The following is a 113503-nucleotide window of genomic DNA, read 5'->3' as shown; positions in this document are numbered from 1 at the left end:
TCCCCGCAAGCAAGACTACCGTTCTTCCGCAATCGTTCTGCGTTCGGAGCAATGCAATGCGCATCGGAATTGTGAGCATCCTGTCGAGTTATTTGCCGCCTGCGAAGGCGCACGCGAATCTATCCGGCCTTGAGGCATCGCCCCGTAGCAATGTGCTGCACGCGCGGCCATTGCTGGACGAAACGACTTTGCTTCTCGACGACGAAATCGTGTGCCTTGCAGCCCGTGGCGCCATTTTCCTGACGCGCTGCGATGACGGACGCTTCGGCGCCATCATTGCCGACAATCTCGATCTGGCGATGACTCGCGCGGATATCCGCAACGGCAAGGAAACGGTGATCGGCCTGATGGATGCGGGCTTTCTGCCCCATCTGCGCGCATCCGCAAAGGCGACCTGCCCCTACATCGGCAACCCAAGAACAACCACTGCACCGCAGCGCTTGGCGCACTGAAAATCATCCACCAGTGGCACGGCATACAGCAATCCACTTCAGGCATCGGCAGACATGACACGCATTTTATATCTATGTCTCGGCTGGTTGATGGTCGCATTTGGCGTCGTCGGCGCTTTCATGCCGTTGATGCCGACAACCGTGTTCCTGATCCTCGCAAGCTGGTTCTTTGCGCGCTCGTCGCCGCGGCTTGAATCCTGGCTGCTCGGCCATCCACGTTTCGGCTCGACGCTGCGCGCGTGGAACGAAAGCGGCGCCATTCCCGTCGGTGCAAAGGCCATGGCTTGTGTTGGCATGGCGATCGGCTTCGCTGTGTTTCTAGTTGGCGCCCATCCTGATCTCTGGTTGGCGCTGTGTGTTGCGGGCTTCTTTGTCGCATCGGCCGCGTACGTTGTTTCACGGCCGACACCCGCAAAATTTGCCCTCGATCAAACGAAGGACAATCTCCCATGCTGCTAACTCGGCAATCGCAGATCGCGATCGGCATCCTTGTTGCCTGCGCGCGCTCCGCTGACCGTTATCTGCTGACTTTCGAAGCGGCATCGGGAACCGGAGCCAGCAAAGAGCACGCAGCCAAGATTGCGCACCTGCTGCGCCGTGCAGGCTTCGTCACCTCGGTGCGCGGCCGCAACGGTGGCATCGGGCTTGCCCGGCCCGCGCGCCAGATCTCGATTGGCGAAGTACTGCGTCACACGCAGCCAGAAATTTCACGCGTCGATCGCCAGGACGTTCTGGGCGGCGCCAACGAAGCTGGCTTTGATGGTCCCGGCGCGACCGCCCTCGCCAGCATCATTGAAACCGGCTGGGCCAGCTTCATCAGCCTGATGAACCGCTTCACGATTGCCGACCTGTTGGTCGAGCAGCCGCCGTTGCGCCTCGCCTGCCAAGATTGCCGCCTGTCGAAGGCAGCCTCCCCCGTCGCTCTGTCAACCGAGAGTCTCGAAGCCCATGCAGCCCACCTCCATGGCTAACGGCAACACGTCGTCATGCCGCGCCTCCCGTACACGCTTGACGGCAGCGTTCCTGTACCTGCTGGCCTGCGGTGCTGCAGGCAGCATCGCCATTGACAGCGCACGCGCGCAGGAAACTGCACCGTCCTACAGCGCCGAGGCCGCGCAACCGGTTCCGGCTCCTGAATTTGTGCCGGTACAGGATAGCGCGCCAGGACAGCCTCCATCACTTACATCGCCAAACGATGTAAGTGCACCGGCCGCAGCCGAACAATCTGGCGCTACCACACCTGCATCTGACGCGGCCACGTCACCGGCAGCCATGCCGTCGTTCGCTGCTCCATCCGCAGCAGGGTCGGCTCCGGAAACTAATGTTGAATCCGCTGGTGCAGACGCACAGCCCGCACCTGACGGCACGCAACCCGGTCTCTCGACTGCTGCGGGCGATGGTGCCAACCCAGTCGATGGCGCAAGCCCGGCCGCTGATAGCACGTCGCCTGCACCCGCCAGCGAATCTGCCAACAATCCGGCGTTGCCCCACAATCTGTCGCCTTGGGGCATGTTCATGGCCGCCGACATCGTCGTGAAGGCGGTGATGATTGGTCTGGCTATCGCGTCCTTCGCCACCTGGACGGTGTGGCTGGCCAAGGCATTCGAACTCTCCGTTGCCAAGCGCCGTGTCCGCCGCACATTCAAGCGTCTGCGCACTGCAGCATCGCTGGGCGAAGCGCTGGACTTCGTTCGCCGCACGCGCGGCACCGGCGCCTATCTCGTCCGGGAAGCCGCCGAGGAAATGCGCGCATCGCAAGCCTTGATCGATTACGGCGAAGGCGCCGATGGCATCAAGGAACGCGTCACCTCACGGCTATCGCGTGTCGAGGCCGATGCCGGACGCCGCCTCACGCGCGGCACAGGCCTGCTGGCAACCATCGGCGCCACAGCCCCCTTCGTCGGTCTGTTCGGCACTGTATGGGGCATCATGAACTCGTTCATCGGCATCGCGGAAACCAAGACGACCAATCTGGCCGTCGTTGCGCCGGGCATCGCCGAAGCCCTGCTCGCAACCGCCATCGGTCTGGTTGCAGCGATTCCCGCGGTCATCATTTACAACAACTTTGCCCGCTCGATTGCCGGCTATCGGCTGCAGTTGGCGAACACATCCGCGTTGATCGAACGGCTCGTCAGCCGCGACCTCGATTTCAACCGTATGCAGCGCGAGCACCAGCAAACAACGGCAGCGGCGTATTCCTCCAATCCCACGCAGGCGAACAGCGCTGGCGCTGCTCCACATGCCACCCCTGGCAATCTCGGAGCACCAGTGTCCGGCCCCGGCGCTGGAACAGCTTTTGCTGCGGAGTAACGATCCATGGCTGGCAGTCTTAACGCGCGCGACGACAGCGACGAGCTCGACGTCAATCACGAGATCAATGTCACGCCGTTCATCGACGTGATGCTGGTGCTGCTCATCATCTTCATGGTGGCAGCACCGCTCTCGACCGTTGATGTTGCGGTCGATCTGCCTGCCTCTAACGCGCTGCCGACACCGCGTCCGAACGAGCCAATTTTCGTGACGGTGAAATCGGACCTGACACTCGCGTTCGGCAACGATCCAGTCGCTCGGACGGCGCTTAAAAGCGCGCTCGACACCAGAACTAATGGCAACAAGGACGAGCGCATTTACGTGCGTGCCGACAAGACCGTCGACTTCGGCGACTTGATGGAGGTGATGAACGAGCTGCGTGCAGCGGGTTATCTCAAGATCGGCCTCGTCGGTCTCGAAACGCTTCCCAGCGCCACGGCTGGTGCCGCACCGGCAACCCCGGCCGCCGCGCCGACTGCCGGTGATCCGCTCGGCATCTCGACATCTGCACCTGCTGGCGAAGCTCCTGCAGCTCCAGCCGCACAATCCGCCCCTGCATCAGTTCCAGCGTCTGCGCCAGCATCGGATTCACCTTGATGGCATTGTCGCGCTTCACTTCTCAATGGGGCTCTCATCCCCAAGCCGGCCTCTACACCGCCGACGACGGGCATCCCGAACTATTCGAGGCCCTCGGCGACGAAGAAGAAGAGGCTGGCCTGCCAGGAGATCACGAGACGCGCCGCAAGCTGCTGATGCGCTGGACCGCGTCGATGCTTTGCGTCGGCATGCTGCACGCTGGCACCGTATATGCCGTTGTGTATTGGCCGCGAGAGCAGGCGCCGGCAGGAGAGCCGCCTGCAGCCGTGATGGTCGAACTGGCACCGGAAGCCGTCGCGCCCGACGTTCCCGAGCAGCAAGTCGCCGTCGGTGTTCAGCAGGATGCCAGCGAAGAGAGTAAGCCGAGCGAGGACGTCAAGGAACCGGTTGAAGAAACCGAGCCCGAGGAGCCGGTCAAGGAACCGGAAAAGACCGAACCTCCGCCAGAGCCAATCGAAGAGCCGGTAATCGAAGAGGTCAAGCCCGAGAACGACAACCCGGAGCTGGTCGAGAACGACAAGGCTGAAGCTATTCTGGAAGCGCCGGCAAAACCGCAACCGGAGCAGGAAGAGCCAAAGGAAAAGCCGGAAGAGAAAGAACCAGAGAAAGAGGAAGAGCCCGAACCGCCAAAGAAAAAGCCTAAGCCGAAGCCAAAGCCGCAAGCGACGCAGCAGGCACCGACGGCGCCGAAGCCTACGGACAACAAGCGCGCCAAGGTCAACGCAGCGCCTTCATCCGGCACCGCATCTTCGGCGTCAATTGCGACGTGGCGCGGAACGGTAATCGCGCATCTCAATCGCCTGAAGCGAGCCCCCGGCGGCGCCCGCGGCACTGCAACGGTTGCGTTCAGCATCGATCGCAATGGCAACGTAAAATCGGCACGGCTGGTGCGTTCGTCGGGCAACTCTGCTCTCGACAGGGAAGCGCTCGCGCTTGTCCGCCGCGCCAGCCCCGTGCCCCGGCCTCCAGCCAACGTGCCAGGCAATTCACTGCTGATGACAGCTCCGGTTCGCATCGGGCGATGATGCTTCGGCGCGGCTGAAAGAACTTTGGAATGTCGATTGCTAGGCGAAGGGGAAACGGTGCGAACTCGCAAACTTGACGACCGACACACGGTATCGTCCCCCAACCTCCGGCCTTCGTGAAAACCTGCGTAGTTTAAGTTGTAGGAGTATGCGTCATGTCAAATTATATCGCTTCACGATCATTAAGAGGGGCACAACAAAACCATGTGCCCCAGCCCTTGCAGCAACGACCGGACCTGCCCCGTGATTTCCAATCGGCAACTGTCCGGCCTCTGGCGCAGCCACACTTCCATACCGATGCGCACGCCTACGCATCGCCCAGCGCTTTTGCTCCCGCGGGCAGCGCAACACTGCGCACCTCAAACAATCTGGTCCTTGCGCCTCAGGCACCTGCACCGCTGCTGACAGCGCTGCCCTGGAAACTTCAGGCGTTGGCCGCCCTGCCGCTGGCCGCTGCGCTCGCCCTTGCCGTGCTTGCGCACTACGCACCCGCCCGCGCACAGGAAGGCGAACCTCCGCCGATGGCCGGCGATGCACCTGCGCCGCTGCTCACAACGACGCCGAAAGCAAATGCGCCCAAGAAGGCCGCCGCCGCTCCCAAGTCGCTCGCGCCATGGCGTCAGAAGCTTCTCACCCATATCAACAGCCACAAGCGCGGCTTTTCCGGTGGCGCGGGCACGGCAGCGGTCGCATTCAAGATCGACCGCAGCGGCAAGGTCCTCTCCACACAGGTCGTCAAAAGTTCTGGCAACAAAGCACTTGATGCCGAAGCCATGGCGCTGGCAAAGCGCGCCAGCCCGGTGCCGCCACCGCCTGCCGACGTAACCGGCAAAACCCTGTTCCTCACGGTTCCCATTCGTTTTTCGAACTGACCGTTACTGTCCAGACAAAAACATCGCTTACCTGCCTGGCCGGCCCACCGTGAACAAGCCGGCCGAATCGAATTTCAAGACGAATAAATTTTCAGCACTAAACCTATTACAATCCGGGGCTACCCGTCGGCACGCCCCGGAAATTTGTCTTCTCCCCACACTCAATTCCCAACCAACTCTTACTGCTGCCTCAAGACAAACTGGTGGCCGACTGATCCAGCATAACTGTGCCCTCGTCGCTGGCACAGTTCCGTTGCACGCGACTGCAGCCTGCCGCTTCCTGATTGCCTTGCTTCGCCTGACGGGCGCGTGCGCTGCCATCTCAAACCCGCCGCATACAAAAAGGGTGCGCGAGACCCACTCGCACACCCTTGAATTTTCCAATTCTATCGATGCTCGATATTCACTGCACCGCCTCAAAACCTGAGACTGATACCGCCTACCACCCGTCGGCCAGGGCCCGGATCGCCAGTGTGCGATTTCAGCGCCGGTTGATACATGACGTCAGTCACGTTCTCCGCATTGACGAACAAGTTCACGTTCTCATTCGCCTGATAGTTGGCATAGACGTCAAACAGCTTATACGCATCTACAGCGAGCGGCGGACGGATCGGGAAGCTCAGAATATTGGTGCGCAGCGATTCACCGATCCAGCGCATCTGGCCGCCAAGTGTCAGCTTCTTGTCGAACAGACGCACGCCTAGATCCACTGTCAGATAATCTTCCGGCAGCAGGCCGAGATCGCCAGCACCGGAGCCTGTATAGATGCCCTGCGGAAGCAGAATGTCAGTGGTGGTGTACGATACATTCGCATAGGCAACGCCCACATCGTAACTGCCCTGCAGCTCAACGCCGGATATCGGCGTCACGCCGGGAAGGTTCGTGAACTGAATGCGGAATGTGTTGAAGTCGGTGATGTCGAACGCCACGTAGTCACGAATATCGCTCTGGAAATAGTTTGCCTTGAAGCGGAAGCTATCATCCGCCAGCAGCAATCCATCCTTGCGGATATTCACGCCAGCTTCCCAGCCCTTGCTGCGCTCGCCCCTCAGATTTGGGTTTGCATGAGCGCCATTTCTGGTGCCGTGCGCGCCGGGGAACATCGTTTCGGATACACTCGGCGGCCGGAACGAATGTTCATAGGTGCCATACAGCTGAAGCCAGTCCAGCGGCGTTATTGCAACGGTCAGCTTAGGACTCCAGGCGCTGGAGCTATTTTCGATCTCAACGCCGGGCGCTGCAGGAAACAGAAACGCCTCGCTCGTTCCGGTAATGGCGTAATAGTCGTATTTCAGGCCACCAATGACCTCCAGCATCTTCCAGTTCAGACGCGCCGAAGCGAACGCACCGGCTACATCCTGTTGACCCGGCGCAATGCTGAGCAGAACGCTACCGCCATTGTCGACATCATCGCGATAATAGGCTGCGCCATAATCGAACGTGACCGCCGCGGCGTCGGAAAGCGCGACACGGCTGGTGTTCGTAACATCAACACCCAAGCCCTTGTTCTGCACCGGCGCGTTTTGACCGTTGATGTTCGATGTGAATGTGGCCTCAGTCACGTTGTAGTAAGCGTTGACGCGCAGATCCACGAGATCGCTGTTCGGAACGAAGCGATACTTCGCAGTGTAGGTCTGATTTTCGATCGGGAAACTTGCGCCGGTCAGGGTCGTGTCATTGTCATACCATACAGCACCAAAGCTCAGCCGATGCGGCTGGTTCTCGCCGAAGTTCAGCTTGGCAACGCCCGAGGTCAGATCTTCTGCTGTGCCGGTGGCAACCTTGCCGTCACCGTCGCGATAGTCATTCGATCCGCGATGGCTGACAGCAATGCTGGCGCTGGTGTTTTCGCGCCGTATAGCGCCCGCTGACATCACCGAAGCGTTGTAGCCGTTGGTTCCGACGCGGATCGTTTCCAACAGCCCCCAGTCACGGCCCGGCATCAGAATGTCATCAACATCGAGCGTGCGGAAATTGGCCGATCCAGCCAGAGCACCAACACCCGAAGCGCCGATAACAGAGCCGCGCGCAATGTCCACGCCGGCCAGCAGCGATGGATCGACAAACGCGTTGCCACCGTTCATTCCATGTCCGAAAACGCGGAAGTTCTGCCGGACGCCATCGATCATCATGTTGACGCGGTTGAAGCCTTCAAAACCGCGGATGTTCACAGCAATGCCGGCCGAAGATTCCGCCATGCGCGTGAATGCGCCGGGGGTTGAACGCAGCGCGTTGTCAGCGTTGCCGCCGAACTTCTCGGCGATGTCCTGGCCAGTGACAACGCTGACACCCGCCGGCGTCGCGTAAACCTGATCCGGATTGCCTTCCCACGAATTGCTCTGCCCACCGCTCACATCGATCGTATCGAGCGGGATGGCGCCATCAACACTTGCACCGGCCTGATTGCCGCCCGCATTGGGATCAGCGATCGTTACCGTCGTGCCGCTGCTGGAATATGTCAGGCCGCTACCCGCCAGCAACATTCCCAACGCCTGATAGGGCTCATAGGCGCCGGAGAGTCCGCCCGTTGAGCGACCCTGCAGCACGCCGCCTGATGCAAGCAGCTTCAGTCCCGATGCCTGCGCCCACTTTGTCAGCGCCGATCCGAGGCTGCCCGCCGGAATGTTATAAGAAACCGAATTGGACGCAGTCTGCGCCTGCGCCCCTGGCGCCGTTGCCACCACTGCCGTCGCCGCGCAGCATCCGAGCAACGCCGCACGCAATACGTTCATCAATGCCGATCGCTCGGCAATACGCATACTCATACTGTCCCCCACGCGCCGGTACGATCCGGCCTACAAAGGGAAAGACGCTGGACTCACAAAACCTGACACCGATCGAATAGATTTTTTCGGCTCTGATTTTTATTCAGCGCGAGAAATCACGGTCACCAACGGCAGCCGCGTCACACGCACGGGCAGCGCGTGTTCCAGCGCATCGAAGAATGCGCCGAGATCGTCCGTGCTGAACACACCCGTGACCGGCAGCTGCTTCAGCTCCGCATCGGTGAAGATCACCGCGCCGCGCTCATAACGCTCCATGTCTTCCAGAACATCGCCCAACGGGCGGTTGTCGAACACCAGTTCACCCCGCTGCCAGGCGGTGATTGAAGCGGTATCGACCGCAGCAACCTGCCCCAGCCCATCTGCGCGGCTGTAATCGACGCCATATCCGACCGACACATCCACGCTCTGCGCGTTCATCATGCCGACGCGCACCGCGTGCTCGGTCACAGCAACGCTTACCTCAGCTTCATCGATACGCACGTTAAACGCCGTGCCCAGAGCCTGCACATCTCCGCCCTGCGCCTCAACGACAAACGGACGCTCTGGATTTGGCGCCACGGTTACGTAGATCTGGCCATCGCGCAGCTTGATGCGGCGTTCGTTATTCGAAAACTCAACGTCGAAACTGGTGACGGAATCGAGCACCACCGCGCTGCCATCAGCCAGATGCACTGTGCGGCGCTCGCCTATCCCGGTAGCTTCGTCCGCCAGCCATTGATTGGAGCGACCCAACACGCCCGAATAGGCTGCGGTGCCGAGCAGCGCCACCATCAGAACCAGCGCGCCAGAAATTTTGCGTGATTTCTTACCCGCCAGCGCAGGACCAAGCCGGCTCCACATCGCCTCGGCGCGCTCAGCCGCAGCACGCTGCTCACCACTGGCCGCCTTCCAGTCGTGATAAAGCTGCCAGTCCTGCTCGGTCTCTTCGCCCGAATGCAGGCGCACCAGCCATGCGAGCGCCTCCTCGGTGAGAGGATCGAGCGAGCCTGCGCCTTGATCAGTCATTCGGGTTTGCTGCCGCATGCGTCATCTATCTTTCAAGACGCCGCAGCGACGAGAGTTGACAGCGTGGGCGCGACAAAATCAGCGCCCCGCCTGCATCAGCCTGATGGCGCAATGGCTCAGCGCCTTCATGATGTACTTGTTGACCATGCTGGGCGAGACATCGAGCCTGCACGCAATTTCAGCGTGGGTCATCTGCTCCACGCGGTTGAGCACCAAAGCTAGCCGCTGGTTCTTCGGCAGCTCGTTCAGCGCCTGCAAGAAAATGCGATATTCTTCGCGCGCCGAAAGCTGATGCTCCACCGACGGCGTCGGGTCGGCCAGCTCCGCCGCGACATCATCCAGCGATGCCATGCGGCCGCGACGGCGATCCCGCCGCCCAAGGTCTAGAATGAGATTGCTGGCGATGCGCCAAAGGAAAAAGCGGGGCGCTTCCGGAGCCTCACGCGCCGTGCGTGTGTGTGCAATGTAACGCACGAACGCATCCTGCACCACGTCGGAAGAAGCTTCGCTGTCACGCAGCCGACCGTACGCGAACGCGCCAAGATCGCGATGATAGAGCCGGAACAGGCGGTCAAAATCGTTGGCGGCTGGCTGCAAGGTCATAATACTGGACACTGACACTGGTCGGACTGCGTTGAAGCGTGCCACGGCCGAGCGTGGCGTATAAAATCCCCTAACGCCCCAGCTCGCTGCGCTCAACGGCGATGATTTAGACCTGCTCTAAAGGCCGCCGCGCGCACGGCCAAAAACTGGACATTAATCGTCATGTTTCGGCGTGTTTGCTGAGTTGCGAGGTGTCTTGAGAAGGCAGCGGCAGCGCGAGAGCCAACTGCATTCCTCTCGCCCGGTGTTGCGCGCGCATCACAGATTCAGGACGAGCGGCGCAGGTACTGACGCAACCGCTCCGCACCACGACTTGCTTACACATAGCGTGGAAGCGGAGCAGTTATCGCGCTTGTCATCCACTCAGAAATTCCGGGTCAGCGTCGCGCGAACCGTACGGCCAGGCGATGGCAGGCGCGCGTTGGAGAGCGCGTCCAGATAATAAAGGTCGGTTATGTTCTCGGCGCTGACGTTGACACTGAGACCGGGATCAAATTCATACGAGCCGAACAGATCGAACACGACATACGGCGCCCAATCACTGCTGAACGAACCACCAGCGCGCCCAATAGCTCGCGTTCCCGCAAATGTCGCGCGGCCGCCTAGCACAAGTCTTTCATCAAGCAAACGTGTTCCCAGCGTCACGCTTCCCGAGTACTTCGGTGGAATGTGATAGGAACCATAATCGTCGCCGCCGGTCTGCGCAGCGCAGGTGGATGTGAGGCAATACTCCACCTTGGTGTAGCGGTTGATGCCGAATTCTGTGAAGGCCCAACCGACATCATAAGAGCCGGAGAACTCGACGCCTTTCATTTTGACGCCCGGGATATTGTAGAAACCGCGTGGCGTGATGATCGGATTGGCGCGCACGATGTAGTTGACGTAGTCGTTGTCGAAGTAGGCAACCTTCAGCCGCAGACGATCCGTTTCAGTGAGCACACCGTCGCGGCTGACATTCACGCCATACTCCCAGTTCTCTGATTCTTCCGGTTGCAGGTTGGGGTTGGGCGTTATGAAGCTTGTCATCACCAGAAACGTTTCGCGCACACTGGGTGGCCGCCATCCCTGAGCATACTTGCCAAACACCTGCACACCCTGAAACGGCATCACAGTGATACCTGCGTTGGGATTGAGCTTGGTATCCTCTTTGTCCGCTACGTTTGTGTTTCGCCCCCCATCTGTCACCTTGTAATAGTCATAGCGCAGCCCGGCATCGAGACGCACTTTCTCCAATACGGTGTACGCAGCGCGCGCAAAGCCGCTCGTCATGCTGCGGTCACCACTCGCACTGCCCGCAAGCACGGTACCGCTCGCGTTTTTGGACTCCGACTCCTCGATGAAATACTGCAGGCCATAGTCCAACTTGAGATCGCCGAACGGCACCGTAAGGCGCGAAGTGTTCTGCACATCACCACCCCAGGTGAATGCGTCGTTGACGGTGTTGATGAGGTAGGTGTCCGAAATTTCGCTTGCCCAAATGTTGGCCCGAAAATCTATCAGCGGATTGTCGGTTGGTGTCCACGCATAGCGGCCGGTGTAGGTGTTAGCGGTGACTGTCGTTAAACGGCTCTGAGATTTTCCATAGGTGCCAGTTGTTCCTGAGAACAACAGTACGTCGCCATAAGCTTCGCCATACACACTTTCATAACGGGTGGCACCAAAATCAAATTTATGACCTTCTGCGGGGCGGAACGTGAGCTTGGCCAAGGCAGATGCCGTGTCCTGCGAAGTGTTATGCACCGCTTCACCGAAGCCATAAGGCGAATACCGCTGGATCGTGTCTGTCTGGCCGGGTCGCAGCTCTTTGCCATGCGTGCCGGCAAAATAGTTTCCGGCCTGACGATGCGCATAACCCGCAACGACATCAATCTTTTCAAAGCTCGCTGCCGCCACTACGCTGGCCATGCCATTGCCAGAATTGAGCATGCCATCCCCGCCGGTTAGTCCTGTCACCAGCGGCAAGCTGACCCGCGGACAGCAGCGGCTATAAGCTTGGCCGCCAACCCTTGGTGTATCGTCGGGATCGACGGTATTATTGCCAATGCTGCCGCGAACGCGCGCGCCATAAGTTGCACCTGGCTTCAAAATATCGCTGGCCGACAACGTCCGCATATTGACGGTGCCACCCATGGCACCGGGTGATCCGCCCGGTCCTTTTTCAATATCAATGCCAGCGATAAACTCAGGATCAACGAACGTGCGGCTGTCGTGTCCAGCATATCCGCGATATTGCGACGTCTGCTGCATAGCCCCGTCAACGGTCGTGTTGATGCGGTTCATCCCTTGCAGGCCGCGAATATTGACATCCATCGACACGCCGTTGCGGTTGCCGGTTACCAGCACGCCGGGCGTAGTTTTGAATATGTCGCCGGTTGATGTCGGCGCGACGCGCTGAATCTGTGCTGCCGAAATAAACGCCGATGACCCCGGAGTTTCGTACGGGGCATCGGATGAAACATGGTTGCTGCTGCCGCCACTCACATCGATCGTATCAAGAGCGATCGCGCCGTCGACCGTCGCCCCGGCGGAGTTGGCATCGGGCTTCGAAATAACGGCGGTGTTTGATCCGCCCATCTGAAATGACAGCCCCGTGCCCGCAAGCAGCCGCGACAATGCTGTGTCAGCGCTCATCGTGCCGCTCACGCCAGGCGAGCTCAGCCCCGCCGCAACCGATGGCACATAGCTGACCTGCACGCCCGACTGCTGTCCAAACGCCACGAGCGCGCCGGCAAGCGAACCTGCGGGAATAGCGAAACTGCGCTGAGCAGACGTCGCCGAACCGCTCTGCTGAGCCAGCGCGGCGTCGATAGAAAATGTCGACGTTGAAATCAGTAACGCGAGGGCAAGCGCCTCCAGCACGGCCGACTGGCGGCCGCCACGCAAAATCGGGGTACGCATTTACGCAAACTCTCCACACTCGAACGCATTACCCGGTGGCAGCTCCATTCAGGCTGCATCGGGCACCTAAGCTATCGACGGAATGGAGCGCCGATTTTCTACACTTTGAGTCATATTTTTTTTCGGCCATGGCTCGGAGGCCCGCGTGTCGCAAATATCCAGGCTCAATCGGCACGCCGCTGCCGTAGCTCACCCGCGCAAGAAACGTCACTGAGAATCCGGAAGCCTGATCCGTTTGATGGGAGCGATGATGTGCGCTTCGGCCTGATAGGATCCGAAGCGGACATGGCCTAGACGCTGCTCACCACCGTCAGCCAGGGCGTGACACGGCGCACCCGGCCGCCATAGGGCGCCACCACCGCTTCAAGCGCAGCGGTCGGATCGGCCAGATCGTAAATGCCGCTCACGACTGCGGACCCGAGATTCCAATCGGCGATCACAACGCGCGATGATTGCCAGCGCGCGATCTCAGCCACCACCGAGCCAACGGTTTCACCATCCGCGATCAGCTTGCGGTCACGCCAGGCGGCTATACCATCACGATGCCCACGGCGAACGTCTTTCCCGGATGCGGCGCCGGACATCCAGTCGCCCGCAGCAAGTTCCGTTGCCGTTGACTTTGCACCGAGGCTCACGTTCACGCGGCCTCGCCCCACGCCGATCAGGCTGCGGCCGCCGTTCTCGCGCATCTCAAATTCAGCGCCGCTGCCAGCTTCGGCAACATAGCTTCCAGCACGCGCCATGAACGGCCGTGTAGCGTCGTCGGCCACATCGAACAGCGCCATACCATCAAGCAGGTTTACCGTGCGCGAAGTGGGCGTAAACGCGATCTGCACAGCGCTATCCGGACCCAGCGTAAGCGTCGTGCCATCCGCCAGTATCCGCGTGTCGATGACACCAACGCCGGAGACAACATCGGCCCCCCAGGTGCGCAGAATATCCGGCGCCCTCAAAGCAGCGCCGCCGAGCACAATCACGCCCAATCCCGTCAGAACACCACGGCGGGTGATGTCGCGCTTGCGTTGTCGAGCTTCTTCCCGCTCGGGCGCACCCGTTGCCTCGCCGGTTAGGCGATAGAGGCGTTTGACGCTCTCCCAGGTTGCAAGCTGCTCTTCACCTTCGTTGCAGAAGCTGCGGATTTCCTCACGAAGACGCGCATCATCGGGCGACTGCTGCCACCGCAGCAGCAACGCCATTGCCTCGTTCCAAAGATCATCGTTCCTGTCAGTCATAAGCGTCGTGCGAGCAGCCTCAGATGACAACCGGATAGCCGATCTGCGCTCCCAGGACGTTTGACGTATTGCCGAGGGAAATTTCCACGCCTCAGACAGCGCCCGCTTCATCCAGACGCTTCTGGACAATCCGATAGCCTTCGATCACCAACCGACTGGCCAGCGAGGTGGAGATGCCGAGCTGCTTGCCGATACTCTCCAACGTGTGATCGCCAAGTCTGTGCAGCTCCAACGCACGGCGGGTGCGCTCGGGCAGCGAGGCAATCGCCCCAACCGTTATCGCAAGCGCCTGCCGATCGGCCGCAATGGTTTCCGGCGACGGCGCTGGATCGACAAAGGCAAAAAACGTTTCTTCGCTCACATCGACGGTGCGAACGGCCTTGCGCGTGTGATCAATCGCCAGATTGCGCGCAACCCGTGACAGGTAGGCCCGCTCGTCACGAACCTCCGGCGATGAACCCGTCATCACGCGCACGAACACATCGTGCACCAGATCTTCCGTCGTCGCCGGATTGCGTACGATACGATCGATCAGCCGTCCGAGCCGACTGCGCTCCGATGAATACAGATTTGCAAGATCGACCGATTTCGCAGCCATACGCGTACCCCCACAGCAATCGGCGACCACCGATGCCGATATGCCTACATGCTCCTAGCAGATCGGTTTTAGCGGGCAATATTAATGCACTAGACCGATTCTAGATCCGCATATCTCGGCAACAGCAAACTATACGCCATCAGTACTGTTTTTGCTTTCTTTGCCAGCGAGCTACCCGAATTGGGAGCAGAGCCATCGCCGCAAAAACGCGCCTCCCGTGCGATCGGTTTACGACCGGCATGATGCGAAATCGACACAGCCGTGCGGGGCGAAGCATGGCTCCAGGCGCAGAACCGGGACCGAATGGCATCGCGCCCTGTCTGGCGCAAGCTGCGAGTTGAACCTATCCGATCACCTGCACTCTCGGGGCCGGGTATCGCTCCGGCATGCGGATGCAGTCAGACAAAGCGCGAACCGGATCTGCGTGCCACTTCGAAGATGCAGCACGCGCAAATGCAAAGGGATTGCCGCATTCCATTTGCGGCAATCCCTCAAAAGGCGCGAAGGCAAGACCTGCACTTCTTAGGCAATACCAATCTAGAACCGGTAGTTCACGCCGAGCTTGAGCAATTGCAGATCGAGTTCGTTCGATGCCTTGCGCCCATTTACGGTTTCCGATGTACCGGGTGTCGTCTCGCGGATCACCGTTGTTACGCCGCCCGGACATGGAGGCGTTGAGTTGTTGGGTCTACAAATGGTTGTAGTGCTCCATCCTTTGCTAATACCCTGACGCGCATTAGAGAACAGAAACTTCTCAATGCCAAAGCCGGTAAAGCTGTATTCTCCGGTCAGCGACCAGTGATTGTCGATGGCGTATTCAAATCCTGCTCCGGCCGTCCATCCAAGGCGAATGCCCGATGCCGTCTCTTTGAAAAACTCTTCCGTTTTACGTCCATAGAGCCGGTTCGCAGCGCCAACGTCAGACTGATACTGCGTGCGCGTCTGATCCTCCTTCAGGAACGCCAGGCCGCCCGTGCCATACAGAAGATAACGGTCCCAAGCGTAACCGACGCGCCCGCGCAACGTGGCCATCCAGTCAAGCGAATACTCGGTGTCCGCCTGCAGCCAGCCCGCATCAGCTAGTTCTGAACTTTCAGTGACGAGCGCTTGCTGAATTCCCTGATGCTTCAGCCATGAGAAGTCGCCTTCGAGGCCGACAACAAAGCGATTGCCGAACTGATAGTTTACACCGGCACGCAATCCGTTCTGCACGTTCTCCAGGTCGATGCGCGCCGATTCAGTCGCTGGAATGCCACCCGCCGTTCCGTCGGCGGCCGTTGTCGTGCCATTCAGATCAGCAAATGAATACCCTACGAACCCGCCAAAATAGAGCCCAGTCCAATCGCTACCGGGAGCGCCGCTCGCAGCTCTGCCCAACGTAAGCGGTGCAACCTGCGGAATTGCATCGCCGCCAATGTGGTGCGTGAGCCCGAGGCGAACCGTGCGGCCCGGTGATGGTATACCGACGGAAGCCAGCGCACCGAAGTAGTATTCATCGGTGATGTTTTCGACGCTGAAGTTCAGCAGCATGTCGTCGGTGATCTGATAAGAGCCAAACGCATCAAAAATCTGATACTTCGGCCAGGTGGTGTCGATACCGATTCTGGATGCACTCGCGCCATTCCACGAACTGCCCATTCGCAGCCCGGCAAAATGCATGCGCGCTCCGAGCGTCAGCGTTTCGTCGAACAGACGCACGCCCGCAGTGACGCTGCCGGAATATTCCGGCGGAATGTAGTTTGATACGTAATCGGATGCGGTCGGCGATGTAGCGCCCCCTAACACGGTGCCATAAGCAGGTGTCGCGCAGCCGATATTATCGCGGCAGTATTCAATCTTGGTGTACTTCGTGAATGCCGCTTCGACAAAAAACTTGCGCGCGTCATACGCACCGGAAAGCTCGAAGCCACGATAGGTTGCACCTTCGATGTTGGCCCAGTGATAGACATTGCCGCGCGCAGGCACGGTCTCCCTCAAGTAGCGAATGATATAATCGTCATAGCTGTTATCAAAGTACGACGCCTTGAACCGCAGCTTGTCGCCTTGAATTAGTACGTCATCACGCAGGATATTGAGACCTACTTCTTTATTCCTTGAATACTCAGGGCCGAGGTTTGGATTGTTTACGAGCAGGCCTTGATAATGCCAATGCGTCTCGCGCAAGCTAGGCGGCCGCATGCCTTCAACGTACTGGGCATAGAGCTGCACACCATCCGTCGGCTCCAGCGTCATCGACACATTCGGGCTGATGCCGCTGTCGGACTTATCCGGATACGCCGCGAGATAGCCTTCGCCTTCCGACTGATAGTAGTCGTATCGTACGCCACCGGAGAATTTTGCCCAGTCGGTCGGCTTGAACGTGGCTGAGGTATAAGCACTAGCCATCAGGCGCGTTCCCGAGGGGCCATACGTTTCCCAACCACCGGAATAGGTGACCGTCGATGCAAACTGCTCTGCAGTCGCATGCTCGCGCACAAATTCAGCACCAGCGTCGACCGAAAGTGCACCGAAACCAAGATCGAACGTGGATGTGTTGCCGATGTCGCCGCCGACAGTGCGGGTCCCGTACGGCTTATCGATTGTCGCGAGGAAGCGTTCTGAAAATAGATCCGTGAACCAGAGATTGGCACGGAAGTTGACCAGATCGTTGTCAGAAGGTGTGTAGCGATAATTTGCGGCGTAGGTGTCAACACGCGTGTAGGTCGGGTCGTACTGATTGTTGTTAAAGCCGGTGACGAGAAACAGATCGCTGATCTGCCCGGAGTTCGAGCCATAGAACAGATAGCTCAGCTGCAGCGACTGCTCGCCATCCGACGCCTTACCCTTGGCAAGAAACGACTCGGTGTCTTCCGAAGTGTTGAACACCTCGCTGCCGGGTTTGACCTGGGCGCCGGCGTTTGTTCCAGATCCGATCAAAAGGCCATCGGGCAGCTTGGTGCCGGAAAAGTAGTTGCCCTGCTGGCGCTTCGAGTAAGCTGCCACCGCTTCATAGTTGCCCGCAATTACAGCAGTGGCGAAACTTCCTGAAAAAGAGTCGCCATAAAAATCGGGGCGATCGGCACTCGTGGTCGTACCAGCGGCGGGCGGCTTGGAAGCATTACCACCCAAACTCGCCTTGATACGCGCACCGCTTGTCTCGCCGGGCTTCAAAATATCTGCGGCTTCAAGCGTGCGAAAATTGATCGAACCGCCAATGCCGCCCACGCCCGCACCGGTGCTCGGCCCCTTCGAGATATCGATGCCGCCGACCATGTCCGGATCAATGTATGTTTCATCGCGATTGCCCGTATAGCCCCGATAAGTGCTCGTGTTCTGACGCGCGCCGTCGATCGTCGTGTTGACGCGCCCCATGCCTTGCAAACCGCGAATATTCGGGTTGAGCGAAGTGCCAACGCGGTTTCCGTTGATCACGCCGGGCGTGTTGATAAACACATCGCCTGGCGATGTTGCTGGTATTCGCGCCAACTGCTCGGCGGATATGAACGACGACGATCCCGGCGTCTCATAAGGCGCATCCGCTAGCGCCGCATTCCCAATACTGCCGCCACTCACATCGATCGTATCAAGAGCTATCGCGCCGTCCACCATTGCTCCGGTGTCGTTGCCAGCGGCATTTGCATCAACCAGCGCTGCCGAACCGACAGAGCCGGAGCGGACATCAATGCCGGTACCAGCCACCAGAAGCTGCAATGCCTGTGTCGGAGTGTAGCTGCCCGAAACTGCGTTCGAAGTTTTGCCGCTTGCAAGCGCGGATGAATAGCTGATCTGCCAGCCGGATTGCTTGATGAAGGCGTTGATAGCCGCCGACAACGGCTGTGCAGGAATGGAGAAATTGACCGCAGCGTTTGTAGGCGCTGCCTGCTGGGCCTGAGCAACACCCACCGCAGCGACACTGACGCCGCTCAGCAAAAACGACCTGAGAACCAGAGAAACGATAATCGATGATTTCGATGGGATACGCGCGGCAACAAATGCCGCCGACCTGCACGCAGTACGCATACAAAACAACTCCAACTCGAACCCTCAGGCACGGCCGAAACACGACCGAAACTTGCCTCTGTTAGACGAGACGTTCGAGCTGTGAGAATCCAGAAAGGGAAAAGGCTGGCTCAGCGAAAAATAATCAGGCCGCCAGGCAAACGATAAATCGAGACGCCAACCGCGTCGGCGAGCGTGTTGAACGCCCCGTCGATATCGTCGAGCCGATAGTTACCGGTCACACGCTGCTCTTGCACCGATCCGGTTGCAACGATCACCCGGCCGGAATGGTATCGCCCCAGCTCCGCCAACACGCGCGACAGCGGCTGATCGGCGAAAATGATGCGACCGTCGCGCCAAGCCAGCGCACCATCAAGATCCACATCTGAAACGGCACTGAGTGAGTTCGCCGTCGCCGCCACCATCTGACCGGGATGCAGTTCGGTGCGCTGCGTGCCTTTGCTGACGACCACGAGGCCGCGCTCAAGCACGACAACGTCTTCCTCGCGGTCCTGCCGCACAGCGAAAGCGGTGCCTTTTACCTCTACATTGCCGAACTGGCCTGCGACGCGAAAAGGATGCGCAGGGTCATGCTTGACGTCGAAGAATGCCTCACCCGCGAGCAACTGAACCTGCCGCCTGCCCTGTTCAAAGTCGATGGCCACGGCAGTTGCGGTGTTGAGCGTCATCACCGATCCGTCCGGCAGCGCAATGGTCGCGCGCTCACCCGTCGAGGTCAGATAATCGGAACGGATTTGCAGCAGCAGCGAAGGAAGTTGCCACGCGCCGATCATCACAACAGCAGCGGCGGCGGCCAGCGCCCCGTAACCGCGCCAGCGGCGGGCGGGTGATATCGTGCCAGTACGCCCGCCGGCAGCAATGCGTTGACCACCTCTGTTGGCCGACGCCAGGCTGCCCGCAGCTTTGCCAAACGCAGGCGATCCCCACATCTGCTCAAGGGCCCGAAATTCCGCCACGTGGCGCGAACTCTGGGCAAGCCAGGCCTGAAACTCGGCCTGCACGCGTGCATCCGGCGCAGCGTTATTCAAGCGTGTGAACCAGGTCAGAGCTGCATCAACGACAGGATCGTCGTGAGCAAACTCCTCACCGGGTTCATCGCCATCTCGCTGTCTACGTCCCACTCAGGTCATCCGGGTGTCATCGCGCTGCTGCCTATGTATCTGACGCACCAGCGTAGAGAAGTTCGCAACATCGCTGTTCTTGCTCCAGCCCATCATGCGGGCCGAGCAGAGCGCTCTGAGGCGAAGCGAAAGAATCAATCAGGTCAGATCGTGATGTATCATGGCCTCACGGCAATGGGCCATGGCGCGCTTCAAGGCATTGAATGCCGTTCGCTCCGAAATGCCCAGATGAGCGGCAATCCTGGCCTGCGACCAGCCGTTGACGCGGCTCAGCATGACGATGTGCTGCGTCTGGCGCGGAAGCTCCGCCAGCACCTTCAGAAAAACGCGGAACCGCTCACGTTCGATGCACTCAGCCTCAGGATCGAGAACATCAGCCTCAACGGCAGCGATATTTGCGTCGGCCTGATCGTCGCCCTCGAAACGGTCTCGCGTCTTCCGCCGTCGCAAGTGATCGAGCGCCAAGTTACGCGCTGTCTGGTGCAAAAACGCTTCGATATGTTCGATGGGGCGTGCTTCGACGGCCTGCCGGGCGCGCACAAACGCTTCCTGCGCCAAGTCTTCTGCCGCCTGCGGATCGCGCACGATGCGCATCACACTCCAGATCAAAGAGTGCCGCTGGGCGATGAAGGCATTATTCAACGCGGTCGACATCATACGCTCTGCCACGCTCGCAGTGAGTGCCCGACGAAGAAGCCCGTCTGAGATCGAGAACTGACAAACCGAACTTCGGAAAAGATCTGGCGGCTCATGACACGCAACTTCATTCGCTACGGGAGGGCCTCAGGCGGCCGCCTCAACCGCTAGCGCAGGGCGCAATTGCTGCGCAACATCAGATATTTATAGCGTCTCTAGGCTAGCTCGCCGCCACGCGCATATACATTACGATGTGAGTATACTTATTGCTTGATATTGCTTCACTTTGTGTGGCCGCCGCCGCCACGGCCTCCCCCCGGAATGCAGCGGCAGCCCGGATATGATTTCCGGCTTCGGTTGCAATATTGCCACTCAACGGGAGCAGTCAGCCGAGCGGCAATCAAGACCTCCGCCACTCGGCACCGGTTCACGAGCGAGCATGTCAGGAGCAGACTTGGAGTTGCATTCCAAATCCACTCCCCAGCCCCGCAGCTCCCGTCAGAATTGCACCGTCACGGTTGCCCTGCCCGTTCGTCCGGGCGCGGCGAGACCGATCGACAGCGGATCGACGTAATAGCGATCCTTCAGGTTCTCGACGCTGAAGTCTAACTTCGCATTTTCATTCAGCACGTAACCGCCGAACACATCGAATGTCGTGAAGGGCAACCACTCCGATGGCAGAGTCACCTGAGCGCCGGACGCCCGAGGCACCGCGCGGGCGCCGGCAACGTTGATGCGACCGCCCAGCGTAAGCTTTTCGTCGAACAACCGCGTACCGGCTGTTACGCTGCCGGTGTACTTTGGCGGAACGTACGAGGAGTTGTAGTCCGTTGTGCCGGTGACAGCCGCACACGCGGCACTCGCAGTGAAGCAGTACTCGACCTCGGTATAATAATTGTAGCTGCCCGACGCGAAGAACCAACCAACATCATAATTGCCGGACACCTCAATACCCTTGAAGGTGGCTTCGGGGATATTGTCGTACTGATAGATACCGCGCACCGATGAGCGGATGATGTAATCCTGATAGCTGTTGTCGAAGTAGGCAAACTTCACCCGCAGACGGTCATCATCCTGCAACAGACCATCACGGCTGAGGTTGACACCGTATTCCCAGTTCTGCGCAGTTTCCGGACGCAAATTAGGATTTGGCTGAATGCCATTGTTGCGAACGTACAGCTCGCGGATGCTAGGCGGCTTCCAGCCTTCAGCATATTGCGTGAACAGCTGCACGCCTTTTATCGGCGTCACCGTTATCGCGGCAGTTGGATTGATCCTACTGTCGGACTTGCGGGCACCAGCATTGGCTCCACCCTCCTCAGCCGTGTAGCGATCATACCTGACGCCACCGTGCAGCGTCAGCCAATCGGTAACGTCAAGCTTGGCATTAGAGAACAGGCTGTGCATTGCGCGCACGCCGCTGAGATTACTCTCATCGTTCACGACACTGGCCGTGTTGTTATGCGCCGATGCATCCTCGGTGAAGGTTTGCCCGCCGTAAGTGATAGCCAGGCCCTTGAGCACATCGACGCGAGACGTGTTGTACAGCTCGCCGCCCCACGTGAACGAGTCAACGTCAACTCCGACGGAGTTCAACACGGAAGCGACGTCTGATGCCCACAGATTGGCGCGCAAATCGACAAGATCGTTACTGGCAGGCGTCCACGCATAACGCGCAGTATAAGTGTCGGCCTGGACATGGCTTGCCGCATACTTCTGCGGCCTGTTGATGAATGCGATCGCGTTCGGGTTTACCTCGCCATAGGTGCTTTCATAGTGGTTCACGCCCACTTCAAAAGACTGGTTGTCGTCAAACTTGAGCTTCAGCTTGCCGAGCAATGACGATGTATCTTGAAACGTATTGAACACCTGCGATCCGGGTGTGTAGACCGAAAGCGGGATTGTCGTTGGACGCAGCCTGGTTCCGCAGCACATGTAAGTTATGCTGGGTGACCCGTTCGTTCCGGCAAAGTAGTTGCCCTGATGGCGATAGGATGCAGCTATCACGGCTTCATAGCGATCCTGGATCGTCGCCGCCGCAACGCTGCCACTCTTGTTGGCACCGATATCGAAGTTCTTACGGCCGATGGTTGATAATGTCCGTGTCGTGGATCGTTCCTCGATCATGTTACCGCCGCCGCTACCACGCAGACGAATGCCATAACTCTGGCCGTCTTTGACGATATCACCAGCATTCAGCGTGCGCATGTTCACACTGCCGCCGATCGCACCAGCGCCGTGCGGGCCACTGCTCGGGCCCTTGTCGATCATAATATCGGCGATCATTTCCGGATCTACATACGCTCGGCTGTCGTGGCCATCGTAGCCCTTATAGGCCGACGACTGCTGCATGGCGCCATCGACCATCGTATTGACACGGCTCATGCCCTGCATGCCGCGGATGTTAACATCGATCTTGTTGCCGGCGCGCGAGTTGGCAATCGAAACGCCTGGCACTTCACGAAACATATCGCCAGGCGATACGGGTGCCACGCGGTTTATCTGTTCGGCTGAAACATATGCTGTTGAGCCTGGCGACACATACGGCGCTTCCGCCGCATCAGTTCTCATCCCGCCCCCGCCACTGACATCAATCGTATCAAGAGCTATCGCGCCATCCACCGTCGCACCGGTATCACTGCTGGATGCGGCATCAATGAGAGCCGCACTGGTCGGGCCGGTAATGCGAGGCGTCACTCCGGTGCCTTCGAGCATCAAATTCAACGCAGCGGCCGGGGTCATGGTGCCGGAGACGGCATTGGTAAGCGCGCTTTTGGAGACGGCACCGGAATAGCCAACCTGCCAGCCCGTCACAGCCGAAAAGGCATTCACCGCCTGACCGAGAGGCTGACCGGGAATGTTGAAGCTAACTGTCTTGCTGGCGTTGGGCGAAGATTGCTGCGCGAAGGCCGGAGCGGAAGCAACAAAACCAGCGACGCTCACGAGCGCGGTGGTGACCAATAGAGCTGCAACATGGCGGCGAAAAAGGAAATTCGAGCGGCGCAAACGCGCCCCGAGGCTGCGCGCCTCGCAAGATACTGACATGAAACTCACACCCACGCTTACTCATTACCGAGGACGCCCCTACCCTGCAGTTGCCCGGGAGGAATTGTCCTTGTCAGTAAGACGCGCGAGGGTCATACCCGTCACAACGCGGGTGACTAATAAAGCAGAAGTATGCCGCCAGGAATGTGAACTGCGTTGAGCCCCACGCTGGCTGCAAGCGTGCGGATCGCAGCTTCGGGATCATCAATCCGATAATTGCCGCTCACGGTAACATCCGGGCTGCGCATCGCGGCGACCACCACGCGACCACCATAGTGGCGCCGCATCTCGTCCAGTGCGGTTCCGAATGTTTCGCCGTCGAACGTCATTTTGCCTTCGAGCCACGCGAGTGAACGCGCCAGATCAGCAGACCGTGGAACGCCAAGATGCGTTGCTGTCGAGGCGATCATCTGCCCAGGCGCCAGACGAACCGGCGCCGCTTGCTGGCCAATATCGCTGACCTCAACCGAGCCGTGCTCAAGCACAACCACATCTTCGCTGTCGGTTTCACGAACTAGGAAGGCGGTGCCTGTCACTTCAACAGAGCTGAAGTTTGACGTCACGACAAACGGCCGGCTGGCATTCGGCACAACGCTAAAAAATGCCTCGCCCGCTAGCAATGTCACCCCCCGGCGCCCCTGAGAGAAATCGAGCGAGATGGCGGATGATGTATTGAGCGTAACTTGAGAACCATCGGGCAGCTCGACATTGCTGCGCTGTCCCACGCCCGTCATGTGGTCAGCTTCAAGCCACAGCAATGCACCGGGAAGACGCGTCAGACCAACGCCGAGCAGCAATACGGCAGCAGCTGCCAGCGACGCCCCGCGCAATGTCGGCTGCCACCGACGATCCGATTTCCGCGCGGCTTTGGCAGCGTTGTGCGCGCCCTGAAGCTTCTGTCTGTCAACGACGGTTGCGTCGCGAAGGGAAGGCAACCCATGCAGACGCTCAATCCGATCGTAAGCCTGTCTGCGAGCCGGAGAGCTGGCACGCCATGCTTCGAAGGCATCTCTCAGCGCCTGATCATTCGGCGCATCCTGCAACTGTAAAAACCAGTCCAGCGCCGCGTCTATATCCGGATCGCTATGGCGAATCTCGTTCTCTGGCTGCTGATCATCGTCCGGTCGCATCGCCACTCAGGTCATCCGCACTTTCAATTTCCGCATCGCATTTGTGCGAGAGAGGGACGCTTGGGTTGATTCTCAATCCCGGTCCAGACTCATCAGTGCATCGTGGCAGCGCATCATCACCAGCTTGACATCATTATAGGCCGTGTTGCGCGCGATACCAAGGTGCGCTGCGATCTGCGCATATGACCAGCCCTCCAGATGGGCCAGCACCCAGACGCGGCGCGCACGTTCGGGAAGCGTTTCAAAAACTTGCTCGAACAATCGCAAGCGCTCCCTCTCGATGACGACGGCCTCTACGGAGGGAGAGTCGGAAGGTACCTGCTCGATTGCATCCTGCGCGACACTTTCCGGCTCAAAGCGCGCACGCACACGCCGCCGCCGCTCGTGGTCCAAGGCAAGGTTGCGCGCAGTCTGGTGCAGGAATGCTTCGACCTGGTCGATCGGCGAAACCTCCACGGCGCGGCAGACACGGATATACGCATCGTGGGCGAGATCTTCAGCCGTAGCGGGATCGCGGACGATCTTCATGAGCGTGCTCATCAGCGAGCGCCGCTTATTTAGAAATACGCTCGTCACGTTAGCTGACATCAACATCCACCCCGTGGGCGCGACACAACCGTTCCAGCTTTCGAAACTGGAAAGGCAACTGAAGCGTGGTCAGCCCAACTGATTTTCAATAAGCGGCGAGCCTATAGCCCCCGAATACTGCTGCAACTGCAATTGATTAGATCGATTCAAACGAGGCGCTGCGTCGCCGCCAAAAACTTGACCGCGACAGTATTGTTAGCCCTTGATCCCAAAGCAAGATTCTGCACCGCCTCAGCACAAGCCCAAGCGGAGCACGGCGAATTTTGTGCTTCGATTCCTCGGGTGCTGTAGCCAAATGACCACGACGAGGCGTGAAGCAATACGCGGCTCACCGCGCACGGTCTGCCTGCGCATCATCACGTATGTCATCAAATGTAGGGCTAATCCGATCTGGCGGAGAGGGTGGGATTTGAACCCACGATACCCTTGCGAGTATGCCGCATTTCGAGTGCGGTGCTTTCAGCCACTCAGCCACCTCTCCTGACCTGGGGGCGCAAAGTGACAGGCGGCATGGCCGCCACATCGAAGCACCCCGGAGATCGGAACGGTGCTCTTAAGAGAAACGCACGCGCCTGACAAGCCTCTAACTGCATCGGGGCGCGGGAATGCCATCAAGCCGCTGGCCACAGGTCACGCCGGCCCGATCCCGCCGACACAGAGGCCCTGAACCCATCGCAGCATTGGCGGCCATCCGCCCGGCAAGGGGCAATCTGCCCCTTGGCTTTATCCAGCGGAAACAATCAATGGAATTGACGGACTTTTCGCAAAGTCAACAGGCCCGCAAATCAGGCCATTGGCAGCCCAAAGACGCCCCAGACTTCACCGACGACATTTCCAAACAGAAACGCTGTCCAAAGATAAAGACCAACGCCGGCCCACCAGTTGCGATCATGCGCGCCGACCACATCGCGCACCTTCGAATAGCCGCTCATTGCGCCGTCGAGCGCCATCGCTTTCAACGCTTCCGCCATTTCCCTGCCCTCCAGCAATGCGAAGTCAATTATTAACCGTCAAGGTTAACGCATTGCAAATACGTGATTTGTCTGAGGCCATCAATTGCATCTTGTGATGCATATGCGCCGTCTGATCACGCCATCCCGGCCGGAGTAATGCACAGGGCAACGCCCCCATGTGCATAGCGGGCAAAACGAAAAGGGGCGGATTGGTGACGACATTTCGGCGTGCTACCAAAATCAGGCGTCACCGCTCGAAATGGGATGAGGTGGTAAATTGAAAGCGTATTGTCTTGTTTTTGTAATTGCTCTGGGATCACTCCCTGCAGCAGCTCATGAATTGCCGCAAACTGGTAATGCGTCGCGTGCAAGCGAAATAGAATTGGCTCAACCGGGCAGTTTCCACTGGACCGATGCTGAGAGCCCTGCAACCAACGATTACGGACCTCCGGCATCAAGAGGCCCACAGAAAAGCGCGCCAGCCCAAGCTGCCATGGCGCAGATGCGCGCTGAAACCGCCCGCATCCTGCGGGACGCAGACGCCAACGCCGTCCGCGTGTCCCGCATCCGCTACGACCTCCACGTGACCTGCGTTGTTGAGCAGGTCGAGGCTGAGCCCGATCTGGCTGCGGCCGGCTCACAGGCAAACGCCGCCATGCCCTGGATCTGGAGCGTTCAGCACGCTTCGAACCGGGCTGAAATGTCGGACGCCGCCACGGTTGAGGTTTGCGAAGTCGACTACACGCGCCGCGTCCGTTCGTTCGCCGACGAAAATCCAGCGGCCGCCCCCGAAACGGTTGGCTTCCAGGTGGCGTTTCCAGCCGATTGACGACGATCGCGATCCTTCCGGTCTCTCGGGGATTGCGAACAGCGGAGCGCGTCGGAGCCTTGCGGGGTGTCTCCGGCGCGTTGCGCGTTTGAGGGAATGAGGGAGCGGACTGGCCTATCAGGCAGCTCATCAGCCTAATGGCAGAATCGCGCGACGCGGCCGAGCATTGCCCAGCCTCTCAGCTTGAACAGCCCATCAACTTAAGTGGCGTCTAGCTTGAGCGGCGCTTGCGCGACCAGTAAATAGCGAAAATCCCCATCCACAGCAGCAGCGCCAGCACGTCCAGCAGCGTCGAGAGCTCCTGCACCGCGCGCTGCCACGGCTGATCGGGCGCGCCCAGCCAGATGGCTGCACTCGCTATCACACCGGCCACGAGGCACAGGCCGGTCATCCCCCAAAACAATCTCACGGTGCGGCGCGTCATGTCGACACTATAGCGCACCGCACAACGATCCGCGATGGCCGCCGTGCATCACAAATGTTTACACGTCGCGGAACACGGCATCCTGAGCAACCAGCCGCCCCAACAGCGGGTGACAAAGTTGCAGCCCGAAATCGAAACTGCCGTCACCGCGATCGCGATGCACGATGCACATCCGCCCCGGCTGCAGAAACTTCGGCATCGTGAACCGCCAGCGACCAGCCTCCAGAAAGTAGTCAGCCGACCGAAACACCAGCGCCCGATCTTCCACGGTCACCCGCAACGTCATGCCGATGCCGGAGCCGACATATTCCTCCAGCCCGGTCGGCCCCTGAAAACGCTTGGCGGAGTGGATCGCCTGCGGAAAGCGGCCCGGACGGTTGTAGATCCGCAGCCAGGTCTGACCACCCAACAGCGGGTTCTCGCTGACGACAACCGCCGCCGGACCGGTCGCGCCATCAACCAGCGGCAGTGGCGCACCAATCAGCCGTGCCATCCACGCCAGAACTCGCCCCGTCCGCGAAAGCCGGGTTGAGAGCACCTGCCCGCGATAGATCGCCGTTTCATCGGCTCCGAGCCGCTTGGAAAACCTGCGCCGTACAGCAGCCGGCAATTCGCTCCACGCCGCATCGCCCACCAGTTGCCGGAAACGCGGATCGCCAACCGGAGCAGCAGCTTCGTCATCAACCGGCGGCGTCGGCAAGACGGCAGGAGCAGCACCATCGGGCGGCAGCCCAGCGCGACTGGCTACAACGGGCATCATCGCCATCGGCACCGGCAGCGGCACACCGTGCAGCAGCGCGGACTTTGGCATCTGTGGCTGTGCCTCCGACCCAACAATCCGCTGCATGGCGATCCCCTCCCGATTAAGTCCTGCGCGCGCGGCGCTCCGGCTTTTTGACGTCCTTGCCACCGACGAAGCGCGCGATGGCTCCGCCCATGCGTATAAGCTTCAACAGCGTTGGCCCCGGCAGACGGATGATCTCGGTGAAGCCGCGATCTACCGTCTCCGTGAAATCATGCATCGCCGCCAGGCGCTTGCGCACGGTCGGCGAAATTGAAGCGTCAGCCTCCGCATCGCTTATGCAGTTACGCAGCACGTCCAGCACCGGGTCGAGTTCCCTCGCCTTGCGGCCCAGAGCGATACGGCGGACCATTTCGAACATGTCGACTTCCGCCTCGTAGTGGTCGCGCCGATCTCCCATCACATGCACGCGGCGGATGAGGTTCCATCCCAGCAGCTCACGCAGACTGTTCGAAACATTCGAACGGGCCATGGCGAGCCGCTCAGCGATTTCTTCGGCGGTCAGCGGATCATCGCTGAGATAGAGCAGCGCATGGATCTGGGCGACGGACCGGTTCACACCCCAGGCCGTTCCCATCTCGCCCCAGTGCAGAACGAAGCGCTCCACCGGACCGGACACACCACCGCTTATTTCGTTTATTTCTGTCATGACAGAAATTTGCGACACAAAAGAACGCACGTCAATGAAATCAGGACTGCACTGCACGCAGGGCTTCCTTGCCGATCATGCAGGGCAGCCGCAACATCGCTTGGCTCTATCACGCCCCGGCGCTCCGCCATGCGCCGTTTCTTGGCCACCCAAAAGGCTTGCGGCGGTCTTGTTCGCGCCATCTGCCTGCGTTCTTTGCTCCGCCGGAACGATTGATCGACGGAGACGAATGTGGACGCGTTGCTTGCCGCAATCGGGCGATTGCTAGCCAGTCCGGGCTTCAAGTTCTTTCTGATTTGCGGCCTGATATTGCTGCTCGGAATTCCGCTGCTGATCGTGTGGGGCCTCACCAGCGAACGCGAGCAGCGTGCGGCGGAAGTTCGGCGCACGGTGGCGCAGGAATGGGGCGACGCTCAATACATCGACGGCCCGCTGCTGGTTGTGCCCTACACGATGAAGCGCGTGACCGGCGAAGGCGACAAACGCGTCGAGGAGATCGTCGAACGGCGCGCAGTCTTCCTGCCCAAATCGCTGGCGATTACCGGCGACACATCCACCAAAACTCTGCACCGATCGATCTATGACGTCGCCGTCTATTCAAGCGTACTGAATTTCACCGGCGCATTCTCCGCGCCTGAAATTGCCGAAGCGACAAGCGAGGCACTGGAAGTTCGTTGGCGCGATGCCATTCTGGCCGTTGCGGTCAGCGATGTTTCCGGCCTGAAGGATGCCGCGTCGCTGACCATCAACAACAGCGACAAGCTGGATTTCGAACCCAGCATCGGCATCCCCAGAATGATGGGTGGCGGCATCCATGTGCGCCTTGCTGATGTGTCGGGTGTGTTCGACGGAGCAGCTGGCGCCAACAGCAACGCAGCAGGCATAAAACCGTTCAGCTTCAAGTTTGCGCTCACACTCAACGGCTCATCCGAGTTGAAGTTTGCGCCGCTGGCGCAGGAAACAACCGTCGCGATCAAGTCCGACTGGAAAGATCCCAGCTTCACTGGCGGCTTTTTGCCCACCGAACGGCACATCAGCGCCGATGGCTTCACGGCCGAATGGCAGGTGCCGCATCTGGCGCGCAGCGTGCCGCAGGCCTGGAGCCTCAGCGACCATGAGTTCGAACGCATGAAGCCCTATGCATTCGGCGTGCGCTTCATGGTGCCGGTCGATTTCTACCAGGTCATCAGCCGCGCGCTCAAATACGCCACCATGTTTCTCGGCACCGCGTTCATGGCGGTGTTTCTGCTGGAGTTGCGTTCCAGGCGACAGGTGCATCCGGTGCAATATCTGTTCGTCGGTCTGACGATGGTGTTCTTCTATGTGCTGCTGTTATCGCTGGCGGAACACATCGGCTTCCTGAAAGCCTACATCGCTGCGTCACTCGCCACCGGAGGACTGCTCAGTGCCTATGTCGCGCGCGTGCAGAACAGCATGAGCAAAGGGCTCGTCATGGGCGGCGTGTTCCTCGGCATCTATGGGCTGCTGTACCTCATCCTGCAGCTTGAGGACTATGCGCTGCTGGCCGGAGCGATCGCAGGCTTCGTCATCCTGGCAACGGTCATGTTCGCAACGCTGAAAGTCGATTGGTCCGGCGCTGCATCGAAGGCGATCTCGGCGTCACCGGCGCAACCCTAGACCGATCCACCGGAAGGCCGCGCAGCAGTCAGCCGTGCGGCCTTCAAAGTGCAAGTTCCAGCGGCGCGGTGGCAGGCAACACCGTATCGGACTGCGGCTCAAACCCTTGCGCAACAAGCCGGCCCTGCCGCGCATCCGCGATCATCACCAGCCGCGTATTCCAGTTGAGGATTGGCGGGCGCAGCCACGCGAACCGCGTATCCATCTCGGTACTCACACCGTGCATTCCACACGCGCGCCCCGGACTGTCATTGCCGCACGCCAACCCGCGCCAGCCGGGCGCCTGCCAATGGTTGGCGGCTGTGGTATTTCCCTCATGCACGCGCGCGTCGGTTTCAGTGCGCTCGATCACCGCTGTTTCCTGCGCGTTGATACCTGCGATTGAGAAGATGGCTGGCGCACAGATGGGGCTTTCAGCCAGCAGCCGTTTGGCTTCAGCGAAATCCGCTGCCGTCTCGAACACGCGCCGCAGAAGCTGCGCCGGCGTGGGATGGTTCAGCCGCCACACTCGTGCGCGCCCCAGCGCCCAATCGAGATGGAACAGACCCGTGTGCTGGCGCATCGGCGCCTGATTGAGCGCCCCTGAGAAACGCCCCGGCGCCATCGCCTGCAGCACGCCAGTATATCCAGGCCAGGTCAGCGCCACGAACGGCCCGGTGCCGCCGCCCACCACATGGGCCGCGATCACATATCGGCCGAGGCCGCCGGTCACCCAGTCGAGCACCCGCACCAACCGGGCGCTGCGCCCATCCGGGGCAGGCGCCACGCGGCACGTGCAGCCCCACTCATAATTGACCGATAGAAAATAGGCGCCGGGTCGGGCCAGCCGCTCAGCGATGGCATCGATTTCCGGCAGCAGCGCGTTACCCTGCTTCACCAGCCAGCGGCGCGACACGGCATCCAGCGCCCGCAGCGTGCGCTGCGACACGCCCTCGGTTGCGCAATCCATCAGCGCATGCGCCCGCGCCCCATGCAGCTCCAGCGTCTCGAGCGGGAAGGCCGTGCCCGCCTGCACAACCGGGATCGTCGGCAACGCGCGTGCCATCTCACTCTTCTGGCGTGGCTTCATTTCCCAATCACTCTGACTGAGGCTCCCGCTTGCATACGCCAAGCGTCTGACGAAGCGTAGAAAATTGGCTTAGATCCGGCATCGAAACTCGAATATACTGGTCGATAGCGGCTTCGCCGCGACTAGGCGCCCGGCAAAAGCCCGGCGGGGGTCGCTCCGTTCACTTCGGAACCGATTGACAACTAGCGCATATTCTAGGATAAACCCGCCTTCTCGCGCACCCTTAACGGGGGGCGCGCAACGCGCTGCCCGAGGCCTGTTCGCCCGTTTTTCGAGGCGATCTTATAAAGACCGCAGCTAGCCTGCGGCGCCATAGGGCGCGGATAATGCTGAAGGAATAGCTATGTACGCTGTCATCAAGACGGGCGGCAAGCAGTACCGTGTTACTGCTGACGACGTCATCAAAATCGAAAAGATCGCCGGCCAGGCCGGTTCGGATGTCGAGTTCACCGAGGTTCTGCTCATCGGTGGCGACAACCCCAAGATCGGCACCCCGCTGGTTTCCGGCGCAAAGGTCGTTGCCGAGTTCGTTGAAGAAACCCGCGGCCCGAAGGTCATCTCCTTCAAGAAGCGCCGCCGCAAGAATTCCCGCCGCAAGCGCGGCCACCGCCAGGATCTCGTCAAGATCCGCATCAAGAGCATCATCGGCGCCTGAGGCAGCCGCTCGGAATTTGAGGATTTGAACGATGGCACAAAAGAAAGCAGGCGGTTCAACTAAGAACGGCCGCGATTCACACTCCAAGCGCCTTGGCGTAAAGCGTTACGGCGGCGAGCACGTTATTCCTGGCAACATCCTTTGCCGCCAGCGTGGCACCAAGTGGCACCCCGGCAACGGCGTTGGCATGGGCACAGATCACACGATCTTCGCCGTTGTCGAAGGCAGCGTCGAGTTCAAGACCAAGAGCAACGGCCGCACTTACATCTCGGTGCGCGAGATCGTTGCCGAAGCGGCGGAGTAAATCCCCGCGCCACTGCTGAGTTTTGCGAAGGGGGATGCGCTGCGTCCCCCTTTTTGCTCAACTGGGCTTACCATACCTCACCCGTGGCGCTTCACCAGGAGCCGCCATGTTCATCCTCGGAGCGCCCGATATGCGCTCACCGCGCCTCACCTATCGCCCGATCACGTCACGCGATGCAGCTCGGGTCGCCGAGTACGCCGGAGACTGGGACATTGCGCGGATGACATCGCGCATCCCGCACCCATATTCCCTCGTTGAGGCCGATCTCTGGATTGCATCGCTCGACAACGACGAATTCGTCCGGGTGGTCGAGTTGAATGGCGAACTGATTGGCGCTGTCGGCTACATCCATCATGATAGCGGCGAGGCCGAGATCGGTTATTGGATTGGTAAGCCCTGGTGGGGCAACGGTTACGCAACCGAAGCTGCAACGGCACTGATGACGTATTGCTTCAAGGAAGGCGGGTTCGAGCGATTGACCTGCGGTCACTTCGTGGACAATGCGGCCTCTGCGCGTGTCATCCGCAAACTCGGCTTCCGTCCAACAGGAACCGGTGCCCTGTGGAGCGTAGCGCGTCAGTGCTCGGTTGAAATGATATTGTACACGCGCGGACGCGGTTTCTGGCAACAACTGCTTGGCCGCTGGCGGAGCCAAATGCGATGAAGTTTCTCGATCAGGCAAAAATTTACATCGCATCGGGTGCGGGCGGAAACGGCTCGCTGTCGTTCCGGCGCGAAAAGTTCATCGAGTTCGGTGGCCCCGACGGCGGCGACGGCGGCAAGGGCGGCGACGTGTGGGCCGAGTGCGTCGACAATCTCAACACCCTCATCGACTACCGCTACCAGCAGCACTTCAAGGCCAACAAGGGCGGCCATGGCATGGGGCGCAATCGCTCCGGCGCCAACGGCGAGGACTGCATCCTGCGCGTGCCGCCCGGAACACAGATTTTCGCCGAAGACCAGGAGACAATGCTCGCCGATCTTGAGCAACCGGGCGACCGCGCGCTGCTGGCTCGCGGCGGCAACGGCGGCTTCGGCAACGCTCACTTCAAGTCGGCCACCAATCAGGCGCCTCGGCGGGTCAATCCGGGGCAGCCCGGCGAAGAGCTCACCATCTGGCTGCGTCTGAAGCTGATCGCCGACGCAGGCGTCATCGGCATGCCGAATGCAGGCAAGTCGACATTCCTCGCGGCCGTCAGCGCGGCAAAACCGAAGATCGCATCCTATCCGTTCACGTCTCTGCATCCCAACCTGGGTGTGGTTGAGGTTGGCGATGCCGATTTCGTGCTGGCTGACATTCCCGGGCTGATTGAAGGCGCCAGCGAGGGCGCCGGTATCGGCACGCGCTTCCTCGGCCACGTGGAACGTACCAAGGTTTTGCTGCATCTCGTCGATGCAACCGAGGACGACGTCGCAACGGCCTACCGGACCGTCCGCAATGAGCTGCAGGCCTACGGTGCAGACCTCGACGAAAAGAAGGAACTGGTCGCACTCTCGAAGTGCGATGCAATCGACAAGGAAACGCTGGAACAGCGCTTTGCGGCACTTAAAAAGCCTCCCGCAAAACGCCCATGATGATTTCATCTGTTTCTGGCGATGGCGTACGCGATGCGCTGTTTGCTCTGGTGCGAGAAATCCGCCGTTCAAAGGCGGAGGAAAAGGAAGCCAGCGAGCCGGAGAAGGGGCCGTGGCGGCCCTAAGCGGACTTGCCGAGGTGGGGCTCACGAATGCATTGCCCCCGCCCCTGCAAAATATCGCATTCAGATCATCAGCCCGGCAAGCGTTGCATATCGGAGCAAACGGGCTGACGAATCCAACGGGTTGCATCGACCATCAACAACATGCCCGTTGATTTATCGCCCCACATTAACAAAGCGCTCACCGCGATAACTCCGCCCAGGCGAAGAATTACCGCTTGTTCAACTCCGGCGGCAATAATGCCGGAATCTGGAATCCGCGGGCCATCGCAGGACCGAGCACTTGTCGCATCGAAGTACCGCGTTCGTGACCTTTCCGATCGTCGCCTTGGCGGTCGCGTCGCTTGCTGTGGTCATGGCATCGCTGCTTATCGGTGCTCGGGAAGCTGACAACATAGCCCTGCTGCGCCAGCGTGAAACGATCCAGCACGCAATCGCGCAGCACGGACACAGCCTCGCGCGCGAATTACGTCCACAAACGATATGGACGGACGCCTTTGAAAGGACGAAGGTTCGCGACACGGCCTGGATGCAGAACTTCTACGGTAGTTATCTCGGCCGCCTGTTGGGCTACGACCGCCTATACGTGCTGGACGAAAAAGATGCTCCGATCTTCGGCTACGATCCGGAAACCCAGGCCAGCCTGAACTTCGCCGACCTTGGTGGTCAGCTGGATGACCTGGTGCGTGCCGCACGCGCGCCCCAACAGATGGCGGAATACAACCCGATCGTCACCAAGATCACGCTCAACAACGGCAAATTCGCCGAGCACGTCGCCGTAGCGGACACCCGCAATATCGCGGGACGACCGTCGACAGTCGTTGTTTCAACTGTAATGCCCGACAAGGGGCGCGCAGTTGAAATGCGGGACGGGGAGCCTCCCGTGCTGCTCGTCGCCGTTGAAAATCTGGATAAGATTTTCACCGCCGAGCTGGGCAAGGCGTTCGGCTACGAGAAGATGCAATGGGAAGGCGCCTCTGCTGACGTCATGCCCGCCGCTGCACTTGGTGTCGAAAACACGACAAGCCAGGACATCCTTACCCGCGACGGAACAACAGTCGGAAAGCTACACTGGCTCAACAAGCGGCCCAGCGCTGAATTCATCCAGCGCGTGATTCCGGGGCTTCTTCTCGCGCTGGTGATGATCAGCCTGCTCACGTATCTGCTGATTTCGTGGGGCCGCCGCCATGCGCATACGCTGCTTCAGAGCGAAGAGCATGCAAAGCTTGCCGCCCGCACCGACAGCCTGACGCAACTTCCCAATCGCATGGCGCTGCGCGAGCGCCTGCCTCGGATGCTGCGTCACACCCAGAATGACCGCAGCACGCTTGCCGTTCTGGAAATCGACATCAATCAGTTCAAGGCCATCAACGACGCCTTTGGCAGCGCCATCGGTGATGCGGTGCTGATTGCAACCAGCCACCGCCTTTCGAAACTGCTGCCGGACAAATCATTGATTGCCCGTCCCGACGGCGCAACCTTCGTGATTATTGCGCCCGGTCTAGGCCCAGATCAGGCCCTTGAGCTGGCCAACGACGCAATCGCTGCGATTGCCGAGCCATACATTCTGGAGGGCGGCACGCGGGTCTTCGCCACGGCTTCCGCCGGCTATGCAATCGGCCCGACAGATGGTCGCGGCGGCGATGAACTGCTGCGCCGGGCCAATCTCGCTCTCGACAAATCAAAGCAGGCCGGCGTTGAACGTGCGATTGCGTTCACGCCTGAGATGGATGCCGAAGCCACCTATCGGCACATGCTTGAGATGGCCCTGCGCGATGCGGTGGCAGATGGAACGATCAGCGTCCTCTATCAGCCGTTGATGGACGCGTCGGGGCTCAACGTACTTGGCGTCGAGGCACTGGCCCGTTGGTCAGATCCAACGCTCGGCCCCGTGTCGCCGGAAATATTCATCCCGCTGGCAGAAGAAACCGGTGTGATCCAGGAAATCGGCAAACACGTCCTGCGCAGCGCGCTGCAGGACGGCAAAATGTGGCCGCACATCAACATCGCCGTCAACGTATCGGCCTCGCAGATCCACCACGGCGATGTCGTCGAGGTTGTGCGTGAGGTTCTCAATGAAACTCAGTTCCCAGCCCAACGGCTTGAGATCGAATTGACCGAGAGCGTGCTTCTGGCCGACGAAAAGCGCGCCAACGAACAGATGCGCGGGCTGCAAAACCTGGGCGTCAAGGTGGCTCTCGACGATTTCGGCACCGGCTATTCAAGCCTCTCGTATCTGCGCCGTTTCGGATTTGACAAATTAAAGATTGACCGCAGCTTCATTGAAAGCGCGGGCGCTCCGCAGGACAGCACCGTCATTCTCGCCTCAATCATCAAGCTCGGGCACGATCTGGATCTGACCATCACGGCGGAAGGCGTTGAAACCGAACAGCAGCGCCGTTGGCTGCAGCATTCCGGCTGTCACCAGCTCCAGGGCTATCTGTTTTCTCGTCCGATCAGCGCTGACGAAATGACTGCTTTCCTCGCCGATCACGCGCCCAAGAACGCGGTCGCGAGTTGACGCGCGTTTGCGTCGCAGTCGTCCCCATAAGGCTATCTTCAGACCTCCAGCTCGAATAAGCCATGACCGACGCTGTTGGCGTTGAAGCAAGGACACCACCAAGCATGGGCAATCAGTACGACGCCATTGTCATCGGTGCGGGTTTGGGCGGTTTGACCGCCGCCGCCACGCTTGCGAAAGCAGGGTGCAGCACGCTGCTGATTGAGCGCAATTATGGTGTCGGCGGCGCTGCTTCTACCTATAAATCCGGCGACGTGACGATTGAAGCATCGCTGCACGAGACGACTGATCCCCATTCGCCGATCGATCCCAAGCACGCGGCGCTGTCAGCGCTCGACGTCACCGACAAAGTGCAATGGATCGGAGCCGGATCGGTCTATGATGTTCGTGGCGGCCCGATTGGCCCCTCGTTCATTCTGCCAACGGGCATGGACGCTGCACGCGCTGCGCTTGTCGATCGCTTCCCTTCGCTGCGCGTCGGCATCAATGATCTGCTCGGCGACATGGAGCGGATCACCACCAGCGTCGGCACCTTGAGCCAGCATCAAGGCGCGCTGTCCGATCCTCTGCTCACCATCGATGCGCTGAAGGATCTCGGCCCCGCGGTTACGGGTTGGCGACGGTCGCTGTCGCAGCAGCTTCAACGCACACTGGGCGACAACGAAGCCGCCAAGTGTGCCGTCGCCGCCAACATGCTTTTTTGGCACGATGACCCGGACAGTCTGTGGTGGATTCTGTTCGCGCTCGCTCAGGGCGGCAACATCGCCACCGGCATCCGCTTCGTACAGGGCGGCTCGCAGCGCCTCAGCAACGCGCTCGCCAAATCCATGCGCGGCGCCGGCGGGCAGCTTCTGCTCCGTCGTACAGTGACGCAGATCCTGTTCGACGAAAGCGGAGCGCCGGTCGGCGTTGTCCACGAGGGCAAGCAGGGCGGTGATCCCGTCGAGGTGCGCGCGCCAATCGTGGTCAGCGGCATTGCGCCGTCCATCATGGCACCCATGCTGCCCAACGGCACACGCGAGCGCTTCATGGCGCCGTATGCCAGCTCGCCGTTGTCGATCTCGCTGTTCACCGCAACCTTTGGCATGGCGCAGCCGCCCACCCACTTCGGCCTCGGCTCCTACACAACCATGTTGCTACCGGAATGGATGCGATCGCTGGCCGATTATCGCCGCAGTGCCGATCTCCTGGCTGCGATGCCGGGCGAGGCGATGCCACCGCTGGCGATTGCAAACTATTCCGCCATCGACAGTGGCCTCGGCGGTCCGCCATACACGCTATCGGTCATTGGCGTTGATCGCATGGCCAACTGGCAGGGTCTCGATGCTGAAAGTTACGAAGCCAAGCGCGCCGCATGGAAACAGGCCATCATCCAGTCGCTCGACCGCACCTATCCCGGTTTCGCCAGCGCCGTTGAAACGTCGGTATTCAACACCGCTGCTTCCATCAATTCCTATCTCGGTGCTCCGCAAGGCGCCGTCTATGGCTTCGCGCCGCTGCCGCCATCAACGCCGATCTGGCACGGGCCAGCGCGCACCCCGCGTACAGCTATCGACCGTCTGTTTCTCAGTTCTGCCTACGGTGGCTACGGCGGTTACAGCGGCGCGATCTGGAGCGGCGCAACGGCGGCCAGACAGGCGCTCGCCGCCCTATCGGTTAGCAAAAAATAGGGATGTCGCGTGTTAGATCGCCCTCGACCCGGATGATCTCCGAGGACGTTGGCGAATTTATCCGCCCACCTGCATCCGCGTCACCATCGGCTCGCCATTTGGGGGCCGCGCCAACAACCGCGAATGCAGGACAAAGACATGGCAAACACCCCCGGATTGCGCTCAAAACTGCATCAGAGCTGGGGCTGGCTTCTGGCCTTAGGCCTCGTGCTGACGCTGTTCGGCTTTCTTATTCTCACGACGCCGATGGGTGTTGTGACAGCCTCGCTCACAACCGAAATCTGGATCGCTGCGGCGATGGTTGCTGCTGGCGTGTTCCAGTTGATGCATGGCCTGCGCTCCGGCGACTGGAGCCATGCACCCTGGCAGATGCTGGGCGGCGCCATCTTCATTCTCGGCGGCATCCTGATTTTCGTCTATCCGACGCTCGGCCTGCTTTCGCTGACCATGATCGTCGCCGCGACGCTGGTGGCGCAGGGCATCACCTCACTGATGGTGGGCGGCGGCATGACGAACGTGGGCAGCCGCCGCTGGCTCATTCTGTCGGCGGTGATTTCCATCGTTGCCGGCCTGCTGATCCTGTTCGATCTGCCGTCGTCTGCGGGTTGGACGCTTGGCACCATCGTGGGCGCCGCACTGCTGCTGCAGGGCGTCAGCCTCACCCTGCTGGCACTTGAAGTCCGCCGTTCCGCGGACTGACACACAATACGCGGCGCGCGCAGAATTACGCGCGTGCCGCCCGCCAACCATCTGCCGACATTCGCCTCAAGCAGCCTGCGCCAGCCACACCGTATGGCCGCCGCACTGCGGATCATTTTCCGTATGCATCAGCACCGTGAAGCCGTTCGCGCTTAGCAGGCTGCGATATTCATCGGCCGCCAGACTGGCGTGATAAAGCGAGCGGCCGTAAATCTCGCCGATCGCTTCACCATGTGACGGACCGGACGTGTAAAGCAGCAGTCCGCGCGGCGCGATGTGCTGCGCGAAAATCGGAAACATTACCCGCTGCGCATCCGCTTCCAGATGGAAGAAACTGTCCCACGCGATGATGGCATCGAAGCGCTGGCCAAGATCAAGCGCGCGCATATCGGCGACAACCCAATTCATCTGCGGAAACTTGTCGGCGCAGATCTGCACCATCGCATCGGCGCCATCGACGCCGGTCACGCGGCAGCCGCGCTCGATCAGGTAACGCGCAATCGGATCACCTGACCCGCAGCCGACATCCAGCACGTGGGGCGCTGTGGCTCCGAGGCTGTCGACCAGCCGATCAAGATACGGCCGCTCCATAAGCTGCCCGCCTGGCTGACCGCGATCCTTGTCCCACGCCTGCGCGTTGGCTTCATAGATGTCCAGAACCTCAGCCACCGGCCGCCCCTCCATTTTCGGTTTATCGCAGGGCCCGCCATCCGATGGCCACCCGTCCCTGACCGGTGTTCCGGTCTTGAGCCAGGCAGCGACTACCGCGACGGTCCGGCACAATTAGGGTGCTGAGAGGGCTATCTGACGTGCGGAGACTACCGCTCAGGCCCCGACTGGGCTATCAGGCGTGCCAGAACCCCTGATACGGCGGATGACCGCGCAAAACATGGCACACAAAGAACAAGCCAACGCAATCCCGGTACGCAGCGAATGGACGGCCGCGCGCCGCATCGTCGTGAAGATCGGCTCAGCCGCTTTGACCGACCGTGACACCGGCGCGCTGAAGTCGGCATGGCTGGCATCCATGCTCGATGACGTCGCCGAGCTGACCGCGCAGGGCAAAGAGGTGGTTCTGGTCTCGTCCGGTGCCATAGCCCAGGGTCGCCACACCCTGAAGCTGCCCAAGGGCGCGCTGGAGCTGGAACAGAGTCAGGCCGCCGCCGCCGTGGGCCAAATCAGTCTGGCGCATGCCTATCAGGACATGGCGCGCGCGCGCGGATTGATCGCCGCGCAAATCCTGCTCACGCTGGGCGACACCGAAGAGCGCCGCCGTTATCTGAACGCACGCCGCACCATCGAAACGCTGCTGGAGCTGAAGGCGCTGCCGGTGGTGAACGAAAACGACACCGTCGCCACCACTGAGATCCGCTATGGCGACAATGATCGCCTGTCAGCGCGCGTGGCATCGATGGTGTCCGCCGATTGCCTCGTGCTGCTGTCGGACATCGACGGCCTTTACACCGCCCCGCCACAGCAGAACGCGAACGCAGTGCGGCTGGATGTTGTCACCGCCATCACCGCCGACATCGAGGCCATGGCAGGCGATGCCGGCACCGAGCTTTCAAAGGGCGGCATGCGCACCAAGGTCGAGGCTGGCAAGATCGCCCTCGGCGCTGGCACGCACATGGTCATCGCCAGCGGAAAGGTGCTGAACCCGCTGCGCTCCATCACCGAAGGCGCGCCGTGCACGTGGTTCCTCGCCCACTCCGATCCCAGAACTGCCCGCAAGCGCTGGATCGCCGGACAGCTCGAACCCAAAGGCCAGGTGCATGTCGATGCCGGTGCCGAGCAGGCGCTGGCGGCCGGCAAAAGCCTGCTTCCGGCGGGCGTGGTACGAATTGACGGCAACTTCGACCGCGGCGACGCTGTTATCATCCGCGCGCCCGATGGCCGCGAACTGGGCCGTGGGCTGGTGTCATACGCCCGCCCGGACGCCGAACAGATCATCGGCAAGAAAAGTGCGGAGATCGCCACTATATTAGGGGTGTCGCGCTGCGATGAGCTGATCCACCGCGACGACATGGCCTTGCATCGCTCCTGATGGATGCACCAGACCGGATTGAACACGACAATGAACAGGCCCGAGCGCATGGATACTGCCACTGAAGACGCGATGCTGGAGCTGGGGCGCCGCGCCCGCGCTGCCGCGCACCTGCTGTCTCTCGCCAGCCCGGAAGCGAAGAACAACGCCCTAATCGCCGCCGCAGAAGCGCTGCGCGCCGCCACGCCGGAAATCCTTGCCGCCAACGTGAAGGACATTGAAGCCGCGCGCGCTGCTGGCCGCCCGGAATCCTTCATCGACCGCCTACTGCTGAACGAAAAGCGCATCAACGCCATGGCCGACGGCGTCGCCGAGATCGCCAAGCTGGCCGATCCGATTGGCACCGTGCTGGCCGAATGGCAGCGCCCCAATGGCCTGCGCTTCCAGCGCGTGCGCGTGCCGCTTGGCGTCATCGGCATCATTTACGAGAGCCGTCCGAACGTAACCGCTGATGCCGGTGCGCTGGCGCTCAAGGCCGGCAACGCTGCCATTCTGCGCGGCGGTTCGGAGAGCATCCATTCCTCGCGCGTCATCCATGCGGCGCTGGTTGCTGGCCTCAAGGCAGCTGGCCTGCCCGAAGCGGCCATCTCGCTGGTGCCCACGCCCGATCGCGCCGCTGTCGGCATGATGCTGACCGGCCTCAACGGCACCGTGGACGTCATCGTTCCGCGCGGTGGCAAAAGCCTTGTCGAGCGCGTGCAGAATGAAGCGCGCGTGCCGGTGTTCGCGCATCTGGAAGGCCTGTGTCACACTTACGTTGATCGCAACGCCAATCTGGCGATGGCGGTCGACATCGTGCTCAACGCCAAGATGCGGCGTACCGGCGTTTGCGGCGCCACCGAAACGCTGCTGGTCGACAGCGGCGCACCCGCCGCGTTCATGCCTACGCTGGTGAAGGCGCTGCTGGATGCAGGCTGCGAAGTGCGCGGCGACAGCGCAACACAGCAGGCCGACGCCCGCGTCAAGCCCGCCGCCGATGCTGACTGGTCCACCGAATACCTCGACGCTATCATCTCCGCGCGTGAGGTTGACGGCATCGATGGCGCGCTGGCGCATATCGCCCGTTACAGCACACAGCACACCGACGCCATCGTCACCAACGACGCCGACACCGCAGCTCGTTTCCAGCGTGAAGTGGATTCCGCCATTGTCGTGCACAACGCTTCAACGCAATTCGCTGACGGCGGTGAGTTTGGTTTTGGCGGTGAAATCGGCATCGCCACCGGCAAGATGCATGCACGCGGCCCGGTCGGCGTTGAGCAGCTCACAAGTTTCAAATACGTGGTGATAGGCAACGGCCAGACGCGTCCTTCATAAACGCGTCAGGCACTCAGCGCTGCGAACCGAAGGCCATTGGCAAGACCAATACAAAAGGAACAATGTGCAATGCTGCGTTCTTTGAGTCTCGTAGTTGCTGCGCTGATTATTGGCCCCGCGCTTACCATCAGCGCCGGTGCACGCCCCCAAATGGGCGCGCGCATTCACACGCCAGCCGTGGAGGACTGCACGCGCATCAACGGCCGCTTTGGCTACTATGGTAACCCGTGGTGTACGCCATCCCAGCAGCGCGCATGGGATCGCGCAACCTCACGGCGTCGTCACCGCTGACCATTCCACCGTCACCACCACCCGTCTCATCATCGAAGCAAACCCGAGGCACGCCATGATCAACGCATGGGCCGCAACGGCCGCAAAGCAGAAGCTAGAGCCCTTCAGCTACGATCCCGGCCCCATCGGCGCCGAAGAGGTGGAGATCGCGGTTGAGCACTGCGGTCTGTGCCATTCCGATCTTTCGGTCATCAACAATGAGTGGGGCATCACTTCATTTCCGGTCGTGCCCGGACACGAAGTCATCGGCCGCGTCGTAGCCCTCGGACCGCAGGCAAAGGGCGTCAAGATTGGCGATCGCGTCGGCCTTGGCTGGAGCGCGCAAAGCTGTCTGCACTGCCACCCGTGCCTCGATGGCGATCAACACCTCTGCTCCGAAGTCGTGGCCACCATTGTCGGTCGCCATGGCGGCTTTGCCGATCGCGTGCGCGCGCAGTGGCCATGGGTCATCAAAATTCCCGATGGGCTCTCCGCTGCCGATGCCGGACCGTTGATGTGCGGTGGCATTACCGTGTTCTCGCCGCTGTCCGAATTCGACATCAAGCCCACATCGCACGTTGGCGTAGTCGGCATCGGCGGGCTCGGTCATCTTGCCGTAAAATTCGCCAACGCCTGGGGGTGTGAGGTCACGGCCTTCACGTCAACGGATTCCAAGGCCGATGAAGCGCGCGGCTTCGGCGCTCATAACGTCGTCAACACGCGCAACGCCGACGATCTGAAAAGCCTGACCGGCAAGCTGGATCTGCTGATCGTCACCGTCAACGTGCCACTGGATTGGCGCGCCATGCTCGCAACGCTCGGGCCCAAGGGGCGCCTGCATGTTGTCGGTGCGGTGCTGAAGCCGATCCCGGTGCTGGCATTCGACCTTATCTTCCAGCAGAAGAGCATTTCCGGCTCACCAACGGGCGCTCCGGTGACCATCACGGACATGCTGGAATTCGCGGCGCGTCACAACATTCTGCCGCAGACGGAGCATTTTCCGATCGCGCGTGTAAACGATGCCATCGAGCATCTGGTCGCCGGCAAGGCACGCTATCGCGTCGTGCTCGACATGTGACGCGCCGAAGCTCCAGAAGAACAGACACAAAAAAACGCGCGGCGGTCTCCCGTCGCGCGTTTTGCATTCAGGCCATGCAGCCGTTACTTCCGCCACTCAGGCAGCGACGGCAATTGCTCTTCTGTCATATTGATGACGAGCCGGCCGTCCTTCAGCTGCACATCGCCGATTTCAAGTATGGCCTCGCGGCTGCCGATGCCCAGCAGGCCGCCATGCTCGATCACGAGCCCGCGCACCGTACCCGTTCCATCGATAACGACAGCTTCAACCTCTGCAATCTTGCGGCCGGTGCTGTCGTAGATGTCCATGTCTTCGACATCATCAACCGACGCGTTGAGCTGCGGCACGATCATGTCATCGTTTTCAGCTTCATGCATACCCGATGCCGGAGCCGCTGCTTGCGATCCCATTGAAGTAGACGGCGTGGAAGGAGATGTGGCCGCGCCCGGATCAGAAGCCGATGGCGTTGTCGACGGTGGCGGCGCCATCCGATCAGAAGGCGTGCCCGAAGGCTGGGTTGTCTGGGACGGTGCGTCCTGCGCAAATGCAGGCGCTGCAATAAGGGCAAGCACTGCCAGCGTGCTAAATCCTGACTTCATCTGACTACTCCTGAACTGAACTACCAACAGTCACAACGCGTTCAGGCGCCATTCGTTTCTTTTACTCGTCGCTTGTTACGCGCCCAGGCGCCTCATAGGCGATGTAGCGAACGATTTTCCATTTACCGTCAGCCCCCTTGCGCATCACATCCATGCCTGGCTCCACCGACGTCACCGTCTGCCCGTTCGGCAGCGTCACGGTCAGCGTCCACGTCAGCCGCACCACCGCCATGTCGCCTTCAACGATCACTTCGCGGATGTTCAAACCATATGAATATCGACGACTGCTGTCTGACAGCGACCGCTTGAGCCGGTCGCATATGTCCGCGTAGTCCCGCTCCGGATAGCCGCGAAAATCATATTTCAAATCGGGCGAGAACAGATCGCACACAGCGTCCGCCTTGCCCGCATTGAAGTCACGCGTCCATTGCGTCAGCGTTGCGTTCACTTCCTCTTCGCCATCAAGTTTCGGCTCCGCCATCACCGGCACTGCCAGCAGCATTGAAGCCAGCATTCCCATGACCGATCGCCGTGCGCGTTTCTTTTTCATTTCAGCTTTGCGCCTGTGTGATTTTGTCGTGAACCTTCGTCAGCACGCTTGCAACGCTTTTGACGTATGCGGCAACGGTTTCGCTCTGCGGCCCGTCGGCGTCGTTCCAGTTCACAATAAACGAGAACGTCACGGGCACCGCGCGCACAATCATCTGGCCGCCGATGGCCATGCAGTGGAAGCCGTTCCAGTCAATGGAACCACCCTTGCCATACGCCGCCGTTCCCGCAGGCACGGAGGCAACGATGCCATCGGCCATTGCTGATATTCGTCGGAATTCGGCCAGCGTTTCCGGCTGCTTGAAAAACGCACCGCTTAAAACGCGCTTATAGTAATCGACCAGTTGCGAAGCTGGCGTCGCCATCGTCGAAACGTTATTCAACGCCGGACGATATTTCGAGGTGTCGGCCTTCTCGTTTTGAACGATTTCGCTCAACGCCTTCCAGCCCAGATCGACACTCGGCTGCGCGCCTGTGAGATACGAGAAAAATTTCCGCGTTGAATCCGGGATGCGCACATCCTTCAGCCCCGCGTCCGTTATGAATTTGCGCACGCGCTCAACGCCGACGCGATTCATGATGGCATCCGTCGCGGTGTTGTCGCTGTGCGCGATCATCGCCTCCAGAACATATCGTGCCGCGATAGTTCCTGAGACATGCTCATAGACAGGGCCGCTCAGCGTGCGATTGCTGTCATCAATGGCAAGCTGTTCAGATTCATCCTGCTTGCCTGCTTCCAGCTCCTGCAGATATGCAGCAAGCACGAAGGTCTTGAAGCAGCTGCCGCAAAACAGCTCCGTATTCGCGTTATATGATGCACGCCATGGCTGGTCGGCATGATCCACATCGATCTGCGCGCCCTTAATTCCGGGAAGCGCCAGAAATGGCGCCAGCACGTGTGGAATCGCACCACCGCCGGCACTGCCAACAACCGACGCCGCAGACGCGCCCGTGTCAGAAAGCGCTGCAATAGCGGCCGCACCCACCGCCGAACTCAGGAACTGGCGCCTGCGCATTACTTTCCTCCCGGTCGCGCAGCGCAATGCGTGCGCAGCAAAAGCAATGACAGAGCAATCGTCACCGGGCCGTTACCGAAGTTGCATGGCGAATGCGCGCATGCCGCCGCCTCAAGGCGAAGCATAAAAACCCGCTCAATTAGCGACAGTTTGGAACGATGGCGTGTTGGCCTGGCGCGTCGGATCTATCCAACAAATATCCGACGCCATCCAACAGATCGGCTACACTGTTCGGGCAGCAGCAAGTCTTCGCTGGCCGAAACGCCGCCGCGCGACCCAACCTCCAAAAAGCCCAGCCTGCCTGAATGTCGTATCCAGCACCGCACGCAACCAATCGCGCCATCGTCCCCCCGCTTGCCTTTGCCGGTGAGCGCATCGGGCTGATGGGCGGCACGTTCAATCCACCCCATGAAGGCCATCTGGCGTGCGCTGAGACCGCCCTGCGCAGACTGCAGCTCAATCGCCTGTGGTGGATGGTGACGCCGGGCAATCCGCTGAAACATAACGACGGCCTGCCACCGCTGGAGCAGCGCATAACCGCCAGCCGCAGCCTCACCCGCAATGACCCTCGCATCGTCGTCACGGACTTCGAGCAAGGTCTTTCCTCGCGCTACACGTTCAGCACCCTGCGCTATCTCAAGCAGCACATGCCGGGCGTACGCTTCGTCTGGATTATGGGCGCTGACAATCTGGTCGGCTTCAACCGCTGGCAGAACTGGCGCGGCATCGCAAATCTGGTGCCGATGGCGATCGTGGACCGGCCGGGCTGGCGGCACGCGGCGCTCGCCTCTCCCGCCGCCCGTGCACTTGCCCGTTCTCGCCTGCCCGAATCCCGCGCCTCACTGCTGCCGATGGCAGATCCGCCGGCCTGGGCCTTCCTGACGACGCGCCTTTCGGAGCTGTCCTCAACCTCGCTGCGCACCCCTTCTGATGACGCAACGCCATGAATTAAAAACGTTTTCAGCCAACTGACCCTAACCGTCTCAGAACCTTTATAACCATTAACTATTGCTGAAACCGCAGATCGCACCGTATGCTCCACACCAGCGGCTGGCTGATGCTAGCCGTTGAAGAGCGGATACGGCGCACTATCTGTGAAGTTCAGTAGCGCTCCGTAGCGCAAGCTCCCGGTTGGAGCGCCACGAGAAAGGGATGACTGGCACACGATGCGAACCGCGCTTGAGGGAGCCCACAGTGGCCCGCCTCATGCCGATCCCCTCGCTGAAGAGCGGGATGCGGCAGACCTGCTGAAACAGATCGTTTTTTGGCTCGATGAAGCCAAAGCCGAGAACATCGTTACGATCGATCTGGCAGGGAAGTCTTCAATCGGTGATTTTATGGTCGTCGCTACTGGCGGGTCAGACCGCCATGTTAACGCCATTTCCGAACAGCTTTCTCGCAAGCTGAAGGAAAGTGGCAGCGCTAGCGTGCGCACCGAAGGGCGTCAAACCAGCGATTGGGTTCTGGTCGATACCGGTGACATCATCATCCACATCTTCCGTCAGGAAGTACGCGAGTTCTACAACCTGGAAAAAATGTGGTCAGCCGAACGGCCAGAAGAGCCGAAAACGGCGCACTGATGCGACAAGGGGCGGAAACGCCCCTTTTTTGTTTCGTGCGACATTACCGGATCCGCAACAATAACAGTTGCGTCTACTTCGGCCGCTGTCGGCCCACGCGGCGATAGCAGCAGCGACTAGCGTGTCTCGGCAGCCGCGGCAGCGGTTGTTCCCGTCCGGCCCTTTACCTGTTTCAGCAGGCCCTCACCTATGCGACTGACCGTTGCCGCCGTTGGGCGGCTGAAAGATGCTGAACGCGAGCTCGTCGAGCGGTATGCGAAGCGCTTCGATCCGACCGGACGACCGCTCGGCCTCGGCCCCCTGACCATCCACGAATTGAACGAAAGCCGCGCCGCCTCGGCTGACGCGCGCAAAGCGGACGAAGCCACCCGACTGCTGAAAGTCGCCGGAGCATCCACACCCCGCGTCGTCCTCGATGAGCACGGCAAAACGCTATCCAGCGAAGCGTTCGCTGACTGGATTGGGCAGCAGCGCGATGGCGGCTGTAAAACGCTGGCATTCCTGATTGGCGGACCAGACGGACACGGCAGTGAAACCCTCACCGGCGCCGCCCTGAAGCTCTCACTCGGACCTATGACCTTGCCACACGGCCTGGCGCGGGCCGTCTTGGTTGAGCAGATTTATCGTGTCGCGACCATTCTGGCCGGTCACCCCTATCATCGCAGCTGAACAGCGCCGCTCCGCACAGCGACACGCGGCACCATCAAATCAAAAAAATCCGCATGCGTACAAATCAGCTGCGCCGACATCTGCTTGGCAAGCCCATTGAAAATACGGCATTTTCTTTCGCAAATGATTGACCGCAAAAGCCATCAATTAACACAATCTAACTTTGCGCCAGATACCGCGAACAATCGATTTTATCGAAGCTTCATGGCTTTCAGCGACTGTAGTCATACAGCCTCGGCACGTTAGCCGACATCTGACTTCGGGAGGGAATGCCATGGCGAAAATTCACACTGCGCTGTCGGCCTGTTGCGGTGCGGCGCTTGCTGTTGCGGCACTTACAATGACGGCCGAAGCCCGTGGCGGCGGTGGCTTCGGTGGCGGACACGGCGGTTTTAGCGGCGGCTTCAATGGCCCCCATGCCGGCGGGTTCGAACCGCGTCCGGGCGGCGGTGGCTATGGTCCGGTCGGCCCGGGTGGTGTTGAGCGCGGATATCGCCCCGGCGGCCCCGGTTATGGACCGGTTCCCGGTCGCCGCAATCCCTATGCGATGGGCGCGGTGCCGTTCATCAGCATGGATTACAACGACCTCCTGCAAACGCCGCCGAACAATACTGGCTCGCGCCTCCCCAACGACTGCAACTATCTTTACGCACGCGCAATCGAAGCTGGCACGCCCGATATGTGGCGCCTCTTCAACGACTGCGCACACAACCGCTAACACATCTTAATCACTGCCGACTTAATCACTGCCGACGCCAAAGGATGGACGAAAGTCCTCCCACACTCAGCGCGCAGAAGGTCCGCCCGCATCAAACGGGCGTTCTTTCTGCGCGCTTTTTTTTGCGCAGGCCGCTTTCATTATCCTTTGAATTATCCCGCATTGCAGCGCGCCCCCCCACAATCGTTTGCGCTTTGAATTTATTCATCTGCACGCCAATCAAGCTTGATTATCTGTCTAAGCATGACGGGATAATTCATTGTTAGCATTAGCATCCTATAGTCCAACACATGACGGATTGATCAGCGCTGCTGGCGCCATCAATTGGCATGATGCCACCCCCGTTATGCCGGTGCGAGCCCGGTATGTTGTCCGCTAATCCGCGAACAAGGGGCCGCCCGCACATGGTGCTCGCCAATTTGAAAGTCTCCCGCAAACTGGCGGTGGGGCTGATGTGTGTTCTCGTCGCATTTGCCGTCACGGGGACCGCATTCTTTTTCACCCTCCTTTCCATCGAACGCGCCAACGAGGAAGTGACTTCGGCCTCAAGCCTTAGCAAGCACCTCGTTTCGGCAACTGCCGCTATCTATGATGAGCAACAGGCCATCATGGACAATGCCGGCTCGTCTGCAATGCAGGTCGCCAGCCAGCGCTTCAGCGAACAGTTGACCTCTGCGCGCAACATCATCGCTCAAAATCCGGCACATGCAGCCATCGCGGCCGACATCGATGCGATGGACAAGAATGTTGCCAGCTGGCGCCGTCAGGCAAGCATGGGCGACTACACAAACAGCAGCGCCATTTCAGCGTTCGCTAGTGCGCGTGCCTCTGCGGAAGCAGCGAAGAACGATGCCAATGTGTGGCTCGACAACGCCCAGGCGAACCTCAGCGAAGCACTTTATTATTCGCGCGCCACTCAGATGATCGGCAGCCTGCTTGCTATCGCCATGGCCCTTGTGTCTGGCTGGTGGATGTCGCGCATGATTGCGCATCCGATCGGTCAGATCACCGGCGCCGTCACCGGCCTCGCAGCTGGCAACAACAATGTTCAGGTTCCTGAGCTGAACCGCACCGACGAAATCGGCCTGATGGCCACGGCGGTGGAAAGCTTCAAGCGCGCTGCGATCGAAAAGAAGCGTCTTGAGGATGAAACCGCTGCCGCTGCCGCCGCCGCCGAAGAAGCGCGCGTAAAGCAGGAAGCAGAGAGCCAGTTCTATGTGGACGCGCACAACACGTTCATGCGCGACTTCTCGAATGCGCTTGAGCGCCTCTCTAAGGGTGACCTGACCTTCCGTCTCAACACGCCCTTCACTGAGGACTACGAGAAGATCCGTCACGACTTCAACACGACGGCATCCAGCCTGCAGGAAGCAGTCCTCACGATTGCATCCAGCACTCAGGCGATCCGCTTTGCCACCAACGAAATCTCTACCGCTGCCGACGATCAGTCGCGCCGCACGGCTCAGCAGGCTGCCAGCCTTGAAGAGACCGCTGCAGCTCTCGACCAGATCACTGCAACGGTGAACAAGACGGCTGAAGGCGCAGGTCACGCTCGTGAAGTGGTGGCTTCCGCCAAGTCGGACGCCGAGAAGAGCGATGAAGTCGTTCGCAAGGCGATCTCGTCCATGGGCGACATCGAGCGTTCTTCGCAGCAGATCAGCCACATCATCGGCGTCATCGACGAGATTGCGTTCCAGACCAATCTTCTCGCACTGAACGCGGGCGTTGAAGCTGCCCGTGCCGGTGAAGCTGGACGCGGATTTGCGGTCGTTGCATCGGAAGTGCGAGCTCTGGCACAGCGCTCCGCTGAAGCTGCCAAGGAGATCAAGGGCCTCATCTCCGCTTCGACCAAGCAGGTCGAGCAGGGTGTGGACCTCGTCGGCCAGATGGGTCAGGCGCTCGAACGCATCATGACCGAGGTTACGGAGATCAACACGATCGTCTCCGAAATCGCGGCCGGTGCCAAGGAGCAGGCTGTTGGCCTCCAGGAGATCAACACTGGCGTCGGCCAGATGGATCAGGTCACCCAGCAGAACGCTGCCATCGTCGAAGAAACAACTGCCGCCAGCCACGGTCTATCGCGTGAGATCGAAAAGCTGATGGACCTCGTTGGCCGCTTCGAGACGGGGCAGGATCTCAATATGGATCGGCCTGCACGGGATTCCCGCCCGGCTCAGAAGACCCACACAGCACTGAAGACTGTTTCGGTTCGCGGCGTCCCCGCAGCCGTGCGCAAGCTGGAGGCCATTGCCAATGAGCAGGACTGGGAAGAGTTCTAGAACTGGAACGAGAAGGACAGCCAAGAAGCGGCTGCAGCTCCCAGAAGTTCTCGATCTGACGGCAGCAGCCCCTCTAGCCCAGTCCTTCATCACTCGCCGTGGCGCCGATCTTACCATCGACGCCAGCCAGGTTCGCCGGGTTGGTGCGCAGTGCATGCAGGTTCTGCTTGCCGCTGCCACCACCTGGAAGACCGACGGCAAGCAACTGAGCCTGGAAAAACCGACCGAAGAATTCCTGGAAGGGTCACACCTTCTAGGACTCCGACTTGAAGACGACCTGGCAGTAGGGGAGCCGGTTTGATGACGAAAACAATTCTCACCGTCGATGATTCCCGCACCATGCGTGAAATGCTGCTGCTTGCATTGCAGGAAGCGGGTTTCAACGTGCTGCAGGCGGAAGACGGCATGATGGGGCTGGAGGTTCTGAAGGACCGTCAGGCCGATGTCATCATCACCGACATCAACATGCCGCGTCTGGATGGCTTCGGCTTCATCGAACATGTGCGCCGTGACTCAACACATCGTGCCGTTCCCATTCTCGTGCTCACCACTGAGAGTGATGCCGAGAAAAAGAGCCGCGCACGCAGTGCAGGTGCCACGGGCTGGATCGTGAAGCCTTTCCATCCGATCAAGCTCGTCGACGCCATCCGTCGCGTTTCGGCCTGATAAACTTCTGACTTCGAGGCAGCAGCGATATGGATTCGCTTCGACAAATATTCTTCCAGGAATGCGAGGAACAGCTCGCCGAACTGGAATCGGGACTGCTCGAAATCGAGGGCGGCAGCGAAGATCCTGAGATCGTCAACGCCGTTTTCCGTGCGGTGCACTCAATCAAGGGCGGCGCCGGTGCTTTCGCTCTTGAGGATCTGGTGCGCTTCGCACACGTCTTCGAGACCGTTCTCGATGAAGTGCGCAAAGGCCGTCTGAGCACAGCATCGCCGGTGACGGAAACTTTGCTGCGAGCGGCTGACGTTCTGGCCGACCTCGTGCGCGTTGCACGGGATGGCGGCAACGTGAATGAAGAACGCATTCACACTGCAGCCGACGAGCTGGCCGCGCTGTCTGGTGCGCCGATTGGCGCCAACGCCGAGCCGGAAGAAGAAGTCAGCTTTGAAGATTTCGGGTTCACGCCGGTCGCGATGGATTTCCCGGTGTTTGATGACATCGCTGTCGTCGATACCGCCTCCGTTGAAGCCGAAGCAGAGCCTGACGCAACCACCTACACCATCACCTTCCGGCCTCATCCCAGCCTCTACACCAACGCCAACGAACCTGTGGTTCTGCTGCGTGAGCTTTCGCGTCTCGGCGATGCGCAGATCGTTTGCGACACAAGCACGATCCCGACGCTGGAAGAGCTCGAAGCCGAGGGATCTTACCTCGCCTGGACGATCACGCTGGCGACGACACACGAAGAAGACGACGTGCGCGCGATCTTCGAATTTGTCGATGGTGACTGCGATCTGGAAATCACAACCGGCGATCTCGCAAGCGGCAACGATGAGCCCGTTGGCGTCGATGATGATATCGCCGCGCTACTGGCCCGCGTGCGCGGTGAATTCACCGACACCGCCACCGAGAGTGCATCTCCAGCAGTATCTGACACCGACATCGCCCATGCAGGCGGCAGCGCATCGGTTGACAACGCAGCTGTAGCAGCCATCGTCGTGGCGAACATCGAAGCTGAAGCTGCCAAGCCGACGCCGGAAGCAGCGAAGGCACCAGCTCCCGCCAAGGCTGAAAAGGCCGCTGGCTCGGATGCACCGTCGACGAACCAAACCATTCGCGTTGACCTAGACCGCGTCGATCGCCTGATGAACCTCGTCGGCGAACTCGTGATCAATCAGGCGATGCTTTCCCAGCGCCTGACCGACGCCGGTCTGGCCCGCGACTCTGAATTTGCAACCGGCCTTGATGAATTCGAGCAGCTTACGCACGACATTCAGGAAGGCGTGATGGCCATCCGCGCGCAGCCGGTGAAATCGGTGTTCCAGCGCATGCCGCGCCTCGTGCGCGAAGTGGCCGCCATCACCGGCAAGAAGGTGCGCCTGGTCACGGAAGGCGAAGACACAGAGGTCGACAAGACCGTTATCGAACGGCTGGCCGATCCGCTGACGCACATGATCCGCAACGCGATCGACCACGGTCTGGAAACGCCAGACAAGCGCCTTGCCGCGGGCAAACGCGAAGAAGGTCTGGTCCGTCTTTCCGCCAGCCATCGCTCCGGGCGTATCGTCATCGACATCGCCGACGACGGTGCGGGCATCAACCGCCAGCGCGTGCGCGCGATCGCGGAAGAGAAGGGCCTCATTCAGCCCAACGCGCAGCTCACCGATGAGGAAGTCGACAACCTCATCTTCCTGCCGGGCTTCTCGACCGCATCAACCGTATCGGACATTTCCGGACGCGGTGTCGGCATGGACGTCGTCAAGAAGTCCATTCAGGCACTCGGCGGTCGCGTATCGATAACATCGCGCCCCGGCGAAGGATCAACCTTCACGCTCAGCCTGCCGCTAACGCTGGCGGTGCTGTACGGAATGGTTGTAACGGTAGCGGAGCAGACGCTTGTCGTTCCGCTGACCTCCATCGTCGAGACACTGAAACCGAAGGCGGGCGACATCCACGGCTTCGGCGGCGACTCTCGCGTCATCTCGATGCGCAACAACTTCCTGCCGCTGATCGACGTCGGCCGCGAGCTTGGCTACCGCAGCCAACCCGCTGATCCAGGCGCTGGCGTTGCGTTGCTGGTGGAATCCGATGGCGGCGCTCACAGCGCGCTGATGGTCGACGCCATTCAAGGGCAACGCCAGATCGTCATCAAAAGCCTTGAAGAAAACTACGGCCGCGTTCCAGGCGTCGCCGCCGCAACCATTCTTGGCGATGGTCGTGTGGCACTGATCCTTGACGTCGATGCAATCGTCGCTGCTTCCCGCTCGGGAGCCAGCACTTCAGAAACCGCCTTTGCCCTTGCAGGTTAGTCCTATGAACGCTTTCAGCGCTGCTCTTGTCCAGGAAAAGCACACCGGCCCTGCTCGCGAACTCATCGCGTTCGCCGTCGGTCAGCAGGAGTTCTGCATCGACGTCATGGCGGTGCGTGAAATCCGCGGCTGGACGCCGGCAACGGTACTGCCGCACTCGCAGTCCTACGTTCGCGGCGTCATCAATCTTCGCGGCGCCGTTCTGCCCATCATCGATCTGGCCGTACGGCTTGGCTTCCCGCCTGTCGACGCCATGGGCCGGCACGTCATCATCGTCGTCAAGGTGCGCAGTCAGGTCGTCGGCCTGCTTGTCGATGCGGTATCCGACATTCTCACCGTTACGGATGCCGAAATGCTGCCGCCGCCGGATGTCGCTTCGGACATGGCCAAGCATTTTGTATGCGGCCTGCTCGGAATGGACGGACGGATGATCAGCATCCTTTCGGTTGAGAACGTGCTGCCTGAGCGCGAGGACGGAGAAGCGGCATGAAGCCGGCATTGGCACGCACATCCTTGCGTCGTGAAGCCAGTCTGATCGATGGTGAGTTCGCGTTCACGCAGGACGATTACCGCCAGATTGCGGACATCGCCTACAATGACGCGGGCATCGACCTCGGTGACTCGAAGGCCAGCCTTGTCTATTCGCGGCTCGCCAAGCGTCTGCGCACGCTGCAGCTTGAGAGCTTCCGCAATTACTGCGCGCTGCTGTCACGCGACGAAGGCCGCGAGGAGCGCCAGCAGATGGTGGCTGCTCTCACCACCAACGTCACGCGCTTCTTCCGCGAACCGCATCACTTCGAACACCTGAGAACGCAGGTCCTGCCGAACCTCGTCAAATCGGTGCGCGCCGGCAAGCCGTTGCGCATCTGGTCGGCCGCGTGTTCCAGTGGTGAAGAGCCTTACTCGATCGCGCTTTCGATCCTTGCGGCCATGCCCGATGCGGCGTCTCACAACGTGCGCGTGCTGGCGACGGATATCGATCCGAACGTGCTGCACAAAGGCGACACGGGCATCTACAGCGACTCCGCCATGGCGTCGGTGCCAAAGGAGGCGCGCCATCGCTGGTTCAGCCCCACCACTGACGCAACAGGCAACCGCGCGTGGAGCGCAGGGCCGGAGCTGCGCAAGATCGTTACCTTCAAGAAGCTGAACCTCATCGGACAATGGCCGATGCGCGGGCCGTTCGACGCCATCTTCTGCCGCAACGCGCTCATCTATTTCAAGGAAGATACGCAGGTCGATATCTGGTGCCGCTTCGTGCCGCTGCTTGCGCCGGGCGCCTACCTTTATATCGGCCACTCCGAGCGTCTCTTCGGCGAAGCCGCGCCCTATTACGTAAATGAAGCCATCACAACGTATCGTCTTGCGGAGGCCGCCACGCCATGAGCCCCGTCCGCGTTCTCGTTGTCGATGATTCCGCCACCATGCGTGGCCTTATCTCGCTCGCCCTGCGACGTGATCCCGAGATCGAAGTCGTAGGTACTGCCAGCAATCCCATGACCGCGCGCGACGCGATCAAGGCGCATAACCCTGATGTCATTACGCTCGACGTCGAAATGCCGGGCATGAACGGCCTGGAGTTTCTGGAGAAGATCGTTCGCCTGCGTCCGATGCCGGTCATCATGGTTTCCAACCTGACCGGAGCAGGAACCGAAACAGCCATCGAAGCCATGCAGATTGGCGCTGTGGATTGCATCGCCAAACCGCAGCCAGGCGATGTGCAGCCGTTCGCAGAACTTCCCGGCAAGGTGAAAGCAGCCGCAGGTGTACGCGTGCGTCCGCGTGCGGCTGGCGCGGCAGCAGAAAGCAAGTCCTCCGCGACTGGTGAGCGTCGCCGTCCGATGCTGGCATCCTATGAGCCGGATGGGCGCGTCATTGCCATCGGTTCGTCCACAGGCGGCGTCGAAGCGCTTTCGACACTCATTGCGCAGCTGCCTGAGAACTGCCCGCCGATCATGATCGTGCAGCACATGCCGCCGGATTTCACCGCCAGTCTCGCCACCCGTCTGGATCGTCTTTACGCGCCTAAAGTTGTCGAGGCAAAGGACGGCATGCCGGTTGAAGTCGGGCATGCGTACATCGCGCCCGGCGGCCCGAAGCATCTCGAATTGCAGGATCGGTCCGGGTTGCGCTGCCATCTTGTGGGCGGTGGGCCGGTGAATGGTCACTCGCCATCTGCGGACGTGCTGTTCAAATCCGTTGCGCAGACCGTCAAGAGCGATGCCATAGGCATCATTCTCACCGGCATGGGGCGTGATGGTGCCCAGGGCCTGCTTGAAATGCGCGACGCCGGAGCACGAACCATCGGCCAGGATGAGGCTTCAAGTCTCATCTATGGCATGCCCCGCGCGGCTTTCGAAATCGGTGCCGTCGAACGCCAGTTACCCCTAGATCGCATCGCAAACGCAGCTCTCGTCATGACCAACCTGCGCGGTCGCCAAGGTAGGGAGAACTAAAAATGTCACTCGCAGACCAACTGAAGATCCTCATCGTCGATGACACGACTACAAGCCGCATGCTGGTGCGTGACGGTTTGCAGGAAATCGGCATCAAGAACATCTCGTTCGCATCCGATGGCGAGCAGGGCCTGAAGCACGTCATGACCCAGCAGACGCATCTGGTCATTTCCGACTTCAACATGCCGAAGCTTGATGGGCTCGGTCTGCTGCGTGCGATCCGCCAGCACGGACCGATCCAGAAGACGCCTTTCATCATGCTGACCGGCAAGGGCGACAAGGAGCTTGTCCAGAAAGCCATTCAGTACGGCATCAATAACTACCTGACCAAGCCGTTCACCGTTCCAGCACTGAAAGGCGCCCTTGAGGCAGTGGTCGGAAAGCTGTCATGACGAACACGCTCTGCGCTCGCAAGCACGTTATGGAAGGCCAGTACCACGTCTCGGACGATCCCAATCTCGTCCTGACGACGGTGCTAGGTTCTTGCGTGGCTGCCTGCGTGCGCGATCCCGTGGCGCGCATCGGAGGCATGAACCACTTTCTTCTGCCTGGCGATGCCGATCGGCTGCAATCACGCGATGCCGAGCGGTACGGGGTGCATCTTATGGAGCTGCTCGTAAACGGCCTGATGGTGCGAGGGGCGCAGCGCAACCGGCTCGAAGCCAAGTTGTTCGGCGGGGCGCGTACGATATTCAAAAGCTCCGACATTGGCGCAATGAATGCCGAATTTGCGCAACGCTTTTTGAAGACTGAAGGCATTAGCCTAGTCGGCAAGAGCCTCGGTGGCTCAAGCGGCCGCCGCCTTGAATATTGGCCCGTCAGCGGGCGCGCACGGCAAAACTTTGCTGGCGATACCGTTCCATTGGCGCCGCGTCCTGCACCTGTTGCTCCGCCGATGCCCGATGGCGATCTGGAGCTGTTCTGAAAGGCGGGCCGCAAGTTGGCCCTGTGTGTGAGTAAAATGAAAAACGAGAACACCGCGCCAAGCGAGCCAACCTCCATCCCAACGCTATTGAGCGTTGTCAGCGATGAATTGAATTTTCTCGCCACCGATGTTGAGCGCCTGCACGACATCGTTGAGCTGCCAGGCGTGCGCGATTCACTGCGTCAGGCGCAGTGCTTCAATGTTCTGCAGGGCATCGACCACATCACTCAGAATCTGGCGGGGCTCGCCGATTTCCTGAAAACGGTGGCCGAATCAGCTCCCCCCTCATGGCAGATCGACACCCGCGCAGCATGCGATGTCGTCCTGCTGGCTTCCCTGTGCGAACGCCTGAAACAACCATCGCAGCCTCGCAAGGTGCACGCGGGGGGTGACGAATGCGAGTTTTTCTGAGCTGCGCTTCGCGCCCTCAATCCTTCACGGAAGTACTTGAAAGCGTTTCACGCGCCGCTGGCATCGACCTGGGCGACAGCGAGAAAGGCCCACGCTCCATCTTCAAGCGCGCCGCCGCAACCTTCAATCGTTTGTCGGACTGGCAACCGCATCAAAACGCAACCGGCACCCCGCGCCGGGCCAATGCCTCGCATCGCGCTGCCGGAACGAAATTCGACGCCGAGACGATGGAGCGTTTCGCGTCGCCTTCGTATCATATCCACGAGTACCTGCAGCATCAGGATGGACGCCGGCCAGCCAGTGTTACGCCTCCGCGCAGCATCGATCCCAAGATCGTTGCCCGCGAACTGCGCATCACAACACGCATGTCCGTTGCGGATCTGACGCGCCTGCGCCGCACATTCGCGCTTGCCAATCACCCCGATCGCCTCGCCGCGACTGAGCGTGAAATCGCCACGCGCCGCATGATGATTGCCAACGAACTGATCGACGATGCCATGAAGAAGCGCGCAACACGCTGATCGCATTCATACGCCGCGACACTACATGCAGCGCCCGACACCGAGATACGAAAAATTTGAACGATCGATTTGAGGCAACGCCAACACCTCTTCAATATGATCGGAGGCAAGTGAAAGCGTAAGAGTCAAAGGTTCAATCAACGATGGCCGCCGATGGAAATATTGCGCTCCTTGCAGAGCGTCGCGACCGTATTCGCGAATGGCTATCGGAACAGCCAGAAAATGCCGACGCCGACCAGAAGCATCTGGACTCCGGCAGCTCCGAGCGAGCCTATTGGCATCACGGTTATCAAGCAGCAATCGACGATGTGCTGAAGCTGCTCACTCGCTGAAGATCCTGCAGCGCGGGCACTCCCAGCGCGTGCCCTTGCATCTTCCCGGATGGATGCGATTGCCCGGTGGGCTGAAGTCGTGAAACAGCTCGCATTCCTTCTCGAAGGCCGCCTGCGCCGTTCCGAAAAATGTGAACTTGAACATCGCATCCGAACCGATGCACTCGCGCAGCTTGCTTGCCACATCGCTGTCGGAACGGCCGATGTGTCTCACCTGAAAGTTGCCGAGGCGGTCCATGCGTCCCAACGCGTAGACCCCTGCGGATCGACGCGCAACGGCTCCGTCGATACCGTCGAAGCTGAGCCGGTAAGGGCCCAACAGCCCCATCTTTCCCGCCATCACGTCTGCCCCTGATCTGGTTCTGCAAAGATGCGCATCAACGCTTCATTCAGCCCGCGCAAAACTGGCGTGCTTCATCCGTCCACTCGCCAAAACCCGTCGTCACCATGCGTTTTATAACGCGGCACACGTAGGCCTTTTGCGCCGGAAAGTTCTTTGGCCCGGCATGATAACGCGCAATGGCCATCGTCCAGGTTCCTTCGCGTTCTTTCAACTCACTGAGAAACCGTGCTGCATAGGCTACATTCTTTTCCGGATCGAACATCTCTTCCAGCGAGTCAAACTTGCGTCCGTGATACCGGTGATTGATCTGCATGCAACCGACGTCGATATAACGCGCGCCTTGCCCCTGCGCCTTTTCAATCGCCGCAAGCGCTTCCGCCTTACTCAGGTTGTAGAGCGCCCGTCCGTCAACATTGATCGCATACGGCGTCAGCTTGCCGTTCTGCCCGGACTCCGTCAAACCGACAGCATAAAGCATTCCCAGCGGCACGTTATGCAGCGCCGCCGCGCGCACGAGTTCCTGCTCGCATACATTCATATGCGAGCCATCAGCCAGCGCTGCTGCGTTAAAGATAAAGCCCGCCAGAAGAGCGATGAGCGGAAGCCTCATTGCTGTCATTCCGATTTGCCTGTCCGCCTTGGTTGCCTGCCTGATCTCCGGAATCACCACGCCCCGATTGGCGCTGATGATCCGAAGCACCCGATTGAGATTGCCAGGAAGATTGTGATTGCGGTTGCCCGCCGCTCTGCTGGCTGAACTGTTGCGAGCCGCCGCTGCGATCGCCTTCCACAACCCGGATCGACGTCGCGTCTATGGCATATCCGGCGGAGCGCAGCAGCTTCGACAACGTGTCCTGATCGTTGCGGATCAGTTCCGCCGTGTCGCTGCGCGATGCCTCCACATGAACCATCAGGCCCTCGTTTTTCAGCTCCATCCGAACGGTGACCGTTCCCATATCGGCGGGCTGGAGTTGGATCTGCAGCACCTTCAGCACGGGTTTGGGCGTTGCGGGATCTGCTTCACCGGCCAGATGCCTGGAAAACACCGCATCAGCCGCGATGCCTGCACCGATGCGATCGGCCACCTGTTGTGCAGGCCGCGTTCCAGCCATTGCGAGTTCATCGACAACAGGAAGCACGCCTTCAAGGGTTGCAGTTCCGGCAGCATCGACAGTGCCGTCACCCTCCGGTGCCTGCGGCATGACTGGCGGAAAATGCGCTTCCTGACGCACTACCTGTGCACGCAACGTCTGGCGCGGAGCAGTTTCGCTTTCCGCAATGGCTTCCGGCGCTACGGTGGCGGCATCAACCGGACTGTCTGCTACCGCTCCCGGCATAGCGCCTGCTTCCGCCGCACCGGACTTGTTGCGGCCACCGATTGCAAAATTGCCGGCTCCGGCCCGGGCAGCATCCACGTCCATGCCAGCTTCATTACCAGGATCGGAGGCGACCGCAGAACCGCTGCTGTTATTGAACACACTCGCAATACGAGCCAGTGCCGCCTGTGCGCCTTGTCTGGCGGCTACGTCGGTTCCCGTTCCGGCGTCGACGCCATCGCCATCACTTGAGCTTGCGACCCTGTTCGCTTGTCCGCCCTGCGCTGCCCCGATGACGGCTGCGAGTTCACTTGCCACAGCAGCAAGCGCTGTCTGAGCACTGCTGGCCGTAGCTTGATACTGCGGCTGGCCTTCCGCTGCGCCATCAGTCACAGCACTTTCCAGCGCATCTTCGATCTGAGCCTGAAAGTGTCGGGTCGCATCGCTGCTGCCAGACGATGCAGCCGCCGCCATCCCGCCACGCGCGCCCGCACCCGTTGCAGTATTCGATCGCTTGCCCGCGTCCGCTGCGACAACGCCAGACTTCTCACCCTTGCCGTTGCCGTTCTGGACATCTGACAGCACGTCGCCAAATCCTCCGCTGGCAGATTGCTCGCCACCCTTGGCGCTGTTTCCACGAACTGCAGAAACCGCATTCACTGTTGCAGCCCCAGCTGAACTCGATGCGACATTACCTGGTGTTGTCATTACGGGGCCCCGTTCAACAGCTCGTCTGCACGCGCCATCGCAGCTTCAGCGTTGCTGACGATCGGCAGTTCCTCGACCGGCTGCGCATTGTCTGCTGCTTCCGAGGCAGGCGCCGGCTGCGAGGCTTGGGCCGGTACCGCGGTCGGCGATTTTGCGATGGCACGCGCGACGGCAAATGCCGCGTTGAGTAACGCTTCTTCGCGCACACCCAGCTTGGAACGATCTATCGACCATAGCGCGCGGGCACCTTCGTCATGCTGATCGGTAACCAGCAGCGCCGACGCTTCGAACAAGCGCATCCGCGTTGCAAACATCGGATGCGTCTGTGCATCTATCGCCGCGAGCCGCGCTGCGAAGCGCACGATTTCCACATTGGCACGGACAATGCCCTCCTCAGCCAGCGCGAGACAGGTATGCGTGCGCACATCATCTGGTAGATCGCGCAGCATGTCCTCAATCACTGCCAGCCGCTGCTCATTGACAGGATAACCACGCCCAACAACCTCGGCAGCAAACTGACGCTCGAATGTGCGTGCGAAAATGGAACTGCCGAAGCGACGGAAGTATTGCGATGAAAGGACTTCAAAGATGGCGAGTTCATTCATGCGCGCGGCCAAAATCGCTTGCCGCCGCAAAGCCGACTCTTCCACGATTGTGCCCGGCGCAATAACGCGCGCGCGATCAAACAGCGCAAACGCCTTGCTCTGATCTTCGCTCACTGTAAGCACGGCGCGAACCAAAGCAACGTGGCCGCCGATCGTGCGATCAAGCCCTTCTACATCTACACCCGAAAGAAGCTCCAGCGCTTCCTTGTCAGCACGGTCGCTGTATGCCAGCGCACCCCGAACGAGACGATCCAGCCCCGCCAGATCGACCTTCGTTTCAATAAGCCGACGCAGGATGGTCGGATCGCCGCCACTCAGAACATAGATCACGGCAGCGCGCAGATTGCGCTCCTGCGACCAGACAGCAATGTCTACGCTATTCAGCGCTTCGGCCAGTTCGGCCATGCGCTTGCGCTGTTCAATGCGTGACGTCTGCCCATCGGTTGCCGAGCTGTTCTGCACATTTTGTAACTCGCGCACCAGCTCATAAGGTTGCTGTGGCGCGGATACAGTCTCCGCAGAAATCCCCGTCAGCGGCAGCAGTATTGCCGTCAGCGCCAGCGACCGGAGCATGCGAGAACGCATCAGCGCTCTCCTTTAAGCAACAGTATCTCTACGCGACGATTCTCACCCGCTGTCGGATCAGCAGCATTCTTCGGTTCGTTATCGGCGTGGCCCTCGATGCGCCGGAAACGCTCATCGGGCACGCCACCGCGCGTCAGCATGTAATACGCCATTTGCGCACGTGCCGTGGAAAGCCGCCAGTTGTCGTTGCGATCCGATCGGAACTGTAGGCTGTCGGTATGGCCGCGAATGACAATCGGTTCAGAGCGCGCCTGCAACAGCGCGCCGATACGTTCCAGCAACACGACAAGCTCTGGGGTTGGCCGCACCGACGATACGCCAAACATTTCAAATTCGGCATTGTCGCTGATGTTGATCAGTACGCCTTCCGGCGTTTCGGTCACCTGGATACCCGGAATGGCCGGAAAGCCCGCGTCGTCGACAGTTTTCTCGATCAGGCGTGCAAGCTGCTGAGGGTTGCCGGTGCGAGCGGCTTCCTGCATCTGAGCGGAGCTAAGAGCCGCTTCTGCACCATCAGCAGAAGCCGCTGGACTTTTCTGCGTACCGTCATCACGACTTTGATTGCCGGCGCGCTCACCGCGTCCACTGCCATCCGGCCCGCCACGTGCTGCCTCTGCCGCATCTGCCATTTGTGACTGGCGCTCAGGGGTTACACGCTCCGAAGGTTCAAGACCCGGATCGGGCTCAAATGGATCGCGGAAACCCATAGCGGAGCGATCGCCCGAAGCGTTCCCATGCAAAGAAGTGTTGCCCTCTTTGCGTGCATCGACAGATTTGGCCATCTCATCGAGCACTTCGTACGGGTTGCCGAGCAGAGTGATCTCGCCGTCCTTGGTCTCTTCGGCCTCGTTTACGCGCGATTCGCCTTTCACATCGGTGTCCGACGGCGTGCCCGATCCGCGCTCGCGTGCGCCCTCAGGCTGCATCGTGAAAACGCCCTTCGGCTTCGTCGCGGCATCGCTCATCCGCATCGGATTGAAATAGTTCGCGACGCCGCTGATCGTCTTTTCGTCGGATATGCCGATCAGCCACATGACGAGAAAGAAGGCCATCAGCGCCGTCATGAAGTCGGCGTGCGCGATTTTCCACACGCCGCCCTTGTGTGGCTCATCATGGTCACCGCCCCGCCGCTTGATAATCACAAGCTCTTGCTGGGTCGTGTCATCCTGACCGCTTGATTGGCTTCCGTTCATTCGGCCGCCACCAGAACTTCTTCAAGCCATGTGGCGATGCGCGTTTCCAGCAACGACGTCCCGGCCTTCACAGTAAGCTCAATGCTATCAGCCGGTGTATAGACCAGCGCTTCGGCGATGACCGGCGGCAATCCATTGCGCACCGCTTCAAACGTATCCTTCGGCCCCGCGATCTCGATCGTCAGACCGGGATTTGCAGCGGCAAGATCCGCAATCGTCGTGCATATTTCGCTCACCGCCCGCATGAGAACCGCTTCAGCCAAAAATGGCCGCAGCACCTGCGCAACGCTATCGCCGACCTGCTGACCGTACTGTTGCAAAGCATCAGCGAATTTCGCCGACAGCGCCGAAGTTTCCTCACACCAGCCAGCCCGCGCGGCCGACAACGAAGCCTCGAACTCTGCGCGCTGCTCCTCTATGCGCGCATCGGCCATCGCTTCTACAGCCTGGCGGCCCTCGACAAGACCTCTGGCGTAGGCCTCATCAAGCTTCGCCTCCCAGTCCAGCTCGTCAACAACCGACATAACCGGCGCGAGCATGGGGCTCGCGACCGGCTGTGGAAGTTCGCTTGCGAACTCGACAAGGAAGTTGGCTATCGGGATGGCGCTCACGTCGTTACGCTCCCGCGCAGCCACTGCTTCATGATAGTAACGGCCTGGTCCTCGTCATAGTCGATGATCTGTTCCAGGCGCTTCTGCGGATTCCGATTGATCTTGCTGGTGAGGTCTCCGATCAGATCCGGCTCGCCATCATCCATGCCAAACGGCATGCCTCCGCCCGCGAACGCCATGTTCCCAGATCCAAAATCCGATGAAAATGCCGGCGCAATCTGCGGCTCGAACGGCAGGTCGCTCGTCACTGATGCAACTGCCGCAGGCGCTGCGATCGGCTGATACTCCAGCAGCATGCGCGTTGCCGGACGCAGTCCGAACCACACCAGGATCATCGCCGCACCGAGCACCGCCAGCGCCTTGATGAAGGTGCCCATCTCGCCCATCAGGAAGTCCATCACGCCCGGACCCGGCAGCGGCTCAAGCATCTCCCCGTGCGGCATGAACTCAACCGCCGCAACAGTGATGCGATCACCCCGCTCGGTGTCAGCTCCGGTTGCCGAAGCGACGATGTTCTCAACTTCCTTCAGCTTGGAAGCGATCGCTTCAGGCGTCGCCCCCTCGCCGAGCAACATCTCCAGGCGCTTGCGGTTCAGCACCACCGCAACTGTCAATGCGTCAATGCGATAGCCGTCACTGACGGTCGACATGACCTTCGAATTTGCCTCGAAGTTCTTCAGCTCTTCCTTGCGCTCGCTGGCGCGGGCAGAGCTGCTGTCCCCACCTGTCTGCGGCTGTTCCGCCGGAATGTTCTGCTCCACGCCGACAGGCTGCGAATTGCCCGCATCCCGCGCGTTGCTCTTTTCCTTGATCGTGCGGCGCGAACGTTCAAAGCGCGAATTCGGATCGTAGGTTGTTTCGTTGATCTGGCGCTTGTCGATGTTGAGACGCGCGGCCACGCTGATCTGGAAGTTGTCGATGCCGATATAGGGCGCCAGCGTCTGGCTGACATTCTGCTTCAGCTCATTCGCAACGGTGCGCTCAAGCTCCAGCATCTTCGTCGGCGCAGCATTGAAAGCGCCTTCGCCACCGGCCAGCACCGTGCCATCCGTGCTCAACACGCGAACCTGGTCAACAGTCAGGCCCGGCACCGCAGCCGCCACAAGATGACGGATGGCCTGGGAAGAGTTGAACTCTGAGGTCGAATCCGCCCGGATTACCACCGATGCAGAAGGCTTCTGCGTGCTGCGCCGGAACGAACCTGTATCCGCCATCACGATGTGCACACGCGCGGCGCGCACACCCTTCATGCCCTGAATGGTGCGGCTTATCTCGCCCTCCAGCGCACGGACACGCGTGATCTCCTGCATGAACGATGTCAGGCCGATCGCGCCCATCTTGTCGAAAAGTTCATAGCCCGCGCTGGCGCTGCTCGGCAGACCTTTCTCCGCCAGCAGCATGCGCGCACGCGAGGCCTGCCCCGGATGCACAAGCACGGCCGTGCCCTCGGGATTCACATCGAATGAAATGCCGCTTTCCTGCAGCGCTGCACCGATACGCGCAGCATCCTGCGGTTCAAGACCGGCATACAGCGTCTCGAAATCAGGACGGCTGAGATAGTAGCTGCTAAGACCAACGGCGCTGAAAACAGCCAGCCCTACAAGGCCGAGCACGGCAAGGCGCCGTGGGCCGAGAGCCAAAAGGTTGTCGCGCAGTTGCTTGAGCTGTTCGCTCCAGTTCATTGCTTCCCCGGCGGTTACGAATCCGGCCTATGATTTGCCGCCGTAACCTTTCGGGGGGAACCTTGCGCGAGACGTTCCAATGAGTGAGCCAGCCCCGTTTCCGGAAGCTGGCTCATTCAATTCATGCCAGTTGTGGCCTTACCGGAACAGGCTCAGGATGCTCTGGCTGGAGCTGTTGGCGATCGACAGCGCCTGAATGCCAAGTTGCTGCTTCACCTGCAGCGCCTGCAAACGGGTTGATTCGGCGTTCATGTCAGCGTCAACGAGCTGGCTGATGCCGCTCTCGATCGAGTTCTTGAGGCTCGACACGAACGACTGCTGAATCTCGATGCGTGCCTTGGCAGCACCCAGCGTGGTAGCACCAGCAGCCATCTCGGTGATCGCGCGGTCAGCGCCCTTGATGTAGCCGTCAAGCGTTGCGAGGTCAGCCGTGCTGTCGGTCAGCGCCGAGATATTGATGGCCGCAATCGTGAACGTACCAGCAGCATCAACCGCACCGGTCGTAGCGTTACGGTTCGTATCCAGAATGCCCTTCGCAGCAGCGGAGGAATCGAACAGCTTCATCGAACCCGTGTTGATCGAGATCGACTGCACCGAGATCGAACCACCCGTACGGGCAATCGACGACACAACCTTCTTGGTCGCATTGTAGCCAGCTGCGGACGAATCCACGGACAGCCAGTTCTGGCCCTGCAGCGTGGCGGCGTCGGCCATGCCCTTGAGCTGCGACTGAAGCTCGGTGATTTCGGTCTGGATCTTGCCACGATCAAGGCCGGGCTGAGCGGCGGCAACCAGCTTGTCCTTGATCTTCGATACGATGTTCTTGGCTTCGTCCATTGCCGTGTAGGCAACGTCGACGAAAGCTGCGCCAAGACCGAGCGCATCCTGCACCGTCGAAAGCGAAGAGCTGTCGGAACGCAGTGTGGTTGCGATCGACCAGTAAGCAGCGTTGTCGGCTGCGGTGTTGACACGCATACCGGTAGAAATACGGCTCTGCGTCTGCGTCAGTGCGGAGTTGGTGGAGGTGAGAGCGCGGAGCGCCGTCATCGCGGCAACGTTGGTATTGATACTCGCCATTGTGTGTCCCTGCGAACTAGATACTGGAGGGGACATACCGGACCAGCCGGTATGACAGTTCGGCATCATGCCTTTGGGTTCACGATACCCAACCTGTCATCACACAACACATATCCGATGAACTCTTGCGCCCTCCCTAACGCAACGCCCCGCCGTTTATGCAATCGATGCGTCAAACGCGCTGCTACAAATGTGCCTAATGATATCGCAACACGATTAGTACGAACGCGCCGCATACCAGGTGCGTAAGTGGTTCAAATCGATTCACACGAATACAAAAAAAGAAGGCCAAGCCCTGGGAGGAGCTCGACCTTCAAAGTTGGGCGTTTGAAACGTGTAAGCGACGTGAGTTTAACGGAACAAGCTCAGGATGCTCTGGCTTGAACTGTTGGCAATCGACAGCGCCTGAATACCAAGCTGCTGCTTCACCTGCAGGGCCTGCAAGCGTGTAGACTCAGCATTCATGTCAGCGTCGACGAGCTGACTGATGCCACTTTCGATCGCATCCTTCAGGCTCGAAACGAACGACTGCTGAATCTCGATACGCGCCTTGGCAGCACCCAGCGTGGTAGCGCCAGCAGCCATCTCACTGATCGCGAGATCGGCAGCCTTGATGTAACCATCCAGCGTCGCAAGATGGGCGGCGCTGTCGGTCAAAGTCGAGATATTCATCGTCGACAGACGGAAGTCGGTAGCGGCAGGCGTACCCGGCTGCGTTGCATAACGCTCACCGGTTGTTCCATCGCGATAGGCATCAATAATGCCGACGCCGTCGTCTTCCGTGCTGGCGTCAAACAGAACCATCGAGGACGTGTCGATAGAAATCGACTGCACCGAGATGCTGCCGCCAGATCGCGCAATCGAAGACACGATCTTCTTCGTGGCGTTGTAACCGGCTGCCTCAGAGTCAACCGACAGCCAGTTCTGGCCCTGCAGCGTTGCAGCGTCAGACATGCCCTTGAGCTGCGACTGCAGTTCGGTGATTTCGGTCTGGATCTTGGCGCGGTCGAGGCCCGGCTGAGCCGCAGCGACCAGCTTATCCTTGATCTTGGTCATGATGTTCTTGGCTTCGTCCATCGCCGTGTAGGCAACATCGACAAATGCTGCGCCAAGGCCAAGCGCATCCTGCACCGTCGACAGCGACGAGCTGTCAGAACGCAGTGTGGTTGCGATCGACCAGTAAGCGGCGTTGTCGGCAGCGGTGTTGACGCGCATACCGGTGGAAATACGGCTCTGCGTCTGAACAAGAGAAGAATTGGTCGCGGTGAGAGCACGCAGCGCCGTCATAGCGGCGACGTTGCTATTGATACTTGCCATCGGGCTGTCCCTTTAAACGCAAACTAGCGGGACATACCGGATCAACCGGCATAACAGTTCGGCATCATGCCCTTGGGTTCGTTAGACCCAACCTGTCATGCTTGCACGTTTAACGTTGGCCGTTTTCAACCCGGCTAATGAAATCATTCAACTTCTATCTATCTGCTCGAAACGATCCCGCTCGATGAGCGCTGGTGAAAACTCAATTAAAAAGAAAGCCAAGCCCTGGGAGGAGCTTGGCTTTCAATAGGCAGGCATCTCTGTCCGGATTAACGGAACAGGCTCAGGATGCTCTGGCTGGAGCTGTTGGCGATCGACAGCGCCTGGATGCCAAGCTGCTGCTTCACCTGCAGTGCCTGCAAGCGGGTCGACTCTGCATTCATGTCAGCGTCGACGAGCTGGCTGATGCCGCTTTCGATCGAGTCCTTCAAGCTGGAAACAAACGACTGCTGAATCTCGATGCGTGCCTTGGCAGCACCCAGCGTCGTCGCACCGGCAGTCATTTCCGTGATCGCGCGGTCAGCACCCTTGATGTAGCCATCAAGCGTTGCGAGATCAGCCGTGCTGTCGGTCAGCGCCCCGATGTTGATGTCCGACAGACGGAAGTCGGTCGCAGCTGGCGTTGCAGGCTGGGTTGCATGGCGCACGCCGGTGGTGCCGTCGCGATATGCGTCGATGATGCCAACTCCGGCGACGGCCGCGTTGGAGTCGAACATGATCATCGAGCTGGTGTTGATCGAAATCGACTGCACCGTGATGGTACCGCCAGCACGCGCGATCGACGAAACAACCTGCTTCGACGCGTTATAGCCGGCAGCAGCCGAGTCAACAGAAAGCCAGTTCTGGCCCTGCAGGCTGGCGGCATCGCCGATGCCCTTCAGCTGTGACTGCAGTTCGGTGATTTCGGTCTGGATCTTGGCGCGATCAAGACCCGGCTGAGCCGCAGCGACCAGCTTGTCCTTGATCTTGGTCATGATGTTCTTGGCTTCGTCCATCGCCGTATAGGCGACATCGACGAAAGCGGCGCCGAGACCGAGCGCATCCTGCACGGTCGACAGCGACGAGCTGTCGGAGCGCAGCGTGGTGGCGATCGACCAGTAAGCGGCGTTGTCGGCAGCGGTGTTGACGCGCAGACCGGTAGAGATGCGGTTCTGCGTCTGCTCAAGCGCAGAGTTCGTGGAAGTGAGAGAACGGAGCGCCGTCATCGCGGCAACGTTGGTATTGATACTCGCCATTGGAGTGTCCCTTGGGATGACTGATTACGATCGGGACATGCCGGTCTAACCGGCACAACAGTTCGGCATCATGCCCTTGGGTTCGTGGCCCAACCTGTCATAGCCAATGCTTAATGATGAATACCTTGCATTCTAACTAACGCGGCGGCACTTGGCCGATGTTTCCATCGTGCGGCATTAACGCTCATAAAAACGTACTGAACGAGCCATAAACGGATGTCCAAATACGAAAAGGCCAGACCCCTCTACGGGATCCGGCCCTTTCAATAAGGTGCGTTGAGCGTGTCTTAGCGGAACAGGCTCAGAATGCTCTGGCTGGAGCTGTTGGCGATCGACAGCGCCTGGATACCAAGCTGCTGCTTCACCTGCAGCGCCTGCAAGCGCGTGGACTCTTCATTCATATCCGCGTCGACGAGCTGGCTGATGCCGCCTTCAAGCGCATCTTTCAGGCTCGACACGAACGTCTGCTGAATGTCGATGCGGGCCTTCGCGGCACCCAGTGCCGTAGCACCCGCTGCGAGTTCCGTGATCGCGCGATCCGCACCCTTGATGTAACCATCAAGCGTCGCGAGATCGGCAGTGCTGTCAGTCAACGCCGAGATGTTGATGCCAACGATCGTGAAGTCGGTAGCGGCAGGCGTGGCCGGCTGGGTCGGATAGCGAATACCGGTCGTTGCGTTGCGGTACGCATCGAGAATGCCGACGCCTGCAACAGCTGCGTTCGAGTCAAACAACACCATCGACGTTGTATCGATCGTGATCGTCTGCACAGAGATGGTGCCGGCAGCACGCGCGATCGACGACACGATCTTTTTCGACGCGTTATAGCCTGCAGCGGCCGAATCCACTGAAAGCCAGTTCTGGCCCTGCAGAGTTGCAGCGTCAGCCATGCCCTTCAACTGCGCCTGCAGCTCGGTGATTTCAGTCTGGATCTTCGCACGATCAAGACCCGGCTGCGCAGCGGCAACCAGCTTGTCCTTGATCTTGATGACGAGGTTCTTCGCCTCATCAAGCGCCGTATACGCTACGTCAACCGTCGCAGCCCCGAGGCCGAGTGCGTCCTGCACCGTCGAAAGCGCCGACGTGTCGGACTTCATGGTCGTGGCGATCGACCAGTAAGCGGCGTTATCGGCTGCAGTGTTAACGCGCAGGCCGGTCGAAATACGATCCTGCGTGCGCGTGAGAGCGTCGTTGGTAGAAGTCAGAGAACGCAGCGCGGTCATCGCTGCAATGTTCGTGTTGATACTAGCCATTGGAGGCCTGTCCCTTGGAAAAATTGTTGCTCATGGGACATGCCGGATCAATTCCGGCACGGCGTATCGGCATCATGCCCTTGGACGAAAACCGCCCAACCCGCCGTCGCATTAAAGGCCCGACAACCGATCACAAGATCGTCGCCGATACGGAATACAAAAGCCGCTGATAGTCACCTTGGCGCACGCAATAAATTAAGCGCCAAGGCTAAACTTGCCTCACCTGTTACTTGAACAGGCTCAGGATGCTCTGGCTGGAGCTGTTGGCGATCGACAGCGCCTGAATGCCAAGCTGCTGCTTCACCTGCAGCGCCTGCAAGCGGGTCGACTCTTCGTTCATGTCAGCGTCGACGAGCTGGCTGATGCCGCCCTCAAGCGCATCCTTCAGGCTGGCCACGAAGGTCTGCTGAATGTCGATGCGGGCCTTGGCTGCGCCAAGCGTCGTTGCACCTGCCGCCAAGTCTGTGATCGCGCGATCTGCACCCTTAATGTAGCCGTCGAGGATGGCCATATGCGCGACACTGTCTGTCAGCGCAGAGATATTCAATGTTGCGATATTGAACGTACCTGCCGGATCGACGGCGCCAGTGGCTGCATCGCGCATAGAATCGAGAATGCCGTCAGCCGTAGCGCTGTTGTCGTACAGAACCATTCCAGCGGTGTTGATGGAAATGGTCTGCACCGAAATGGTGCCTGCAGCGCGCGCAATCGACGAAACCACCTGCTTCGTTGCAGTGTAACCAGCCGCAGACGAGTCCACCGACAGCCAGTTCTGGCCTTGCAGGCTCGCCGCGTCGGCGATGCCCTTCAGCTGCGACTGCAGCTCAGTGATTTCCGTCTGGATCTTCTCGCGGTCAAGACCGGGCTGCGCAGCAGCAACCAGCTTGTCCTTGATCTTGATGACGAGGTTCTTCGCCTCATCAAGCGCCGTATAGGCGACATCGATAGTGGCTGCACCGAGACCCAGGGCATCCTGCACCGTCGAAAGCGCCGATGTGTCGGACTTCATGGTCGTAGCGATCGACCAGTACGCCGCGTTGTCGGCAGCCGTGCTGACGCGCAGACCAGTAGAGATACGGTCCTGCGTGCGCGTGAGAGCATCGTTGGTGGAAGTCAGTGAGCGCAGCGCGGTCATTGCTGCGATGTTCGTATTGATACTAGCCATTTTGGAAGCCTGTCCCGAGGAGTTAGTGTTGCTTATGGGACATGCCGGATCACCATTCCGGCACGGCGGCTCGGCATCATGCCCTTGGACGAAAACCGCCCAACCCGCCGTGTGACGCTACTCAACCATCTACCATTGAAGAACTGGTTAACGAAACGCAACCATTCGCTCAAAAAAGCTACACATAGGAGCGAATCAAACCGCCGACGAGCAAATTCCAGCCATCGATCAGAACAAAAAACAGGATCTTGAACGGCAACGATATGATCGTTGGTGGCAGCATCATCATGCCCATCGACATGGTCAGCGTTGCGACGATCATGTCGATCACGAGAAACGGCAGAACCATTAGAAACCCGATCTCAAAACCCCTGCGCAGTTCGGAGATCATGAATGCCGGGATCAGAATCCGCAGCTCGATGTTTTCATCGGTTTGCGGCGGAGGCGGAGGAGGTGGTGCTTCAGTCTGCTCGCCTTGCGATCCACTTTGACGAGGCCAAAGCCGCTCGTGCGCCAGATCGTAGAAGAGCTTCAGATCTTTATCGCGCACGTTGGCCAGCATGAATGATCGAAACGGCGCTGTGATCTGCGTAAACGCTTCCTCTTCCGTGATCTTGTTTTCAATGAGCGGGGCTACCCCGTTTTTCCAGGCCTTGTCGAAGGTCGGCGCCATCACGTACAGCGTCATGAACAGCGCCAGACTGATCAGGATCAGGTTAGCCGGTGTTGTTTGAAGACCGATACCAGCGCGCAGAAAAGACAGCGCCACCACAAAACGGGTGAAGCAAGTCACCATCACCAGAATGCCAGGCGCGATCGACAGCACCGTGATCAGCATCACGAACTGAATGATCCGGCCCGCCGCAGAAGCATCACCCTGCGGTAAAAGCTCTTCCAGGCTCGGCAGTGCTTGCGCTGCTGCCTGCACGGTTCCAAGACCGAGCAACAGCACAATCAAAAGGGCTCGCTTCATTCGACTATGAGCCCCTGAATGATGATTTCGCGCACATTGCCGTCACTGCGTGCGCGTACCCGATCATTCAGATCCTCGCTCAGATGCTGAAAGCCGGATGCACCTTGAATGCGCTCAATCGGCACCGTGCGCAGAAACGCGACTATGTCCTCTGTAATGCGGGCAACCAGTGCGTCAGCATCATCGGGCACCACATCGAACACCAGCGACGCTTCAATTCTGATCCACGTCGAACTGGAGCCGGCCAGATTGGTGACGATAGGGGTGAGCGGCCGCAGTTTGGAGCTTTCCATCTTCAGGCGCTCGCCCAGATAGCCAGCTGGCTTGGCCTGCTCGACAACCTCGTTCCCGCCGCCGCGCAAAAGTAGCTGCTGACCCAATACGAATCCAACACCAGCCGCGGCCAGCGTCAGCACCACCACGGCCAGCAGGAAGTATCCGGTCGAAAGCGAAGCCGACTTCTGGCCGTTATCGGAAATCGTTTCATCCATGGCTGCTGCTGTCATTTCCCAACCGGTCAGAACGGAGAGATATTGTCGACGAGCTGCTGACCCCACGGGGGCTGCTGCACTTCCATCAGACGGCCACGGCCGCCATAAGCGATGCGGGCCTCGGCAATTTTCTCATACGCGATCGAGTTGTCAGCCGAGATATCCAACGGCCGGATGATGCCTGCAACATTCAGAATGCGCATCTCGAAATTGACGCGCACCTCCTGCGAGCCGCTGATCACGAGGTTGCCGTTCGGCAGCACATCGGAAACCACTGCGGCCACCAACAGCTCAATCTTTTCAGACCGCTCGATGCCGCCTTCGCTTTTTGTCCGCGTCTTCGAGCCAGCGCCGATATCGAACGCGCCTTGCCCACCTACCGCACCGCCCGTTGATGCGAAATCGTAGGAATAGTCGAAGCCAAGCTCATTTGAAGCGTCGCGCTTGCGTTCTGAATCGTTGGCGATCGACGCCTTGTCCTTGATCGAAATCCGCACCGTTACGGTGTCGCCGATACGGCGTGCACGCAGATCCGAGAACAGGTCCGCGCGCGAATCCTGCCAGATGGAGGAGTTGCCTCGATAAACATTCTGCGGCGCTGCTTCTGTAATCATGGAAACGCGCTTCGGCACCATGCCGCTGCCGACCGGTGTCATATGCGGCTCACGATTGAAGTCGCGCACATCAACAGCGCAAGCGCCCAGAATGGGCGCAACCATCAAGAGCACTGCCAGCCTTGCGATCATGATCTTCCCCCGCCTGGGTAGGCTTGCGCTGGCATTTGATCGATCGGCTGTGCGACACCCGGCGTCGGAGACACAACGGGCGGGCGCGGTGCAGCGACGGCTTTTGGCCTGCGCACCGAGCCCGCAATCGTGCCTGCAAGACGCGCAGCTTTTTCCGGCGCCATCTCGTTCAGAATTGCGCTGGCATTCTGCGGCTCCAGCTTCAACAGAAGTGACGCCGCTGTTTCCTCATCCATCTCGACAAGCTGTGGCGCCGCCGAATCCGGCTCCATCTGCGCGTAGATGTTCACAAGCGAAGCATTGGCGCGCAGAAGAAACGCATCGCGACGTTCCACCCAGCTACGCAGCTCCTGCGTTTTCTGCTCCAGCGTCGCGATGCGTTGCGCGATCTGCTGTTCCATTTCCGTCAGCTTCGAGCGCTGCACGGCAATGCGCGCGTCTGCCGCTGCGCTGGAGATGGCAACGCAGTATCCCTTCGCAAGATCGGAATTCGCGTCATCGACCGATCCGGTTACGATCGGATCGCCTGCAGCGTGCGTATTGTCGTTGAACAGCCGCGCGCTTTCCTCCAGCGGAGGCGGAACACGCTCGCCGCTGCTGACAATCGATCCTGTAACGATCTCGTCGAACTCGTCGATCGGCTCCGCTTTACCGGCAACAGGCGCAGCTACAGCCACCGGCGCCTGCGGTTTCATCTTCGGCAATGGAGGCAGAGCTGCAGGCCTGGGTGCTGGAATAGAGCGCGCCGCGCGGGCGAGTGCGCTGGACGGAGACAACCGCCCCGTGGCCGCATCCGTTGGCGCCTCATCAACCGAAGCCGTCCACCCCATCTGCGCAGACAAAGGCGACGCCGCTCCACAAGCCGCAACACAGAGCAACGTCAGTGCCACGCATGCAGTATATCGATCAACGGAGCTCGCCATTATTGCACCACGAGGTCAGCTTGCAGCGCGCCGGCTGATTTGATTGCCTGAAGCACCGCAATAACGCCCTGCGGCTTGAGGCCCATTCGATTCAACCCGAGCACCAACACATTCAGATTGGTACCTTGAACGATCCGCAATGCGCCGCCCTGTTCGAATGAAGATATGTTGGTTTCCGGTGTCACGACTGTCTGGCCTTCGGAGAACGGCAAGGGTTGCGACACCTGCGGAGTTTCCGTCACGGTAACGGTCAGATTGCCGTGACTGACTGCAACCGTTGAAATGGTCACGTCGCGACCGATGACGATCGTGCCCGTGCGTTCATCGACAACGACGACCGCAGGCACATCTGGCTCGACGATCAGCTCACCAATTTCCGCCATCAAACGTGTTGGCGACATGTTCGGCGGGCGCTTCACCGCAACGCTGCGTAGATCTGCAGCGCGCGCAAGTTCCATTCCGAACCGATCAAGACCGTAGGCATTGATCGCATCTGAAATTCGAATAGCCGTTCCAAAATCAGGGTTGCGCAATTCAAGTCCGAGGAACTCGACTTCCAGGAACTGGCCCGGTGCCTCGCGCTCGACAAGCGCGCCGTTAGGAATGCGCGCAGAGGTCGGAACGTTCTGCGTCATGGTCTGGGCTGCGCCGGTGATTTGATAGCCCGAAACAGTCAACTGCCCCTGCGCAACCGCATAGACCAGATTATCGGCACCATGCAGCGCCGTCATGATCAGCGTACCGCCGAGCAGCGACGTCGCATCGCCAAGCGATGAAACAGTAACGTCGATGGTGGTTCCGGTTTGTGCAAACGCCGGCAGTTCTGCCGTCACCACAACTGCGGCAGTGTTGCGCGTGCGCGTGTTTTGCCGTCGGATATTGACGCCCAGCCGGTCAAGCATGGCTTGCATAGACTGCTGCGTGAACGGCGAGTTGCGCAGGCTGTCGCCCGTGCCATTGAGGCCGATCACCAAGCCGTAGCCAACAAGCTGGTTCGGCCGCACGCCCTGAACACTTACGATGTTCTTGAGCCGTGTCGGCGAGCCAAACTTCGGCAATCCGGAAGGGCCCATATCACCATAAAACTGGCCACCGACATCAGCACTGTACGTGCCGCCGGAGCCCAGCATGAAAATGGCGCACAACAGGCTTACCAGTGCCAACGCTCGCGTCATTGATCCCCCACATGCACAGATCCGTCCGGACCGATCCGGCCATGAATGATCCGCCCGCTGTCAGGATTGCGAACCGAAATAACATCACCGGAGCCGCCGTTCTGCAGCGCGATTGCATTCGCGGTAATGGTCAGAGAACCCGCCTTGAACACCACCAGCGTGGACTGCCCTTGCTTCACAGCATGGGGCTCACGCACTGCCGCGTGCGCAATCGGTTTGCCGGGCAACAAAGTGAGGCGGGAGATCTTGCCGAGCAGAGCTTCCCTGTCCGTGGTTACCGAAGTGTCGCCATTCAAACGGAAAGCGCGATCGACAAGCATGTTGCTCTCGATCACCTGGCCCGGATAGATCGTAACACGTGGTACCGGCAGCATTGTTGGCTGCGCAGGCGCTGGCGCAACGCTTACAAACGCTGTCGCGAACATGACGATCGCTATTTCAAGCAGACGGGTTCCGAAAGAATGCGTGTTCACGGCTATCTCCGTGCAACAGTGCTGTACATTTCATCCACGGCCTGAATGACCTTGGAGTTCATCTCGTAGGAACGCTGCGCGGTGATCAGCTCGGTAATTTCCTTCACCGGATCAACATTTGACAGCTCAAGATAGCCCTGCTCGATGGTGCCGAAGCTGGGATCGCCCGGCACACCGACAACAGCGGTGCCCGAAGCAGGCGTCTCGCGATAAAGATTGCCGCCCATCGGTGACAGGCCCGCGTCGTTGGCGAAGTTTGCCAACGTCAACTGACCCAGAGACTGCAACTCAGTCTGCGTGCCGATACGCGCAAACACTTCGCCGGTCTGGTTGATTACAACCTCGACAGTGTCCTGCGGAAACGTAATCTGCGGCTGAATTAGATAGCCATCCATCGTCACCAGTTGGCCTTCTGCGTTCTTGTTGAACGCACCAGCGCGCGTGTAATAGGTCTCGCCGTTATCAGCTTCGATCTGGAACCAGCCACGTCCGTTGATGGCAACGTCCAGCTTGTTATTGGTGCTGCTCAGCGCACCTTGGCTGTGCAGATTGCGGATTGCCGCGTTACGCACGCCGAGGCCAACGTGTGCACCTTCAGGAATAGGCGTCTGGTTGCCACGGTTCGGCACGCCAGCGGAGCGCTCGGTCTGATACAGAAGATCGGTGAACTCTGCGCGCGAACGTTTGAACGAAGTGGTGTTGATGTTCGCGATGTTGTTCGCGATCACTTCAACGTTCAACTGCTGGGCGTTCATGCCGGTAGCGGCGATGGCAAGCGCTCTCATGATCTATTCCTCAAATTGTCATGCGGCTGACTTCCAGGTACGCCGCGACAACCTTGTCGCGCACCGCCACCGCAGCCTGGAGTTGTTGTTCGGCAGCCATCACGGACTCGACCACCTTTTGCACCGACGCCTTGTCCTGCACGCCCGAAATGGAAACGGCCTCAGCAGTTTTCAGCGTTTCCATTGCGTCAGAAGCCATCCGCGTCAGCATCGAACCGAAGTCACTTGACGCTTCCTGCGTGGCATCACTTTTCCGGATCGACGTGCTGCCCTGAACAGGCGCACTCTGCGTTACCCCGGATACGCCAGTGATCATCTGATTCAGCATTACGTGCTCCTCAACAGGTCGACGGTCATCATGACCATGGCGCGCGACTGCTTCATCATCTGCAGGTTCGCTTCGTAAGAGCGATTGGCCTCGCGCATGTCGGCCATTTCAACCAGCATGTTGACGTTGGGATATTTTACGTTGCCATCCTCGTCGGCCGCCGGATGGTTCGGATTGCGCTCAATGCGGAATGGAGCCTGATCAGTTCCAATCTGATCAACCGCGATCACGCTGGCGCCAAGAACATCGTCAAACCGGTTGACGAAATTCACGGTTTTGCGGGCATACGGATCACCGCCCGGTGTATTGGCTGTCGAATGCGCATTCGCCATATTTTCTGCGATGACACGCATACGGCGGGACTGAGCATCAAGGCCCGCAGCGGAGATCTTTTGAGATACGTTGAGTGGATCAAACACGGTCAGACCTTCGTGCTCGTTAGCAGCATGCGATGAAACGCTTTGATCACGCCGTTATTCAGGGAGAACGCAGCGTTGACTTCTCCCGACTTCACCAACTCACGCTCAATGCTTACGGAGTTTCCCGACTCGCTGGTGTGCCAGGCGGCCTCATTGGTCACTGCATCACCGCCGCCGTAAGCGCTTGAATCCTGCAAATGGCCAGGATCGCTGGCCGCCATATCCGGGCGAATAGCCTGCAGAACTTCCGCAAACGGCTGAACATCGCGCGCTCTGTAGCCAGGCGTGTTGGCGTGCGCGATGTTGCTGGTGATCGTTTCCTGCCGCACCGCTAGCCAGGTGTTGCGCTGAGAAGCGATGCCGAAAAGATATATTGAGTTCATGCCGATAGCCGCGCTTTATGTCTGCGTAGCTGAATACCGGCCTAAGCTTGTCCCAGGCTTGTCGCAGCCTGGTCAGCCGCTTTCCACAAAGCCAGTTCCGTGAAATCGGCCACAGGGTCAAGGCGCGCATCGGCGATAGCCTCAACCAGACGACGTGTGTTCTCGTCCGGCGAATCAGCAGCGCCTTCGAATGTCAGATAGGTAATCTCGACGCCGGCCTGTTCGGCTTCGAGAATCAGCCGGAAATAAACGCTGACGCTACGGTGCCGAAACTCCATATCCAGCGCGATAGCCGGCTGCCGATCCCACGACAACTCCACGTCGCCCGATTGGCCGAACGCAATAGTGCCGGGCTTGAAAAACAGCTCAGCTGATGAAGCAACCAGATTGGCAATATTGGCGAAGCGCTCAGTTCGGACAAACGTAATGTAGTCCGCTGGCTCCACTAGCCGAAGATCCGAAGCTAACTCTCGGATGCCGAGGCCTAATGCACGCTCACGATCGTAGGTGAATCTATTGCCGTTGCTCTTCATGTAGTCGACCCGCTGGAGGGGACCGGCTTTCCGCGAGACATCAGGTACAGGATCACGTTGGCCACAGCCCTGTAGAACTCTGGCGGAATAAGCTGATCAATCTCCACTTTATCGTACAGCGACCTTGCCAGAAGCTTGTCTTCAACAACAGGAATGTCGTGTTCTTCCGCGATCGAGCGAATTTTCAGCGCAATAATATCCAGGCCCTTTGCGACAACAACGGGAGCCTGATTTTCCGTGCGCACGTAGCGCAGCGCAATCGCATAGTGGGTCGGGTTGACGATGACGACAGTCGCTTCGGGCACACGTGCGATCATGCGCTTGCGTGCCCGATCGCGCGCCAGCGAGCGCATGCGCGATTTGACGATCGGATCGCCATCGGATTGCTTGTGCTCGTCTTTTACTTCCTGCTTGGTCATCCGCAATTCGCGCCGCCAATAGAAGCGCGACCAGAGCAGATCCAGAATGACGAGCAGCATGATGCCGACGACCACTGACGCAAACAGCCAGATGATCAGGCCCTGCAACAAGCCTGGCAGAGCGTACGGCGACATGAACATCGAATTGAAAACGTCGTAACGTGCCGCCCGCATGATGACGTAAGCGAGACACGCAAGAATAATGAACTTCGACGTTCCCTTGAGGAACTCAACCCAGCCCTGCACGCCAAATATGCGCTTCCAGCCGGACTTCAGCGAAATCCGCGATAGCTTCGGCTGCACACGGTCGATCACCATGCGCGGCTGATTCTGAATCAGCGAACTGCCTAATCCGGCTGCGGCAAGAATGAGAACGATGGGCAGCACCAGCTTGGCCGCATCGAGGTTCACGGCGCCGAAAACCTGCACCACATCGGCAGTGTTTTCCAACGACCACTTGCCGGGGTTATCGAGAAACCCCTTCAGTGAGGCGGCAAGCTCGATTGCACTCCCGACGATAAAAAATGCGGTGACGGCAATCAGGGCGGCGAGCGAGCCGAACACTGGCAGCTCTTTCGAGAACGGGACGTTGCCCTTTTCCAAGGCGTCCCGAACCTTCTTGTCGGTCGCCTCTTCTGTTTTGCTGTCCTTATCAGTGTTCTCGGACATTCACGATCAATCGGGACTGTCGTCGGTTATACGATCTTCCATCGTAATCTCGCCGCGCCCCATCAACGCCAGCACGGTGGCCACAATGGCGCGGCGTGCTTCATCAATATCCCGTGCACGGGCTGGCGGCGCTGCCTCCAACTCCGCCTCGACCATGCGGCGCTGACGCGCAGTCATCGTTTGCAGAATGGCTTCCTGCAGATCCGAATCAGCACCGTTCATCGCCAGCACGACCTGCTCGGTCGGCACCTTCTCGATGACGAGCGCCCGCGCCCTCGACTTGAGGTTCGCGATATCGGCGAACGAGAACAGCATGCTCTTGAGTTCGTTCGCATCATCGGGCCGCGTTGCGGCAATGCTTTTCAGAATCTCGTTCGCCTGAGAACCGTCCAGCTTGTTGATGATACCAGCGATTGTTTTGCGCGTTTCCGGATTTGGCGCCGCCATCATCGTGGCCATCAGATCCTCGCGGATTCCAGCTTCGATGGCTGCCATAGCGGCTGCCGAAATACCTTTTAGGCCGAGCATGCGCCGCAGCAGCGAATGGCGAGCCTCAGGATCAAGCGTGCGCAGCAACCGCGCACCAACGTTGGAATCGATGCGTGAAAGTATCACCGCAATCGTCTGCGGATGTTCCTTCAGGATCAACGGCTGCAATACGTTATCGCGCAGCGGAACCAGTCGCTCCCACACGGGCTGCGAATCATCAGGCTGATCACTCATGTATTGAGCGATCTCGTCCTCGCTCATCACATCGGTGAGCAGGCTCTTAACCTCTTCCGCCGTCCCAGCGAAATTGATGCCGCCGGTGAAGCTCTCGGCGAATTCTTCTATGAGATCCTCAACTTCATCGGAGCTCACAGGGCGCAGCTTCGAACTGGAGCGCGTCAACAGACGCAGCTCATCCGGATCGAGCCGGCGCAAAAGCTTGGCCGCCTTCGTCTTGCCCAGCGCAAGCAGAAGTATGCCGACCTTCTCCGGGCCGGTCAGAGCATGGCGCTTTCCGCCGCTGCGATGCTGGTGAGAGGCGACCATTCAGGATCTTATGCCAGAGTTTCAGCCCCGGACGGGCCCACCACTTCAGTCAGCGAAATACCCAGTCGCGATGGATCGTCATCCATGACGACCACTTCACCGCGCGCAACAACACGCCCGTTCACTATCACATCTACGGGCTCACCCAGTTTGCGATCAAGGGGTATGAGCGCGCCTCTCCCAAGTTTCATCAAGGCCGCGACAGGCATCGACGCCGAACCCAGCACGATCTTCACCGTCACCGGGATGCGCATGATCGTATCGAGGCTCAGCCCCTCCGTTGCAGGTGCAGCCGCCGCAGCAGCCGCAGCGTTAGGAATCTGATCGTAGAGCTGCGGCCCATCTGGCGCGCCCTCCGTTTGAAGATTCAACGGGTCGAAGTCAGACATTCTATTTCCTCAACGTGCACGCATATCCCAGCCCGCTCGTTAGCTGGCAAGGATATCGTTCATGAATTCCTGCTCCTGATCGATGAAATCGCGAATACGCAGCGCATAAGCGCCGTTCGACTTCCCGATCTCGCAATTGATCAGCCGCTCGCCATTACACTCGACTCGCAGAACGCTGTCCGGCGTAGCACCCAGTCTGATGACCTTACCCACGGCAAAACGCGCCACGTCTGCCAGCGTCAGCTCCTGCTCATCAAGCACCGCGACAAGGTCAACGTTAGCCCGTGACACCTCGCTTTGGATTTTCTGGCTCCAGGCCGGGTCAGGACGAACTGATTCGGGGCCGACGGTACGCGAAAGCTCGTTACGCATCGGACTGAGAACAGATTGCGACAGCATTAGTGTGACAGCGCCACCGAAACCGTGCGCAAACATGTGGAACTTCGCAACCACAACCGGAACGTTCATCCGCCCCAGCACGTCATAGCTGACGCTGTGCTCCGTTGGGCCCACGGTAAAATTCGTCGGCGCCACGCTGGCAAACGCAAGTTCCAGCGCACCCGCGAAATGATTGAAGGCGAGTTGTGCAAGCCCCAACTCGGTGCGCGTCAGCTCGCGGTCGGCCGACGGTGCAGGCTCAGAACCGTCCCCGCCGAGCAGCATCTCCACCAGCGTAAACACGAACTCATGATCTGCGCACAGGATGAGACGCGCGTTCCAGTTCGGCGCTTCCACAACGCACGCAACAGCTTGCGTCGCGCTGGAAGGCATCACAGCGTTTGGCGGACCGCTTTCTACCCCGACCAGCACGACCTCAGGTGTGGTGGAGGAAATGCTCTTGATCTGCTCGCTCCACGAGGACGCGACCTTCTGCAGAATGGTGCGCAGCATCGGCATGCGCTCGACCAAATCCTGCGGGCCGGCGAACAGGCCGTCGTTCTTTCCACGTGTCTGGGCACTCACCTGCACCATGCCTTAAGCGGCCTCCGAGGCTGCTGTATCTCCGCCGACGTTTGAGGAGCTGAGCGCAATCTGCTCGACATCGTCAATCGAGGGACGCTCGTTGAGAGAGATCGTCTTGCGACCGTGTTCAAGCGCAACCTGCGGCATCGCACCGTTCATGAACGCCAGCAGCGTCTGCTTCACGATGACGTAAGCCCGAAGCTGCTTGTCGCGCAATGTCTTGATCTTGGTCGCGACGGGAGAAACCACTGCATAAGACAGAAAAATACCGGCGAAGGTGCCTACCAGCGCCGCACCGATCAATCCACCCAGCACTTCAGGCGGCTCATCGAGCGCGCCCATCGCCTTCACAACACCCAGAACCGCAGCAACGATTCCCAACGCCGGCAATCCTTCGCCGACACTGACCAGCGCATGATAGGGCTTCATCTTGTCGGTGCGCGCCGTCTGGATCTCTTCATCCATCAACGACTCGATCTCATGCGTGCGTGCATTGCCGATGATGATGAGGCGGCAGTAATCGCAGATGAATGTCGTGAGATCCCGGTTGGCTGCAACCGATGGGAAACGCTGGAACAGAGGCGATTCGTCCGGGCTGTCAATATGCTCTTCAACCTCGTTGCGCGGCTTACTCCGCAATTCGCGCATCACGAAGTAGAGGATGCCAAGCACCTCCAGGTATTCCTGCCGCCCGGGGGCATCACCCGTAAAAGCTTCCTTAATGCCCTTACCTGTATCTTTTATCGTTTTAACAGGGTTCGCGACGATGAACGTTCCAAGCGCGGCACCGCCGATGATCACATATTCCCACGGTTGCCAAATGACGGCGACATGGCCGCCCATGGCGACAAAGCCGCCGAGCATGCACACCATCGTAACGAATAGGCCTAGGGCAATGGTCACGTGACGGAATCCGAATGATTTTATCCTGTTTGGAGTTGAAGCATCACATCCTTGCGTGAAGCTGTAGGCCGCAGGTGAACCGGTGGCGGTTCTGGCACCAGCTTCGGGAAAGCCAACACGTGCAACCTCTGCGCCACCGCTTACCCAGGAAACCCGTGCCGTGACCACCACCCTCGCCAGCTTCTACCTGATCAACAGCAACCTGCAGCGCACGCTGACCACCACGGCCAACAAGCCGATGGTTGCACGGGAAACCGAGTATTATCTGGCCAACATCGGCAACGTAAAATCAATCGACGACTTCCTCGCCAACGATCGGGTCTTCAAATATGCGATGAAGGCCTGGGGGCTGGAGGAAATGGACTACGCCAAGGCCTTCATGCGGAAGGTTCTTGAAAGCGACCTCAACGACAAATCCAGCTTCGCAAACAAACTTACCGACAAGCGTTACCTGGAATTTGCCAAGGCCTTCAATTTTCTGCCCACCGGCGACGTCGAGCTAGGCACCCTCCGCGCTCAGGATTCGGGCAGTGAAGACGCCATGATTGGCCTCTACACGCAGCAGCGCATCAGCAAAGGTGAAACTGCAGCTGCTGAAGCCAAATACTTCTCGGACAATATCGGCAGCATTACCTCGGTTGACGACCTGCTCGCTAATGAACGGCTTTTCAACTTTGCGCTTACCTCGCAGGGCCTCGACGCCAAACTTGCATCCGTGTCGGCCATTCGCAATGTTCTGACCAGCGATCTGAACGATCCGGGCAGCGTCGCCAACACCTATGGTGAGAAGTACCAGAAGCTTGCAGCTGCGTTTTCGTTTGCCGCTGATGGATCGGTAACACCGGGCAACACCGCACAGTCCGAACAGCAGACCAAGCAGATGATGCTTGCGTACTATGAGGCGACCGACGCCGATCAGTCCCCCGCCGCTGCTGTGTTCAAAACTGCCTATTTCAATCAGGCTATGGCGAGCGTCACCAACGTTGACGATCTCGCCAATAACAGTTTCCTGCGCGATTTCGTTGCCACCGCTGCCGGCCTCAATCCGCTGTACACGACGGCCGCAACGATCCGAGATATCCTCGTCAGCGATCTTGACGACCCCGATAGCATCGCCAATCAAAGCGCGCTGCACAAAGCGGTTGCTGCGACCTTCAACTTCAACACTGATGGCTCACTCGACAGCGGCGTAGTTGCACAAGACACCGCCCAGGCAAAAGCGCTGAGCGATCTCTTCACAAAGTATCACGATGGCGATTCCATCAGCGCGGAGCAGACCAGCACCGATTATTATCGGAGTGCGATGAAATCCGTGCAGCACGTTGATACGCTTCTGTCGGACAGCAAGCTCTATAACTTCATCCTGTCAGCTTTCGACATTGACCCGGACGAAGTTTCGAAAACCAAGATCAAGCGGATACTTCTCAGCGATCCTTCAAGCGTTACCAGCTATGCAAATCTGCTGCAGGATTCGCGCTTCAAAGACCTTGCCGCGGCTTTCAACTTCGATTCCGATGGCTTTGCTCTCGGCGCTCGGCAGGTTCAGACCGCTGATGGCGCCAAGAACGCGATAGCGCTCTACAAGGCAACGCTGGGCGATTCTGCATCGGCACAGACGCTCGGCAACGCCGAAGCGCAGTACTATGATCGCACAATTCTCACGCTGTCGTCTGTCGACCAGCTGCTTAAGAACGAGCGACTGAAGAGCTTCATCGTCAAGGCTTACGGCCTGAAAGACGCAACCAACGACACGCTGCGCAAGATATTCACCAGCGACCTTCTCGATGAGCGCAGCTTTGTGAATAAGTCGGGCAATGAAGCATACAAAGCTCTAGCTGCAGACTTCAAGTTCGACACTGACGGCTCAGTTCGCAGAGCCGAGCTTGGCGTTGCGCAGAGCAAACCCGATATCATGCGGACCCGCGCGCTCTACTATCGCCAGGCCGTTGAAGAGGATGCTGGCAACGAGAACGAAGGCGTGCGGCTTGCGCTCTATTTCGACCGCAAGGCTGCAACAATCACGTCGCCGTATTCGATCCTTGCCGACAAGGCACTGCTTCAGGTTGTGCAGACCGCGCTGAGGCTGCCAACGCAGATGTCACTGCTCGATATCGACCGTCAGGCAGAAATGATCACTAAAGCGCTCGACGTCAAAGACTTCAGCGATCCAAGCAAAGTAAAGGCGTTCCTCACCCGCTTCACGGCCGCATGGGAAATGGACAACTCGACGGCCAGTCAGTCGTCGGCCAGCATCCTTATCGGCCAGCCTCTTGAAGCGAGTATCAGCACCAGTCTGCTGACCAACATCCAAAATCTAAGGTTGGGCGGAGCCTAATGCAGCCAGCACTCTACGTTACACTCTCGTCGCAGATGTCACTTCAGCGGCGCCTGGAAACCATTGCGAACAACGTCGCAAACTCTTCAACTCCCGGCTTTCGACGCGAGGAAATCAAGTTCGAAACGCTGCTGAGCCAATCATCGACGGAACCGGTCGCATTCGCTTCTGACGGTGCTTCCTTCATCAAGCGCGACGCGGCTCAAGTCACTCCAACCGGCAATCCTCTGGATATGGCGGTTCAGGGCGATGCCTGGTTTGCAATTCAAACGCCCGCTGGCACCGCCTACACCCGCGATGGCCGCATGCAGATCACTGCTGAAGGCGAGCTGCATTCAATTGCCGGCTATCCGATACTGGATGTTGGCGGCGCGCCACTCCAGATCAATCCGAACGGCGGTCCGATCACCATCGGCAACGACGGTATGGTCACGCAGGATAACAATCAGCTCGGCGCGGTTGGTCTCTTCACTATCGACCCCAAAGCGAAGCTGAGCCGCTTTGATAATTCCGCCGTCATTCCCGATCTCGCTGCGATCCCCGCACTCGACTTCAATCGCGTTGGAGTAACGCAGGGCCACATTGAAGGCTCGAACGTCAACCCAATGTGGGAAATGTCACAACTGATCATGGCGTCACGACATTACGACATGGTGTCGAACGCGATGAACCAATCCGACGACACAATGCGCGAAGCTATTAAATCGCTATCGCCGACTTCGTAATAGAGCGCTGCATTGACAAACGCCCCCCTTCCCTCATCGACATTATCCAGGCTGGCTACCCGCGTGTCCGCCGCTGTTGCGACGCAGCCCCTGGTGCTTGCTGGTGGAACCATCACTCAGGTAACACCGGCATTCTGCAATGCTTCCGGGCTGTCGCCGTTTGTTAAGCTGGGTGACCGCGTCACGATAGGCGGCGAGCACGGGGCGCCATCTCAGCTAGGTGAAGTGATCCGGCTTGAAGAGGCGCAGGTAACGATCAAAACTTTCCAGGAGCCGATCACCGCCGGGCTGGGTGCTAAGGCGTGGAAGATGGGCCAAGCTGCCATTTATCCGCATCCGTCCTGGAAGGGGCACGTGTTCAACGCGCTCGGCATTCCGATCGGCGAAGATGTTTCACTTGCGCACGGAGACCAGCCTGCATTCCCCGACCGCAACGCACCGTCTGCTCTGCGCCGCCAACGCATAAACGCGCCCATCAAGACTGGTGTGCGCGCCGTTGATCTCTTCACGCCCATCTGTCTCGGCCAGCGCATCGGCATTTTTGCCGGTTCCGGTGTTGGCAAATCCACGCTGCTGGCCATGCTCTCTCGCGCGCAGGGTTTTGACACCGTCGTCATCGCGCTGGTTGGCGAGCGCGGGCGCGAAGTGCGTGAGTTTCTGGAAGATACGCTTGGCGAAAGCCGCGAGCGGGTCATCGCCGTCGTATCCACCGGCGATGAAAGCCCGATGATGCGGCGCCTGGCGCCCAAAACGGCAACCTGCATTGCTGAGTATTTTCGCGATCGCGGCGACAAGGTTCTGCTGATCGTCGATTCCATAACCCGCTTTGCCCACGCCGCGCGCGAAGTTGCGCTTGCCGCTGGCGAGCCTCCCGTTGCGCGCGGCTATACGCCAAGCGTGTTCAGCAATCTGCCCAATCTGCTTGAGCGCGCAGGCCCCGGTGAAATCGGAACGGGTTCTATCACTGGCATCTATTCGGTTCTTGTCGATGGTGATGATCACAACGATCCGATAGCCGACAGCATCCGCGGCACGCTTGACGGTCATATCGTGCTTGAGCGTAGCATCGCCGATCAAGCGCGCTATCCCGCTATCAATGTGATGACATCAATTTCCCGTCTCGCCCAACACGCATGGACGCCGGAAGAAACAACGCTGATCGGCAAATTGCGTTCTCTGATCGCGCGTTTCGAAGATACCCGCGATCTTCGTTTGATGGGCGGCTACCGCACAGGCTCCGACGTAGAACTCGACAAGGCAATTGAGATCGTTCCGCGGTTGTTTGATGCGCTCAAGCAATCGCCGCCAGACCCGCAGAGCACCGATGCATTTCAAGAGGTCGCGCGCGCCCTGCAAAATGCTGCCGCCGCAGCGGGTGCGCCACCACCGCAACAGCAGCAGTAGCATCAGATAAAGTGCAGCGCCGCAGCAACGCGTGCACGTAATGCGCCTGCGCTGGCAACTTACATCCATGCAACGGGTGACAACGCAGCCTAAGGCGCGCTCTAGAATTCAGGGCGTGCCTTGACCTGTTCCATGCCCTGTCGCGTCTGATCTTTAGAGACGAAGTTAAATTTCTCAATCAATACATCCGCCACAAAATCATGGCCGAAGCGCTCATTCACGCGCTTCTTGATCGCTGACGTCAGCTTCTGGAAATCCTGCTTTTTGGAACCGCTCAGCGTCTCCGCATCGGTTGCATAGATCGTGCGGAATGCCGCATCCAGCAGAAACACGTCTGGCGTAATCGACATCCGATTCACAATCTCGGAGTTCATCGTGAACGTGAACTGGGCGAGCACGTATCCTTGCACCCCACCGTTATCGATGACGGGCACACTGATCGTGCTTGTCTGCATCGACCGCAAACCGCCAAAGAGCTGATCCACTTCCGTTGCCGGTGTGGTCTTGGATTCCCACATCGTCGCCGCGTAGGTGGAAAGCGCCGTCACCAGGCAGATCCACAGCCCTGTGGCAATCAGGCGGATCATCGTTGGCCACCGCCGCTACCAAGGTGCTCCGAATACGTGCCATCCCAATCGCGATCACGGATTGTATCGGCTACGATGGTCGCAACTTCGCGCACAGCGTCCAGGTGGAGCTGCAGCATCGCCTGATTTCTCTCCAGCTTGCCGCGCAGCCCCCGCAAGCGCGCGGCAATGTCCTCATCCAGCATGCCGCCATCCAGCGCGCGAGCTGCCAACCCCAGCTCCAGCAATGCCTGACTTTTGCGGTTGTTCGAGTCCTTGAGGTCAATTTCGCTTCTGGAGCGCAGAGCCTCTGTTTCCTGATCCACCAGCAGCTCTATCCGCCGCATGGTTGTGGTCATGGAGTTCATCAGCGCCCGCCGTTTGCGCTCTGCTCCAGTTTCATTGGCCATCATGCGTCACCGATGTTCTTGTTTGCTGCGGCGCGAGCAGATGTCAGCGCATTCTGACCCGCTTCAATTTGTTCTGCTATGCCAAGCGCACCAGATTTCGCGATCTGCTCAGCAATCTTTTCGGCCAGCATCGACTTCCACATGTTGCCGGCTGTGCCGCTGCCGAACATCGCCTGGCTGTCTTTCGGCATCATTTCTTCGACCATGTTCTGTAGCAATACGGCTTCGAACTGCGTGTAGACATTCGACTCGCTGCTGGACGATTCAATCACGCGCGTGCGCGGTGTGTGAGCCGCCACCTGCGGCTGCGCTTCTGCCCTTGGCGAACCGGAATCGCTGACGTGCGCAGACCAGGAATCGGAAGCAACCCCTTCTGATCGATCAAACTGCCTGGTAGCGGATGCATTTGATGCTGTAGCCAACTCCGACTTGCCGTTATTCAGTTTTTGAAGCTTCGCCATTGCTTCACGTTGCCTGGCGGCATCGGCGGCATTGGCGACGCCGAGAACGAGATCGGAGCCGATTATCATACCCTGCAAATATCCTTGGGCGATCCATGGGAGCTGTAACAACATGGTCGCCTAAAAAGCTTATGGGAGGCTTGCGTCGCCCTTCATCAGTATACGTTCAATCGCCTCGAGCAACGCCTTTTCCTCTACTGCACGCTTATGTTGCACTTCGTATTCCTTCGTCAGGCGTTCTGAAAACTTTGCCCGCGTTGCCACCGTGCGCAGCGAAGCTGATCGCGCAGTTATTTCCGTCTCCAGCGCGCGCTGCTGATCATCAAGCTTACGAAGTCGCTTTAACACCATTGGCGTTGGCAGCGTCTGCATCTCAGCGGCACCGCTCAGTGTTTCAATAAGGTTGCCCTGCTCCTCGCGCAGCTCTGCCTGCTGCCACCGCGCTGACGTCAGCTTTTCCTCTTCAAGCTTTTGCATCTCTCGATTGAGTTTCAGCAGTCGCTGCGCCTTCGCCAAACGTATCCGGGTCATCGCCTACAGCCTTTGCAGCCACTGGGAGAATGTCACGATGAAAATCTGCAGGAACTCAGCCGACGTAAAATACAGAATGAACCCGCCGCCCGCGAGCACGAACGGGATCGAAATAAAGTAGACCGGGATCTGCGGCGTGAGCTTGCCCAGAATCCCGAACAGCAGATTGACGAGCAGCGAGTAGACGATAAACGGCGAGCAGATCCGCAAGGCCAGCATAAAGCCATCCGTGACGGCATCGACCAGCTTCACCAGCCCGAAATTCGCCGCGAGTTGGTGCGGCACCGGAACCGTGCCGTACGAATCGACCACCGCGCGCAACATTTCCCAATGCAGCTCGGTGAGAAATATCAACACCGTGGCAGTCAACGTTATCAACGTCGTCAAGCTGGCAGCCGGCTCGTCCTCGTCAATCATCGTATCGGGCGTATTGGAAAGGCCGATCAGCATTCCGATCGCCGCACCGGCAAACTGCAGCGACAGCAAAAACATGCGCGCCATCAGGCCAAGTATTGCGCCGACAAGCGCCTCCGATGCCACCAAGCCCAACAGCGCAACCGGCGCAACGTTGCCCGTAGTTGCGGGCTCCACCTCTGGAACCAGCAACGGCGCCAGTGCAAATGTCAGCGACACCGCGATAAACAGACGAACCCGCATCGGCACGCGCTGCGCGCCGAACCCCGGCATCAGCATCAGGCAAGTGCCAATGCGGCAGAAAATCAGAAACGTGGCCAGTACAGTGGTCGGGCCAATCGCTGTCACGAAATCGTACCGAGAGACTTTATCTGCACGCCGCGCGCGATTTCCAGATGCGACAGCACCGGCAGCGTTGCGAACAAACGCTCGGTAATCATGCGTACGTACGGTCGTGCATCCGGCGCAGCGACCAGCACGAACTTGTGGCGCTGATCCATGAGCTTGCGGATTGCTGTCGTCGCTTCGGTGCTAAACTGCTCGATCTGCTTGGGGTCGATGTCGAACTCAACCACTTCACCCTTGGGATCGCGACGCAAGGCCTGGTGGAAGGCCAACTCCCACCGATTGCCGAGACGCAGCACCTTAAGTTCGCCACCTTCAGACGACTCGCCGCAAATCTGCTGCGCCATACGCAGTCGCACATGCTCCGCAATCTGCTCGGCACGCGATGCATGTGGCGCGATCTCCGCAATCGCCTCAAGAATGAGATGCAGGTTTCGGATCGAGATCCGTTCGGCCAGCAGCAGCTTCAACACAGCCTGCAAGCCCGAGTATGAAATACGCGACGGGATGATTTCCTCAATGAGGCGGCGATACTCAGGTTCAAGCCGATCCAGCAGCGTGCGCATGTCCTTGTAGGACAGCATCTGCGCCAGATTGTTGCGGATTACCTCACCCAGATGCGTCAGCAGCACCGACATGTTGTCGACAGCAGTGAAGCCATCACGCTGCAATGCGCCCATGAACATTTCCGAGGTCCACATGGCTTTCATGCCGAAGGCCGGTTCGCGCGCCTCATCACCCGGAACGTCCGGCGCCGGCCCATCACCAACGATGACCATCACATCGCCGATGCGCAGCTCTTCACTCGCAACGACGGTGCCATGGATTTTGATCTGATAACTCTTCGGCGGAATCGACAAGTCGTCCGTGAGACGTATTTCCGGCACCACGAATCCGTACTGACGCGCGAACTTGTGGCGCATTTTGCTTACGCGCTGCGCGAGCTCGTTATGTGCCGACAACAGCGTGCCCGAAATCTGCTTGCCGAGGCAAAGTTCCAGCTCAACGGTCTTGAGCGATTCCTTTACCGACTGGCGAACTTCTTCCTCTGCCTGGTTCTTGGCCTCAAGCTCAAGCGCTTCTTCGTGCGCCTTGGCTGCAGCGGCGCGGCGCGGAATTGCATAGGCCACAAAGCCCATGGCACTGCCGAGAACTGCGAAGGGCAGAAACGGCAGACCCGGCGCAACCGCCAGCACGAACATAACGACAGCTGCCAGCGACAATGCCCTGGGATGATTGCCAAGCTGACCGAATACCGCCTTATCGGCGCTTCCTCGCGTGCCACCCTTTGAAACAAGAAGGCCGGCCGCGAGCGCAATAATCAGCGCTGGTATCTGCGTTACAAGGCCGTCGCCCACCGACAGCTTGGTGAACACGTCAACCGCATCTGACACTGACATGTCATGGCGCGTAACGCCGATGATGATCCCGCCAAAAATGTTGATCGCGGTGATGATAAGACCTGCAATCGCATCGCCGCGCACGAACTTCGACGCACCGTCCATGGAACCGAAGAACGAGCTTTCTTCTTCCAACTCACGGCGACGGTGCATGGCCTCCTTTTCATCGATGAGGCCCGCGGATAGATCGGCATCGATCGCCATCTGCTTGCCGGGAATGGCGTCGAGGGTGAAGCGCGCGCCCACTTCGGCGATTCGCGTGGCACCCTTTGTGATGACGATGAAGTTCACGGTGATCAGAATCAGGAACACGATGGTTCCGATAATGAAATCGCCGCTCATCACGAAGCTGGAGAACCCCGCGATGACGTGTCCAGCAGCATCATGTCCATTGGCGCCTTCAGCAAGAATAAGGCGCGTGGTGGCGATATTCAGCGCCAATCGCAATATCGTTGCAATCAGCAGCACGGTTGGGAATGCGGAGAAGTCCAGCGGGCGCTGAATCCACAGCGCCACCATCAGAACAAGAACAGCCAGCGCGATGGAAAAGGCCAGGCCAATGTCAATGATGGCCGCCGGCAGCGGCAAAAACAGCACCGCCAGAATAAGAACGATACCGATGGCGAGGCTTACGTCGTGGTTTCCGCCACGTTTGCGCGGTACCGCCCCTGCTGCAACAACGCTTTCGGCCATGCTCTCCCCCACTTAGACGCGAAAGAGATAGATGCCGAAGCTTGCGCGAAGGTCGCCCGCAATGAGTGCTGTTAGAAACCTTGCTCGATGCGGCCGTAAATCTGCTCGGCAAACGTGTAGATCACGGTTCCGATAAACGGCGCCATCAGCGATGCCACAAGCAATGTGGCAACGATCTTGGGAATGAACGTGAGCGTAATTTCCTGCACCTGTGTCAACGCTTGCAACAGGGCGATAACGACGCCCACCAGCATCGCGACAACAACGGCAGGGCTGGACGCAACAATAATGGTCCAGATAGCCGCCTGAACGAGATCCAGAGCATCAGCTTGGTTCATCAGGAAATTTCCACGCCCGCGCCCAGCAGAATCTCGGTGCCATCCTCAAGCACCGCCACGGTGCCACCGGAAATGATGCGCACCGACTCAATCTTACCGCTGAAACCATCTTCAAGCAGCGTGAGATTGCGCCCTACCAGGCTGTCAGCCTGCGATAGCGCCATCGAGGTCATCAGCGAATCAAGCTTCGCGTTGGTCTGCATGCTCTGCTCGACACCGGAGAACGATGCCAGCTGACCGATCCATTGCGCCGGATCCGTCGGATTGGTTGGATCCTGATTCTTCATCTGCGCAATCAGAAGTCGCAGAAAGGTATTGTAGTCAATCGTTGCGCCGGTTCCAGCCTGCGTGCTGCTTTGGGTGTTAGATTTCTGCTGCGTGCTCTCAGCACCCGTTGTTGCAGGAACGTACATCAGCGGACCTCGCATTCATGCTGGATTTCCGAGCGCTCAGGGCGCGTACCCTGTGCGATGATCTCATCTTCGATTACAAACAGCGGGCGCAGGACCTTGAGCGCATCGAAGGGGCGACCCCGTTCGAACGCATCTCCCACTTCAACCAGCCCGTTGATGATTGTCGAGTTCTTGAACGATGCCAGCAGCGCCGCATGGGCGGAGTGGAACATCGACCTTGCGTCCTCGCTGTTCGCTGGATCGATAAGCACCGTCTGAATGATAAAATAGAGCTGGCGCAGCGGCGTATGCGTATCGCTAGGCTGCAGCACGTGATGCTCAAGCAGGAACGTCACGTCATTCAGAAACTCGATTGAGACTTTGCGATCAACCTTGAGCACCGCGCCATTGACATAAATGCGGCCGCCGGGCTTCAGAGAAATCTGCAGCTTTTTCATTGCAGACCTTCATATAACGCCGTTGTGACGTCGATCAGCGGTTTAAAATCCGCCGTCTTACCCAAACGGATGTTCTCAGCTTCACGCACGGCCCAGATGCCGATCGAAATAATCTGCGCACGCAGTTCATCGGGCAGCGCATTGTCAGGGCTTGCCAGATCCTCCAGAAGCGCAGCCCACAGGCGTCGACTGAACGTCAGCGCCTCGACGGCTTCGATGGAGTTCGGTCCCTTTTCATCAGCGGCTTTCAGCAATTCGATGCTGCGCTCAAAAACCTGCCGCTCACGCTCGCGCGCAACCTTCGGGCTGGTCTCAAGCACATCGGCATAGGAGAATTGATACATGTTTCCATCTCACTTACGAATTGCTACGCGCTAATACTCTATGCTCATCAGATATACTTCAGCAGGCTAAGCCCCATGATACGTGACGTCAGTGCGTATGAGATTTCCATCTGAGTCAGCATCTGATTAATTCGTACGGCTGCCTCGTTAGGATCAACCTCTTCCAGTGTTTTCACCTGACGCGTAAGAATATCGACCTGGAGCTTCATGCGTTCACTAGCGTCACCGACGCGCTGTTCAGATATGCCGAGCCGCGCCTGCAGATCGCCAACCTCCTGTATCGCTTCGTTCACAAGCTGGGTGGCTTTGTCGATGATAACTTCGAACGCCGGCTGCCCGAGGTTCTCAACGCCAAGGTCGGCAATCATCGTGTATGCCTGAGCAAACTTGCGGAAGGCTGACTCATTGGCGTTGGTTGATGTCTCAAGCAGCTCTGAACTTGAAATTCGGCTGCGAGCATTCTGCGACGATGCCGACGACCAATCCGAAGTCCATGCCGGATCGGCAAACAAATCTGAGAACGTCGTGTCCAGGAACGTCTGCATGTCAGCGGCACTGATGTTAGCCGCAGCGGGATCGTCTTGATAGATCCTGAACTCGGCAAAGAAGGCGTTGGCAACGCTCTGCTTGCTCGCACTGGTCGGTGTGCTGAAGTAATCGGCAACCGGCTTCACGTCGGAATTGACACCTGCAAACAGATAGCCATCCCCAAACGCCATGTTCATGGCATCGATAAAGCCATCGAGTCGCGATTGTGCTTCGGCTTTAACGTTGAGAGCACTTGCGCCGCCCACACGCGAACCGAGGAGCTGGCCGACAAAATCGCGCCCGGTATCAACCAGGTTCTGAAGCACCGACTGAGATGATTTAAGGCGTGAGGCTACCGTGCTGTTGGTGTCGATTATGGTGTTGAGACGGGCAAACTCCTGCCGCAGCGAGATTGTGTCGCCCGCTTTGTAACCAAGCGTTTTCCCGACATCCGCATACCGGCTTGTCGTCATTTCCAGGTGCGCATCGGCAAGCTGTTGCTGCACCTTCGCCAAAGCCTGGCGGGTAGCGACCGACATGGAATTTGTGGAGATGAATGTTGTCTTCACAGCTTACCTCACCGCTGCCAGCAGCGACGCCAGCATCGAATCTATTGTTGTTATGACTTTGCTCGATGCCTGAAATGAACGCTCCAGCTCCAGCATCAGCGCCATTTCTTCGTCAAGATTGACGCCGGTGATTTTATTCAGCGACTCCGACGCGCGCCCCAGGACGGTTTCGCGATACTCGAATTCGTTGTTCGAAGAGCGTCGCGCCTCCTCCAGCCAGGCAGCTGAGTTGGAAGCAAAGCCGACAAGCGTAGCGACGGTGGCGATCTTGGAGTCGGAGGAATAGGTCTGAGATGCGCGCATCTGGTCTACGAGCGAGTCAAGTCGCCCGGTAAAGCCTGCGACACCGTCTGAGTTGTAGACGTAAGCAGCGCCGTTCATGCCGCCATCACGCAGCCTCTTCACGTCGCCGCCCTGATCTGGATCGACTGCCGCATTGAGACGAATTGTGCCGGCCAGACCCGAGGTGATCGAACCCGAAGGCGGCAAGCCGGGACCGCCGTTCCAGCTGAACAATCCCGCTGCATCAGCCAGCGTTGGCGTCGCGCTTTGATCGCTCTCAGAAAACGCAACGATCAATCCGCGGGCAAGTTCATCCAGCTGATTTTGATAGGTTACACCGACATCGTCACGTACCTGCACCAGCCCGGTGATGCGTCCGGAGCTGACGCCCATCGTTGCAGCGCTGCCAGTAATCGGCACACCATCTGCGTAAACAACGTTACCTGCCACACCGGGTGACAGCATCGGCGTTGGCTGGAACGAGATCTGGCGCGGAACGACGTCAAACAGCGTCACACCGCTTTCCGTATAAATGTTCATACCGCCGTCGGGACGCGCAATCGTGCGAATGCCGATTTCCTGTGATATCTCCAGCAACAACGCATCGCGTTGATCCTGATAGTCCGTCACATCGCCGCCGTTGACCGTGCCTTTGACGATCTGCTTGTTGACGGCCTCGAACCGCGACAGCAGCGTGTTGAGGGAACTAACCGCACTGGAAATTTCAGCGTCAGCCTTGCTGCGCACATCCTGCACAAGCGTAGTGGCGCTATTCAAAGCGTTGGCCAGATCACGCGCGGCAGCCACTGCCGATTGGGCGAACGCATCGCTTTCCGGCGACGACGAATACTGCTGCAGCGCGTTGTTCAGCTTCTGCACCAGCGCAGCCGGAGAAAAATCAAGCTCGGTATCGTTTATCGTAGCTTCAAGCTTATCCAGCGCCTCAACGAGCGCACGCTGCCCCGCCGCACTGGATGAATTATTCAAAACACTCGTGAACAGCGCTTCATTCACGACACGGGTTACGGCGGCCATACGCACGCCGTAACCCGGAACCGTGATTATCTGCGCGACCTTCCTCGACGCAGTCGGATCTCCCGCCCGAGCAACGTTGCGGGAAAGCACGGATGTCTGGTCCGCCAAAGTAGCTAGGCTGGACACTGCAGTGTTGAGACTGGCAGAAAGCGACATCCGATAAATCCGCGTCTTAGAGTGCTAAAGCGCTGCCATTAGCGCTTTAGGTTGACCAGGACGTCCATCAATTCGGCGCCGGTCTGGAACACTTTGGAATTGGCGGTATAGTTACGCTCCGCCTCAATCATCGTGGTCAGCTCCGACGCCAGATCGACGGTGGATTGCTCCAGCGCGCCCGCAATCATCGTGCCGAAGCCGCTCTCACCGGGGAACCCGATCTGCATTTCGCCCGACTTGGACGTTGCAACGAAAACGTTGCCCGCCATTGGCTGCAGATTGTCCGGGCTCGCAACGCTACCGAGCGGAATTTTGTAAGTCGCAATGCGCGTGCCGCTGCCAAACACGGAATACATCGTGCCGTCTTCGGCAATCTCAATGCGATCGACGTCTTCCGGTGCGTTACCGTTGACGACAGTCGCGTCCAGAAGCTGATAATTTCCGGCAAGATTGGTGCTACCGGACATATCGATCTTGAGGTTCGCACCGTTCGGAACCGCCACCGTCACTGATGTCGGACTGGTCGATGTAAACTGACCGTTGGTCGTGTCGAACACCAACGTTTCGGTTGCCATCGCGCCGCCGGCATACGGGAACCCGCCACCGGGAGCCGCATCCGCGCGATTGAACACGGACACTTCCCAGTTTCCGCCGCCAAGGTTCGTCGAATAGACGTCGAGCGTAAGCTGGTTGCCGAGATTGTCGTAGGCAGTGAGCGACGTCATCGCCGTGTGTTGTGCTGTCGCCGCGTTGGCCGAAGGCAAATTGGCTGCCGGAACGACAGCGGCGCTCAACGGCATGTTGACCTTCAACCGGCCTTCGGTCGAGGCGTTGGCCTGCAAGCCAAGCTTGCCGATCGTCACCACTTCAAGCCCGGCAGTGCCGTTGGCAACAATGCTCGGCGGACCGTTGAGAACGCTGTAGCCCATCAGCTTGAAGCCGGCAGCGTTGACCAGCTCGCCATTGCCATTCGGCACGAACGAACCGGCCCGCGTCATGAACGTCTGGCCGTTCTCGTTGCTGACGATGAAGAAGCCGTTGCCCTTCACAGCCAGATCCGTGCCGGATGTCGTAAAGCTACGCGCACCCTGCTCGCTGATCATGTAGCGCGTGTGCGACTCAACGCTGCCCGAGACGTACTCGGAACCGCCGCCATCAAGAACCAACGATGAAAACTCAATCGTCGAACGCTTGTAGCCTGCAGTCGTGGCGTTCGCGATATTATCGGAAACCGCACCCAACCGATTGGCCTGCGCAGCCATACCGGATGCGCTTGTCCGCATCGTACTATAAAGACCCATCGGCTAATGCTCCCTCGTCATGCCCGTGTGCGGCCGATTGGAACATTCACGCCTTGCGCGAAACTGAATAGGCGCGCGTGCTTTTATGCAAGTTCGTCAGCAGTCGTTCAGTCGGTATCCCAAATACCGCTGCGAATCGATCGGGTCATGACCCAACCGGTGCCGCAAGCGCTTGCGCAGCTTGCTGATGTGGCTCTCGATCACGTTCTCGTCGATGTCCTCAGAGAACAGTCCGTACACAAAATTGAAGATCTGGCCCTTAGTCACGCGACGCCCCTTGTTGGTCACAAGGTATTCGAGAATGCGACGCTCACGGCGCGGCAGATGCAGCGGTTCACCGCCCACCTCAGGATCGCGACCGTCACCAAACACGAGAATCTGGCCGCTCACTTCGCCCGCAGGCTCGGTGCCCGCACGGCGTTTGATCGCTTTGATCCGCGCAAGAATTTCATGGATGTGCGTTGGATCGGCAATGACGTCATCGACGCCCGAAGCAAACAGATCCAGCGTTTCCTGCAGCGAGCGACCGCCATTCAGCGCCAGCACGGGCGCGTGGGTGCGCTGCTTGATGATCTTCGGAAAGATGCGTCGATCATCGAACTCGCCGAGCACGAATGCTTCTACCGCTGCGAGTTCCGGTTCCGGCGCGGTCCGCACCCATTCCCTGAAGTCGCTGGCAATCAAGCCTTCGGTCGAGATGCCCTCACGACCAAACCCGAGAGTGTTTGCACGCTCCAACGCATCACAATCATCAACAATTATGATCATCGCTACCCCCCGAATCACACGACGATCATCTCATCCTTTAAGTTATGCACAACATATTACTTTCGCGATCAGTCATCCTTTAAATTATTGAGTTCAAAGGGTGATGCACTATCGCACCTATAGTTGCGCATGCGGTTTCAAGCCGAATTCATAGCCACGCAAGCTTGGCGCAGGCTGTACGCCCTAGAAAGTCCACGATTGGATGACTGGGGCCGACACACCGATGCTGCACAAGGGATCGCCATTTCTTCTCGCCGCTGCGATCATCGTGTTGCTCGTGCATGCATGCATTCTAATTGGTGGCGCCAAGGTCGCCGTAGTGGTTTGCACATTTGCATTGATGATCGGCGGGCCCGTTGCGTTGCTGATCTGGTTCGGGTCGCTGTCCGATCTTGAAGAGCGGCAACGGCAACAGCGGCGAGACCGCCGTCAGGCTCATGCTGAGGCCGCGCTGTGGCAGCAGACACTGAACGCGATGCAGGTAACATACGCGGCGCCGCTTCACATTACTCAGAGCACGTCAGGTCCGGCAGCCAACGTCAGCACGGCTGCGGCTCGGGCCAACATCCATTTCGCGCGGCAAGGTCGCTTCGGCACGCGCGGATACGTTCGCCCCATTTTGGCACTGTCAGCAATGGTTGCATCAGCCATCGGCGTTGCAGGATGTGCCACTGAAATCCCACCTGAAGCCTGGAGCGCTGTCCGGCCCGGCATGAAAACCGCCGAACTCGTCTCGCTGATCGGTGGGCCCGACTACGTGCGCTCCAATGGCGCTGCCGAAGTCTGGCAGTATTGCCGCGACTCATACGGCCGAGATGAAGGCCGCAACGCCCTCTATTACACGGCGATTCTCATCGACAAGCAGGAGATTCTGCGACGTGAAGGTGCACCCCGTTTACTCTGGCGCCGGCTGCCAGGAATTTTATCGCGCGAGCTTCTGAACCAGCTCAATCAGGCCAAGCTCAAAACGTTAATGCGCTGGCCGTGCCTCCGCATGGCATTGGCACGCCGATTGCTGAAGGAGACCTAAACAGTTTGCGTAAAATGTAGCGTAGCACCCATGTCATCATCGCGTAGCATCGTCAGCAACAGCATCACGTGGCGCAATCGGCCCATCGATACCCTCAGCGGTCCGGAACTTCGCCGCGCCCTGCATGATGCGGTCAATGAAATTGCATGGTCGCGCACGGCACCCAGCTCCACCACATTCTTCTCGGCGTTGATGCTGGGCTTTTCCGCTGGCGCAATTGTCTCCGCCACCGCGGCGATCACGTTCGCCATGATCGCCTGAGCAACAGCCACGCAACTCTGCCTCTGCGCTCGATCAGGACACCTTCTCGATCACACCCGCGCGCGCCATCTTGTATTTCACATAGGCTTCGCCGCGCAGACCGAAATCGCACACGTCGGGATGCATGATCTCGGCCAGGATCTCGCAGCTGTCCACCAGACGCGGGCCCGGCCGATTGAAGAACGCATTGCCATCGGCAAGAAACACATTTCCCTCGCGCACTGCACGCATCTGCTGCCAGATGGCATAGCGCGCCAGCGGACGCACCTCGCGCTGCGTGACATCAAGATCGTAACCGCACGGCGCAATCACGATCACGTCGGGATCGGCCGCCGCAACATCTTTCCAGGTAATCCATGGCGAGGGCTGTCCGGTGGTTCCGAACACGCTTTCACCGCCGGCAATGTCGATCAGCTCCGGCATCCAGTGTCCGCCCGACATCGGCGGATCAACCCACTCGATGAACGCAAGACGTTTGCGCGGCTGATCGGCGACCTTGTCGCGAATTGCGGCGAAGCGCTTCTTCATCGATGTGACGAGTTTCTTGCCCGCCTGCGGATCGGCGATCGCGTCGGCGATCATCGCGATATCGCGATAAATATCGTCCAGCGTATGCGGATGCAGTGAGACGATGCGCGGATCGGCGTGCAGCAGCTTGCAGACCGCCTTCTCGACATCGCGCAGCGAAACTGCACACACCTGACACTGATCCTGCGTCAGGATCACATCGGGGTGCAGCGCCTCCAGCGCATCGGCATCCACCTCGTAGACCGACAGGCCCTTTTCAACCAGCGTGCGTACGCGCTTGTCGATTTCCGCGCTGCCGCCGCGCACACTGAACTTCGGCCGCGTGATAGCCGGCAGGTCGAGGACCGACGGCGGATAATCGCACTCATGCGAGCGCCCAACCTGAAGCTTGCCGGCGCCGAGCGCGTTGAGGATTTCGGTGGAACTGGCGATGAGCGAAACGACACGAAGACTTGGCTTCTTCTTGGTCATGGTTTCGTCTATCGCCTCCAAAAAATGGCTTTTAAATACTGGCCGAACGCCGCTGCACAAACGCTGCGTCTTCACGCTTAAGATGATCAGGCGGCAAACAGTCCGCAAGACCCGCAATGGAAACAGCCCGCAGCCCGATCACGCTCATCCACAGATGCTGCCACACACTTGATGAAGCCGCCTCAAAACCCGCTCCATGCCAGAATTCCGCCTCGACTGGTTTCCAAAGCATTGCGCGCGCGCCGCAAATCATCACCAGCCAGGCCCACGGCAGCCATCCCCCCCCCTCGCGCACCGGACAAGAAAAAACCCGGCGCCATTTCTGGCACCGGGTTCTCTATTCGTCTGACTTCTGTCGGAAGCGCGCCGCTGGCTTACTTGTCTTCCAGCAGGCGGCGCGCAATCACCTGCGCCTGAATTTCAGCTGCGCCCTCGAAGATGTTCAGAATGCGCGAGTCGCACAGAACGCGGCTGATCGGATACTCCAGCGCGAAGCCATTGCCGCCGTGGATCTGCAGCGCGCAGTCGGCGTTCGCCCACGCAACGCGTGCGCCGAGCAGCTTCGCCATGCCGGCCTCAAGGTCGCAACGGTGTCCCTGATCCTTCTGGCGCGCCGAGAACAGCGTGAGCTGACGGGCAATCATCGTTTCCACCGCCATCATAACGATCTTGTTGTAGATGCGCGGGAATGAATAGATCGGCTTGCCGAACTGGATACGCTCCAGCGCATACTTGAGGCCAAGATCCATCGCCGCCTGCGCAACGCCGACAGCGCGCGCAGCAGTCTGGATGCGGGCAGCTTCGAACGTGTTCATCAGCTGCTTGAAGCCCTGACCTTCCTTGCCGCCCAGAAGCTGGTCGGCCGGAACCTCGAAGCCGTCGAAGGAAATGTCGTATTCCTTCATGCCGCGATAGCCGAGCACTTCAATCTCGCCGCCGCTCATGCCATCGGCAGGGAACGGATTGGCGTCATCGCCGCGCGGCTTCTCAGCCAGCAGCATCGAAAGCCCGCGATAGCCCGGCTCGTCCGGATTGGTGCGCACCAGCAGCGTCATCAGGTCAGCGCGAACCGGATGCGTGATCCAGGTCTTCTGGCCCGTCACCTTATAGGTGTCACCTTCCTTCACCGCGCGCGTCTTCAGCGAGGCCAGATCCGAACCCGTATTCGGCTCAGTGAATACGGCCGTCGGCAGCAGCTCACCGGAAGCGATCTTCGGCAGATACTTTGCCTTCTGCTCGTCGGTGCCGTTGTTGAGGATCAGTTCGCCCGCGATCTCGGCGCGGGTGCCAAGCGAGCCGACGCCGATATAGCCGCGCGACAGCTCCTCAGAGACGATGCACATGCTCTCCTTGCCGAGGCCCATACCGCCGAATTCTTCCGGCATCGTCAGGCCGAACACGCCAAGCTCGGCAACCTTCTGGATCACTTCCAGCGGAATGTACTCATTGGCCAGATGCCATTCGTGGGCGAAGGGAACAACCTCCGCCTCGGAGAAGGTGTGCATCTGATCGAGGATGGCAGCATGCGTCTCGTCGAGGCCAGGATCGCCGAACGTAGCTGCATTGGGCTGCGCCGCAATCAGGTCGGCCAGCTTCTGCTTCACCGCCTGCGTTGAACCGGCGGCGATCATGTCCGCCACTTCGTCCTCGTAGGTGCGGATGATCGAGCGGGCGACACCAAGCTGCTCGGGGCGCACGAACTCAAGCTGGCTCATCGGCACGCCGCCGGAAATCTGCGCCAGATACTCGCCAAAGCCGATCAGCAGGATGAGCTGCTCGAAATCGCTGAAACGGCCTTCTGCGGAAAGGTTGGAACCCCAGACCTGCAACTGGCGCAGACCTTCAACAGCGGTCGCAAGCCATGCCAAGCCGTGCGCGGTATGCTGGACATTATCGACGCCGGCTTCGGCAACGATGGCCTTGACGCCCACCTTGGCGGCATCAAGCACGCGATCGGCCGCAGCCACCGCACGTTCCGCACGCTCCAGCAGCGCGCCCGGGCCCGCCGCAAGCAAATCCTGCTCGGCCGTCATCACCGACGTCGTCATCCTTGACCTCCCTGGGAATTTTGCAGCGGGAACACCTTAGCGGCGCCGCTAATTTGCAAACTTTGAATTCACAATTGCTGGCCGACTGCGTTGCGGGTAAATGGCCCGCTCGTCAAGGCAATCGGTGCCGCAGGCCCCATCATTTTCCAGAAAGCGCCTTTATAAAGCGGCTTCCGGCGCTACGCCCCGCCACTGCCGCGATGCGCTCCGGTAGCGATGCTGGCTTTTCAGCCCGCGTGGGCGTCGCACCAAGTGGATCCAGAACAGCTTGATCGGGATAGATAATTTCAACCTCAGCTTCCTCGCGCATCGCGCTGAGCACGCCAGATTCATCGCTGTCCGCCACAAAATCGGGCTCTGCCAGCTGGGCAACTATCGGCGGATAACCATCCTGCGCTGATATTGGCGCCAGGGGCTGCCCCTCGCGCTGAGCGACCCCGAATGGCCGCGCCGGAGCAGGCATCACCGTCGCCTCGATGATCGTCACCGACGCCTCGCCCGAGAAATCATCACCAGATTCAGACGAATAGTCGGGCTCGAGGCTGGTCATCGCCCCCAGCGCCGCCAGCATCCTCAGCCCATCTTCGTCGTCGCTGCCGAAGCCATCCGGATCAAATTCAACGGGCGATGGAACCGGTGGCGGCTGTTGCGGCAGAGCATTGCCCGCCGCGGACTGACGGGCCGCCGGCCAGCCAATTCCCTCGCCGCTACGCTTCCACTCACGCTCCATCGGCTTGCCCGTATCCACTCCAAACGCGGCCCTGCAAGGCCACAACATCCTAGACGGCGGCCACTATTGCGTCCACGAGCGCCTTGCCAGCGCCAAACGCTGAACCAGCCTCCAGCCTATGTTCACCAGTAACCGCAGCCCGAAATGCCGCTTATTTGGCCGTAAATCCCCACAACCTGCGGCAATCCAATGGCGCGGCATCTCCGGGCATAGACCGGCACGCCTTGCGCCGTTAGGTTCCGCGCAAAATTTTTAACGTTCCGGGAGAAACGAATGCAGCGCTACCGCACATTGCTCGAGGCAATCTATCGCCTCTATGAGCACAGCGGCTTTGCCATGGCCGGCGCGGTGGCGTTCTCATTCGTGGTCTCGCTTTTCCCGTTCTGTATCTTCCTGGGCGCGCTGGCCGGCATCTTCGGCGGCCGCGAACTCGCCAATCACGCCATCGAGCAGTTGTTCGAGATCCTGCCCAGCGGCGTAGCGGCGGGCCTCGCCCCCCAGGTCGAAGCCATCATGGGCCGGACCCGTATCGACCTGCTCACGGTCAGCGCCGGCCTGTCACTGTTCTTCGCCACCAACGCCATCGAAACCCTGCGCACCGCCCTCAACGGCGCCTATCGCGTCGTCGAGAAGCGGCCGTATCTCTATTGCCTCGTGCGCAGCATGTGCTTCGTGCTCGCGTCGGCAGCCTCGATGCTCTTTCTCACCTGGGTGGTCGTCGTCGGACCGGCGCTGGCTGAAAGCTTCGACCCGACACTCACGCAGTCTTTCACTCTGATGCGGTCGACGTGGCTGGGCGCCACCATGCGCTACATTTCCGCTGGCTGCCTCATCGCAGCGCAGCTCTTCGCGTTCCATCTATGGCTTGCAGCTGGGGAGCGCCGCATCAAGGACGTCTGGCCCGGCGTGCTGGTCTCGACAGCACTCTGGATTCTGCTGGCGAGCCTCTATTCCTATTATCTCAACCTGTCGGACTACACGCGTTTCTACGCCGGTCTGTCGCAGCTCATGGTGGCGATGATCTTCTTCCAGATGACCGCTGTCATCGTCATTCTCGGAGCAGAACTCAATCGCGGCATCTTCGAGTTCAAACGCATGGGCGCCGTTGGCTTGGGCGCCGTGTCGCCATCACAGGCCCATCGTTCACGCTGATCCATCATCCGATCACACAGCGCAAGAACGGCAGCGGGCAACGCAGCACCGCTACAAAAGCAGCAACAAAAGAAAGGCGGGTCGCCGATATCGGCAACCCGCCCATTTATCTCATCTTAGTCGGCTAGCGGCCCTTATTTGGGGCCGTGAATGCGCTCGCTGGCCTCAATGGCGTCTTCGAACGTGCGCAGGCCGGTTGTCGGAGCTGAAACCAGCACGGCCATGTTGCCCGGCTTGTGCTCGTTGCGCATCATGCGCATGTGCGCCTTCGGGATCTGATCCCACGGGAACACTTCCGACATGCACGGATCGATACGCCGTTCGACGACCAGCCTGTTGGCCTGAGCGGCCTGCATCAGGTTGGCGAAGTGCGAACCCTGCACGCGCTTCTGATGCATCCAGAGATAGCGCGCATCCATGGTCAGGTTGTAGCCGGTGGTACCAGCGCAAATCACAACCATGCCGCCGCGTTTCACGACAAACACCGATACCGGGAACGTGGACTGGCCCGGATGCTCGAACACGCAGTCGACGTTGTTGCCCTTGCCGGTGATCTCCCAGATCGCGGCGCCGAATTTGCGGGCGCTCTTGAACCAGGCGTCATATTCCGGCGTGCCAACCTTCGGCAGTTCGCCCCAACAGTCGAAGTCCTTGCGGTTGATGACACCGCGCGCACCGAGCTGCATGACGAAGTCGCGCTTGTCGTCCTCGGATACAACGCCAATGGCGTTGGCCCCGGAAGTCGCGCAAAGCTGCACTGCGAACGAGCCAAGGCCTCCCGAGGCACCCCACACCAGCACGTTATGGCCCGGACGCAGCACGTGCGGACGGTGACCGAACAGCATGCGATAGGCGGTGGCGAGCGTCAGCGTATAGCAGGCGCTCTCTTCCCAGGTCAGATGGCGCGGGCGCTCAAGAAGCTGACGATCCTGCACGCGACAGAACTGCGCGAACGAACCATCCGGCGTCTCGTAGCCCCAGATGCGCTGGCTGGTGGAGAACATCGGGTCGCCGCCGTTGCACTCCTCGTCGTCACCGTCGTCCTGGTTGCAGTGGATGACGACTTCGTCGCCAACTTTCCAGCGCTTCACCTTGGAGCCCACAGCATAGACGATGCCCGAGGCATCAGAACCGGCGATATGGTATGGGTTCTTGTGGCCATCCAACGGAGAAAGCGGCACGCCCAGCGATGCCCAGACACCGTTGTAGTTAACACCGGCCGCCATCACCAGAACCAGCACGTCGTGGCTATCCAGCTCCCAAGTCGGCAGCACCTCCATTTGCATGGCTGTGTCCGGCTCACCGTGGCGTTCCTTCCGGATGGCCCAGGCGTACATATTCTTCGGGACGTGGCCGAGCGGCGGGATCTCACCGATTTCGTAGAGATCCTTTTTCTCGGTCGTCACCGGTGCGCCCATGGCGATTTCCGGCCTGGCGGCGCTTTGGCTCGTCATTCTTGGCTCCCGTCCGTGGATGAAACGCCGGCCTGCGGCCGGCGGAAGAATTCGACCGCGGCTTCCCGAGGGTCAGGGGCCGCAAAGTCAGATGGCGTTTCAAGCACGATTTCGCGCTGCAATGAAGAGGCTGTTGCGCCGCTATGTAATCGTGTCAACGAACCTTTAATCTGAACGGTCGTAAAAAACCCCGTCAAACCCAACTCTGGATTAATGAAAGTCTGGGGAGAGGTGGCCGCGGCAGTTCAGGGTAGCGTATGTCGGATTTTCTCCATCAGGCCATCACCGTCGATACCTATACTCTGGTAGTTGTTGCCCTACTTTCGGGTTGGGGCGGCGTGCTCACCATGCAGGTGCTGTCCCGCACAATGCTGGCCGTGATTTTTGTGCCCGGCTTGGTTTTTGGCGCTCTGACGGCCAATTACCTTTTCAACGCCTACCATTTTTATCCCACCCCCGATCGGGAGGTGAACGTCGTCATCGCCTGCACCCTGGGCCTGATCGCAGCGCTGCTCGTGTTGCTGGTAAGCCTGCGGCTGATGGCAATTGTTTCGACGCTCTTTTTGCAGAATTACGCGTTCAAGAGCGACATGGCGCAGGCAGCCTCTCCCTACGGGCGTCAGATCCGCCGCGTCTAAGCGACCCAGCCCCTCAAAACTACCTTTCCACGTTGCGGCAAAGATCATTTTGCCTTGCGCGAGGTGTTAAGGGTACTTTAGGGCAAAACGCCTGAACCCAATCGAGGTTGAATTTTATGAGCGAAGGCAAGAGCGGGGCCGAGAAGCGGGCTCCCGACCGCCCATGGTTGCTGCGCACGTACGCCGGCCACTCGACGGCCGCGAAGTCGAATGCACTGTACCGGAAGAACCTCTCGAAGGGGCAGACGGGCCTATCGATCGCTTTCGACCTGCCGACACAGACCGGCTATGACAGCGACAGCGAGCTTGCCCGCGGCGAAGTTGGCAAGGTCGGCGTGCCGGTGTCGCACCTCGGCGACATGCGCACCCTGCTGGACGGCATTCCGCTCGACCAGATGAACACCTCGATGACGATCAATGCCACCGCGGCGTGGCTGCTGTCATTGTATGTCGCCTTCGCCGATGAGCAGGGCGCCTCGCGCGACAAGCTCACCGGCACCATCCAGAACGACATCATCAAGGAATACCTGTCGCGCGGCACCTACGTGTTCCCGCCGGAGCCCTCGCTGCGGCTGATCAAGGACACGATCGTCTTTTCCTACCAGAACGTGCCGAAGTGGAATCCGACGAACGTCTGCTCCTATCACTTGCAGGAAGCAGGCGCGACGCCGGTTCAGGAGCTGGCCTTCGCGCTAGCCACCGCTCTCGCCGTGCTCGACACCGTGAAAGCCTCAGGCGAAGTGCCGGACGAAAACTTCGGCCTGGTGGTCGGACGCGTGTCGTTCTTCGTCAACGCCGGCATGCGCTTCGTCACTGAGATCTGCAAGATGCGCGCCTTCAACGAGTTGTGGGAGGATATCACCCTCAACCGCTATGGCGTGACCAATCCCAAGGAACGCATGTTCCGCTACGGCGTGCAGGTGAACAGCCTCGGTCTCACCGAGCCGCAGCCAGAAAACAACGTCTACCGAATCTTGCTGGAAATGCTGGGTGTGACGCTGTCGAAGCGCGCCCGCGCCCGCGCCGTACAGCTTCCGGCATGGAACGAAGCGCTCGGCCTGCCGCGCCCGTGGGATCAGCAGTGGTCGCTACGCATGCAGCAGATTGTTGCTTACGAGACCGACCTGCTCGAATACGGCGACATCTTCGATGGCTCGCACGAGATCACGCGCAAGGTTGAAGAGCTGAAAGAGCAGGCCCTGAGCGAACTGGCCGCCATTGAAGCCATGGGCGGCGCTGTCGCTGCCATCGATTACATGAAACGGCGTCTGGTTGAGAGCAACACGGCGCGGCTTTCAAACATCGAGACCGGCGCGCAGATCGTTGTCGGCGTCAACAAGTGGACGGAAACGGAGCCGTCGCCCCTCACCGCTGGCGAAGGCGCCATCATGGTTGTCGATCCGGCCGTCGAAGCCGAGCAGATCGAACGCCTCAAGGCCTGGCGTGCCTCCCGCGATAACAAGGCCGTTGACGAGGCCCTGGCAGAGCTTGAGCGCGCGGCCAAGGAAGGCCGCAACATCATGGATTCCTCCATTGCGGCCGCACGCGCAGGCGTCACCACCGGCGAGTGGGGCACGACGTTGCGTCGCGTGTTTGGCGAATACCGCGCCCCGACCGGCGTTGCTCAGGCTGCTGTTGTTCGCGATAGCGGCGCGCTCGATGCCGTCCGCGCCGAAGTGGACGACCTCTCCGACAAGCTAGGCCGCCGCGTGAAGTTCCTGGTCGGCAAGCCGGGTCTTGATGGCCATTCCAATGGCGCCGAGCAGATCGCCGTGCGCGCGCGCGATGTCGGCATGGAAGTTGTGTATGAAGGCATCCGCCTGACGCCGACGCAGATCGTGCGTGCCGCGGTGGACGAAAGCGTGCACGTGATCGGCCTGTCGATCCTGTCCGGCAGCCATGTGCCGCTGGTGCAGGAAGTGATGGAACGGCTCCACAAGGAAGGCATCAGCGACGTGCCGGTCGTCGTCGGCGGCATCATTCCGCCCGAGGACGAGGCCAAGTTGAAAGCGTTCGGCGTCGCGGCCATCTACACACCGAAGAACTTCCAGCTCAACGACATCATGAGCGACATCGTGCGTCTCGTCAGCACCCAGTCTTTGGCTGCCTGACCCGAAGCACCGCCGCCATAACAGGCCTGAAGGCCCGATAAAAAATGGCAATGCGTGAAGAGACACGTCGCAAGCTGGACCGCGTTATCCGGGTCCAGCGGCTGAAGCGGATCGGGATCGGCGCCATGGCGCTGGTCGCGATCGGAGCCTACTTCGTTTATGAGGATATGGACGCGCGCATCGAAAACGTGCGCGTCCCTGCCACCATCGCCGCGATTACGCCGCTGAACGTAAAAAACACGCGCATGATCGAAGACGGGCTGGCAGTAGACATGCTGTTGAACGATGGCCGGCACGTTAACGTCATCGCCCTCAAGACCAGTTCGCCCCACGTCGGCGATCATGTCGAAATCACCGAACACCACCATGGCACCGGCCGCGTCACCTATTCCTGGAAGTGACGCGTTCGGGATCGGCTGCCTGGCGACAGTAGCGCGTGATGATTCCCGTCGGCGCTTGGTCACCAATGCTTAACCACCGCCGCAAATCAAATCTCACTCACCTCTTTTCCGGCCCACTGCCTGCATATGTTTCCGGTATGGAGAACAAGGCTATGGAACGCAGAATAAACCACCGCCAGACCGTGCGGCGTCCGGGGCGTATTTCGCTCGGCGGCAATGATTCTGTGCCCTGTTCGATTTGCGACCTGTCGCATACCGGCGCAAAGCTGGAGATTCCTTCAGCCCGCAGCGTCGGCAATTCATTTGAACTGCGCGATGTGATGACCGGAGCGGCGCGCAAGTGCACCGTCGCATGGCGCGATCATCTCACCATCGGCGTGCGCTTTACCGACCGGGGCACCTGGCCTTCGGCTCAGGACATCCGCCAGTCGGGCACTTTTGGCCGACGCCAGATACCGGGCAGATAACCCGCCTTAAATTTGGGGCCCTGAAATATACCGTTCAGGCCGGACGTCGCGCTCGCTCAGGCTTCATCATCAACCTTCTCGCCGGCAATCGTGACCTCTTCCCCAAGCGTTTCGTGCACGTAAAGCCGGCGCACGGCGACATCGATGACAATGGCGAGGGGATAGCCAAGCAGCAGGCCGAGCGGGCCGAACAGGATGCCCAGCGCCACCACGGCAAACAGTCCAACAGCCGGGGGCAGGTCGACCGCCTTGCCGGAGAGCAGAGGCATGATGATGTTGCTCTCGATCTGCTGCACGACCACAAACACGCCGAGCGTCCACCAGACGAGATTCCAGCCATCGGCCGAAGCCAGCAGCAGCGCGGGAATGGCCGCTATCACCGGGCCAACAATAGGAACGAATTCCAGCACGCCAGCGATCAAGCCGAGCGCCAACGCTGACGGCGCACCGACAATCGCAAGCCCGATAGCGATGAGAACACCCACCAGTATCATCGCGACAAGCTGAGCGCCCAACCACATGCGCAGCGCATCAAAAGCGTCGCTCAAGGTTGCACTGACCCGCTCCTGCGCGGACTTTGGGAACAGCTTCAGCAGTCCGTCGCGATAGATCTTCGGCTCGATTGCGATGTAGATGCCCGCAATAAGCACCACGATGAAAGTGGCGAATGCGCCGAATATGGTCGATCCCCACGACACCGCATTCATGATCAGGTTGCCGACGGAGGATCCCTTCACGATGTCCGAAACGGACAGAAACGGCTCAGCCCGGGACAGGCTGGCCACCGCCGCTGGAAGTTTCTCAATCAGCGCATAGAGCTGATCGGCGATTTCGGCACCGAACAGATAAACCACCAGCGCGATCAGCGACGCCGTTCCGAACCCCGCCACCGCCAGCGACAGCTGCTCGCCCCAACCGGTAAGCCTGCGCACCGGAGCCGCGATGGCATGCAGCACCACGGCCACCAGCACCGCTCCGAAGATCAGCAGCAGAATGTCGGAAAGCACATAAAGCGCGGCGGCCAGCGCCAGGATGCCGACGACAATAAGCACGCGGCGGATGAATTGAGCTTCGCTCAGCACCGACGAAGGGGTCAGCAAGTTGGTCATCTCCCATAGGAACAGGCCGCACCAGACACCGGACGAGCCAAGCCGAGGCGCCGGTCCCTGCACCTGGATGGGAGGAGGATCGCACCGGAGCGTTACGGAACCTCTCAACGGCCGCGATAACTCAGCCGGATTTAATAAGGTTGCATCGCCTTTTCCGTCGGGTGGCCCGTCGAGAGCCCGCCTAGCCTTCTCCCACGTGTCGCCGCCCAGTGTGCCGCACGGAAACAGGATTCGAGACGCTTCCCTTCGCCGGACAAAAGCTGTAGCAAAAGCTCTCCGCAGTGGTACGCCCGAGTGGTGGAACTGGTAGACGCACGGGACTCAAAATCCCGCATCCGCAAGGGTATGTCGGTTCAAGTCCGACCTCGGGCACCACAGCGCGGAACTCTCAAAATTCGTTATCGGCAAAGCTGCGCCCGTTCGCGTTGGGTCGCCGGGTACCATTTCCCGCGTCACACATTGCGTCAAGCGCCGCGCGTATGGGGCCCCGGCTATCGGCCAGCAAGCGAGATTGTTTCCCGGCCTCCTCCCATCCGCGGCCTGTTAAGGCCTTCATGCGAAACTGCCCGCCTCATCAATCCGCGGGACAGCAACATGCGCAAATTATCCGTCGGCGACTGCATCAGCTTCGGCTGGGAGACCTTCAAGAAGCGGCCCTGGTTCCTCATCGGCACGCTTTTGCTCGTGTTGATCATCACCTCCATCCCCAGCTCGTTCGGCCCCGATCTGCCGGACATTGATCCAAATGGCGAATTCATTCCCGAACCTGTTACCGCCATGAGCCTCGTCGCTCTGCTGGCCAGCATCGTTGTGTCAACGCTGGCCTGGTGCGGAATTATTGCTTTCTATCTGCGCGCGCACGACAACGTCATGGGCGTACAGCTCACCGACTTCTGGAACCCTGGCCCGTTCTGGCGCTTCCTCGGTGCGCACATCCTCGCCGGTATCGCCGTCACGCTCGGGCTCATGGCCTTCGTCGTTCCCGGCCTCATCATCATGCTGGGATTGTTATTCGTGCCTTATCTCGTCGTGGAGCGCGGACTTGGACCGGTAGAAGCCATCAAGGAAAGCTGGCGCATCACCAAGGGCAACAAGTGGCAGCTCGCCCTGCTGATGCTTGCGCAGCTTGGTATCGTCATCCTCGGCCTGCTGGCGCTTGGCGTCGGTGTGTTCGTAGCCCTGCCCATCGTTATGCTGGCCAGCGCGCATGCCTATCGCACGCTGACAAACTGAGCCGCGCACCGGAATAAGGCAACCGTTGCAAAGGTGCGCATCATCCCCCCTGCGCACTGATCGCACGGTTGCCTCATTTGGCGTCTCTGTGTGCGCCTACTGACACACTGCACAACAAAGGGCCCGACCGCGCGTTGCGGCCACAGCGCAGGATATGGTATCCGCCGAGCATGAGCAGTTGGGGGAGTTGCATGCGCAGCGGCACCGCATTCGTTGCCCTGATGCTGATCGCGATGTTTGCATCGCGGCCGGCCACCGCAGCCCCTGCTCTCGTCGTTGAGCACACGAACAGCAAAGTGCTGTACGCCGAAGCTGCCGACGACCTCTGGCACCCCGCCTCGCTCACCAAGATCATGACCGCCTATCTGGTGTTCGGCGCGATCAAGGAAGGCAAGCTCACCCTTAAATCCAAGGTGACCTGCTCGGCCGATGCGCACACCCAGCCGCCCAGCAAGATCGGGCTCGCCGTCGGCGGACAGCTCACGGTCGATAAAGCACTTGAATCCCTGATCGTAAAATCTGCCAACGATGTCGCCGTGATGCTGGCTGAAGCCGTCGCCGGCAGCACGGTTGCCTTCGTCGCCAAGATGAACGCCACAGCCCATCGCCTCGGCATGAGCCGCACCGTGTTCGTCAACCCGAATGGACTGCCTGCTCCGGGACAGGTGACGACAGCGCGCGACCTTGCCAAGCTCACGCGGGCGGTGATCGACGAATTCCCGGAACATGCCCACTACTGGGGCATGTCGGAGATGCGTCTCGGCAAGCAGCGGCTTACGTCGCACAATGGCTTGCTCCGGTCACTTGAAGGCGCCGATGGCTTCAAGACCGGCTTCATCTGCGATTCCGGCTTCAACGTTGTTGCCTCGGCTACCCGCGACGGCCGCCGCATCATTGCAGTTGTTCTGGGTGATGTGACCAGCGCTGAGCGCAACATTCGAGCCGCCAGCCTTTTGGAACATGGCTTTCAGCAGCCGGGCTGGAAGCAGCTTTTCAATTCAACCACCATCGACAACATGCCCTTGGCGCCTGCAGTTCCGGTCCGCAGCGTGCGTAAGGATGTGACGTCCTGGGGCTGTAACCCGCCGCCGGCCAAAAAGCGCAAACCTAAACCGGCGACGGTGAAGGCCAAGGACGACGGCAAGAAGAAAGAAGCCAAGCGCGCGCCGCGC

At 59.6% G+C, this 113503-nt stretch carries 116 protein-coding genes, 2 tRNA genes and 1 pseudogene (1 of these 119 cut by a window edge); 50 read left to right on the top strand and 69 right to left on the bottom strand.

Annotated features, from left to right (window positions below; translation table 11 throughout):
* The first annotated feature begins 56 nt into the window (after window positions 1–56).
* The 7 genes from QEZ49_RS15950 (at window position 57) to QEZ49_RS15920 (ending at window position 5256) form a co-directional block, all read left to right on the top strand.
* The gene (locus QEZ49_RS15950; protein ID WP_280388346.1) at window positions 57–452 is read left to right on the top strand and encodes a hypothetical protein; all 396 of its coding nucleotides are present in this window, start codon (window positions 57–59) and stop codon (window positions 450–452) included.
* Window positions 453–506: 54 nt separating this feature from the next.
* Window positions 507–911, top strand: coding sequence for a YbaN family protein (locus QEZ49_RS15945; RefSeq protein WP_280388345.1), 405 nt, complete (start codon window positions 507–509; stop codon window positions 909–911).
* Window positions 902–1423, top strand: a complete 522-nt coding sequence (locus tag QEZ49_RS15940; RefSeq protein WP_280388344.1) for an Rrf2 family transcriptional regulator — start codon at window positions 902–904, stop codon at window positions 1421–1423. The genes QEZ49_RS15945 and QEZ49_RS15940 overlap by 10 nt, the downstream gene beginning before the upstream one ends.
* Entirely contained in the window at window positions 1401–2762 is a 1362-nt protein-coding gene (exbB, locus tag QEZ49_RS15935; RefSeq protein ID WP_280388343.1) for a tonB-system energizer ExbB, read from the top strand. The genes QEZ49_RS15940 and exbB overlap by 23 nt, the downstream gene beginning before the upstream one ends.
* A 6-nt stretch (window positions 2763–2768) precedes the next feature.
* The gene (gene exbD / locus QEZ49_RS15930; protein WP_280388342.1) at window positions 2769–3359 is read left to right on the top strand and encodes a TonB system transport protein ExbD; all 591 of its coding nucleotides are present in this window, start codon (window positions 2769–2771) and stop codon (window positions 3357–3359) included.
* Entirely contained in the window at window positions 3359–4384 is a 1026-nt protein-coding gene (locus QEZ49_RS15925) for an energy transducer TonB (protein ID WP_280388341.1), read from the top strand. Before exbD ends, QEZ49_RS15925 begins: the two co-directional genes overlap by 1 nt.
* A gap of 218 nt (window positions 4385–4602) precedes the next feature.
* Window positions 4603–5256 (top strand): TonB family protein, encoded by a 654-nt coding sequence (locus tag QEZ49_RS15920; protein ID WP_280388340.1) that lies wholly within the window; start codon window positions 4603–4605, stop codon window positions 5254–5256.
* Between the two features lie 416 nt (window positions 5257–5672).
* Here the strand turns inward: QEZ49_RS15920 and QEZ49_RS15915 are convergent, their stop codons facing one another.
* The 12 genes from QEZ49_RS15915 to QEZ49_RS15860 all read right to left on the bottom strand — a co-directional run bounded on the left by QEZ49_RS15915 (window position 5673) and on the right by QEZ49_RS15860 (window position 24849).
* Window positions 5673–8021, bottom strand: a complete 2349-nt coding sequence (locus tag QEZ49_RS15915; protein WP_280388339.1) for a TonB-dependent receptor — start codon at window positions 8019–8021, stop codon at window positions 5673–5675.
* Between the two features lie 99 nt (window positions 8022–8120).
* Window positions 8121–9047: a FecR family protein gene (locus QEZ49_RS15910; RefSeq protein WP_280388338.1), complete on the bottom strand. Its 927-nt coding sequence runs from the start codon at window positions 9045–9047 to the stop codon at window positions 8121–8123.
* A 78-nt stretch (window positions 9048–9125) separates the two neighbouring features.
* Window positions 9126–9650 (bottom strand): RNA polymerase sigma factor, encoded by a 525-nt coding sequence (locus QEZ49_RS15905; protein WP_280388337.1) that lies wholly within the window; start codon window positions 9648–9650, stop codon window positions 9126–9128.
* 363 nt (window positions 9651–10013) lie between these two features.
* The gene (locus QEZ49_RS15900) at window positions 10014–12548 is read right to left on the bottom strand and encodes a TonB-dependent receptor (protein ID WP_280388336.1); all 2535 of its coding nucleotides are present in this window, start codon (window positions 12546–12548) and stop codon (window positions 10014–10016) included.
* A gap of 290 nt (window positions 12549–12838) precedes the next feature.
* On the bottom strand, window positions 12839–13780 hold the full coding sequence (locus QEZ49_RS15895; RefSeq protein ID WP_280388335.1) for a FecR domain-containing protein: 942 nt from the start codon (window positions 13778–13780) through the stop codon (window positions 12839–12841).
* 91 nt (window positions 13781–13871) lie between these two features.
* Window positions 13872–14378: a sigma-70 family RNA polymerase sigma factor gene (locus tag QEZ49_RS15890; RefSeq protein WP_280388334.1), complete on the bottom strand. Its 507-nt coding sequence runs from the start codon at window positions 14376–14378 to the stop codon at window positions 13872–13874.
* Window positions 14379–14915: 537 nt separating this feature from the next.
* Entirely contained in the window at window positions 14916–18377 is a 3462-nt protein-coding gene (locus tag QEZ49_RS15885) for a TonB-dependent receptor (protein WP_280388333.1), read from the bottom strand.
* A 110-nt stretch (window positions 18378–18487) separates the two neighbouring features.
* The gene (locus QEZ49_RS15880; protein WP_280388332.1) at window positions 18488–19498 is read right to left on the bottom strand and encodes a FecR domain-containing protein; all 1011 of its coding nucleotides are present in this window, start codon (window positions 19496–19498) and stop codon (window positions 18488–18490) included.
* Window positions 19499–19636: 138 nt separating this feature from the next.
* Window positions 19637–20152: a sigma-70 family RNA polymerase sigma factor gene (locus QEZ49_RS15875; RefSeq protein WP_280388331.1), complete on the bottom strand. Its 516-nt coding sequence runs from the start codon at window positions 20150–20152 to the stop codon at window positions 19637–19639.
* A gap of 480 nt (window positions 20153–20632) precedes the next feature.
* Window positions 20633–23179, bottom strand: coding sequence for a TonB-dependent hemoglobin/transferrin/lactoferrin family receptor (locus QEZ49_RS15870; protein WP_280388330.1), 2547 nt, complete (start codon window positions 23177–23179; stop codon window positions 20633–20635).
* Between the two features lie 116 nt (window positions 23180–23295).
* Window positions 23296–24309: a FecR domain-containing protein gene (locus QEZ49_RS15865; protein ID WP_280388573.1), complete on the bottom strand. Its 1014-nt coding sequence runs from the start codon at window positions 24307–24309 to the stop codon at window positions 23296–23298.
* Between the two features lie 72 nt (window positions 24310–24381).
* A complete protein-coding gene (locus QEZ49_RS15860) occupies window positions 24382–24849 on the bottom strand; it encodes a sigma-70 family RNA polymerase sigma factor (RefSeq protein ID WP_280388329.1) in 468 nt (155 codons plus the stop codon).
* Here QEZ49_RS15860 and QEZ49_RS15855 point away from each other — a divergent pair.
* Window positions 24836–24979, top strand: a complete 144-nt coding sequence (locus tag QEZ49_RS15855; protein WP_280388328.1) for a hypothetical protein — start codon at window positions 24836–24838, stop codon at window positions 24977–24979. The genes QEZ49_RS15860 and QEZ49_RS15855 overlap by 14 nt on opposite strands.
* 309 nt (window positions 24980–25288) lie before the next feature.
* On the opposite strand, the gene QEZ49_RS15850 is transcribed toward QEZ49_RS15855, so the two are convergent.
* A tRNA-Ser gene (locus QEZ49_RS15850) sits at window positions 25289–25378 on the bottom strand.
* A gap of 304 nt (window positions 25379–25682) precedes the next feature.
* Window positions 25683–25868 (bottom strand): hypothetical protein, encoded by a 186-nt coding sequence (locus QEZ49_RS15845; RefSeq protein WP_280388327.1) that lies wholly within the window; start codon window positions 25866–25868, stop codon window positions 25683–25685.
* A gap of 475 nt (window positions 25869–26343) precedes the next feature.
* On the opposite strand from QEZ49_RS15845, the gene QEZ49_RS15840 reads away from it, so the two are divergent.
* Window positions 26344–26679 (top strand): hypothetical protein, encoded by a 336-nt coding sequence (locus QEZ49_RS15840; protein WP_280388326.1) that lies wholly within the window; start codon window positions 26344–26346, stop codon window positions 26677–26679.
* Window positions 26680–26890: 211 nt separating this feature from the next.
* Here the strand turns inward: QEZ49_RS15840 and QEZ49_RS15835 are convergent, their stop codons facing one another.
* The 3 genes from QEZ49_RS15835 to QEZ49_RS15825 form a co-directional block, all read right to left on the bottom strand.
* Window positions 26891–27070 (bottom strand): hypothetical protein, encoded by a 180-nt coding sequence (locus QEZ49_RS15835; protein WP_068463255.1) that lies wholly within the window; start codon window positions 27068–27070, stop codon window positions 26891–26893.
* 91 nt (window positions 27071–27161) lie between these two features.
* Window positions 27162–27950, bottom strand: coding sequence for a DUF4166 domain-containing protein (locus tag QEZ49_RS15830; protein ID WP_280388325.1), 789 nt, complete (start codon window positions 27948–27950; stop codon window positions 27162–27164).
* Between the two features lie 16 nt (window positions 27951–27966).
* Complete coding sequence (locus tag QEZ49_RS15825; protein ID WP_280388324.1) at window positions 27967–28554, bottom strand: MarR family transcriptional regulator; 588 nt, start codon at window positions 28552–28554, stop codon at window positions 27967–27969.
* A gap of 231 nt (window positions 28555–28785) precedes the next feature.
* Here QEZ49_RS15825 and creD point away from each other — a divergent pair, with 231 nt between their 5' ends.
* Entirely contained in the window at window positions 28786–30192 is a 1407-nt protein-coding gene (gene creD / locus QEZ49_RS15820; protein WP_280388323.1) for a cell envelope integrity protein CreD, read from the top strand.
* Between the two features lie 43 nt (window positions 30193–30235).
* On the opposite strand, the gene QEZ49_RS15815 is transcribed toward creD, so the two are convergent.
* The gene (locus tag QEZ49_RS15815; protein ID WP_280388322.1) at window positions 30236–31237 is read right to left on the bottom strand and encodes a hypothetical protein; all 1002 of its coding nucleotides are present in this window, start codon (window positions 31235–31237) and stop codon (window positions 30236–30238) included.
* 367 nt (window positions 31238–31604) lie between these two features.
* Between QEZ49_RS15815 and rplU the strand changes: the two genes are divergently transcribed.
* The 7 genes and pseudogenes from rplU to QEZ49_RS15780 all read left to right on the top strand — a co-directional run bounded on the left by rplU (window position 31605) and on the right by QEZ49_RS15780 (window position 38807).
* On the top strand, window positions 31605–31916 hold the full coding sequence (gene rplU / locus QEZ49_RS15810; protein ID WP_280388321.1) for a 50S ribosomal protein L21: 312 nt from the start codon (window positions 31605–31607) through the stop codon (window positions 31914–31916).
* A 31-nt stretch (window positions 31917–31947) separates the two neighbouring features.
* Window positions 31948–32220 carry a 50S ribosomal protein L27 gene (gene rpmA / locus QEZ49_RS15805; protein WP_068463261.1) on the top strand — a complete coding sequence of 91 codons (273 nt, stop codon included), beginning with the start codon at window positions 31948–31950 and terminating at the stop codon, window positions 32218–32220.
* 106 nt (window positions 32221–32326) lie between these two features.
* Window positions 32327–32884, top strand: coding sequence for a GNAT family N-acetyltransferase (locus QEZ49_RS15800; RefSeq protein WP_280388320.1), 558 nt, complete (start codon window positions 32327–32329; stop codon window positions 32882–32884).
* Window positions 32881–33920 (top strand): annotated as a pseudogene (gene obgE, locus QEZ49_RS15795) (GTPase ObgE). The gene QEZ49_RS15800 and the pseudogene obgE overlap by 4 nt, the downstream one beginning before the upstream one ends.
* 304 nt (window positions 33921–34224) lie before the next feature.
* On the top strand, window positions 34225–36438 hold the full coding sequence (locus QEZ49_RS15790; protein WP_280388319.1) for a bifunctional diguanylate cyclase/phosphodiesterase: 2214 nt from the start codon (window positions 34225–34227) through the stop codon (window positions 36436–36438).
* A 62-nt stretch (window positions 36439–36500) separates the two neighbouring features.
* The gene (locus QEZ49_RS15785) at window positions 36501–38108 is read left to right on the top strand and encodes an FAD-dependent oxidoreductase (protein WP_280388318.1); all 1608 of its coding nucleotides are present in this window, start codon (window positions 36501–36503) and stop codon (window positions 38106–38108) included.
* 138 nt (window positions 38109–38246) lie between these two features.
* Window positions 38247–38807, top strand: a complete 561-nt coding sequence (locus tag QEZ49_RS15780; protein ID WP_173952633.1) for a DUF308 domain-containing protein — start codon at window positions 38247–38249, stop codon at window positions 38805–38807.
* A 66-nt stretch (window positions 38808–38873) separates the two neighbouring features.
* Here the strand turns inward: QEZ49_RS15780 and QEZ49_RS15775 are convergent, their stop codons facing one another.
* Complete coding sequence (locus tag QEZ49_RS15775; protein ID WP_280388317.1) at window positions 38874–39476, bottom strand: class I SAM-dependent methyltransferase; 603 nt, start codon at window positions 39474–39476, stop codon at window positions 38874–38876.
* A gap of 220 nt (window positions 39477–39696) precedes the next feature.
* Here QEZ49_RS15775 and proB point away from each other — a divergent pair, with 220 nt between their 5' ends.
* The 3 genes from proB to QEZ49_RS15760 all read left to right on the top strand — a co-directional run bounded on the left by proB (window position 39697) and on the right by QEZ49_RS15760 (window position 43516).
* Window positions 39697–40851, top strand: coding sequence for a glutamate 5-kinase (gene proB / locus QEZ49_RS15770; RefSeq protein WP_280388316.1), 1155 nt, complete (start codon window positions 39697–39699; stop codon window positions 40849–40851).
* Between the two features lie 30 nt (window positions 40852–40881).
* Window positions 40882–42168, top strand: a complete 1287-nt coding sequence (locus QEZ49_RS15765; protein ID WP_280388315.1) for a glutamate-5-semialdehyde dehydrogenase — start codon at window positions 40882–40884, stop codon at window positions 42166–42168.
* A gap of 217 nt (window positions 42169–42385) precedes the next feature.
* Window positions 42386–43516, top strand: coding sequence for an NAD(P)-dependent alcohol dehydrogenase (locus QEZ49_RS15760; protein WP_280388572.1), 1131 nt, complete (start codon window positions 42386–42388; stop codon window positions 43514–43516).
* Window positions 43517–43599: 83 nt separating this feature from the next.
* Here QEZ49_RS15760 and QEZ49_RS15755 read toward each other — a convergent pair whose 3' ends face one another.
* The 3 genes from QEZ49_RS15755 to QEZ49_RS15745 all read right to left on the bottom strand — a co-directional run bounded on the left by QEZ49_RS15755 (window position 43600) and on the right by QEZ49_RS15745 (window position 45680).
* On the bottom strand, window positions 43600–44115 hold the full coding sequence (locus QEZ49_RS15755) for a PRC-barrel domain-containing protein (RefSeq protein ID WP_280388314.1): 516 nt from the start codon (window positions 44113–44115) through the stop codon (window positions 43600–43602).
* A 61-nt stretch (window positions 44116–44176) separates the two neighbouring features.
* Window positions 44177–44665, bottom strand: coding sequence for a nuclear transport factor 2 family protein (locus tag QEZ49_RS15750; RefSeq protein ID WP_280388313.1), 489 nt, complete (start codon window positions 44663–44665; stop codon window positions 44177–44179).
* A gap of 1 nt (window position 44666) precedes the next feature.
* Window positions 44667–45680: a serine hydrolase gene (locus QEZ49_RS15745; protein ID WP_280388312.1), complete on the bottom strand. Its 1014-nt coding sequence runs from the start codon at window positions 45678–45680 to the stop codon at window positions 44667–44669.
* A gap of 305 nt (window positions 45681–45985) precedes the next feature.
* On the opposite strand from QEZ49_RS15745, the gene QEZ49_RS15740 reads away from it, so the two are divergent.
* The 16 genes from QEZ49_RS15740 to QEZ49_RS15665 all read left to right on the top strand — a co-directional run bounded on the left by QEZ49_RS15740 (window position 45986) and on the right by QEZ49_RS15665 (window position 58546).
* Window positions 45986–46627, top strand: coding sequence for a nicotinate-nucleotide adenylyltransferase (locus tag QEZ49_RS15740; protein WP_280388311.1), 642 nt, complete (start codon window positions 45986–45988; stop codon window positions 46625–46627).
* Between the two features lie 219 nt (window positions 46628–46846).
* The gene (gene rsfS, locus QEZ49_RS15735; protein WP_280388310.1) at window positions 46847–47260 is read left to right on the top strand and encodes a ribosome silencing factor; all 414 of its coding nucleotides are present in this window, start codon (window positions 46847–46849) and stop codon (window positions 47258–47260) included.
* A gap of 189 nt (window positions 47261–47449) precedes the next feature.
* Window positions 47450–47929 carry a 23S rRNA (pseudouridine(1915)-N(3))-methyltransferase RlmH gene (gene rlmH / locus QEZ49_RS15730; RefSeq protein WP_280388309.1) on the top strand — a complete coding sequence of 160 codons (480 nt, stop codon included), beginning with the start codon at window positions 47450–47452 and terminating at the stop codon, window positions 47927–47929.
* 274 nt (window positions 47930–48203) lie between these two features.
* Window positions 48204–48647 carry a hypothetical protein gene (locus QEZ49_RS15725; protein WP_280388308.1) on the top strand — a complete coding sequence of 148 codons (444 nt, stop codon included), beginning with the start codon at window positions 48204–48206 and terminating at the stop codon, window positions 48645–48647.
* Between the two features lie 404 nt (window positions 48648–49051).
* Window positions 49052–50926, top strand: a complete 1875-nt coding sequence (locus QEZ49_RS15720) for a HAMP domain-containing methyl-accepting chemotaxis protein (RefSeq protein WP_280388307.1) — start codon at window positions 49052–49054, stop codon at window positions 50924–50926.
* Window positions 50901–51227, top strand: coding sequence for an STAS domain-containing protein (locus tag QEZ49_RS15715; RefSeq protein WP_280388306.1), 327 nt, complete (start codon window positions 50901–50903; stop codon window positions 51225–51227). The genes QEZ49_RS15720 and QEZ49_RS15715 overlap by 26 nt, the downstream gene beginning before the upstream one ends.
* Complete coding sequence (locus tag QEZ49_RS15710; RefSeq protein WP_280388305.1) at window positions 51227–51592, top strand: response regulator; 366 nt, start codon at window positions 51227–51229, stop codon at window positions 51590–51592. Before QEZ49_RS15715 ends, QEZ49_RS15710 begins: the two co-directional genes overlap by 1 nt.
* Window positions 51593–51621: 29 nt before the next feature.
* Window positions 51622–53901 carry a chemotaxis protein CheA gene (locus tag QEZ49_RS15705; RefSeq protein WP_280388304.1) on the top strand — a complete coding sequence of 760 codons (2280 nt, stop codon included), beginning with the start codon at window positions 51622–51624 and terminating at the stop codon, window positions 53899–53901.
* A gap of 4 nt (window positions 53902–53905) precedes the next feature.
* Window positions 53906–54391 (top strand): chemotaxis protein CheW, encoded by a 486-nt coding sequence (locus QEZ49_RS15700; protein WP_280388303.1) that lies wholly within the window; start codon window positions 53906–53908, stop codon window positions 54389–54391.
* A complete protein-coding gene (locus tag QEZ49_RS15695) occupies window positions 54388–55287 on the top strand; it encodes a protein-glutamate O-methyltransferase (RefSeq protein ID WP_280388302.1) in 900 nt (299 codons plus the stop codon). The genes QEZ49_RS15700 and QEZ49_RS15695 overlap by 4 nt, the downstream gene beginning before the upstream one ends.
* Window positions 55284–56357: a chemotaxis response regulator protein-glutamate methylesterase gene (locus tag QEZ49_RS15690; RefSeq protein WP_280388301.1), complete on the top strand. Its 1074-nt coding sequence runs from the start codon at window positions 55284–55286 to the stop codon at window positions 56355–56357. Before QEZ49_RS15695 ends, QEZ49_RS15690 begins: the two co-directional genes overlap by 4 nt.
* A gap of 2 nt (window positions 56358–56359) precedes the next feature.
* Window positions 56360–56749, top strand: a complete 390-nt coding sequence (locus QEZ49_RS15685; RefSeq protein ID WP_280388300.1) for a response regulator — start codon at window positions 56360–56362, stop codon at window positions 56747–56749.
* Complete coding sequence (locus tag QEZ49_RS15680; protein WP_280388299.1) at window positions 56746–57282, top strand: chemotaxis protein CheD; 537 nt, start codon at window positions 56746–56748, stop codon at window positions 57280–57282. The genes QEZ49_RS15685 and QEZ49_RS15680 overlap by 4 nt, the downstream gene beginning before the upstream one ends.
* Before the next feature lie 36 nt (window positions 57283–57318).
* On the top strand, window positions 57319–57693 hold the full coding sequence (locus tag QEZ49_RS15675) for a hypothetical protein (RefSeq protein WP_280388298.1): 375 nt from the start codon (window positions 57319–57321) through the stop codon (window positions 57691–57693).
* Window positions 57678–58214 carry a hypothetical protein gene (locus tag QEZ49_RS15670; RefSeq protein WP_280388297.1) on the top strand — a complete coding sequence of 179 codons (537 nt, stop codon included), beginning with the start codon at window positions 57678–57680 and terminating at the stop codon, window positions 58212–58214. The genes QEZ49_RS15675 and QEZ49_RS15670 overlap by 16 nt, the downstream gene beginning before the upstream one ends.
* A gap of 143 nt (window positions 58215–58357) precedes the next feature.
* Window positions 58358–58546, top strand: a complete 189-nt coding sequence (locus tag QEZ49_RS15665) for a hypothetical protein (protein WP_068463316.1) — start codon at window positions 58358–58360, stop codon at window positions 58544–58546.
* On the opposite strand, the gene QEZ49_RS15660 is transcribed toward QEZ49_RS15665, so the two are convergent.
* The 11 genes from QEZ49_RS15660 to QEZ49_RS15610 all read right to left on the bottom strand — a co-directional run bounded on the left by QEZ49_RS15660 (window position 58536) and on the right by QEZ49_RS15610 (window position 70471).
* Window positions 58536–58886, bottom strand: coding sequence for a hypothetical protein (locus QEZ49_RS15660; RefSeq protein ID WP_280388296.1), 351 nt, complete (start codon window positions 58884–58886; stop codon window positions 58536–58538). The two genes, QEZ49_RS15665 and QEZ49_RS15660, sit on opposite strands and share 11 nt — an antisense overlap.
* A 49-nt stretch (window positions 58887–58935) precedes the next feature.
* Complete coding sequence (locus QEZ49_RS15655; protein ID WP_280388295.1) at window positions 58936–59508, bottom strand: lytic transglycosylase domain-containing protein; 573 nt, start codon at window positions 59506–59508, stop codon at window positions 58936–58938.
* Window positions 59456–60913 (bottom strand): flagellar hook-length control protein FliK, encoded by a 1458-nt coding sequence (locus tag QEZ49_RS15650; RefSeq protein ID WP_280388294.1) that lies wholly within the window; start codon window positions 60911–60913, stop codon window positions 59456–59458. Before QEZ49_RS15650 ends, QEZ49_RS15655 begins: the two co-directional genes overlap by 53 nt.
* Entirely contained in the window at window positions 60913–62103 is a 1191-nt protein-coding gene (locus QEZ49_RS15645; protein WP_280388293.1) for a hypothetical protein, read from the bottom strand. Before QEZ49_RS15645 ends, QEZ49_RS15650 begins: the two co-directional genes overlap by 1 nt.
* Window positions 62103–63296 carry a MotB family protein gene (locus QEZ49_RS15640; protein WP_280388292.1) on the bottom strand — a complete coding sequence of 398 codons (1194 nt, stop codon included), beginning with the start codon at window positions 63294–63296 and terminating at the stop codon, window positions 62103–62105. The genes QEZ49_RS15645 and QEZ49_RS15640 overlap by 1 nt, the downstream gene beginning before the upstream one ends.
* A complete protein-coding gene (locus QEZ49_RS15635) occupies window positions 63293–63907 on the bottom strand; it encodes a hypothetical protein (protein ID WP_280388291.1) in 615 nt (204 codons plus the stop codon). The genes QEZ49_RS15640 and QEZ49_RS15635 overlap by 4 nt, the downstream gene beginning before the upstream one ends.
* Window positions 63904–65589 carry a flagellar basal-body MS-ring/collar protein FliF gene (gene fliF, locus QEZ49_RS15630; protein ID WP_280388290.1) on the bottom strand — a complete coding sequence of 562 codons (1686 nt, stop codon included), beginning with the start codon at window positions 65587–65589 and terminating at the stop codon, window positions 63904–63906. Before fliF ends, QEZ49_RS15635 begins: the two co-directional genes overlap by 4 nt.
* Window positions 65590–65727: 138 nt before the next feature.
* Window positions 65728–66666 (bottom strand): flagellin, encoded by a 939-nt coding sequence (locus QEZ49_RS15625; RefSeq protein ID WP_280388289.1) that lies wholly within the window; start codon window positions 66664–66666, stop codon window positions 65728–65730.
* 351 nt (window positions 66667–67017) lie between these two features.
* On the bottom strand, window positions 67018–67983 hold the full coding sequence (locus QEZ49_RS15620; protein ID WP_280388288.1) for a flagellin: 966 nt from the start codon (window positions 67981–67983) through the stop codon (window positions 67018–67020).
* 269 nt (window positions 67984–68252) lie between these two features.
* Window positions 68253–69218, bottom strand: coding sequence for a flagellin (locus tag QEZ49_RS15615; protein ID WP_280388287.1), 966 nt, complete (start codon window positions 69216–69218; stop codon window positions 68253–68255).
* Between the two features lie 287 nt (window positions 69219–69505).
* Window positions 69506–70471 (bottom strand): flagellin, encoded by a 966-nt coding sequence (locus tag QEZ49_RS15610; RefSeq protein ID WP_280388286.1) that lies wholly within the window; start codon window positions 70469–70471, stop codon window positions 69506–69508.
* Between the two features lie 14 nt (window positions 70472–70485).
* Here QEZ49_RS15610 and QEZ49_RS15605 point away from each other — a divergent pair, with 14 nt between their 5' ends.
* On the top strand, window positions 70486–70641 hold the full coding sequence (locus tag QEZ49_RS15605) for a hypothetical protein (protein ID WP_280388285.1): 156 nt from the start codon (window positions 70486–70488) through the stop codon (window positions 70639–70641).
* A gap of 56 nt (window positions 70642–70697) precedes the next feature.
* On the opposite strand, the gene QEZ49_RS15600 is transcribed toward QEZ49_RS15605, so the two are convergent.
* The 17 genes from QEZ49_RS15600 to motA form a co-directional block, all read right to left on the bottom strand.
* The gene (locus tag QEZ49_RS15600; RefSeq protein WP_280388284.1) at window positions 70698–71636 is read right to left on the bottom strand and encodes a flagellin; all 939 of its coding nucleotides are present in this window, start codon (window positions 71634–71636) and stop codon (window positions 70698–70700) included.
* A gap of 178 nt (window positions 71637–71814) precedes the next feature.
* Window positions 71815–72609 (bottom strand): EscR/YscR/HrcR family type III secretion system export apparatus protein, encoded by a 795-nt coding sequence (locus QEZ49_RS15595; protein WP_280388283.1) that lies wholly within the window; start codon window positions 72607–72609, stop codon window positions 71815–71817.
* Window positions 72606–73100 (bottom strand): flagellar basal body-associated FliL family protein, encoded by a 495-nt coding sequence (locus QEZ49_RS15590; RefSeq protein ID WP_280388282.1) that lies wholly within the window; start codon window positions 73098–73100, stop codon window positions 72606–72608. Before QEZ49_RS15590 ends, QEZ49_RS15595 begins: the two co-directional genes overlap by 4 nt.
* Window positions 73101–73126: 26 nt before the next feature.
* A complete protein-coding gene (flgH, locus tag QEZ49_RS15585) occupies window positions 73127–73846 on the bottom strand; it encodes a flagellar basal body L-ring protein FlgH (RefSeq protein ID WP_280388281.1) in 720 nt (239 codons plus the stop codon).
* A complete protein-coding gene (locus QEZ49_RS15580; RefSeq protein WP_348534829.1) occupies window positions 73843–74541 on the bottom strand; it encodes a MotE family protein in 699 nt (232 codons plus the stop codon). The genes flgH and QEZ49_RS15580 overlap by 4 nt, the downstream gene beginning before the upstream one ends.
* A 227-nt stretch (window positions 74542–74768) precedes the next feature.
* Window positions 74769–75842 (bottom strand): flagellar basal body P-ring protein FlgI, encoded by a 1074-nt coding sequence (gene flgI, locus QEZ49_RS15575; protein ID WP_280388571.1) that lies wholly within the window; start codon window positions 75840–75842, stop codon window positions 74769–74771.
* A 98-nt stretch (window positions 75843–75940) separates the two neighbouring features.
* Window positions 75941–76417: a flagellar basal body P-ring formation chaperone FlgA gene (gene flgA / locus QEZ49_RS15570; RefSeq protein ID WP_280388279.1), complete on the bottom strand. Its 477-nt coding sequence runs from the start codon at window positions 76415–76417 to the stop codon at window positions 75941–75943.
* Between the two features lie 2 nt (window positions 76418–76419).
* Complete coding sequence (flgG, locus tag QEZ49_RS15565) at window positions 76420–77202, bottom strand: flagellar basal-body rod protein FlgG (protein ID WP_280388278.1); 783 nt, start codon at window positions 77200–77202, stop codon at window positions 76420–76422.
* A 10-nt stretch (window positions 77203–77212) separates the two neighbouring features.
* Window positions 77213–77530, bottom strand: a complete 318-nt coding sequence (locus QEZ49_RS15560; RefSeq protein WP_280388277.1) for a flagellar hook-basal body complex protein FliE — start codon at window positions 77528–77530, stop codon at window positions 77213–77215.
* Complete coding sequence (gene flgC / locus QEZ49_RS15555) at window positions 77530–77949, bottom strand: flagellar basal body rod protein FlgC (RefSeq protein WP_068462071.1); 420 nt, start codon at window positions 77947–77949, stop codon at window positions 77530–77532. The genes QEZ49_RS15560 and flgC overlap by 1 nt, the downstream gene beginning before the upstream one ends.
* 2 nt (window positions 77950–77951) lie before the next feature.
* Window positions 77952–78332, bottom strand: coding sequence for a flagellar basal body protein (locus QEZ49_RS15550; protein WP_280388276.1), 381 nt, complete (start codon window positions 78330–78332; stop codon window positions 77952–77954).
* Window positions 78333–78373: 41 nt separating this feature from the next.
* A complete protein-coding gene (locus tag QEZ49_RS15545; protein WP_280388275.1) occupies window positions 78374–78865 on the bottom strand; it encodes a hypothetical protein in 492 nt (163 codons plus the stop codon).
* Window positions 78862–79953, bottom strand: a complete 1092-nt coding sequence (flhB, locus tag QEZ49_RS15540) for a flagellar biosynthesis protein FlhB (protein ID WP_280388274.1) — start codon at window positions 79951–79953, stop codon at window positions 78862–78864. The genes QEZ49_RS15545 and flhB overlap by 4 nt, the downstream gene beginning before the upstream one ends.
* 6 nt (window positions 79954–79959) lie before the next feature.
* On the bottom strand, window positions 79960–80988 hold the full coding sequence (locus QEZ49_RS15535; protein ID WP_280388273.1) for a FliG C-terminal domain-containing protein: 1029 nt from the start codon (window positions 80986–80988) through the stop codon (window positions 79960–79962).
* Between the two features lie 8 nt (window positions 80989–80996).
* Window positions 80997–81377, bottom strand: coding sequence for a flagellar motor switch protein FliN (fliN, locus tag QEZ49_RS15530; RefSeq protein ID WP_280388272.1), 381 nt, complete (start codon window positions 81375–81377; stop codon window positions 80997–80999).
* A 39-nt stretch (window positions 81378–81416) separates the two neighbouring features.
* Window positions 81417–82349: a FliM/FliN family flagellar motor switch protein gene (locus QEZ49_RS15525; protein ID WP_280388271.1), complete on the bottom strand. Its 933-nt coding sequence runs from the start codon at window positions 82347–82349 to the stop codon at window positions 81417–81419.
* A 3-nt stretch (window positions 82350–82352) separates the two neighbouring features.
* Window positions 82353–83243: a flagellar motor stator protein MotA gene (gene motA / locus QEZ49_RS15520; RefSeq protein WP_280388270.1), complete on the bottom strand. Its 891-nt coding sequence runs from the start codon at window positions 83241–83243 to the stop codon at window positions 82353–82355.
* Window positions 83244–83403: 160 nt separating this feature from the next.
* On the opposite strand from motA, the gene QEZ49_RS15515 reads away from it, so the two are divergent.
* The 3 genes from QEZ49_RS15515 to fliI all read left to right on the top strand — a co-directional run bounded on the left by QEZ49_RS15515 (window position 83404) and on the right by fliI (window position 87707).
* A complete protein-coding gene (locus tag QEZ49_RS15515) occupies window positions 83404–85578 on the top strand; it encodes a DUF1217 domain-containing protein (protein ID WP_280388269.1) in 2175 nt (724 codons plus the stop codon).
* Window positions 85578–86303 (top strand): flagellar basal-body rod protein FlgF, encoded by a 726-nt coding sequence (gene flgF, locus QEZ49_RS15510; protein WP_280388268.1) that lies wholly within the window; start codon window positions 85578–85580, stop codon window positions 86301–86303. The genes QEZ49_RS15515 and flgF overlap by 1 nt, the downstream gene beginning before the upstream one ends.
* A gap of 63 nt (window positions 86304–86366) precedes the next feature.
* On the top strand, window positions 86367–87707 hold the full coding sequence (gene fliI / locus QEZ49_RS15505) for a flagellar protein export ATPase FliI (RefSeq protein ID WP_280388267.1): 1341 nt from the start codon (window positions 86367–86369) through the stop codon (window positions 87705–87707).
* Between the two features lie 101 nt (window positions 87708–87808).
* Here the strand turns inward: fliI and QEZ49_RS15500 are convergent, their stop codons facing one another.
* From QEZ49_RS15500 to QEZ49_RS15435, 14 genes are all read right to left on the bottom strand, one after another.
* Complete coding sequence (locus QEZ49_RS15500; protein WP_068462052.1) at window positions 87809–88294, bottom strand: hypothetical protein; 486 nt, start codon at window positions 88292–88294, stop codon at window positions 87809–87811.
* Window positions 88291–88683 (bottom strand): flagellar protein FlgN, encoded by a 393-nt coding sequence (locus QEZ49_RS15495; RefSeq protein ID WP_280388266.1) that lies wholly within the window; start codon window positions 88681–88683, stop codon window positions 88291–88293. The genes QEZ49_RS15500 and QEZ49_RS15495 overlap by 4 nt, the downstream gene beginning before the upstream one ends.
* Entirely contained in the window at window positions 88683–89213 is a 531-nt protein-coding gene (locus QEZ49_RS15490) for a rod-binding protein (protein WP_280388265.1), read from the bottom strand. The genes QEZ49_RS15495 and QEZ49_RS15490 overlap by 1 nt, the downstream gene beginning before the upstream one ends.
* A gap of 60 nt (window positions 89214–89273) precedes the next feature.
* Window positions 89274–89675 carry a hypothetical protein gene (locus QEZ49_RS15485; protein ID WP_280388264.1) on the bottom strand — a complete coding sequence of 134 codons (402 nt, stop codon included), beginning with the start codon at window positions 89673–89675 and terminating at the stop codon, window positions 89274–89276.
* 3 nt (window positions 89676–89678) lie between these two features.
* Window positions 89679–90437, bottom strand: a complete 759-nt coding sequence (locus QEZ49_RS15480) for a flagellar biosynthetic protein FliR (protein ID WP_280388263.1) — start codon at window positions 90435–90437, stop codon at window positions 89679–89681.
* Window positions 90434–92527 (bottom strand): flagellar biosynthesis protein FlhA, encoded by a 2094-nt coding sequence (gene flhA, locus QEZ49_RS15475; RefSeq protein WP_280388262.1) that lies wholly within the window; start codon window positions 92525–92527, stop codon window positions 90434–90436. Before flhA ends, QEZ49_RS15480 begins: the two co-directional genes overlap by 4 nt.
* A 71-nt stretch (window positions 92528–92598) precedes the next feature.
* Complete coding sequence (fliQ, locus tag QEZ49_RS15470) at window positions 92599–92865, bottom strand: flagellar biosynthesis protein FliQ (RefSeq protein ID WP_068462042.1); 267 nt, start codon at window positions 92863–92865, stop codon at window positions 92599–92601.
* Window positions 92865–93278, bottom strand: coding sequence for a flagellar hook assembly protein FlgD (flgD, locus tag QEZ49_RS15465; protein ID WP_280388261.1), 414 nt, complete (start codon window positions 93276–93278; stop codon window positions 92865–92867). Before flgD ends, fliQ begins: the two co-directional genes overlap by 1 nt.
* Complete coding sequence (gene flbT, locus QEZ49_RS15460) at window positions 93278–93715, bottom strand: flagellar biosynthesis repressor FlbT (RefSeq protein ID WP_280388260.1); 438 nt, start codon at window positions 93713–93715, stop codon at window positions 93278–93280. The genes flgD and flbT overlap by 1 nt, the downstream gene beginning before the upstream one ends.
* Window positions 93712–94059 carry a flagellar biosynthesis regulator FlaF gene (flaF, locus tag QEZ49_RS15455; RefSeq protein WP_280388259.1) on the bottom strand — a complete coding sequence of 116 codons (348 nt, stop codon included), beginning with the start codon at window positions 94057–94059 and terminating at the stop codon, window positions 93712–93714. Before flaF ends, flbT begins: the two co-directional genes overlap by 4 nt.
* 47 nt (window positions 94060–94106) lie before the next feature.
* Window positions 94107–95156, bottom strand: coding sequence for a flagellar hook-associated family protein (locus tag QEZ49_RS15450; protein ID WP_280388258.1), 1050 nt, complete (start codon window positions 95154–95156; stop codon window positions 94107–94109).
* Window positions 95157–95159: 3 nt separating this feature from the next.
* Entirely contained in the window at window positions 95160–96629 is a 1470-nt protein-coding gene (gene flgK / locus QEZ49_RS15445) for a flagellar hook-associated protein FlgK (protein WP_280388257.1), read from the bottom strand.
* Between the two features lie 38 nt (window positions 96630–96667).
* Window positions 96668–97930, bottom strand: a complete 1263-nt coding sequence (locus QEZ49_RS15440) for a flagellar hook protein FlgE (protein ID WP_280388256.1) — start codon at window positions 97928–97930, stop codon at window positions 96668–96670.
* Window positions 97931–98026: 96 nt separating this feature from the next.
* Window positions 98027–98698 carry a response regulator transcription factor gene (locus tag QEZ49_RS15435; RefSeq protein ID WP_280388255.1) on the bottom strand — a complete coding sequence of 224 codons (672 nt, stop codon included), beginning with the start codon at window positions 98696–98698 and terminating at the stop codon, window positions 98027–98029.
* A gap of 202 nt (window positions 98699–98900) precedes the next feature.
* Between QEZ49_RS15435 and QEZ49_RS15430 the strand changes: the two genes are divergently transcribed.
* Window positions 98901–99728: a hypothetical protein gene (locus QEZ49_RS15430; protein ID WP_280388254.1), complete on the top strand. Its 828-nt coding sequence runs from the start codon at window positions 98901–98903 to the stop codon at window positions 99726–99728.
* Between the two features lie 30 nt (window positions 99729–99758).
* The gene (locus QEZ49_RS15425; RefSeq protein ID WP_280388253.1) at window positions 99759–99989 is read left to right on the top strand and encodes a hypothetical protein; all 231 of its coding nucleotides are present in this window, start codon (window positions 99759–99761) and stop codon (window positions 99987–99989) included.
* A 33-nt stretch (window positions 99990–100022) separates the two neighbouring features.
* On the opposite strand, the gene QEZ49_RS15420 is transcribed toward QEZ49_RS15425, so the two are convergent.
* The 3 genes from QEZ49_RS15420 to QEZ49_RS15410 form a co-directional block, all read right to left on the bottom strand.
* The gene (locus QEZ49_RS15420; protein ID WP_280388252.1) at window positions 100023–100988 is read right to left on the bottom strand and encodes a cobalamin-binding protein; all 966 of its coding nucleotides are present in this window, start codon (window positions 100986–100988) and stop codon (window positions 100023–100025) included.
* Window positions 100989–101362: 374 nt separating this feature from the next.
* On the bottom strand, window positions 101363–103036 hold the full coding sequence (locus QEZ49_RS15415) for an acyl-CoA dehydrogenase family protein (RefSeq protein WP_280388251.1): 1674 nt from the start codon (window positions 103034–103036) through the stop codon (window positions 101363–101365).
* Window positions 103037–103175: 139 nt separating this feature from the next.
* Window positions 103176–103784: a hypothetical protein gene (locus QEZ49_RS15410; RefSeq protein WP_280388250.1), complete on the bottom strand. Its 609-nt coding sequence runs from the start codon at window positions 103782–103784 to the stop codon at window positions 103176–103178.
* Between the two features lie 255 nt (window positions 103785–104039).
* Here QEZ49_RS15410 and QEZ49_RS15405 point away from each other — a divergent pair, with 255 nt between their 5' ends.
* Window positions 104040–104918 (top strand): YihY/virulence factor BrkB family protein, encoded by an 879-nt coding sequence (locus QEZ49_RS15405; protein ID WP_280388249.1) that lies wholly within the window; start codon window positions 104040–104042, stop codon window positions 104916–104918.
* A 134-nt stretch (window positions 104919–105052) separates the two neighbouring features.
* On the opposite strand, the gene ccrA is transcribed toward QEZ49_RS15405, so the two are convergent.
* On the bottom strand, window positions 105053–106372 hold the full coding sequence (ccrA, locus tag QEZ49_RS15400) for a crotonyl-CoA carboxylase/reductase (protein WP_280388248.1): 1320 nt from the start codon (window positions 106370–106372) through the stop codon (window positions 105053–105055).
* A gap of 257 nt (window positions 106373–106629) precedes the next feature.
* Here ccrA and QEZ49_RS15395 point away from each other — a divergent pair, with 257 nt between their 5' ends.
* From QEZ49_RS15395 to QEZ49_RS15380, 4 genes are all read left to right on the top strand, one after another.
* Window positions 106630–107010 (top strand): hypothetical protein, encoded by a 381-nt coding sequence (locus QEZ49_RS15395; protein ID WP_280388247.1) that lies wholly within the window; start codon window positions 106630–106632, stop codon window positions 107008–107010.
* 116 nt (window positions 107011–107126) lie between these two features.
* Entirely contained in the window at window positions 107127–109121 is a 1995-nt protein-coding gene (locus tag QEZ49_RS15390) for a protein meaA (RefSeq protein ID WP_280388246.1), read from the top strand.
* A 44-nt stretch (window positions 109122–109165) separates the two neighbouring features.
* A complete protein-coding gene (locus QEZ49_RS15385) occupies window positions 109166–109522 on the top strand; it encodes a hypothetical protein (protein ID WP_280388245.1) in 357 nt (118 codons plus the stop codon).
* 38 nt (window positions 109523–109560) lie between these two features.
* A complete protein-coding gene (locus tag QEZ49_RS15380; RefSeq protein ID WP_280388570.1) occupies window positions 109561–109989 on the top strand; it encodes a PilZ domain-containing protein in 429 nt (142 codons plus the stop codon).
* A 56-nt stretch (window positions 109990–110045) separates the two neighbouring features.
* On the opposite strand, the gene QEZ49_RS15375 is transcribed toward QEZ49_RS15380, so the two are convergent.
* Window positions 110046–111089, bottom strand: coding sequence for an AI-2E family transporter (locus QEZ49_RS15375; protein WP_280388244.1), 1044 nt, complete (start codon window positions 111087–111089; stop codon window positions 110046–110048).
* 297 nt (window positions 111090–111386) lie between these two features.
* Between QEZ49_RS15375 and QEZ49_RS15370 the strand changes: the two genes are divergently transcribed.
* The 3 genes from QEZ49_RS15370 to QEZ49_RS15360 form a co-directional block, all read left to right on the top strand.
* Window positions 111387–111473: transfer RNA gene (locus QEZ49_RS15370), tRNA-Leu, on the top strand.
* Window positions 111474–111692: 219 nt separating this feature from the next.
* Window positions 111693–112331, top strand: a complete 639-nt coding sequence (locus QEZ49_RS15365) for a DUF975 family protein (protein ID WP_280388243.1) — start codon at window positions 111693–111695, stop codon at window positions 112329–112331.
* 191 nt (window positions 112332–112522) lie between these two features.
* Window positions 112523–113503 carry the 5' portion of a D-alanyl-D-alanine carboxypeptidase family protein gene (locus QEZ49_RS15360; RefSeq protein WP_280388242.1) on the top strand. 129 nt of this gene lie beyond the right edge of the window, so 981 of the gene's 1110 nt are visible here — the first part of the coding sequence; it begins with the start codon at window positions 112523–112525; its stop codon lies beyond the right edge, outside the window.

It is taken from the genome of Hyphomicrobium sp. D-2, assembly GCF_029872155.1.
Lineage (GTDB): Bacteria > Pseudomonadota > Alphaproteobacteria > Rhizobiales > Hyphomicrobiaceae > Hyphomicrobium_A.
The sequence above is the reverse complement of the archived record's forward strand: the minus strand, read 5'-3'. Positions and strand labels throughout refer to the sequence as shown.

Coding starts and splice junctions, on each gene's coding strand:
- QEZ49_RS15950 (WP_280388346.1), top strand. CDS start 57: ATGCGCATCGGAATTGTGAGCATCCTGTCGAGTTATTTGCCGCCTGCG.
- QEZ49_RS15945 (WP_280388345.1), top strand. CDS start 507: ATGACACGCATTTTATATCTATGTCTCGGCTGGTTGATGGTCGCATTT.
- QEZ49_RS15940 (WP_280388344.1), top strand. CDS start 902: ATGCTGCTAACTCGGCAATCGCAGATCGCGATCGGCATCCTTGTTGCC.
- exbB (WP_280388343.1), top strand. CDS start 1,401: ATGCAGCCCACCTCCATGGCTAACGGCAACACGTCGTCATGCCGCGCC.
- exbD (WP_280388342.1), top strand. CDS start 2,769: ATGGCTGGCAGTCTTAACGCGCGCGACGACAGCGACGAGCTCGACGTC.
- QEZ49_RS15925 (WP_280388341.1), top strand. CDS start 3,359: ATGGCATTGTCGCGCTTCACTTCTCAATGGGGCTCTCATCCCCAAGCC.
- QEZ49_RS15915 (WP_280388339.1), bottom strand. CDS start 8,021: ATGAGTATGCGTATTGCCGAGCGATCGGCATTGATGAACGTATTGCGT.
- QEZ49_RS15910 (WP_280388338.1), bottom strand. CDS start 9,047: ATGACTGATCAAGGCGCAGGCTCGCTCGATCCTCTCACCGAGGAGGCG.
- QEZ49_RS15905 (WP_280388337.1), bottom strand. CDS start 9,650: ATGACCTTGCAGCCAGCCGCCAACGATTTTGACCGCCTGTTCCGGCTC.
- QEZ49_RS15900 (WP_280388336.1), bottom strand. CDS start 12,548: ATGCGTACCCCGATTTTGCGTGGCGGCCGCCAGTCGGCCGTGCTGGAG.
- QEZ49_RS15895 (WP_280388335.1), bottom strand. CDS start 13,780: ATGACTGACAGGAACGATGATCTTTGGAACGAGGCAATGGCGTTGCTG.
- QEZ49_RS15890 (WP_280388334.1), bottom strand. CDS start 14,378: ATGGCTGCGAAATCGGTCGATCTTGCAAATCTGTATTCATCGGAGCGC.
- QEZ49_RS15885 (WP_280388333.1), bottom strand. CDS start 18,377: ATGCGTACTGCGTGCAGGTCGGCGGCATTTGTTGCCGCGCGTATCCCA.
- QEZ49_RS15875 (WP_280388331.1), bottom strand. CDS start 20,152: ATGTCGACCGCGTTGAATAATGCCTTCATCGCCCAGCGGCACTCTTTG.
- QEZ49_RS15870 (WP_280388330.1), bottom strand. CDS start 23,179: ATGTCAGTATCTTGCGAGGCGCGCAGCCTCGGGGCGCGTTTGCGCCGC.
- QEZ49_RS15865 (WP_280388573.1), bottom strand. CDS start 24,309: ATGCGACCGGACGATGATCAGCAGCCAGAGAACGAGATTCGCCATAGC.
- QEZ49_RS15855 (WP_280388328.1), top strand. CDS start 24,836: ATGAGCGTGCTCATCAGCGAGCGCCGCTTATTTAGAAATACGCTCGTC.
- QEZ49_RS15860 (WP_280388329.1), bottom strand. CDS start 24,849: ATGAGCACGCTCATGAAGATCGTCCGCGATCCCGCTACGGCTGAAGAT.
- QEZ49_RS15845 (WP_280388327.1), bottom strand. CDS start 25,868: ATGGCGGAAGCGTTGAAAGCGATGGCGCTCGACGGCGCAATGAGCGGC.
- QEZ49_RS15840 (WP_280388326.1), top strand. CDS start 26,344: ATGGCGCAGATGCGCGCTGAAACCGCCCGCATCCTGCGGGACGCAGAC.
- QEZ49_RS15835 (WP_068463255.1), bottom strand. CDS start 27,070: ATGACCGGCCTGTGCCTCGTGGCCGGTGTGATAGCGAGTGCAGCCATC.
- QEZ49_RS15830 (WP_280388325.1), bottom strand. CDS start 27,950: ATGCAGCGGATTGTTGGGTCGGAGGCACAGCCACAGATGCCAAAGTCC.
- QEZ49_RS15825 (WP_280388324.1), bottom strand. CDS start 28,554: ATGACAGAAATAAACGAAATAAGCGGTGGTGTGTCCGGTCCGGTGGAG.
- QEZ49_RS15815 (WP_280388322.1), bottom strand. CDS start 31,237: ATGGCACGCGCGTTGCCGACGATCCCGGTTGTGCAGGCGGGCACGGCC.
- rplU (WP_280388321.1), top strand. CDS start 31,605: ATGTACGCTGTCATCAAGACGGGCGGCAAGCAGTACCGTGTTACTGCT.
- rpmA (WP_068463261.1), top strand. CDS start 31,948: ATGGCACAAAAGAAAGCAGGCGGTTCAACTAAGAACGGCCGCGATTCA.
- QEZ49_RS15800 (WP_280388320.1), top strand. CDS start 32,327: ATGTTCATCCTCGGAGCGCCCGATATGCGCTCACCGCGCCTCACCTAT.
- QEZ49_RS15785 (WP_280388318.1), top strand. CDS start 36,501: ATGACCGACGCTGTTGGCGTTGAAGCAAGGACACCACCAAGCATGGGC.
- QEZ49_RS15780 (WP_173952633.1), top strand. CDS start 38,247: ATGGCAAACACCCCCGGATTGCGCTCAAAACTGCATCAGAGCTGGGGC.
- proB (WP_280388316.1), top strand. CDS start 39,697: ATGGCACACAAAGAACAAGCCAACGCAATCCCGGTACGCAGCGAATGG.
- QEZ49_RS15765 (WP_280388315.1), top strand. CDS start 40,882: ATGAACAGGCCCGAGCGCATGGATACTGCCACTGAAGACGCGATGCTG.
- QEZ49_RS15760 (WP_280388572.1), top strand. CDS start 42,386: ATGGTAACCCGTGGTGTACGCCATCCCAGCAGCGCGCATGGGATCGCG.
- QEZ49_RS15755 (WP_280388314.1), bottom strand. CDS start 44,115: ATGAAGTCAGGATTTAGCACGCTGGCAGTGCTTGCCCTTATTGCAGCG.
- QEZ49_RS15750 (WP_280388313.1), bottom strand. CDS start 44,665: ATGAAAAAGAAACGCGCACGGCGATCGGTCATGGGAATGCTGGCTTCA.
- QEZ49_RS15745 (WP_280388312.1), bottom strand. CDS start 45,680: ATGCGCAGGCGCCAGTTCCTGAGTTCGGCGGTGGGTGCGGCCGCTATT.
- QEZ49_RS15740 (WP_280388311.1), top strand. CDS start 45,986: ATGTCGTATCCAGCACCGCACGCAACCAATCGCGCCATCGTCCCCCCG.
- rsfS (WP_280388310.1), top strand. CDS start 46,847: ATGCGAACCGCGCTTGAGGGAGCCCACAGTGGCCCGCCTCATGCCGAT.
- rlmH (WP_280388309.1), top strand. CDS start 47,450: ATGCGACTGACCGTTGCCGCCGTTGGGCGGCTGAAAGATGCTGAACGC.
- QEZ49_RS15725 (WP_280388308.1), top strand. CDS start 48,204: ATGGCGAAAATTCACACTGCGCTGTCGGCCTGTTGCGGTGCGGCGCTT.
- QEZ49_RS15720 (WP_280388307.1), top strand. CDS start 49,052: ATGGTGCTCGCCAATTTGAAAGTCTCCCGCAAACTGGCGGTGGGGCTG.
- QEZ49_RS15715 (WP_280388306.1), top strand. CDS start 50,901: ATGAGCAGGACTGGGAAGAGTTCTAGAACTGGAACGAGAAGGACAGCC.
- QEZ49_RS15710 (WP_280388305.1), top strand. CDS start 51,227: ATGACGAAAACAATTCTCACCGTCGATGATTCCCGCACCATGCGTGAA.
- QEZ49_RS15705 (WP_280388304.1), top strand. CDS start 51,622: ATGGATTCGCTTCGACAAATATTCTTCCAGGAATGCGAGGAACAGCTC.
- QEZ49_RS15700 (WP_280388303.1), top strand. CDS start 53,906: ATGAACGCTTTCAGCGCTGCTCTTGTCCAGGAAAAGCACACCGGCCCT.
- QEZ49_RS15695 (WP_280388302.1), top strand. CDS start 54,388: ATGAAGCCGGCATTGGCACGCACATCCTTGCGTCGTGAAGCCAGTCTG.
- QEZ49_RS15690 (WP_280388301.1), top strand. CDS start 55,284: ATGAGCCCCGTCCGCGTTCTCGTTGTCGATGATTCCGCCACCATGCGT.
- QEZ49_RS15685 (WP_280388300.1), top strand. CDS start 56,360: ATGTCACTCGCAGACCAACTGAAGATCCTCATCGTCGATGACACGACT.
- QEZ49_RS15680 (WP_280388299.1), top strand. CDS start 56,746: ATGACGAACACGCTCTGCGCTCGCAAGCACGTTATGGAAGGCCAGTAC.
- QEZ49_RS15675 (WP_280388298.1), top strand. CDS start 57,319: ATGAAAAACGAGAACACCGCGCCAAGCGAGCCAACCTCCATCCCAACG.
- QEZ49_RS15670 (WP_280388297.1), top strand. CDS start 57,678: ATGCGAGTTTTTCTGAGCTGCGCTTCGCGCCCTCAATCCTTCACGGAA.
- QEZ49_RS15665 (WP_068463316.1), top strand. CDS start 58,358: ATGGCCGCCGATGGAAATATTGCGCTCCTTGCAGAGCGTCGCGACCGT.
- QEZ49_RS15660 (WP_280388296.1), bottom strand. CDS start 58,886: ATGGCGGGAAAGATGGGGCTGTTGGGCCCTTACCGGCTCAGCTTCGAC.
- QEZ49_RS15655 (WP_280388295.1), bottom strand. CDS start 59,508: ATGACAGCAATGAGGCTTCCGCTCATCGCTCTTCTGGCGGGCTTTATC.
- QEZ49_RS15650 (WP_280388294.1), bottom strand. CDS start 60,913: ATGACAACACCAGGTAATGTCGCATCGAGTTCAGCTGGGGCTGCAACA.
- QEZ49_RS15645 (WP_280388293.1), bottom strand. CDS start 62,103: ATGCGTTCTCGCATGCTCCGGTCGCTGGCGCTGACGGCAATACTGCTG.
- QEZ49_RS15640 (WP_280388292.1), bottom strand. CDS start 63,296: ATGAACGGAAGCCAATCAAGCGGTCAGGATGACACGACCCAGCAAGAG.
- fliF (WP_280388290.1), bottom strand. CDS start 65,589: ATGAACTGGAGCGAACAGCTCAAGCAACTGCGCGACAACCTTTTGGCT.
- QEZ49_RS15625 (WP_280388289.1), bottom strand. CDS start 66,666: ATGGCGAGTATCAATACCAACGTTGCCGCGATGACGGCGCTCCGCGCT.
- QEZ49_RS15620 (WP_280388288.1), bottom strand. CDS start 67,983: ATGGCAAGTATCAATAGCAACGTCGCCGCTATGACGGCGCTGCGTGCT.
- QEZ49_RS15615 (WP_280388287.1), bottom strand. CDS start 69,218: ATGGCGAGTATCAATACCAACGTTGCCGCGATGACGGCGCTCCGTTCT.
- QEZ49_RS15610 (WP_280388286.1), bottom strand. CDS start 70,471: ATGGCTAGTATCAACACGAACATTGCAGCGATGACCGCGCTGCGTTCT.
- QEZ49_RS15600 (WP_280388284.1), bottom strand. CDS start 71,636: ATGGCTAGTATCAATACGAACATCGCAGCAATGACCGCGCTGCGCTCA.
- QEZ49_RS15595 (WP_280388283.1), bottom strand. CDS start 72,609: ATGAAGCGAGCCCTTTTGATTGTGCTGTTGCTCGGTCTTGGAACCGTG.
- QEZ49_RS15590 (WP_280388282.1), bottom strand. CDS start 73,100: ATGGATGAAACGATTTCCGATAACGGCCAGAAGTCGGCTTCGCTTTCG.
- flgH (WP_280388281.1), bottom strand. CDS start 73,846: ATGATCGCAAGGCTGGCAGTGCTCTTGATGGTTGCGCCCATTCTGGGC.
- QEZ49_RS15580 (WP_348534829.1), bottom strand. CDS start 74,541: ATGAAACCGCAGGCGCCGGTGGCTGTAGCTGCGCCTGTTGCCGGTAAA.
- flgI (WP_280388571.1), bottom strand. CDS start 75,842: ATGGGCCCTTCCGGATTGCCGAAGTTTGGCTCGCCGACACGGCTCAAG.
- flgG (WP_280388278.1), bottom strand. CDS start 77,202: ATGAGAGCGCTTGCCATCGCCGCTACCGGCATGAACGCCCAGCAGTTG.
- QEZ49_RS15560 (WP_280388277.1), bottom strand. CDS start 77,530: ATGCTGAATCAGATGATCACTGGCGTATCCGGGGTAACGCAGAGTGCG.
- QEZ49_RS15550 (WP_280388276.1), bottom strand. CDS start 78,332: ATGAACTCAATATATCTTTTCGGCATCGCTTCTCAGCGCAACACCTGG.
- QEZ49_RS15545 (WP_280388275.1), bottom strand. CDS start 78,865: ATGAAGAGCAACGGCAATAGATTCACCTACGATCGTGAGCGTGCATTA.
- flhB (WP_280388274.1), bottom strand. CDS start 79,953: ATGTCCGAGAACACTGATAAGGACAGCAAAACAGAAGAGGCGACCGAC.
- QEZ49_RS15535 (WP_280388273.1), bottom strand. CDS start 80,988: ATGGTCGCCTCTCACCAGCATCGCAGCGGCGGAAAGCGCCATGCTCTG.
- fliN (WP_280388272.1), bottom strand. CDS start 81,377: ATGTCTGACTTCGACCCGTTGAATCTTCAAACGGAGGGCGCGCCAGAT.
- QEZ49_RS15525 (WP_280388271.1), bottom strand. CDS start 82,349: ATGGTGCAGGTGAGTGCCCAGACACGTGGAAAGAACGACGGCCTGTTC.
- flgF (WP_280388268.1), top strand. CDS start 85,578: ATGCAGCCAGCACTCTACGTTACACTCTCGTCGCAGATGTCACTTCAG.
- QEZ49_RS15500 (WP_068462052.1), bottom strand. CDS start 88,294: ATGATCCGCCTGATTGCCACAGGGCTGTGGATCTGCCTGGTGACGGCG.
- QEZ49_RS15495 (WP_280388266.1), bottom strand. CDS start 88,683: ATGGCCAATGAAACTGGAGCAGAGCGCAAACGGCGGGCGCTGATGAAC.
- QEZ49_RS15490 (WP_280388265.1), bottom strand. CDS start 89,213: ATGATAATCGGCTCCGATCTCGTTCTCGGCGTCGCCAATGCCGCCGAT.
- QEZ49_RS15485 (WP_280388264.1), bottom strand. CDS start 89,675: ATGACCCGGATACGTTTGGCGAAGGCGCAGCGACTGCTGAAACTCAAT.
- flhA (WP_280388262.1), bottom strand. CDS start 92,527: ATGGCCGAAAGCGTTGTTGCAGCAGGGGCGGTACCGCGCAAACGTGGC.
- fliQ (WP_068462042.1), bottom strand. CDS start 92,865: ATGAACCAAGCTGATGCTCTGGATCTCGTTCAGGCGGCTATCTGGACC.
- flgD (WP_280388261.1), bottom strand. CDS start 93,278: ATGTACGTTCCTGCAACAACGGGTGCTGAGAGCACGCAGCAGAAATCT.
- flbT (WP_280388260.1), bottom strand. CDS start 93,715: ATGAAAAAGCTGCAGATTTCTCTGAAGCCCGGCGGCCGCATTTATGTC.
- flaF (WP_280388259.1), bottom strand. CDS start 94,059: ATGTATCAATTCTCCTATGCCGATGTGCTTGAGACCAGCCCGAAGGTT.
- flgK (WP_280388257.1), bottom strand. CDS start 96,629: ATGTCGCTTTCTGCCAGTCTCAACACTGCAGTGTCCAGCCTAGCTACT.
- QEZ49_RS15440 (WP_280388256.1), bottom strand. CDS start 97,930: ATGGGTCTTTATAGTACGATGCGGACAAGCGCATCCGGTATGGCTGCG.
- QEZ49_RS15435 (WP_280388255.1), bottom strand. CDS start 98,698: ATGATCATAATTGTTGATGATTGTGATGCGTTGGAGCGTGCAAACACT.
- QEZ49_RS15430 (WP_280388254.1), top strand. CDS start 98,901: ATGACTGGGGCCGACACACCGATGCTGCACAAGGGATCGCCATTTCTT.
- QEZ49_RS15425 (WP_280388253.1), top strand. CDS start 99,759: ATGTCATCATCGCGTAGCATCGTCAGCAACAGCATCACGTGGCGCAAT.
- QEZ49_RS15420 (WP_280388252.1), bottom strand. CDS start 100,988: ATGACCAAGAAGAAGCCAAGTCTTCGTGTCGTTTCGCTCATCGCCAGT.
- QEZ49_RS15415 (WP_280388251.1), bottom strand. CDS start 103,036: ATGACGACGTCGGTGATGACGGCCGAGCAGGATTTGCTTGCGGCGGGC.
- QEZ49_RS15405 (WP_280388249.1), top strand. CDS start 104,040: ATGCAGCGCTACCGCACATTGCTCGAGGCAATCTATCGCCTCTATGAG.
- ccrA (WP_280388248.1), bottom strand. CDS start 106,372: ATGACGAGCCAAAGCGCCGCCAGGCCGGAAATCGCCATGGGCGCACCG.
- QEZ49_RS15395 (WP_280388247.1), top strand. CDS start 106,630: ATGTCGGATTTTCTCCATCAGGCCATCACCGTCGATACCTATACTCTG.
- QEZ49_RS15390 (WP_280388246.1), top strand. CDS start 107,127: ATGAGCGAAGGCAAGAGCGGGGCCGAGAAGCGGGCTCCCGACCGCCCA.
- QEZ49_RS15385 (WP_280388245.1), top strand. CDS start 109,166: ATGGCAATGCGTGAAGAGACACGTCGCAAGCTGGACCGCGTTATCCGG.
- QEZ49_RS15380 (WP_280388570.1), top strand. CDS start 109,561: ATGATTCCCGTCGGCGCTTGGTCACCAATGCTTAACCACCGCCGCAAA.
- QEZ49_RS15365 (WP_280388243.1), top strand. CDS start 111,693: ATGCGCAAATTATCCGTCGGCGACTGCATCAGCTTCGGCTGGGAGACC.